Here is a 115,343-nt window from a genome sequence, read left to right on the forward strand (position 1 = left end):
AACTGCCAGACGGCCTCATGTTTCTGTCACGTCAACTTGAACGGCAACTCACGCAACGGCTTACCCGTCAGGCTCGCCACGGCATTGGCAAACGCCGGAGCCAACGCTGGCAAACCGGGCTCACCCATCCCCGTGGGTGGTTCGGCGCTGGGCACGATGTGGACGGCGAATTCCGGCATGTCGGTAATGCGCGGCACGCTGAAGTCGGCAAAATTGCTCTGCTGCACGACGCCGTCCTTCAGGGTGACGGCGCCACCTGGCAGGCACATCGACAAGCCCATCAGCGCAGCGCCTTGTACCTGGGCTTCAACGCTGCGTGGGTTGACGACCAGATTGCAGTGCACGCCGGCGGTCACCTGGTGCAGCACCGGACGACCATCCTGCACCGAGGCTTCGACGACGTACGCCACCACCGAACTGAACGATTCGTGGACCGCCACGCCCCAGGCACGGCCCGCCGCCAGCTGGCGCTTGCCATACCCACTCTTGTCCACGGCCAATTGCAGCGCTTCGCGATGCCGTGGGCTCTGGTCGCCAAACAGCTTCATCCGGTACGCCACCGGGTCCTGTTTGGTGGTGCGGGCGATCTCGTCGATCAGTGTTTCCATCACGAATGCCGTATGGGTGGAACCGACGCTGCGCCACCACAATACGGGGACGTTGAGTTTGGGGTGGTGGACTGTCAGGCGCATCGGCAGCGGATAAGGATTACGCATTCCCTCTGTTGCGGTGGCATCGATCCCGTTCTTCACCATCCCCTCGAACAGCGTGCCACTGACGATGGATTGCCCGACCAAGACATGGTCCCAGGCCAGCACCTTACCGCTGTCGTCAAAACCGATGCGCGCGCGGTGCAGGTGCATGGGGCGATAGTAGCCACCCTTGATATCGTCCTCACGGCTCCAGAGTGTGCGGATAGGAGCATCAAGCCCGGCGGCGTGCGCGGCCTTGGCCACCTCGCAAGCCAGCACGACAAAATCGTTGGTGGGCACGCCACGCCGGCCGAAACCTCCGCCCGCCGTCTGCACATTGACCTGGACTTGTTCGGGTTGCAGATTCAGGACCCGTGCAGCTGCCGCGCCATCGCCGCCAGGAAACTGGGTGCCGACCCACAACTGGGCGCGCCCCTGCGCGAGTTGCACGGTGCAGTTCAACGGCTCCATGGGCGCGTGGGCGAGGTAAGGGAACACAAACTCGGCTTCCAACTGATGCGGCGCGCTGGCAAGCGGTGTCATGTCAGCGTCGAATTGTCGTGGGCCGGGTTGAGCGGCCAGCTCCCGGTATTGGACCCGTTGCTTTTCACTGTCCACTTTCTCGACGCTGGCCAAGTCCCATTCCAGCTTCAGCGCATCACGCGCCAGTTTCGCCTGCCAATAACCGTCCGCCACCACAGCAACGCCTTCAGCACCTCGGTCCAGCGGCACGCGAAACACAGCTTTAACCCCTTTGGTTGCCCGTGCCGCACTGTCATCCAAAGAGGCAATCCTGGCGCCGAACACTGGCGGACGTGCCACCACGGCTGTGAACTGCCCCGGCAGATGCATGTCGATGCCAAATTCCTGCTGGCCACTGCTCTTGGCTTTCGCATCAATGCGCGTGGTGGCCTGGCCGATGATTCGGAAATCCTTGGGATCCTTGAGCGTGATCGTTTCCGGTACGGGCAGGGCCATCGCGGCCTCGGCCAGCTCGCCATAGCTCGCTTTACGCCCGGCGGGGCCGAGCACCATGCCGGCTTGGGTGCTCAGGCTCGCGACATCGACGTTCCAACGCGCGGCTGCCGCCGCAAGCAGCATGGCGCGAGCGCGGGCGCCCAGTTCGCGGTATTGGGTATAGCTGTTCTTGATCGAGTTGGAGCCGCCAGTCAGGTGTATGCCAAAGGCCGGGTCCATATAGGCGGCGTCGCTGTTACCGTTGCGGCTGCGCACCAGGCTCCAGTCGGCATCCAGTTCTTCGGCGAGGATCATCGGCAGGGCGGTCTGCACGCCCTGGCCGAACTCCAGGCGGTTGATGGTCACCGTTACCACGCCGTCAGGGGCGATCTGCACAAATGCGGAGGGCTGCTGAGTCGGGTTGAGCGGCGTTGGGACTGCGCCGTTGGTCTCCTGCGCCAGGGCCAAGTGGGGAAAAGCGCCGAGCGCCAGACCACCGATGCCGACAATCTTGAGAAAACTGCGGCGGGGCAGCGTAGCGGGGCCGTCGGCCTGATCGCGCTCCAGCGTGTGCTGCAAGGCGCGGGGCAACTCGTCGGGGAAAATCTCGTTCAACATGGTCGGCTCCGATCAGGCAAGGGCTTTGGCGGCATCAGCCACCGCGGCGCGGATTCGGGCGTAGGTGCCACAGCGACAGATGTTGCCGGCCATGGCCGAGTCGATCTCGGCCGCCGTGGGCTGCTTGCCCTTGGGCTGGGCCTTGAGGAAAGCCGTTGCGCTCATGATCTGGCCACTCTGGCAGTAGCCGCATTGCGCCACGTCGTGTTTGACCCACGCCTCGTGCACGGCACTGCCAACCGGGTCGCTGCCATCGGTTGCCGCTTCGATGGTGGTGATCTTCTTGCCTTCGGCGGCGGCGATGGGCGTCACGCAGGAACGAATGGCCTGGCCATCCAGGTGCACGGTGCAGGCACCACAAAGCGCCGCGCCGCAGCCGAACTTGGTGCCGGTCATGCCCAGCGTGTCGCGCAGGGTCCAGAGAATAGGGGTGCCAGGGTCGACGTCGACCGTGTATTCACGGCCGTTTATGTTCAGGGCGCTCATAGGGGGACCAGCTCCAGATGGTTTGGCTCTGGTTAACTATAGGAAGGAACATTTGCGGAGGGTTGCACGATCCGGGCTGATGCTTGCCTGATCCTGCGAAACAATGTGCCCGGGAAGGCAACGTTGTTGTGTCAGTGCAACAGCGCGGTAGGCCCGGCGCCAGGGCAATGGGCATGCCTTGAAGGCGGGAGGAAAGGAGCCGCGGTGGGAGTGCTTCCGGCTCCTTCCTCCTGCACGGTTACATCAACGGAATGCTGTAGCTCACAAACAGGCGATTTTGATCCTGGTCGCGGGCGATATCGCTTCGCGACATCCCGTTGCGCCAGCCGAAACCGACGTTCTTCAACGTGCCGCTCTGGATCACATAGTCCAGGGAGATATCACGTTCCCATTCACTGGCGTCCCGGCCGCTGGCGGTCTGGATGTTGTCGCCCTTGAGGTACATCACCGAGGCCTTCAAACCCGGAACGCCAAGCGCTGCGAAGTCATAGGCATATTGCGCGAATGCCGTGCGCTCACCGGCCTGGATGAACGTCTGGATGGTGCGGTCGGTGTAGAGGTAAAGACTTGCGCCGCCTTCGCCTTTGCCCACCAGGCCGCCCTGGTTCAGTTGCGTAAAGTTGCTGTCTTCGGAAACACGCTGATAACCCGCGGTAATGGCATGGCCACCCAACGAATAAATGAACGCCGCGCTCCAGGTGTCGTTGTCGATCTCGCCGTTGCCATCCTTGGTATAACCGCCGAGTTTGTAACCACTGGCGCGACCGGCAGCGCTGCTGTTCTTGCCATCGGACGTGGTTTTGAAGTAACGCAGGTCGGTTTTCAACGAACCGTATTCACCCAACGGTAATACATGCAGCAAACCGGCGAAGTGCTGTTGATAGTAGTCTTCAAGATTGGCGTAGTAATACTGCGCGGTCAGATCCTTGGTCAGTTTGTAATCGCCACCGGCAAAGGTGAATTTATTGCTTTCCTGGGTGCCGCCCGCAACGGCCAGGCCGGCGCTGTCGCTGGACGCACGCCCTGTGGCGTGTTCCAACTGGCCAGCGGTGAACGTCAGGTTGTCGATTTCATTGCTGGTGACTTGCCCGCCCTCGAAGGTTTGCGGCAGCAGGCGACCATCGTTGGAGACCAGGATCGGCAACTTCGGTTGCAAGGTGCCGTACCGCAGCTCGGTCTTGGAGACACGCATCTTGGCCGTGGCACCGAGACGAGCCCATTGGTCCGCCGCCTTGTCGCCATCGTTGGGAAACATCGAGCCACCGACATGACGGCCGGCGCCACTGTCGAGCTTCAGGCCCAGCAGCCCCATGGCATCCAGGCCGAACCCGACGGTGCCGTCGGTAAACCCCGACTGATAATTGAGCATGAAGGCCTGGCCCCATTCTTCGGTCTTCGAAGGCGCGGCGGCTCCGTCACGGTTATCGTTATTGAAGTAGAAGTTGCGCAAGTTCAAGTTGGCCTTGCTGTCGCTGATAAAATCAGCCGACGCCAATGGGCTGAGGACAAGCGTCATACCACCCGTTAAAACACTCAGTACGTTAAATAGGACTTTCATCAGGGCGAACTCCACCGCGGAATCTCTGTTCCGGGCATGTTGAAAAGACAGCAGGAAGCGCTCGACCGATCAGATGATTGGCCGAGGCGTTAAATAACTCGTTGGAAAAACTTCAGTGCATTGAGTGGGGTAGGGGATAAATCTCCAAAGAACGGCATCAGTAAAAGTCCCTGGGGTTATCAGTCGATCAATCCATGAGCGTCATAAAACGGATACGGCCCGGGATACTGGCCAAACACACCGTTATGGGTCACCAAACCCTGGTCATGCCAGTGATGCAGCAGGTATCCGGGTGGTTCCAGGTTGAAATGCGCGGGCGCGCTTGGCTGTAGATCCAGGACGATTTGATGTGAGGTGCCGGGGCACACGCAACTCAGGCTACCGCCGAAGCGCCGCTGCATCGGCCGATGCAAATGCCCGCAGAGCAAACGCTCTACCTGTGGATGGCGGGCGATGACCTGTTCCAGTGCCGAGGCGTTGATGAACGGCTCGCGGTCCATGTGGCCGATGCCGCTGATAAACGGCGGATGGTGCAGGACCAGCAGCGTTGGCACCTCGGGACGACGGGCCAACTGTTCATCGAGCCAGCGCAATTGGCTATCCAGTAACTGACCGCCATGACCGCCGGGAATGGTGCTGTCCAGGCCAATCAGGCGCAGCGGATGCTCCTCGACGACCCAATCCAAGGGGGCTCCAGCCAAACTTGGCAAGTAGGCGTGATCGGCAAATGCCGCCCGCAAATGTTCGCGGTTGTCGTGGTTGCCAGGCACCAGGTAGCAAGGCATGTGCAGGCGCGCCAGTTCGGGGTGCAATACGGCGTATTCATCAGGGCGACCGAAGTCGACCAGGTCGCCACTGATTACTACGATGTCGGGGCGCGGCACCTGGGTATTCAAATGATCGACGGCACGACGCAACGCGGCGAGGGTATCAACGACGCCATAGGTCAGTTTTTCCCCGGCCTTGAGATGCAGGTCACTGATCTGCGCAATGAGAAACGGATGATTCAAAATAAGCCCTCTGAAAACACGAAGATCACGATGACAGGGTGAACAGCACTTGCGGCTCAACGGCCAAGGCAATCAGGGCGCCGGTGGCGTGGATGACGTTGTCGGTGCTGTCCACCAGCAATGGCTGGGCGGCGCCGACGTCCACCAACAGGCGGCTTTGGGCCCCTTGGAAAAACTGGCCTACCAGGCGCCCGCGCAGATGCCCCTCGTTGTCCATCACCCGCAAATGTTCGGGCCGGCAGTAGACGATGGCAGGCAGTCCGCCACCGCGCCACGGCAACTCTCCGCCACTGACTTTCAAGCCCAGGGGCGTGTGGGCGAGCACTGGAAAAGCGTTGAGGTTGCCGACAAAACTGGCGACGAACGTGTTGGCCGGTTGTTGGTAGATGTCCCTTGGGCTGGCCAACTGCGCGACGCGGCCGTGTTCCATGACCAGAATCCGATTGCCCAGGGCCATGGCTTCGCCCTGGTCGTGGGTGACGAACACCGCCGTAATGCCCAGATGGCGTAGCAACTGATCCAACTCGCTGCGCAGGCGCTCGCGCAACTGTGCATCCAGTGCTGCCAACGGTTCGTCAAGCAGCAAGACTCGAGGCTTGGGCGCCAGGGCGCGGGCGAGGGCGACCCGCTGGCGCTGACCGCCGGACAGCTCATGGATGCTGCGCTTGCCATGGTCCTGAAGGCCCACCAGTTCCAGCAACTCCGAGCAGCGCTTGTTCCGTTCAGCCGGCGCCATGCCGCGAATCTTCAAGCCATAAACGATGTTGCCGGCCACATCCAGGTTGGGAAACAACGCATAGTTCTGGAACACCATGCCCACGTCGCGTCGTTCGATGGGCAGGCGGGTGACGTCGGAGTCGCCAAAAAACACCTGCCCCACATCCGGACGCTCAAGGCCGGCGATCAGGCGCAAGGTCGTGGTTTTACCGCAACCGGACGGGCCGAGGATCGCCAGGGTTTCTCCGGCATTGATGGTCAGGTCCAGGTCATGGACGGCAACGGTGCCGTCGGAGAACGCCTTGCGGCAACCTGCCAGGCGAATGGTGGTTCCGGTCATCGTTTTTCTCCACGGGAAAGGCGCGCGCTGATGGCCTGCAGCGCAATCAGCAGCGGCACGATCATCAGCAGGAATATGAGGGTGTAGGCACTGGCGACTTCCAACCTGGCTGAGGCATAGCTGTCAGCCAGGCCTACCGGCAATGTTTTGGTCATTGGGGTGTGGAGCATCCAGGTCAGGTTGAACTCGCCCAACGACAGCGTGACGACCATCAGGACCCCAGCGAGGATCCCCGCCCGGCAGTTGGGTACCACCACACTGAAGAATCGTCGTAGCGGCCCGGCGCCAAGGCTGGCGGCGGCTTCTTCCAGGACAGGCAGTTGCTGACGTTGCATCACCGCCATTACCGGGCGCACCAGGAACGGCAAGGTGAACAGCACATGGCCGACGAGGATGAACAGCCAACTGCTGCGAAACCCACCGAATTGCCCATAGGTGAGCAGCAACGCCAGGGCGCTGGCCAGGCCAGGCATCGCCACCGGCAGCACCATCAGTTCCTCGAACGCACGGCTGAAGCGGTTGTTCATCCGCACCAACGCGTAAGCCGCCGGAACACCCACCACGCAGACGCACAGCGCACAGGCCACGGCCAGTTGCAGGGATAGCCAGACTGTCGGCGAATAGGCCTGCCAGACTTGCACCAGCCAATCGAACGTCAGGCCACTGGAGACGCCCTGGAAATAATTGCGCGTCAGCCCGGCCAGCAGTGACATCAGCACGGGCACCAACATGAACGCGCAGACCAGCAGGGTAAACACCAACTGGCCGATAAACAGCGTTGAGCGCTTCACAAGACGGTCCTCGAGTTTTTTGCCAGCCGTCGGGCCAGTAGCAGTACTGCCCACGTCAGCGCCCCCAACACCACCGACAGCGCAGCGGCCACGGCGAAATTGGCGTAGTTGGTGAACACGTTGTAGATCGCCACCGGGGTCACATTCAGGCGGGTGCCGAGGGTGAAGGCCGTACCGAACGCGCCCATGGAGGTCGCAAAGCAGATCGCCCCGCACGAGACCAGTGCCGGTGCCAGACCGGGGACGATGACATCGCAAACCACTCGCCAGTGGCCGGCGCCCAGGGAATGAGCGGCTTCTTCCAGGCTGCGATCGAGGCTTTCACAAGCAGCCATCACCGTGAGGATCACCCGTGGAATCGAGAAGTACAGATAACCGAGGCACAACCCCATCAGCGAGTAAGCGAAGATCCAGCGTTCACCCGCCAGCTCGAGGCCAAGGCTGGCGAACAAGCCTTGGCGCCCGGCCAGCAGAATCACCAGGAAGCCGACCACCACGCCGGGGAATGCCAACGGAAACGTTAACAAGGCGACCAGCAGCGAGCGGCCGAAGAAGCGTTGGCGGCTGAGAAAAAAACCACTGATGCCCCCCACCAAGAGCGCCGCCAGGGTCGTCGCCAAGGCCAGCAGGCAGGTCTGTACCAGACTGCCCAGGTATTGCGCACTGCTCAGTACCTGCCAATAGCCGCTTTCGCCGCCGTCGCGATTTTGCCCGCCCAGCACGATCAGATGCGCCAGTGGCAACAACCAGAACGCGAACAGCACCGCAGCCGCAGGCGCCAGGGCCCAGGCCGCGGTCAGCCGCAAACGCGGCACCGTGGCCTGGCCCGAAGGGACTCCCCGGGCTTTTATTACCGAGGCGGTCACTTACTTGACCTCTTTCAGATAACGTGCAGAAAAAGCTTCCTGTGCCGCCGCCATCTGCTGGTAGTCGACCACGCCGGCCCGGGCGTAATCGCTGTCTGGCAGAAACTGCGCAGCGATGTCGGCAGGCATCTTCATCGCCCGCACCGGTCGCAGGTAGGCCTTGGCCCAGAGCGCCTGGCCCTGGTCGGACAGGACGAAGTCCAGGACCTTCTCGGCATTGGCCCGATTCGGCGCGTTGCCGACAATGCTCATGACGTAAGGCACGCTGATGCTGCCTTCCTTGGGGATCACGAAAGCAACGTTGGCCTTGTCCTTGTAACGTGCCCGATAGGCGTTGAAGTCGTAATCCACCAGAATCGGCAACTCCCCGGACAACACCCGTGCGTAAGCGGTCTGCTTGGGCACGATGGGTGAGTTTTTCGCCAGTTTCTGGAAGTAATCGATCGCCGGCGTGAAGTCATTGAGGCTACCGCCCATGGCCTGGTTGATCGCTACCGCGGAAACGTAACCGACGAACGCGCTGGATGGATCAAGGTAGCCGACCATGCCTTTGTACTCAGGCTTGAGCAGATCGCCCCAGCTTTGCGGCACAGGCAAGCCGCCCAAGGCATCGACGTTGACCATGATGCCCAGGGTGCCGGAGTGAATGGCGAACCAGTGTCCCTGCGGATCTTTCAAGCCTGCCGGAATCTGTTCCCAGCCCTTGGGTTGATAAGTGCCGACCACCCCGGCTTTTTGCGCCTGCAAACCGAAGGTCACGCCGTAATACACCACGTCCGCTACAGGCGCGGCCTGTTCGGCGACCAGTTGCGCCAGTGCCTGCCCGGAGTTCTTGTTGTCCAGCGGGACCTGCACGCCAGTGGTATCGGCAATGGCCTTGAGCTGTGTGCCCCAGTCGGCCCATTCCGGTGGGCAGTTGTAGCAAATCGCCGTTTCGGCGGCCTGGGCCAGGCTGGCAGCGCCGCATAGCAGTAACGTCGCCAGGGTTTTACGCAAGCGAATCATCAAGTGTCTCCTTGTAGGATTGAGTACTTTCGCCCGGCCGGATATGGCAGGGCAGGCAATGGGTAACCGGTGTGGCGCCGGCAATCTGCGCCAGCAATTGATCGATTACGGTGCAGGCCAAGGCCTCGATGGGCTGAACCACGCTGCACAATGTCGGGTGCATTTGAGTGCCGAGGGCGATGCCATCGAATCCCATGACCGAGAGCTGTTGGGGCACGTGCCAGTCGTTGCGACGCAGTTGTGCGATCAGGCTGATGGCCAACAGATCGTTGGAGCAAACCAGTGCGCTGAGGGCCTGCGGACCTTGCAGGAAGGGCGCGATGGCGGCGAAGTCCGCCTGGGTATGGGCCGGCATTTCAATCACCGGCAGGCTGTCGAGGCCGGCCTCGCGCATGGCGTCGCAATAACCGGCGTAACGCAGGCGAGCGCGGTCCGATTGCAGGGCCGGGCCGGCAACCATGCCAATGCGCCAATGCCCGGCTTCCAGCAGATAACGAGTGGCCAGAGCCATGCCGGCGCGGTTGTCCACCGACACGGCGCTGTAGTGCGGATTGCCCGGCTGGTGATAAGCCAGCACAAAAGGCGTGTCCTCGCTGTCCAGGCTTTGCAACACGCGGTTGCTCTCGGCGTCGGTGACCGTGAGGACCAGGCCATCGACCCGCTGGCGCAACAACTCCTCGACCACCACGCTTTCGCGCTCGCTGCTGTAGTCGGTCGTCGCCAGGAGCAGGTTGTAGCCGCGCAAACGCGCAGCGCGCTCCATGGCTTGGAATTGTTCGGCGAACACGGGATTGAGCAGGTTGGGGACCACCACACCGATCAGCTTGGTCACTTGCAGGCGCAACTGACGACCAAGACGATTGGGCCGGAAACCCAGCTGCCGTGCGGCGGCGAACACCTGCTCGCGGGTAGCCGGACGCACTACTTCAGGGGAGGCGAAGGTGCGGGCAGCGGTAGCTCGCGAAACCCCTGCCAGACGTGCCACTTCTTTCAAATCAGTCATTGTCACTCGCTTGAGATCGATCTCATTGGCGAGGACAGTAGCCAGCAATCGTGGCATTTCGGCGAAAGAGTGATGACAGTTTGATGTCAGCTGGCGGTGCCTACCTCGGACGGCCATTCCGGGCGCGCGATACCTGCTTGCAGGTCGGCATGATTGACGTGCCGTCGGCTAGCCTTTGTTGCAGGCGGTTACCGATGGGGCTGTTGCTACTTGCGAATCAAGGCTATGACGTATTCACAGACTTGCGGCGTGGCGTTTTCGAACGTGCAGGCTTCTTCAGGCAGTCCCAATTGCAAGCAGTCGCCTTGTTCCAGAAGGTAGGTGGTGGTGCCCTTGGTAAACGTCAGCGTGCCTTGCGTGGCCCACACCTGCTGATGAAGGAACGCGTAAGCCGTGGCGGGATAGCTGATGCGCACGCCCGGGGGCAGTTGCACACTGATGAGTTCCAGTGGCCAGCCCTCCCGGGGTGAGACTTGCTGGCGCGCATAGCCGGTTTCCGGGTCTACCCAGCGCGGTTGCTCCGCCGCCCTTGAAAGAAGTCCCGAGCGCCCCTCGGCCCGATGCAGCAGGGTAGAGAGGGGTAAACCGAAAGCACCTGACAACCGGCCCAGGATCGTTGAGGTAGGGCTGACCTGTGCGTTTTCAATTTTGCTGATCATAGCCTTTGATACGCCGGAGAGCTGGGCGAGCTCGCCGATGGACCATTCACGGGCGGTTCGCTCGGCTTTGATGGTCAGGGCGATGTCAATGGGTTGGTTGTTCACTATAGAAGACTTCCAGATCAGGGTGATTTAATTTCAGCTTAGCGGCTGGCGCGCATCAAGTCGGTGCAAAAAATAAATAATGCTCTATTTTTGTGCGTTAAAATTTTCTATGAAAGTAAGCCTATGATTTTAATAAAAAATAATAATGATTTTTTCATGTTTCAAAATAAATCTATTGTTTGAAGCATAGCCGATTGAAACTATTAATTTGTTTGCATGAGTCGCTTGTTTACTATCTGAAACGCGCAGCGACATTTCGTCACTGCCGTCCAAGCTACCTTATCGTATTTGGGGAAATCTATGCCGGCTCAGCAAATGGAACAAGGCTGTCTGACGGGTGAGCAAATCATCCATTCGATTAAAGGAATGATCACGGCTTCGGGGATCAACACCAATGCGTTCTACAAAACGTTTCGCCAGGCCCCCCTGCCCAAGGCAACGTTGAAGAAAGTGTTCCAGCAATACTTTTATTACATTCGTACGTTCCCCCAGATCCTGGCGGGTACCTCGCACCGCACCGACAGCGAAGTGATTCGGATGAAGTTGGCGCGCACGGTGGTGTCTGAGCTGGGCGATGGGGTAGGCGAGGCGCACTTCATTATGTTTGAGCGTGTACTCGCCGGCGTCGGCATCACATTGGATGACTGGAAGAAGGTTGAATATATTCCCGAAGCCAGCGAGTTGGTCGACGGCCTGCGTCGGATTTTCCTTGAGGGTTCGACAGAGCACGCCATTGGTGCTCATTACGTTATCGAAGAGTTCGGCTTTCCGATGATCGCCAACCTGTACGAAGGTTTCCGCCTGTACAGCGGGTGGAAGCACGAAGACTTCACCTACTTCTACCTGCACATGCTGGTTGAAACCGATCATGTGCAATGGATCAGTGACGCGGTCATGGAGGCCGCTCGAGACACTGACAACGGCAGCGATATTCTGGAAGGCGCTGGCGATGTACTGAACCTGTTGACCCGATTCTGGCAAGGACTCAACCGAGTGGCCACTCACGCCTGACCGATCAATACAAGGGGCGGGAAGTCATGGATGATTTGACATTGATTGGTCGAGTGGCGCCCTTCAGGGATGCCAGTGCCTATGCAGCATCCTCGGGGGCGTTGAACCTGTCGCAAGGACTTCCTGAACCCCTGTTTGACAATGCCATGAATGCGGCGTTGGCCCGCCAGGTACGGTCGGGCTGGCAGTACGCCGACCCTCGCGGCGAAATGATTTTGCGCGAAAGCATTGCGGCCCACAGTGCCGGCTATGCGCCCGACAGCGAAGTGCTGGTGACCAGCGGCTGTACCGAGGCCTTGTACTTGGCCCTGTATGCCGCGTCCACGCAATACGGCAGCAGGGTCGCCTTTTTTGAACCCTTTTATCCCTATTACCCAGGAATGGCCACGTTGCTGGGGTTGGAGTTTGTTGCACTACCGTTGTCGGTGGGGGCGTCGATCGGCCCCGACTGGGCAATGTTCGAGCGGCAATTGCGTGCTGGTGTTCGCATATTGCTGCTCAATACGCCCCACAACCCGACCGGGTGGTGCATGTCCGCGGATGATTGGCAGCACTTGGTGGCGTTGGCAAAAAACCATGACTTCATGGTGATTGTCGACGAAGCCTATCGTCACTATCAGTACGACACCGACGCCCCGGCACAGTACCCCCACCAGCAGATTCCCATGATGGTGGCGGGCAGCGCTTCAAAGTTGTTGTCCATGACGGGAGTCCGGATCGGCTGGTTATGCGCGCAGGCAACCTTCATGGAGCGAGCCTACGCCCACCACCTGTACCTGAGCTATTGCCAACCCACCCCCATACAGGCCGCCGTTGCTGTTTTGCTTGATGAATTGACCGTCGGGCGACTTGATAGCTTGCGTGAGCACTACAAGCACAAACGTGATCGCCTGGCAGGTGCGCTGATGGCTGCCGGGTTGGATATCCGGTTACCGGCGGGCGGCCATTACATCATGGCCGACTATTCACGGCAGGCGCCTTCATTGTCTCCGGTTGAGTTCAGTCAACACTTGGCCATGCGTTGCGGGGTCATGCCATTGCCTGCGACGCCCTTCTACCTGGGGCAGTGCCCCACCTATGTCCGGTTTTCTTTCTCGGTAGCCAAACCCATTGTTGATCAAGCCTGTGCCCGCCTGGAGGATTTTTGAAATGGAGCAGCAAGTGTTCGACGTCATTGTCGTAGGCGGCGGTCCCGCAGGGCTTAGCGAGTGTATCCGGCTGATCGACCTGGGCCTGAAAGTCGCGGTCATCAGCGATGTATTCGGGGGGTGCATGGGCATGATGGGAGATCATCCATTGCAGTCATACTGCAATGAGCTGGAGATTGAAGGCGCTCCCTATCCCTTGCATCGATTCATGCGCAAGTTGTGCGTCAGCCCCACCGGTGAGGAATACGCAGCCTATATCCGTAGCAACTTCGAAGCCTTGCCTCTGGCCAAGATCCAGCAACGGGTGGTCACCGTAAGCAAGGTGCAGGGGGTGTTCGAGGTGAGCCTGGCCCCGGGCTCCCAGAGTCATTCCTTGCGCGCGCGGCAGATTATCCTGGCAACCGGGATTCGCCCGAAGGCGCCGCCCTTCGAAATGCCCAATGCCCGTTGGTTGAACTGCTTTGATGTCTATCAAATGGTTGCGCGGGGGCAGGGCCTCCGTTTCCTGCAGCAGGATGTGGTCATCTTTGGCAGCGGTAACAGTGCGTTTCAGATCGCACTACTGCTTGCCCCGTTCGCCCGCAATGTGTCCATCCTGATCAAATCCTACCTGGGGCTGTATCCCCAAGAGACCGATGATCGTTTTGCCCTCAGGTCCCTGAGCCAGCGCACGTTGGAAATGATTGCCAAGACTTCGTCCAGTTCCTTTCAAGGGCCGCTCAACAGCGCCAATAGCACGGGCCGGGCCAATATCTGGCTGCATGCCTACAGCCGCATTCGCCAGGACGGCGACAAGGTCGTCTTGGACCTTCCGGCGTCGCTCAATGGCAATTCGTTGCTCCAGGCTTCTTGTCGCAAGGCTCAAGAGTCGGGCCGGCTGGTCGCTGCCCAGGCATCCGAGGGGTATGAGTTGCACTTGGATGTGTTGGCGAAGGACCAATGCCTGGTGTCGGCCATCGGCGTCACCGCACAACTCCCCGCTACCGACTGGCCACAACTGCTCAACCCGCAAACCGGCTTTACCTGCCACCAGGATGGGAAAAGCCCTGTCGCCGGCCTGTATTTCGCGGGCGCAGCTTCAGGTTATGCATCGATCAACACGATGGTGCCCGCAGCAGCAGAAATGAGTGCCACAACATCACTGCAAGAAGGACTGCGGTCATGGGCGTGAGGATGTTCCAGCCGCTGCGCCTGGACCTTGGCGATGTGCTCGGGCAGTCGCCAGCGGAGCTCAAACAGACCATCGCCGGGGCCAAGGTGCTGGTCATCGCCAACCAGGACGTCAGCGTTGCCCCCTATGTGCAGTTGATGCGCAGGCTGGGGGCACCTGTGCATCATGTGTTGGCCAAGTACTGCCTCGAGGACTATCGGGAAGTGCTGACCGTGACCAATCTCTATCGGGACGGCCAGGCCTTGGGTGTGCATGAGGGAGGAGGGTATTGGCACACCGACATGTCGTACAAATCGGCGAACACGGTGTTCACGTCACTGCTGTCGGTACGTGTACCGGACCAACACGGTGAGACTCAATTCATCGATTGTGTCGCAGGCCTGCATCAAGTTCGCCAGTGGCTGGATAGTCCAGATTGCCCGCAGCACCTGAAGGGCCTAGACCTGGAAAACCTGCGGATTCACCATCGGTTCGGCAATCGCGACACACTGCGCAATGCCGACGCTGCGGTGCAACAACTCAATCCCCAGGAGGCTGGCGCACTGGAAGACACCGTGGTTCACCCCTTGGTGTTCAAACACCCACTCGCCGCCACGACGTCGCTTTATGCACCGGCCGCCACGGCCATGCAAATAGAAGGGGTAACGCCAGCACTGTCCCAGCGCATTCTCGACAGTCTGGTCGACTTCCTTGTCCAGAACGCGCCGCGATATCGGCATGCCTACCGCCCAGGCGACATCGTGATCTGGGACAACCTCTCAACGCTGCATAAAGGTCCGCCAATCCCCAAAAGTGAAGGGGGCGCCGATGCGCGCCTTCTTTATCGCATGAACGTCGACTTCCAGTGAGGCATTACCATGATCAAGACCATCGTTTTCCTGACGCCCCATTACCTTAACTTCGCCTCCGAGAAGGCGCTGCGGACGCTGGGTCGAGAATGCCGGACAGTACTGATCGCCTATCATGCCGATGTCCTGCCGCCCACACTCGAGCGCAACGTCTCGCAGATTGCACGCGTCGATGCCGACCTGCAGCGCAACATTCGCCCGTTGCTGGATCATGACCAATGTCGAAGCATCATCAGCGATGAGTTGCGAGCCGTGCAGGGCAATACTTCGTCATTGCGTATTTTCTGCCAGGAAGAGTGCCACGTTGAGCTGGCGGCACAATTGCGCGAGGAGTTCGGATTAGAGGGCGATACACAGGCGATCGTGGCGAACTTTCGCGACAAGGTGCTGATGAAACACGCCGTCAGCGAAAAGGGAATACGCATTCCCGAGTTCGTGCCCCTGGATCACGTACGGCTATCGGCTGAGCCGCAGGCTTACTACGCCGAGCTGACGGCGCGATTGGGCTTGCCCCTGGTCCTGAAACCGGTGAACGCAGCGGGCAGTTTCGAGGTGTCGATCATTCGCAACGAGGCCGAATTCATCAAGGCCCGAGAACAAGTGCTAGCCTCACCGTATCATTTTGATTATGAGGTGGACGAGTTCATCGACGGTGACATGTTCCAGTGCGATTCGTTTGTGGTTGACGGTCAAATCCGCTACTGCGGGGTCTTGGAACTGGGCTGCACCAACTTCGACTTTGTCCAGGGCAAGCCCTTGAGCGTGATTCCCGTAGCCGATCCCACGCTCAAGGCGACCCTGGAAGCCTTCAACCGGGATGTGATTGCAGCCCTGAATTTTCGCAACGGTTCGACGCACCACGAGGTCTTCGTGGACCGCAAGCGCGGTTATCCGGTGTTCCTGGAAATTGCCGCACGCGTGCCTGGCGGTATCGGGGTGCCGTACCACGAGAAAAACAGCGATATCAACCTGATCGACGCCAATCTCTACCTCGTCGCCGGGGCCGCAGCGCTTGATGACATCAAGCCCAACGAGAAGAACAACGTGGTGTCCGCCTTGTTGCCCTTGCGCAAAGGTCGGATCAGCCAGCTCAACGAACCCCCCATTTCCAGTACTTACAGCATCGACTGGCGGGTCGCCCCCGGAATGGTGGTGGATTCCCGGTCCCTGGCCGATACCGCGGGCATCCTGACTTTGTATAACGCAGATCCAAAGGTGCTCCGCGCCGACTTCGAAGCCTTGCAGCACTACGTGCCAACCCAGGTGGAAGTGCTGGAGCCGGGAACCGCTTGATCAATTCCGCGGGCGGCAAGCAACAGGTTCTTCTCAAGGAGCAGGCATGAAGACAGGAATACTCGGTGCCGTCAGCATGGCGGTCTACTGCATCTCGACGGCGCTCTCGGCCGTCTGGGTCATGGTGGCGTTCACCCGTATCAGTGGGGCGGCGCTGACATTCATCACCTTCCTGATGGCCTGGGCGGTATTTTTCCTGGTGCATACCTTGCGGGGTCATGACCCGTTTCGGCTACTGCGCGAGGAGTGGCGAGGCGTGCTGCTGCTCAATGTGCTGACACTGTTCAGTTGGTGGCTGATGTTCATGGCGTTGCAGCGTATCGAGGCTTCAGTGGAATCGGCCATCTATCAGGGCTGGATGCCGCTGGTGGTGGTGGTTTGTGAAATGCTGGTGGCGAGGTCCGCAGTCAGTCGTTCCCGGTGGTTGGGCGCGCTGCTGATCCTGTTGTCGCTGATGGCCCTGGTCCTTATGCGCCTCGCGCTTGGAGTCACGGCCCAGGTCAGTCTTGTCAACTTGCATGAGGGCATTGCCCTGGCCACTGTCGCCGGGATCACCGGTGGGATCTATGTGTTCTGCTCGGCTCGACTGAACCGTGACAGCAAGTACAGCGCCATGGATATTCTGTGTGTCAGGTTCTTCCTGCTATTGATTGTCACGGGCTGGGTCGGCCGGGAAAACTTGCACCAATTGCTCACGCTTGATACCGCCATGCTCGGTCAATTGATCCAGCTGGCGTTTGTCAGCGTGCTGATTCCGGTGTTCACCCTGCAGTTTGCCATTCAGCATTTGGGAGGCGGGCGGGTGTCCATTCTCACGCCGTGCGTGCCGGTCATTGCCTTGGCGGCCGAGTTCGTACTCTCCACCTGGCATAGCCCCTGGGTGCCAGTCCTGGTTACGCTGGTGTGCGTGGCGGTGTTGTTGTCCAACGTCTGGTTTTCGCGAGACAGGCGCGTTGTTCATTCAGGGCCTATGCCGGTCGCCCTTCAAAAATAGACTTCTGTTTGCTGGAGCATCCCATGACTCTTTCCTTGGCCTTTGCGCAGGGGGCGGCAGACGCTTGCTCGAATGACGGCCGCAGCGTGCTGGCACGCACGTTGGAGATCGCACGCACCTTGATTGGTTTCCCTTCGGTCAGCGACCGCTCCAATTTGGACCTTATCGAATGGGTGAGCGGGTACCTGCATGGCGTCGGGGTGCAGGCCCAAATTCTGCCGGACGTCTCCGGGCGCAAGGCGAACCTGTTTGCCAGTCTTGGCCCGCCGCGCCCCGGCGGCATCATCCTGTCCGGACATACCGACGTGGTGCCCGTAGCGGGCCAAGCCTGGGCGCAGGATCCGTTCAGCGCCCACCTGGACCATGGGCGGCTGTACGGTCGTGGCAGTTCGGATATGAAGGGGTTTATCGCCGTGGTGCTGGCGATGGTTCCAGAGCTGATGGCGTCTGCACGGCAAAGCTTTCACCTGGCCCTGTCCTATGACGAAGAGGTGGGCGCGATGGGGGCGAAACACCTGGCCCCATTTATCACGCAGGCGCAGTTGGAACCCGCCGGTTGTATTGTCGGCGAGCCGACTTCAATGGCGTTGGTGATCGGCCACAAAGGGCGTCATGAAATCAATTGCTGTGTCCATGGCAAGGTGGCGCACTCATCGTTGCCCAGCGAGGGGGTCAACGCGATCGACTATGCCGCGCGAGTACAGATGCAGCTTCAGCAGGTGGCCAGACGGCTGGCAAAGGGGCCGCTGGACAGTGGGTTTGATGTCCCGTACACCACCGTTCAGGTCTGCCGGGTCAACGGCGGTGTGGCAGGCAATGTCATTCCTGGCCAATGCAATTTTGACTTCGAGATTCGCTACCTGCCCGGGTGCGATGCCGAGCAGCTGTTGGTACAGATCAAGGAGGACGCCAGCCAGGCCATGCACAGTGAGATGAATGATCGCGCTGCGGGGGCGTCCATTGAGTTTTTCCACACGCTGCATACCCCGGGGCTGGATGAGAAGGGCAATCAGGCATTCGCGCAGTGGGTTCGCGAGGCGAGTTCAATGACCCATGGCCGACAGCGAGTGGCGTACAGCACCGAGGCCGGGTTGTTCCAGGCCGCTGGGATTCCCACGATCGTCTGCGGCCCAGGAAGTATCAAGCAAGCGCACAAGGCAAACGAGTATGTGGAACTGGCTCAGCTTGAGGCCTGTGAGCAGTTCCTGCGCCGCCTGGCGTGTTGTGAGCCATTGCCTCCACTTCCCGCCGGGGGTGAGCAATGAGCGCTACCGCCCTGGATAACCAGGGGCGCGAGCGCAGAAAGCTGGTGCTGGCGGTGAGTGTGGGCGCCGCGCTGGAATGGTTCGACTTCACCCTGTTTGCAATCTTTGCCTTGCAGATCGCGGCGGCGTTCTTTCCGGCTTCCGACCCATTGATGTCGTTGCTCGCTTCCTACCTGGCGCTCGCGGTCGGCTTCGTTGCCCGACCGTTGGGGGCGCTGTTGATGGGGCGCTATGCCGATCGCCGGGGACGCAAGGCCGCGCTGACCCTGTCCATCATGCTGATGGGCGCCGGAACCCTGATCATTGCGGTCTGCCCGACCTATCAGGCCATTGGTTGGTGGGCACCGCTGAGCATTGTCGTCGCGCGCATATTGCAGGGGGTTGCAGCAGGCGGGGAGATTGGTGGCGCGTTGGCCTATCTTGTCGAAACGGCACCTGCCGACCGCCGTGGTCTATTTGCTTCCAGCCAACAAGTGGCGCAAGCCGGATCATTCCTGCTATGCGGTTTAAGTGCGAGTCTGTTGTCGAGCGCGTTGACGCCAGCCCAGTTGGATGAGTGGGGCTGGCGCGTGCCCTATGTCTTTGGGCTGCTGGTCGTGGTCGCCGGTCTGAAGATTCGCCGCAGCCTTGAGGAAAGCGAGCCGCTGCGCCGCTTTCTCGATGACCAGGCTAATCAAGCACTGCCAGGAAAGGGGACAAGCCTGCGCCCCTACCTGCCCAACCTCGTGATGGGGGTGTTGATCGTCGTCCTCTGGACTGTTGCGACACAATTGATCAATTTCATGCCGACCTATGCATCGATGGTGCTTGAGCTTCCGCGCAACGAGGCCTACCTGGGGTTGGTGCTGGTAGGCCTCATCACACTATTGTGTCCCTTGACCGCACTGCTATCGGACCGTATCGGGCGCTATACCGTCATGCTCATCGGTTCCATGGGGGTCGCGCTCTGCGTATACCCAGGGTTCGTATGGTTGAACAACAGCCCCAGTCTCCAGACGTTGATCAGCTTCCAATGCGGGCTGGCAGTGCTGATGGTGCTTTACACGGGGCCGGCTTCGGCGGCCTTGGCCGAGCTGTTTCCGGTGCAAGTCAGGGCCCTGGGGGTCTCGCTGGCCTACGCCTTGTCGGTGACCCTCTTTGGCAGCTCCACGCCGACGCTGATTACCCTGATCTACCGACAGAGCGGGGATGCTCTGGCGGCAGCGCACTGGTTGTTTGCCGCAGCCTGCCTGAGCGCAATTCCGCTGGCCTGGGTAAGCCTGTCGAAATACCGGGCAAGCGCTAACCCTGGGTTGACTGCAGAGCACGAGACTTGAACGAAGATGACCAACAATCGTCACTGAAGGCTTCGTGTAAACCCGCACTTGCTGGCAGACCACACCACCACCAACGTCAGCAGCAGGAGAACGACCAGAACAGGCGCAAACGCAACGACCCCCAGGTGATCGAGCAGGACACCTCCCACGATCCCGCCGCCGGCAATGGCGAGGTTCCAGGCCGTGACCAGCATCGACTGGGCGAGATCCGCCGCCGCTGCCGCAGTCTTGGCGATGGCCGTCTGGAACAGTGTCCCAGCCCCTCCGAAAGCAACTCCCCAAGCGGCCACGGCGATATACACCGCTACAGGCCTGCCGCTCATCGCCCCCAGCATCATTGCCGAAAGGGCGAAGAGCACCGTGCCTGCCAGCGTCAACGCCCGTAGATGGCGATCGATCAGCACGCCGACGACCCAGATCCCCAGCAACGACGCGACGCCAAAGACCAGCAGGACCAGATCCGTCCGCTCGCCCAGGCCCACCGCCGTCAAAAACGGAGCGATATAGGTAAAGAGAATGTTGTGCGCCAGAACAAAAGCCAGCACCACAAACAACACCGAGCGCACGCCCGGCAGCTTGAATACCTGGCCCAAGGCAAGGCGTTTGTGGGTGGTTTGCCCGGGAAAGTCAGGCACCTTGAGTCGTATCCAGACCATCAAGGCCACGGCGAACAGGCTCATGATGGCGAAACTCATCCGCCAGCCGATCAGGTTGCCGAGCAGCGTGCCGGCCGGTACACCCAGGGATAACGCCAAGGGTGCGCCCACCATGGCGATCGCAATCGCTCGACCTTTCTGGTGCTCGGGCACCATGCGGGCGGCATAACCGGCCAGCAAGGCCCACAGCAGTCCGGCCGATACGCCGCCCAGCAAGCGCGCGACCATCGTCAAAGCATAATGAGTGGACAGTGTCGTAACGGTATTGGCAACGGCGAAGCCGGCGATGGCCAGCAGCAAGAGCGGTCTGCGCCGCATGCCTTGGGTCGCGGCCGTCAATGGAATAGCCGCCAGCAAGGAACCTATCGCGTAGACCGTTACCAACTGGCCGGCCAGGGCCTCGGAGATCGCCAGCCCTTCGCTGATCTGCGAAAGAAGACCGGCGGGCAAGGCTTCGGTGAGGATGGTCACGAACGCCGCCAGTGCGAGGGCAAACAGTGAACCGATGGGGAGCGGTGCAGTACCTTGAACAACCTCGGCCTCTGCGTCGATATGGGTGTTGGCAATCGTCATGTGTTACCTGCCTGGAACGCGCCTGACCCGTCGGAACGACGTGGTCAATCGCAGATTGATAAGTGTCGACTACGGTAGGTGCCCGTCTTTGTGGAGACAAGAATGCTAGAGTGCACAACACATCGGAAAAAATGTCCGCAATCGGAGCGTGGCGTGGAATCACTGAGCGGGATTGATTTTTTTGTGCGCGCGGCCGAAACCCGCAGCTTTTCGGAGGCGGGTAGGGCGCTGGGTATTTCGTCTTCGGCGGTGGGCAAAAGCGTCGCCCGGCTTGAGGCGCGGCTGGGTGTGCGGCTGTTTCATCGCAGCACACGCAGTATCACGCTGACGGCGGAAGGGACGCTGTTTCTTGAACGTTGCCGGCGCATTCTCTGCGAGGTCGAAGCAGCCGAACAGGAACTGTCGCAAACCCGCAAGGCGCCACGGGGCAAACTGCGTGTGAGTTTGCCCCTCGTTGCGGATTTGGTCATGCCGACGCTGATTGCCTTCATGCGCCGCTACCCCAGTATCGAACTGGACCTGGATTTTTCCGACAGGCTGGTGGACATCATCGAGGAGGGTTTCGATGCGGTCATTCGGACGGGTGAGCCGAACGACTCTCGACTGATGTCCCGGCCGTTGGGCCCGTTCAAGCTCGTTGTGGTCGGTTCGCCCCGGTACTTCGCCGAGCACGGCACCCCGCACGCACCGGCGGACCTGCTGGGTCATGCCTGCTTGCTGTACAAGTTCCCCAGTACCGGCAGGATGCAAGTCTGGCCGGTAAACGGGGACGGAGAGCCGGAACTCAACCTGCCGGCGACCCTGGTCTGCAACACCACCGAGGCGTTGCTGCACGTTGTGCACGATGCGCTGGGGATCGCCTGTGTGCCGGATTTCACTGTGCGGGAGGCCATCGCTGCCGGTGAACTGGTCACCGTCCTGGACGACTTCAATCGGCATCAGAGCACCTTCCGCATGCTCTGGCCCTCAAGCAAACACCTGGCGCCGAAACTGCGGGTGTTCATTGATTTCATGAGCACCGAGTTGTTCAAGTGACTCACTGGGATATGTCCCACCTTCAATCTTCAGCAGACACAACATCCATCTCCACCCCAGCCCCCCTGTGGGAGCGAGCTTGCTCGCGATAGCGGTGGTTCAGTTACAGGGATGTTGGATGGGTGGCCCTCATCGCGAGCAAGCTCGCTCCCACAGGGGAAATAGGTTGGCCAGGGAGCAAGTCGGCTGCTAGCCGCATCACCTCCGGCCCGCCGTAGTTGTGATACTGGATACGCTTCATAGCCGACGCTTACTCTGGATTGTTGCTCGCGGGAGTGTTCGACCAGCACCCCAATTTGCAAGTCATCAGCGCGCATTGGGGTGAAATGGTGCCGGTTTTCCTGCGGCGCCTGGAGGACGGTTACTGGCCTATGACGCGAATCGTGACGAATGCCTGGGGCGCACGTTCAGATCAAGGGGCCTTGTTCTCCACCAGACAGTTTCCGCCATCCACCACGATGACTTCGCCAGTGAGGTAGCTCGCTTCTGAAGACGCAAGGAAAGCAACCAGTGCAGCCACCTCTTCAGGACGTCCCGCCCGACCCATCGGAGTGTGACCGGCCGCCTTGGCTTCTTCGGCAGTGGTCGACCCTGTGGTGATCCAGCCGGGCGCGACGCTGTTTACAGTGATGCCTTGCTGGGCGACTTCCAGCGCCAGGCTCATGCTCATGCCGACCATCGCAGCCTTCGCGGCGCTGTAAGCCGCTTCACCGGGGTTACTGCAGCGGGTGCCGGTCGTGGAGCTGATGTTGACGATGCGCCCGTAACGGCGTGCCCGCATGCCGGGCAGAACCGCCCGTGTAAGAAGAAAGGCCGTGGTGAGATTTCGCGCCAGCGTCAGGTTCCAGGTGTGCAGGTCCATGGTCGCCAAGTCGGAAAAAAACTCCGGACTGCCTTGCATCGCCATGCCCGCGTTGTTCACCAGAATATCGACCTGCCCCCAGAGGGACTCTGCCCACAGCATAAACTCACATACCTGGTTTTCATCGGTAAGGTCGAGGGCTCGCCCTTCGACGTCGAACCCTTCGGCACGCAGTTCTGCGACGCGCTCAAGGATGCGGGCACTGCTGGCGGTGATGATCAATCTGGCTCCCGCCGCGCCCAGCCTGCGCGCGATCGCCATGCCGATTCCGATCTCACTTCCAACCCCACTGATGAGTGCCACGGGGTTCTGTCCTATTGCGTTTGGCATGGTGCCTCCAGAGGGGGAATTGATTGCCGGCGTCGGCGCGCTATATATACACCCTGATCAACGCCCGAACACCGCTGTCATGCCCAATAACCGCTTTTGCCGCCAGGCCGGTGCGCTGGTCGGGAAGAGCGCCTCGTCGGGTCGAAAGCGGGCGAGACCGCAGGCGGCGGCGATGCGTTGGCGTTGCTGGCCGCGGACAAGGGCTTGCTGAAAACTGTGTTCGCTGTGCGCCAGTCCCAGCATATAACGCGTCCCCACCTGGAAGTGTCCACCATTGGCTTGCCACCAGCTTTCGATTGCCTGCGGGTCGGGCCAGGGCAGGTTTTCATCGGGGTCCATGGCAACATTGGGATCTTCAGGATTGTCGTTCGGGCCCGCATCGAACTCCGGCAGGGTCTGCAATTCCAGGTCGAGCAGTGCCAGGTCGGCGCCGGTGATCAGGCTGAAGGCTTCGCCAGCGACCCGGGCAAAGGGCAAGTCACTCATCTGCTGGATCAACCAGGGCACGCAGACCGGATCGCCCAGCAGCCCAAGGGCCTGGATACCGATGCGCCGATCCCTGGGATCTTGTACCCATTGGCGTATCCAGGCGATGCTGGGCTCGCGTTCCTGCCAGGCCAGCAACACACAGAGCGCGCGGTACTGGAATTCACCCTGTTGTTCGGCGAATGAGCGCAGAGGCTCCAAGGCCTGCTGATCGCCCATTTGGGTGGCGGCCCAGTTGGCCCAAAAGCGCGTGGCGGCGTCTTCATGCTGGCGGTTGGCTCGAAGCGCCGGCAGCAGGTCACGCCGGCGCAGCTCGCCCGTCGTGCGCGCAGCACGTGCCAGCACGCTGAGGTCGGCATCGGAAAGTCCGGCCAGCAGGGCGGGGCCTGGGTCGTGGCGATGCATGCCGCAGGCGGCGAGACCGAGGCGGCGGAACAGGGGCTCGGGGGAGGAGAGCATGCGTTCGATCCAGGGCGCGACCCGTTCCCAGTCGAGCCACCCCAAAGCCATCAGGTAGCCGCGTTCGGTTTCCAAGGCACTGCGCAAATGCTCGCTGAGCCGAGACAGCACTTTGGCGTTGGCTGCCTCGAAAGCCAGTACCACGCAGGCGAACATCTCTCCGATGGCGTGTGGGCCGAGCTGGGCCAGCAGCGTTTCCAGGCCGCCAGGGGCTGCGATTCGCAAGCCGTCGAGGTGGGCGTCGAGGCGGTTATCGAGTTTGTCGAGGTGCTCGATGTCGTAGTGCGGGGCGCGCAGGGCATAGTCGCGCAGGACGGCGAGGAAGCTGGCTTCTTCGGCGTGTTGGTCTACTAGGAACGAAAGTTCGGTGTTCAATTCAGAATAACTCCGAGGGGCCATCCCTGAGTAGGGGCGATAATTTCACCCTCGCATGCGCAAACTGGTTTCATATATTGTCAGGGCAAATGATTTCTGCCCAGTGAGTCCCGTCAAATCGCATTATCTGATCGTTACCAATCGACCATAGATAATTGCCACACGTCCGAAGGCGATAACCATCCGTTTTCCTCACGCCGGGGATGGCGAGTTTTTTCACCTGATTGTTATCTATGACGCCTATCCCTTCGAAGCCGGCAACATAAAGTCCATCTTGAAAGGCAATAGCCCCCCATAGATCACCTTCGATTTCATCATTCTGGATAACTTTCCAAGAGTCTTTGGATCCGACTAATACCACTCCATCATCGCCACATGCGATGTACTTGTCCTGATCGAACGTCGCCACTTCATTCAGATCGACGTTCGTTGGACTATCGCATTGTCTCCAGAGTGAGCCATCAAAAAACCATATCTCACCGGCATTGCCAACGGCATGAATGTCACTTTTGGAATGGCCCGCCATGGATTCCAGGCTTATGCCATCTTCTGCGCCGGTATAGAGCAGCCCCGTGTCCATATGCGCCCAGATTCCGTTGCTTCGACGATACACCTGCCGGCTATAGCCACAGGCGTGTAGTTCCCCGTCGATAACGGTGATTTTGTTCATGTAACCTAATTTCTCGCCGCCGGTCCCTGCGTCAGCGATCAACTCAAAGGAGGGGGTTCCCTGTTTGAGCTCAACCACTTCTCCGCGCTTTCCGAGAATCCACCATGCTCGATATTCACCCCGTGTCAAATAGGTGATTGAGCGGCTATCAAAGTCGAATTTTTGCTGCCTCCACTGTCCGTCGACGGTCGTATAGAACGTGGTGTACTCCGTGTCCTCGCCTTTGAGTGCATATGGAAAGGCTACTACGCCCAGGAGTCCCTTGGTGGGAGTGAATCCATCAATGAAATAATGCCTGGATGATGTCATGGTTGCTCCTTATCCAAATGTGCCGCTGGCAACTGTTGAGAAGTTTTCCGGGGTCCTGTTTCCGCTGCTGTCGGCACGTAGATTCGTGGTATTGCTGATGTTGGGACCTTTCGGAGGAACCGTCGCTCTATTGGGCTGCTGGTGATAAGCATCCAGCTGGGACCGTGTACATTTCGGGTCGCATCGTAATACTTGGCTGACCGCCTTTGCTCCGCTATTTGCTGCGGCTTCATAAGTCCATGTCCCAGCCTTGCCGTTAACGAGGTTTTTATCCTCGGCCTTGTCGAATATGTCGTGCACTTTTTTGTGCTGCCCGGTGCTCTTGTCATGTCCAGATACGCATACACACGGGGCTAATTTGGAGTTATAGCCCTCGCAGCCGATATATACGTCAGGGTTGGAAGAGTTTCCTTGATTAGGCTTCTGGATGCAGTGCTTAGGTATTACATGATGGGGGGTTTTCCCATCGCAGCAATTCGAGGGGGAATAGGGTGATAGAGAACACTTCATCGCCGCCTTACATTTACGATCGGCACACATCGCTTCCTTTGATGACTTCCTTTTTACCTGGCCTTTCTTGGTCCGTTTAACGTGCTTTTCGCAGTGGGTCTTGAGTTTTTTAGCCAGAGGGGCACAGGCATGATCACTATCGTCGGCGAAGGCCGTTTCGTCCAAATAGGGCCAGGTCGGTGTGTTTCCGGGGAGCGATGCATGGTTATGTGTGGTCAGATCCATGTTCCGCACCACGTTCAGGCCTTCGAACTTCACATCCATCGACCAGGAGGTGAAGTACACCTTGCCCTTGATCTTACTGGTGATTACGCCCTTCTTCGGCGCACAGCCAGCCTCGTCGCCATAGCTGGTCTTAAAGTAACTTCTGTCTTTAAGCATGACTTCTTTACGGGTGATCTTCACCGTCCGACTTCCCTTGGCCGTGTCCTTCGCCATACCGGTATTGGGGTAGGGGATGGGCACACCGAGCGGGGTGGGCGGGGCCTGGGGCGGGGTGAAGCAGACATCCGGGAAGCAGGCGATCGACTTACCATCCGCCGCCTTGCAGGAAATCTCCATATTGTTGGCAAAGACCTGGTTGGCCATTACGCAGCCCTCACAGTCTGGTAACTGAGCAATGCGACGGCGCGTTCGCCGGCGTCGTTGCCGAGGTGGCAGAAGATATTCGGACCTTCGCCGTAGCCCTTGCGACTGGCGGCCAACGCAACAGCGAGCATGGCCGGGCCGATGGCGGCGCCGACTTCGCCGATGCAGTCGGCCGGGTGCCAGAGATGGAAGAACTCCTTGCGCACCCGTAGAGTCCGGCTGAGGGCCAGGGAGGCTTCCTTGAAGTAGTACTGCTCGCCGGAGATGTCGGTGAGCCGATAATCCATTTGCTCCAACCCACAGCCGGCTTCGCTCAGGGCCGCCCGCACAGCTTGAGTCAGGCCTTCGGCGCGCAGGGGAATGCCTTCGGCCTCCACTGTGGCCTTCTCCATGCCGAACCCCAGGCCGATGCAAGCCAGTTGCGGCGTTGCGCTGGCAACCGGGGCGGCCAGTACCACGGCCGCAGCACCTTCGCCGGGAATAAAACCATTGGAGTTCTCGCTGGTCAGCAGACGCTCGCGTTCTTCGAAGGCAGCGAGGGTTGGTCCGCACAGAAACGAATCGACGCCGGCGACCAGCACGTGGCGATGGCCGCCCTGGTAGATCAGCGTACGTGCATTAAGCAGGGCCACCGCGGCGCTGACCCGGCCGCGGGCGATGATGTTGGAGTCCGGATGAAAGCGCAGGCCCAGTTCAGCTTCGATGTCCTGCAACAGTCTTTTATCGAGACCATCCAGACGGCCGGGACGCTCGGCTTCGGCCACCCCCAGCAGCAGCGGGGTCTTTTCCGGGTCGACCCCGGGGGTGCTCTGTAACGCTTCGGTGATGGCGCGGGCGGCCATCTTGATCAGCTTGGTGCGGCCGCGCCAGGGCTGTTCCAGAGGTACGCTGGCGGCCATCAGCCATTCTCCACCTTGGTCGATGAAGCGGGTTTCCTGGAAGTTGTCGATGGCGCAGCGGATCGCCGCGCAGCTCGCGGGTGCGCTGAGGCCGACAGCGCTGACCATGCCGGAGCCGATGATGCAAAGTGCGGTCACCCGTCCATCTCCTCGGGCGCCTGCTTGGCTTTAACCAGGGAGGAGAGCGACGGGTAGTAATCCTTGCCCAATTCACGGGCGCGCCACCACCCCGTGGACATTGTGCCGACCAGCACCTGGGCGATCTCGAACATATTGCGTCGCAGCGGACGGGAGACACGCCAGGTCAGCTGCACCTGGAGCGAATCCGTATCAATCAGCAGGGTGTCGATGACCGCCTGCACGGTCTCGTGGCCGCCTTTTTTCAGAAAGAAGGTCACCGGCACGTCCATTTCGGGGATGCGAAAGCTCGTGCGCTCCCGGGGCGTGAGGTTGAGCAGCAGCACCTCCTCGCCGCCACGCAGGTAAGCAATCTGCTGATCGTCAGGGGCGGCCTGAAAGTAGCGGCTGTCGAAATCCTGCGGCAGAAACGGAAAGCAGTCGGCCAACCAGGCCTCGTCGTAAGTACCGGCGAAACGGGCGCGTTGCGGCCAGCTACGGCCGATGGGGCCGAGAGCCATGGGGCGAAAGTCGCCGGAGGGGCTGTCGATCGGCTTGCCCAGTTCCTCCGTATTCGGCATTGGCTTGTAAGCGACTTCAGCACTGTCGATGCTGCCTGGGAACCAACCGCAACCGCTTGGATTGTCCGGGTAGCAATGACGCATGTCCGGATTCTTGGCCATGGGATGGGAGCCTCCGTAGGCCTGGGCATAGGAGATGTCCTGCTCGGTAAAAGGTTGCGGTAAACCGGGAGAAACCCCCAGTAGCCCCGGTTGCCATTGGCGGGGGCCAAGGACGGAAAAGGCTTTGCTCATCTGACCGACACGAATGCCTGCGGCCAGCTGCGTCACGGGCCGCCCGCCTGGAGCATAGGCCTTGCCGCGTACCAGCACATCGCAGAATGGCTTGACCGGGGCGAAGTCCATTTCCTGCAGCGGAGCGCTGAGCCCCGGCTCGCCGAGGAAGGTATCGGCCATCAGCAGCGGTTGCTGGGTGTCGGCGAGGGTTGCCGCACGGCCGTCCAGCGGCAAATTGAAAGTGCCTTTGGCCACTATCACCAGGGATTCGCGGCCATCGGGCTCGAGGCCTTGGGTGTAGGCAGCAAGCAGTTTGCTGGCGTTGAGCAGTTCCATGAGTCGACTACCTGTCTAGTTGATCTGCACCGAACCGCCCTTGATACGGTTCACGCCGGAGGACCGGTTCGAGAGATAGGTCCCTCGAATCAGCACCTTGCCCTCGCGTGTGAGGGTGATGCTCGCCTTGCCGCAGCGCAGGACGATTTCCCGCTCTGCCGAAAACTCCAGACGCTCGCCGTCCAGGTGGGCGACAGCTGGCGTGGTGGTTTGCGGCAGGCGCTGGATGCGACCGATCACCAGCGGTCGGCTCAGGTCGCCGGCCTCGAACATCAGCGCGACCTGGGCGCCGATATCTTCACGGGCGAGTGGGGTAGTGGTGCGGGCGGCGAGGCCGGTTTCGCCGGGGCAGCCAGGGAAGGCCACCACAGGGGCATCCGCACTGGGCACATCCAGCAGCACCCCAATCACGACGCCATCCACGCGCACGGACGTGGCGGAGGGGGAAACGGGAAAATGATATTCAACGGTCATGGCAACCACTCCTTGGCTAGTTCTGCAGGATTTTCTGGCCTTTGACGACAACGTTCTTGTTCGCCTTGATGTTGATGGCGCCGGAACCGTCGATGGTAATGTTCTTGCCGCTGATCACGATGGTGCCGTCCTTCTTCATGGTGATGCTGGCCGCGCCCGTGGTCAGGCTGATCGAGTCACCCGCGGTGAGGGCGAAGTGTTTGCCGACGTCCAGGCTGTCGTTCTGCTTGATGTTGGTGGTGCGGTTCTGGGCGACGTCGCGGGATTCATTCTGGCCGATCTGGGTGCTCTGGTTGCCGTTGATCTCGATCCCTTCGTTACCCTGGACCGTTTCGTTACGGTTGCCGCTGATGCCGATGGTTTCGTTGCCTCCCACGTCCTCGGTCCGGTTGCTGACGATGGTGATTTTTTCGTTCGCCCCGACTTTTTCCGTGCGGTCGGCACCGATGGTGATGGTCTCGTTATTGCCCACGCTCTCGGTGCGATTGGCACCAATAGTAATTTTCTCGTTAGTGCCGACATCTTCGGTGCGGTTCACACCGATGGAGATGGTTTCGTTATTGCCGACCTTTTCCTTGCGATCCACACCGATGGTGATGGTTTCGTTGTTATCGACGGTTTCGGTACGGTCGTGTTTGACGTGCACGGTTTCGTCGTTGTCGATGGTCTTGCGCCGGTCGTGGCCAACCCAGTGGGTCTCGTCATTCTCGACCTCGATGTCCTGGTTTTTTTCGGCGTGGATAAACAGCTGCTCGGCGCCTTTTTTGTCCTCCATGCGGATTTCATTGAAGTTGGCCGGTGAGCCGCCCTTGCTTGAACGGCTTTTCACCCCGCTCTGGGTGGCATTGGCCGGCAACCCGTAGGGCACGGTTTGTTCGGCGTTGTAGACACGGCCGGTGATGATCGGCCGATCCGGATCGCCCTCGAGGAAACTGACGATCACTTCCTGACCGATCCGCGGGAGCTGCACCGAGCCCCAGTTCTTGCCGGCCCAGGCCTGGGAAACGCGAATCCAGCAGGAGCTGTTTTCATTAGACTGGTCATGGCGATCCCAATGGAAATGCACTTTGACCCGACCATATTGGTCGGTCCAGATTTCCTCGCCACTGGGCCCCACCACCACGGCAGTCTGCGGTCCACGGACGATGGGCATCGGCGTGAGGGGCAGAGGGCGGAAGGCCTGGTTGGCATCCATGCAGTCCAGCTCGCTGACGAATTGTTCGGCGACGTCCGACTGCCCGCTTTCATAGGCATCCTGACGAATCTGATAACGAGCGGCCACCACGAGATACTCGCGGTTCTGGTCCGCACGGTCGTACCCTGTCAGCGTGAACACATGACCGCAACCGATGCCGCGGGCGCGGCCGCGTAATTGCACACGCTCGAACTGGCTGTGAATGGCTTCGATGCGGGTACGCGCGTAGTGATCGCCATCGTTGCTCTGGACATACTCACCCGGGTAATCGTAGAGCGGGTAGTCGGCGTTGGTGTGGTTGCGCGGCACGCTGGAGCGCACCTCAAGACTGGCGCGTGGGCGCAGGAAGTCATAGTCGTTCAGCGCCAGCGAGCCGGGTTGGACTTCTCGCGCCAGTTGCCAGTCGTAGAAATGATCGCGCTCGCGCATTTGCCGATCGGGCGGGTAGAAGGGCACCGAGGCATAGTCCGGGGCCGTGGAGTGGGCGCCGTAGGCGTCGGCGAGCACCAGCACGTGACGGCCCTTTTCATGGCGAAAGTAGTAATAGATGCCTTCCTGCTCCATCAGCCGACTGACAAAATCGAAGCTGGTTTCGCGGTACTGCACGCAATATTCCCACTCGCGATAGCTACCGCTCAGGCTGTCTTCGAAGTCGGAAAACCCGAGGTCGCGGAACACCTGCTTGATGATGTCCGGCACCGTCTTGTTCTGGAAAATCCGGCAATCGGAGGTGCGCGTGAGCAGCCAGAACCAGGGCCGTAGACTGACGCGATAACCGGCGAACTGGCCGTGCCCGGTCAGTTGCCGGCAACTGCAGACAATGCCGTGGAAGTAGCGTTTGCCACCCTCGTACAGCTCCAGGGTCAGGCCCATCGGCTTGCCCAGCAACTGGTCGAACGTGATCGCCCGGTCTTCGGAGGTCAGGTCCAATTCGTAGTGGAACAACCGCCCCAGTTCTTCGCTGCCTTCCATGCCCTGCAGCAGCAGGACATCACCGCCAAGAGGACTGTCGACCTGCACCAAACGGGTGTTTTGCGTGATTGCCATGAGCGGCTTCCTTGGCTCGGGTTCGGGCGTCAGTTGGCCGTTATCAATAAGGTGGCGCCGTACGCAAGGTCGCCGCCAAAGGGAATGTGAAGGGAAACCGAGTCCAACGTTTGCTGCACATCCACCACAGAGGTGATCTCCTTATCGGTCTTGCGGTTTTCAATCAAAGTGGACGTATGAGCAGCTGGATCAAACTGTGTCCGGAGCCATTGGATGGCGTCCCTGATCCGTTGAATACGTTCCAGCATCCAGCCAGATTGGCAGATGCTGAGGTCAAGATAGGTGACTGAAAGGTCGTTTGCTTAGTTTCGTTGGCTATATGGATAATTCTGAAATCGAATAAATAATGAATGAGGGGAGCATAGGGATCCACGCTATGGCCGCTGTAAAACCTGCCTCCGCTTTACCGTTTTGTCCCCGCGGAAGAAACCGTGTACTTGTTGGCGTTCCGACATCAGAAGGAAGCGGGTTACTGATTGAAATTCTTCCAGGGTTTCGCCGGGTTCAATAGCTCGGCTTCCATGGCCGAGCGTCTATCGATGCGCGCCACGGTGTAGGCGCACACGGCAAGCACCGCAGGACACAGGGCCAATACCGCGAAGCTCTTCACGACAGGCATGCCGCTGTTGAGCACATGGGCACCGAGCAGCGGCCCGCATACCGAGCCGAACTTGCCCATGGAGGCCGCCCATCCGGCGCCGTTGCCGCGAATGGCACTGGGGTAGAAAATCCCGGCGATGCTGGTGATGCCGTAGTGACTGCCCTTGACGAAAATGGCGCCGACCATACTCAGTGCAATGAAGGCGTTACCCTGCAGGTCGCCAATGCCCAGCGCCAGCAGGAAGGGTAATGAAAGCAGGGGGTAGATCATCACCGCATAGGGCCCCCGGGTGTCGACCACTCGCATCAGCACCAGCCCGGCCATGGCGCCGCTGAAGGACGCGAAGGAGCTCACCCAGGACGCGGTCGCCCGGTCGAAGCCCGCATACTGATACACCAGAGGGCTCCATGACGCGAGGAAGTACATGGCCATGGAGCTTGCGCCAAAGCCGATCCAGATCATGGGCGTGATCCATTTCAGTTTACCGATGAACAGCTGTCCGACCCGAAATGGCTGTCGACCGATGTCGATTTCATCGGCCAGAAAATAGCGGTCCCCGGCGCGCACATCGATGTCGGGATCCAGGCGCTTGAGGATGCGCACCACGGTTTGCGGCTGCTTCTGCTTGCTCACCAGAAACCGCACCGACTCCGGCAGGGTGAAGAATAACAGGACGCTGGAGAGCAGCGTGGCGATGCCGCCCAGCACGAACACGCTGGCCCAGCCGTACTGAGGCGCGAGCCATACGGTCAGTGGACCGGCCGCCGCGCCCCCCAGGCTGAAGCCGACCATGATGATGGTGATCACGCTGGCACGGTAGCGCTTGGGCACGAATTCGATGTTCAGTGCCCAACACAGCGGCAGCATGGCGCCCAGGGCAAACCCGTTGAGAAAACGCAGCACCAGCAGCGAGGCGTAGCTGTCGGCAAAGGTGAACAGCAGCGTCAGCACACCAAAGGCGCTGGTGGACAGAATGATGGTCGGACGGCGACCGATGCGGTCGCCGAGATAACCGAAAAAGAACCCACCCAGCATCATGCCGAACAATCCGATGGAAAAAATGTTGCCCAGTTGCAGTTTGTCCAGGCCTATTTCCTCGGCCATATAGGCGGCGGTATGGGACAGCATCAACAAGTCGAAACCATCGAGGAAGGTGATCAGCACCGACACACAGATGATCAGATAGTTGAAGCCCGACAGTTTGCGCCCCTCGATCAGGGCGGCGACATCAATGGCACGTGACGACGTCATGGGTGTTCTCCCGATAAGACGTATGCGAGCGGGTTCCGGTGGGCGAGGTTCACCACAGCTTCCAGGTGTAAGCCACGATCAGGCGGTTCTCATCGAGCTGCTGGGTCAGGCCATTCCCGGAGCGGAAGGTGAGGTTGCGCCAACGCACGTTCAGGCCTTCCAGGGCACCGCTTTGGAAAACGTAAGCCAGGTCGGTGTCACGCTCCCACTCACTGCCGTCGCGGACCGTGCGCGTCTGGATATCGCTGCCTTTCACGTAACGGGTCATGAAGGTCAGGCCGGGTACGCCGAGCGCGGCGAAGTCATATTCGTAGCGCAACTGCCAGGACTTCTCGTTGGCTTTGGTGAACGAGTTGTAGGTGACCAGGTTCGCCACGTAGGGCGTGCCGGTATCGATGACTGGAAACACACTCTCGCCCGACAGGCGCTGGAACGCGGCGGAGAAGCGCTGGGCCCCGACGGTCAGGGTGAACATGCCGTTGAAGTTGCGGTTATCGATCTTCCCGGCTTTTCCAACACCGATATCGTCGCTGTCGACGTAGCGCAGGTCGGAACGCAGGCTCACGCCTTCCCCCAGGGGCAGTACATGGATCAGGCCAGCGAACTGCTGACGGTAGATGTCTTGCAGTTCACCGTAGTGGTAGCGCAGGGTCAGTTGCTTGTTGACGGTGTAATCGCCACCGAGCAGGTCCAGGTGATCACTGCTTTGGCCGGCATAGCTGATGTCGTCGTTGCTGGATGAGTCGCGGCCATTGGCTTTGGTCAGCCTGGCTGCGGTGACGGTCAAGTGGTCGAGCTCGCCGGACGTCAGGTAGGCACCGGTGAAGGTGGAGGGCAGCAGTCGAGTATCGCTGTAATACGCCAGCGGATGAATCGGCATCAGCGTTCCGACCTTGAGCTGGGTCTTGGACAGGCGCATTTTTGCGGTCAGCCCCAGTTCGCTGTAGTCGTCCACCGGTTGATTGCTGTCGGGACCATAAGGCAACAGCCCACCGCCACGGCGGCCCGCGCCGGAATCGAGCTTGATCCCCAGTTCACCCAGGGCATCGAGTCCGAAGCCAACGGTGCCATCGGTGTAGCCGGACTGAAGCTCGGCGATGAAGCCTTGGGCCCATTCCTCGGCCTTGGCCTGAGGCGCGTCGCTCTGGCGGAAATCGCGATTCAAGTAAAAGTTGCGCGTCGTCAGTGTCGCGCTGCTGTCTTTGATGAAGTCCGCATGGGCGTAGGTAACTGGGCCACAGAGCGTCAGGGCGGTGGCGACGATAAGGTTCCTGTTCATTTTTATTGCTCTCAGGATCAATAGGATTATTCAGGACGAGTTTTGCCTGACCGCGTCGATAGCGACGCGGTACGGGCTGCCTGGGTCAGGCGTTGTAAGTCAGCAGGAAGGTGCTCAGGTTTGTGACGGGGCGGGCAGCGGGTCTGCCTCACGATGGCGGCGAGTCAGGTGGCCGATGACGAAGGCGCAGGCCGCCAGCACGGCGGGGCAAACCGCCAGGACCAGGAAACTCTTGACCACCGGCAGGCCGCTGTTGAGTACATAGGCGCCCAGCAATGGGCCGAGGATCGAGCCGATCTTGGCGATGGAGGTGGCCCAGCCGGCGCCATTGGCGCGAATGGCACTGGGGTAGAAAATCCCGGCAATGCTGAGGATTCCATAGTGGGAACCTTTGACGAACACGCCGCCGACCAGGCTCAGCATCAGGAACGCGGTGCCTTGCATGCCGCTGATGCCCAGTACCAGCAGGAAAGGCAAGGCCAGCAACGGATAGATCATCACCATGTACGGTCCACGGGTGTCGACGAAGCGCATCATCGCCAGGCCCGCCATCGCACCACTGAACGATGCAATCGAGCTCACCCACGACGCTGTCGCGCGATCGAATCCGGCGTATTGATAGACCAGCGGGCTCCAGGAGGCGAGGAAATACATGGCCATGGAGCTGGCGGAGTAGCCCAGCCAGATCATGGGCGTGATCCATTTCAAGCGGCCGATGAACAACTGGCTGACCCGAAATGCCTGGCGACCGATGTCCGGCTCGTCCAACAGGACGAATTGGTCAGTGGGGCGCACATCCAGATGCGGATCCATGCGCTTGAGAATCGCCGCGATTTTCTCCGGTGCCTTACGCTTGCTGGCCAGGAAACGCACCGATTCGGGCAAGGTGAACAACAACAGCACCCAGGCGAACAGCGTGACCACGCCGCCGAACACGAACACGCCCTGCCAACCGATATGCGGCGCCAGCCACACCGTCAGCGGGCCGGCCATCGCACTGCCGAGGCTGAACCCGACCATGATGATGGTGACCACCGTGGAGCGATAACGCTTGGGGACGAACTCGATGTTCAAGGCCCAGCACAACGGCAACATGGCGCCCAGGGCGAAGCCGTTGAAAAAACGCAGGACCATCAGCGATGCGTAGCTGTCGGCCATGACAAACAGCAACGTCAACAGGGCGAACGAGCACGTAGAGAACAGAATCGTGGGACGCCGTCCAATGCGATCACCCAGGTAGCCGAAGAAAAAACCACCCAGCATCATGCCCAGCAGGCCGATGGAGAAGATTTCACCCAGTTGGATCTTGTCCAGGCCGACCTCATCGGCGATGTAGGAGGCGGTGTGGGAGAGCACCAGCAAATCGAAGCCGTCGAGGAAGGTGATCAATACCGAGACCAGAATCACCACGTAGTTGAAGCGTGACAGTTTGCGGCCTTCTATAAGCGCCGCGACATCCAGGGTACGGGGCTGTGACATGTGCGTTCTCCACTGCATTTTTATTGTTGTTGGAGTGGCGCCCCCGTGCACACGGCGGGCGCATCGAACTGCTTGAAAACCTATTCCAGATTGAAGGCCAGCCGTTCGCGCAAGACCTGCGCGGGTATATCACTCAGGCGGCCGTCCGGGCCAGCCAGATCCAGCGCATGGGCGGCGGCGGCGCCCATGGCGATACACGGCCCCATCACCCGCACACTCGACAGCGCGGCCGCGTCGGCGTCGATGCAGCGGCCCGCGACCACCAGATTATCGCTGCCTTCGGGGAGCATGCTGCGCAGCGGCACACTGTGGACATGATCGTCGCCAAAGGGCTCCCACTGATAACCGGTGCTGTTGCCGTGCAATTCCACCGGCCAGGACGTGCGCGCCACTGCATCCGGAAACATCGTAGCGGCTCGCACTTCATCGGTGGTCAGGTGATGTTGGCCAACGATCCAGCGGGTCTGGCGAATGCCTGGCAGTGCATACGCTCGGACCCTGGCCTTGCCGTAGGCCTGGGGGTACTCCGCTTTGAGGAAATTGATCACCTGGTCCACCTGTTGGCGCCCGGCGATGGCGACGCGAGAGGCGGCAACCGGATCCAGGGGCGTTTCGATGTGCGTCATGTTGAACGCCGCCGTGCCGCGTCCGGGGAACTGGAAGAACAAGCCATCGTCGCGCTCGATACCGTAGTGCCTGGCTTTTTCCTTGACCCGTTCGGTGAACTGCGCGCGAGTCGGCAGGTGGGCTTCATCGATATGCTCAAGGACGAACATCTGGGTGCCATAGATGGGCGTATCCGGCTCGCGACAGGCGAGCCCGGCGTTCCAGACCAGTGCCGCGTCGCCGCTGGCGTCGATAAAACCGTCGGCCGCCACGCGCACGTCGCCATAACGGGTGGCCAACTCCACTTCCTGGACCCGCGTGCCTTCGCGCACCACCTCACGCAACACCGCACCGAGCACCACGGTGATGCCAGCGTCGAGCACCTTTTGGCCAATCCAGCGACCGAGGGCCACTTCGTCGTAGTAAACCACGGTGGTCAAGGGTCCGATGGACTGGTGCAAATCGCCCGAGGCGCCCAGGTCGCGAAGGATGCCGTCGGCGATGCCATGGGTCAGCAACTGGCGGTTCGGACCATTGGAGAACAAGCCGCAAAAAGTCCCGATGATCGAGCCGACCGCTTGGCCGCCGAGCATCGGCAGGGCATCGAACAGCACGACGCGTTTGCCGAGCGCGGCGGCCTCCAGGGCGGCGGAAATACCGGAAATACCCGCGCCGGCAATGCAAACGTCAGCTTGCAGGCGCTGAGGGGTGGGGGCGCTGGTACGGCGTACCGTGCGAATGACATGAGCCATAAAACTTCCTTTGAGGTGTAAAAAAGGCGGCCGAGCCCGAACCCGTTGACCGGTGGCCACGGGGAACGGTTGTTTTCAGCAGGTTTCTTCGGGTTACGACGGCGTCGGCGTTCGCTGCGAACCGTTGGGCTGTATGGGCGGGTCACTGCACGATGAGCGCGGGGTAACTTCGACGATCCCGGCGTCGGCATCGACGCGCACCCAGTCCCCGGTACGGATCCGCTCCAGCGGGTCCTCGGTAAAACCGGTCATGGCGGGTGCGTGCACGACCACCGCGCCCAGGCCCATTTTTGCGGTCATTTCATTGAACAGCATGGCGCCAGGGGCCACGCCAGCGAGACGAGCGATATGGAACTGCGAGGACCAGCCGGACGAGCCCTTGGCGCCGGGAAACACCAGGACTTTGCCGGCGAAACTGATGCCCTTGAGCTCGTGGCGCGTCTCAATGACGGTGCCGCTGCGCGGGTCGATGCCACCCCAGCCAGAGATGCGGTCATGGGTCACCAGGGCTTCGCCTTCGAAGCAGCCGCCAACGACCTTGCGACCTCGGAGCGTAAAGGTTGCGCTCATTTCAATACTCCTTTCCACCGGCCGTCGATGGCCGCCTGGATGCATTCGCCGGTGGTGCCGAACCACGCCTGGATACCCATGATCGCCGGCAGGTAATGGGCCTGTTTGGCCGAGTCCACCGCCGCCACGCGCGTGCCCTTGGGCAGCACCTTGCCGATTGCTGAGCAGGTATCGGTCATCACATGCCCACCGGCCTGCTCAATGATGCGGGTGTAGCCGGCCACGTCAGCCAGTTGCTTGATCGACGCTGCGGTAAATATCCAGAGCTCGGTGTTCGCACTCAGGCGCTGGCCTTCCAGCAGTTGGCAGACTTCCCAGATTTGTTCGAGGCTGTAATGCGGGCAGCCAAGCATGACGAAGTCGACTTGTGCATCGCGTGCCGTGACGTTGACTTGCTCGTAGGCCCAGCGCCGTTCAGCTTCACCAAAACGCAAGGTGGCTGAAGGCCGGGTGGCGCCGAACGCTTGCTCGCGAGTACGTGCTTCAGGCGTGACCCCGACCAGGTGATACATCTCCACGCCACCGCTGGAAGCTGCCGCGGCACCGAAGTGCTTGAGGCGAGCCAGGTTGGGCTGGTGGCTCACCCCCTCGATGACCGGGATGCAATCCTGCACCTGTTCACCGACCCAGTAGCCGAGCAGTCCCCAGTCGGCCGTGGTGTTCACGTCTATATCCAACTGGATCAGGTGGGTACCGCGACGGTTCTCGTCCAGGTGCAGGCCCCAATAGGGAATCTTGCCGGTCAGCATCGCCGCGCCAGTGCTTTCCCGACCCTCGGCATTGGTGCGGGCGCCGAGGACCGAGTTGATGTAGATCACCGCAGAGGATTCCATCCAGGCGCAGTGCTCGCCTTTCACCGGCACGTTGCCGACTTGATAAGGCGTGCAGGTGTTCAACGGTTGTACGCCCAGACCGCTGCTGTAGGCCTGGCCGGTTTCATAAATGCGCACCACATCCGGCGAGATGCCTTGGCGTTCGGCATGCCGAGGGTCGATGCCCTGTTGCAGGTGACTGCTGAAGACCTTGACCTTGGGGATCTGGACCACCTCGGCGCTGTCGAGGTTGAACTCGCTGAACACCGCGTCCATGCCACCCTCACGTTCAGCGTACTGACGCAGGAAAGGGGTAGTGGCACCGATGGTTCCGGCCACATTGCGCGTGTCCACCAGGCATTGCGCATCCAGGGCCTCGCCATAACGCACCAGCAGATCCATGGCTTTCTGCACCGCCGGACCTTGATCGCCGGCGAGCATGGCTTTCTCGTCGTCGCGCAACCTCATTGCGGTAGGTCTCCGGCGTGGGTGATGTCGCGAGGCTTGATCAGTACCGCACCGCGCTCCATGGAGGACACGTTATGGCGGTAGATGTCCAGCCAGCCGCCGCCGAACTGCGGTGCCAGGGGCTGCCAACGGGCGCGTCGCGCCTGCATGTCGGTTTCGCTGATATGGGCGTCGAGGCGGTTATGGTCCAGGTCGATGGTGATGATGTCGCCGTCCTCCACCAGCGCCAACGGGCCACCGACGGCCGCTTCAGGCGCAACTTCGGCCACCACCAGGCCCTTGCACACCAACCCTGAAAGATGGCCGTCCGTCAGCATGGCCACGTGGTCGCCGAGCCCGGCACCGTCGATGGCGAACACCACTTTTGAAGCGCCGCCGCCCATGGCCGGGCCGCCACGCACACCGGCACCGCGCATGACCACCACGTGACCAGGCTGTATGCGCCCATCCTGCAAGGCTTCGATGGCATCGGCGGAGCGCTCGAAACAGATCGCCGGGCCTTCGAAGCGGCGCATCTTGTTCGGGTCGATGCCGTATTTGACGATGCCTGCCTGGGGCGCGATATTGCCGCGTAACATCACGATGGCGGGCTGGGTGGCGAAGGGGTTGTCCAACGGGCGGATCACCCTGTCATCGCTGACGGTCACCCCTTGAAGGTTTTGCTTGAGGGTTTTTCCGGTGACCGTCAGCACGTCGCCATGCAGCAGAGGCTCCAGGCGCTTGAGCAGGCCGCGCCCACCGCCCGCGGCCTCCATTTGCTCGATGCTGTGTTCTCCCACCGGCCGTACACCGACCAGCACTGGCACCTTGTTTCCCAAGTCCCTGAAAAGTTGATAGACGTCCACATCAACGCCGCCTTCGGCGGCCACCGCCTGCATATGTTTGATGGTGTTGACGGAGCCGCCCGCGGCGAGAATGGTCGCTACGGCGTTGGCGAAGGCATGGGGGGTCAGGATATCGCGTGGTTTGAGGTCTTCCTCGACCATTTCCACAATGCGTTGGCCGGCTTGACGCACGAAATCGAACATCTGCCGGCTGTTGGCGGCAATCGGCGCGCTGCCAGGCAAGGCCATGCCCAGGGCTTCACACACTAGGTGCATCGAGTTGGCGGTGCCCATTCCCGAGCAGACCCCGGGGCCCTTGATTGCATTGCGGGCCATACCGGCCAGCTCTTCAACCGGCAGCTTGCCGGTCACCACGTGCATGGAACTGATAAACACGTCTTCGATATCGACATGCTTGCCGTTGTACTCGCCGCTTGGCTGGTATCCGCAGACCACCACCAGGGTCGGGATATTCAGGCGGGCGGCGGCCATCAGTTGGCCCGGTACTGTCTTGTCGCAGGAGGCCAGGCAGATCATGCCGTCGAGCTGAGCGCCTTCGACCGCGACTTCGATGTCGTTGGTGATGAGGTCGCGGGCGGCGAGCATATAGGCGCCGCCGGCACCGGCGCCGGTGATGAAGTCGCTGGGCGCGGCGGTACGAATTTCGAAGGGCAGGGCGCCGGCATCGCGTATCGACTGTTTGAGGACCTCTGCGATGCCATCCAGGTGACTGAAGCAGATCGCCAGGTTGGACGATGAGTTCACGATGGCGATCTTGGGTTTCTCCAACTCGCTTTCGTCAATGCCCAAGGCTTGCCACTGGGCGGCGCGCACAGCCCATAAATAGGAGCCGTAGGGGAAATTGCTGCGCAGCTTCTTGGGCATGGTGTGCTCCGTTATTGTTATGGGGATGCCAATTCGGTTAATCGAGTTAACGATCTTGTGCCGAGTCTAGGCTTCGACCTAGAATCCGAAAACCTTATTTCACTTATAGATAAAATCCAAAATATGGATATCAAGGACGTCGATCTCAACCTGCTGAAGGTCTTCGATGCGCTGCGCAAAAAGCACAGCGTGACCCTGGCCGGTGATCTCATGGGGCTCAGCCAGCCGGCCATGAGCTTCGCCCTGGCCAAGCTACGCACGCTGTTCGACGATCCGTTGTTCATCCGTACCTCCCGCGGCATGCAGCCAACCGCCAGGGCCCTGCAGATCGCCGAGCCGGTGCAACGCATCCTGGAGATGGTCAGCAGCGAAGTGTTGCCGTCCACGGGGTTCGTCCCCGAACATTCCGACCGACAACTGGTGCTGTGCATGTCGGACATTGGCGAAATGGTGTTCCTGCCCCGGCTGATGCGCATGCTCGACAAAGCCGCACCGAATTTGCGAATTCGCACCCAGGCCTTGTCGTCGGAGCAATTGGAGGAGGGGCTGGACGCCGGCGAGGTGGACGCGGCCATCGGCTATTTCCCGCGTTTGCTCAATACCTCGATCCGGCATCGGGCGCTATACAGTCACTCATTCGTGTGCATCGTGCGCAACGATCACCCCACCATCGGCGACAGCATCAGCGCCGAACAGTACCAGGCCGCTGTGCACGTCGCGGTCCAGGCCGAAGAGCGCGGCATGAGTGTGCTGGACCGTGAACTGGCTGGCCATGGCGTCACGCGCCAGGTACGTTTCAGCCTGCCACGGTTCATGGGCGTGCCGTTTCTGGTGGCCGAGTCCGACATGATCGCCACCGTGCCCCTGGCGGTCGGCCGGCGCTTCGCCGAAATCACCGATGTGCGCCTGGTGCCGCTGCCTTGGGACATTTGCGGCTACGACATTCATCTTTACTGGCATACGCGGTTCCACCATGACCCGGCGAATCGTTGGTTGCGTCAATCCTTCATCGAATTGCTCGCCGATTTCTCTCCTGCGGAAATGGTATCCCTCTGAGCGGTGGCTGTTTAACGTCGGGACCGGCTATTGAGCCGTTTCTGACAAGAATGTCAGGAAGCCGTCAGCCTCCAGACACCTTGGCTGTCTAGACTCACTGGGTTGCCCCGTTGCTGCAGAGGATTCACCTGATGCGCTTGCTTATTGTCGAGGACGAAGAAAAAACCTCTTCCTACGTCCATCGTGGCTTGACCGAGCTCGGCTACATCGTCGACGTCGCCACGAATGGCATCGATGGCCTGCACTACGCGTTGGAATGGGACTACGACGTGGTGATCCTGGATGTGATGCTGCCGGGCAAGGACGGTTACGACGTGCTGCAAGGCCTGCGCCTGCACAAGAAAACCCCGGTCATCATGCTGTCGGCCAGGGGCACGGTGGATGACCGCATTCGAGGGCTGCGCGAGGGCGCCGATGATTACTTGGGCAAACCTTTTTCATTTGCCGAGCTCGTCGCGCGTGTCCAGGCCTTGATCCGTCGTCGCGCCGGCGACACGGCTGACCTGACGCATTTGCGCATCGACGACCTGGAGGTCGATTTGCAAGCGCGCAAGGTGACCCGGGGCGGGCTGCGGCTGGACTTGACGGCCAAGGAGTTCTGTCTGTTGAGTCTGTTGGCGCGGCATCAGGGCGAAATTCTTTCCAAGCTGATGATTGCCGAGCAGGTCTGGGACATGAATTTCGACAGTGACGCCAACGTGGTCGAGGTCGCGATCAAGCGCGTCCGCGCCAAGGTGGATGCCCCGTATCCGCGCAAGCTGCTGCATACCGTCCGCGGCATGGGCTATGTACTGGAAAGCCGAGAGGCAGATGGCAGGCAGACGGGTACGCCTTGATGAAAAGATCGATCGCCAAGCGGCTCGCCCTGATGTTTGCCCTCGCTGTCCTGCTGATCATGTCGGTCAGCGCGACGCTGTTGCGCTGTTCCTTGAAACAATCGCTCGACGAGCAGATGCAGAACGAGCTGATCCTGCGCCATTCCGTGCTCGACCCGGTGTTGGCGAAATACGATTCGCCGACGTTCTGGGTTGGCTTGCGCCAGAAGCTCGACGGCCTGACGCCCGCGGATGAGCGGGTCCGCTATTGGATCCTGGTGGACAACCCGGCCTTCAGCTACGGCGGGGCGATGCCGGACGGCCAGGATTGGTCGAAGCGCTCCGATGGGCTGTTTACCGTCGATCTGCCTGAGCGAGAGCGACCCATGATGGCATTGCTCAAGACCATTCCTGCCATGGGGGATCGTCCGGAACTGCGCTTTATCGTGGGGCTGGATTCAACGCCGTTCAGGAAGACCCTGGACCACTTCACCAAGATACTGATCCTGACCTCTGCGTTGGGCATCGGCCTGGTTGCGCTGCTCGGTTACTGGATCGCGCGTTTCGGCTTGGGGCCGGTGAGGCGCTTGAGCCGTCAAGCCAATAGCCTGCCGCCGGGGGATTCGAAGCAACGCCTGGACACCGAGGCACTGCCAGGCGAATTGCAGGAACTGGCGGTGTCGTTCAACGGCGCCCTGGCGCGCCAGGAAGCGGCCTGGTGTCAGCTCGAAGGGTTCAACGCCAATGTGGCCCATGAGTTGCGAACGCCCCTGACCAACCTGATCGGACAGACCCAGGTGGCATTGGCCCACGGGCGTGAGGTGGGCGAGCTTCAGGACTTGCTGCAGTCGAACCTCGAAGAGCTGGAACGGATGGGCACCATCGTCAACGACATGCTGTTCCTGGCCGGGGCCGAGAGCGGGCAGCGGGCAACCGAGCTCAGTGATGTCTCGCTTTATGAAGAAGCGTCGAAGACGGTGGAGTATCTGGAGCCGGTGCTGCATGACAAACAACTGAACGTGCTGATCCAAGGCGACATGCGCGTGTGCATCGACCGACGCCTTTTTCACCGCTCCCTGGCCAATCTGATACAGAACGCGGCGCGTTACGCGGTGCCGACCAGCACCATTACGGTGAGCCTGGTCAGCCACGACAGGCAGGTCGAAGTGAGCGTTTCCAATGCCGGGGAGCCCATCGACAACGTACATCTGGAACGTTTGTTCGAGCGTTTCTACCGTGCCGACACCGCCCGGGCGCGAAGCGATGCGCACCATGGCCTGGGTCTTTCCATCGTGCGTGCGGTGGCGTCCATGCACGGTGGGCGCGTATTCGCCCACAGCGAGAATGGGCTCAATACCTTTGGATTTTCCTTGATGAACCAGGCGGCGCCTTAATCGTCGCCGCCGCGAGTAAAGTCCGCCCCCGTTTGACATCTTCCCGTCAGCCAGCAGTCACCTTGACGTCAGTCGCCCCCTCCTAGAGTGCTACGACCATCCCAACGAGGACAGTGTCGTGGAGCCCACTATGAATATTCGAAACCTGTCGATTGCCGGCCTGCTGGCAGTCATCTCCTTGAGCAGCTCGCCGCTGCTCGCCAAAGAACAACCGCAGTTCCCGGCCTATGAATATGGCATGCCGCTGGACATCGCCAGGGTCATCCATATCGAGGAGGCGACATCACCGGTATGCGAGGTCGTGCAAGCCAAGATGACCTACCTGAACACCCAAGGAATAAAGAAGCACGTCAGCTTTCTGCAGTTGGCTGAGGCGTGCTCGAACCAGTGACCGTCCGGCGATGCCGGTTCATTTCTTCAGACAGGGACCATCACCATGTGCAATAGAACAACACCTGCCATTGGCCGCACGAGCAACGTGAGCCGGCTTTCGAGAATGGCGAGAACCTTTGCTGCTGGCGTCGCGCTGCTCGGTGCGCTGAGTGTTGGAGCGTCCGATCGTGTTGCTCCGAAACCGGATTGGTCAACCCACGACATGCCCTCCCAGAAAGGTCGAATTGTCCTGGTCACGGGTGGCACCAGTGGCATGGGCTACGAGGACGCGCTGGCCTTGGCGCGTGCCGGCGCCGAGGTCATCATCGCCGCGCGTAACCCGGAGCGCGGCGCGCAGGCCATCGCGCGTATTCGCGAGTCCGTACCCGACGCCAAGGTGCAGTTCGAGACCGTGGACCTGGCCGATCTTTCATCCGTGCGCGACTTGGCCCAACGTCTCAATCAACGGCTGCCGCGCCTCGACGTATTGATCAACAACGCCGCCGTCATGGCGCCTCCGGAGCGGGGCACGTCCGCGGATGGCTTTGAGCTTCAGTTGGCCACCAACTACCTGGGGCACTTCGCGCTGACCGGCCTGTTGGTGCCGCTCTTGCGTAAAAGCCAGGATGCCCGTGTGGTGAGCCTGTCAAGCATTGCCGCGGCGCGCGGTGCGATGAACTTCGATGACCTTCAGAGCGAGCGGAAGTACGACCCGTACGCGGCCTACGCACAATCGAAACTGGCCGTCCTGCACTGGGCCTTTGCCTTGCAGCGGCGCAGTGACGCTGAGAACTGGGGCATTCGCAGCATGGCGGCGCATCCCGGCGTGGCGATCACCGAGTTGGTCGCACGGGGGCCCGGTCTCGACAGCGAGTTCGGCCGGCGCTGGGCAAAGGACCGCGACGCGTACCACTCGGCGGCGCAAGGGGCGTTGCCTACGTTGTATGCCGCCACGGCTGCCCAAGCCGTGGGCGGGGCTTATTACGGCCCGACCGGCGACGAAGAACGACGCGGGCCGTTGGGTTTCGCCAAGACGCCGCCCGCCGCGAGCACGCAGGCGGATGCCGAACGGCTCTGGTCCGTCTCCGAGCGCCTGACCGGCGTGACCTACCGCTGATGCAACCCCGGGCGCGGGCATCCGTCCCGCGCTCGTCCCCTGTCTTGTGGCCGTCTCCCTGGAGTCCCTATGAGTACGTTTCCCTATTTGCACCGACTGAGTCTCGCCCTGAACGCCCGCGACGGCGAGTTGCGCCCGGCGCTGTGCGGGTTCCTGCTATTTCTTTGCCTTTTCACCGGTTACTTCATGCTGCGCCCGATCCGTGAGTCGATGGGCATCGCGGCGGGGGTGGAGAACTTGCAATGGCTGTTTACCGCGACCTTCCTGGTCATGCTGGCGGCTGTGCCGTTATTCGCCTGGCTAAGTTCTCGAGTGCCACGCCTGCGCCTGATCGACTGGGTGTACGGCTTCTTCGGCTTCAACCTGCTGATGTTCGTCGAGCTGTTCCAGTTCCAGCCGGACAGTATCGCGTTGGCCCGGGTCTTTTACGTCTGGATATCGGTCTATAACCTGTTCGTCGTCTCCGTGGCCTGGAGCCTGATGGCGGATGTATTCGACAGCGAGCAGGCCAAGCGTCTGTTTGCCTTCATCGCCGCGGGCGCCAGCGTCGGCGGCCTGCTGGGGCCGGCCTTGAGCGCGCTGCTCATTGGTCCCCTCGGCGCCTCGGGGTTGATGCTGCTGGCGGCCTTGTTGCTCGGTGTCACGCTGGTGTTGAAACGGGCGTTGATGGGATGGCGCGAAACGGGCGGGGCTGGGCGTCCGGGCGCCGCGCCGACGCAAAGCCCCCGGCAGCCACTGCAGGGCAACCCGTTCAGCGGTTTGACGGCCGTGCTCAGGTCACCTTACCTGTTGGGCATCGCCGGGTTCGTCGTGTTGTTGGCGACGGTCAGCACCTTTCTCTATTTCGAGCAAGCGCGCCTGGTGGCCGAGCTCTATCCCGATCGCGAGGCACAAGTGCGCATCTTCGGCACCATCGACATCATCGTGCAGGCCGGTGCGTTGCTGTCCCAGCTGTTCATCACCGGCCGCATCGCGCCGAAGCTGGGGGTGCGTGCTTTGCTGGCCATCGTGCCGTTGCTCATGTGCTTCGGCTTCCTCGGCCTGGCATTGGCGCCGGGGTTCGCGCTGCTGGCGGCGCTGATGATCGTGCGACGGATCGGCGAGTACGCGTTCGTCCGACCTGGCCGGGAAATGCTGTTCGCGCCGTTGGATGCCGAGAGCAAATACAAGGCCAAGAACTTCATCGACACCGTGGTTTATCGCGCGGGTGACGCCATGAGCGGCTGGGCCAAGAGTCTGCTCGACCTGCTCGGGCAAGGCGCCGGCCCGGCCGCGATGATGGGCGCCTGTTGCGCGCTGCTGTGGGGTTACTTGGGCTGGCAACTGGGGCGGCGGGCGGACAATGCCGCTTCGCGGGAGCTACGCTTGGCGGCCATTGCGGCCAGGGATGAAGACCGCGCCGACCAGGATGAAACCCACTCTATTGTCCGTCGCGTTGTTGCGGCGAGTGAAAGGTGATGCGGATGCGTCTGAAAAACAAGGTACTGGCAGTCGGTGCGATCGTTGCCTTATCGGCGTGCTCCAGCGTGTTTACGGGCAAAGAAAACGCCTTGGTCGGGACATGGCGTATGGTCAGCGCAACCGTTGAGAGTCAGGGCAGTGTATCGGATGCTTACGGCCCCAATCCTCATGGCTGGCTCGTCTTCACGCCAGAGCTGACGTTTGTCGAAGTGCTCACTGATCCGCGCGTGCCGGCGTTTCGATCCAATGTGCGTGGTGAAGGCACCGATGAGGAGAACCGGGCAGCGCTGGCGGGGAGCATCGGTTTCTTCGGGCGCTATACCGTCGACCAGAACGGTGAGTTCACAGGCAACACGGTCAAAGGGTCTACGTTCCCGAACTGGGTGGGCGCTGTGCGTACCCGGGACGACCTGCAGTTGAAGGTCGACGGCGACCGGATGGTGGAAGACTTTCGCCGTCCCGATGGGGCGAAGGTTCACATCGTCTTTGAGCGTGTAAGGTGATTTCGATGCGTCGTGCGTGCCGCCCTGGATGACCCAGGGCGGCTTGGCATAGACCTCAATACCCTGACCTGTAGCCGTTAACGTATGAGAGGTGCAAGGCCTGTTCCATGCTCGCCAGCTTGATTTGGGTTTCCTCATATTCATCGGCCGGTCGAGATCCTTGAACAATCCCGCAGCCTGCGAACAAGTGGCAATGCGCAGGTGTCATCAGTGCTGAGCGCAGGGCCACCAGGAAATCGCCGTTGCCCCGAGAGTCCAGCCAGCCTATGGGGGCCGCGTACCAGCCCCGGTCGAAACCTTCGTGATGACGAATGAAGCCCATGGCTGTCGCGCCCGGCAAACCTCCAACCGCCGGGGTGGGGTGCAAGGCCTGGATACCGTCCAGCAAGCTGTGCCCTTCTTTCAGCCGGGCGCTGATCGGGGTACTCAAATGCTGCACCGTGGCCAGTTTTAAAAGCTCGGGTTGGGTTGCCGCTTGTAGCTCGTTGACGATGCCGTACAAGCCTTGCAGGATGGTTTGCACCACCAGTTGGTGTTCATGCAGTTCCTTGGGATCCGCTAACAAGCCTGCGCCTGCTTCCTGGTCTTTCTCGGGCGTTGGGGCGCGACGAGCGCTACCCGCGAGGGCATGGGTGCTCAGATGGCTTTCCTGGCAACTGAGCAGCCGCTCCGGCGTTGCGCCCATGAAACAGCTGTCTCCTCGGTGCAGGGCGAACAGGTGGGTCTGGTTGCGCCGCTCGTACAGCCGGCGCATGACGGCGCCGCTATCGAGGGCGGCGTCCAGCTGATATTCAATATGGCGGGCGAGCACCACTTTGCTCAGGTCGCCGCTGTCGATGGCCTGCAAGGCGTTGGCGACTTTGGCTTGCCACTGCGGCGCGGGCAATGCATTGCGTTCGATGACCGCGGGGCACGATTCGGGCGAGTGTGGCGTCGGGAAAAGCTGTTGGTACGCCGCCAGATTGGCAAGCGCCAATGCGGCCGGATCGCTACCGGGTTCCACCACGCACTGGCAACGTAGCCAGCGGCCGTCGGCGTCCTCGCTGAGCAACCATTGGGCCAGGTGAAAACTGGCATCGGCAAACGGCGCCCAGTGCGGCGCGCAAGGCTGCTGGGTGTCGAAACGCATACCGCCCAGCAGCAGTGGTGGATGGGGGCCATCGATCACCGCGTCGGCGCACAGCGCGAACCATTGACGGTTCACCTCGGCCAATCGCTGGGGCCCCGCGGCTTCGATCTGCCAGGCACAGCCCAAGCCGAACAGTGCCAGGCCCGGTGAGTGAGCGCACCAGAAAAAGCCCTGCCGGTGCGCTTCGTAGAGCGCCAAGGGATCGAGGGACGGTGCGGGGCGCGAGCTCACGGCGATGACGGGACGTTGATGCTTCAGCGCGAGCTGGTGCGCAGCTTCGAACACATTCAATAAGGCGGCTTCGTTCATACGGCCGCGCTCTTTTTTTGCAGCCAGAACGTCGTTTGTTCGGCGATGTACCAGTGGATGATCTGGTTGAACAGGCCCTCAATGAATTCACCGTCCAGCCCGGCCTCCTGCGCCCATCGCCGGCGCTGCGGCAACATCGCCGCGACGCGGTCCGGTGCGGCGATACTGGCCTGGTCAGGCTTGAAGGACGAGGCCGCGAGGACGTATTGCATGCGTAGCCCCAAGGCATCGACGATCTGCCGGTCGAGGGTGTCGATGGCGTGGCGAATGTCCGGCAGGCCGGTGCAGTGTTCCGGGGTTTTCATACCGAGTCTCCTTGAAGGTAGGCCGTGCGTTGCAGCAGGTGATGGATCACGGGGCGCGGCTGTTGCTTGAGGTAAAAATGATCGCCGTCGAACTGGCGGATATCCGGGGTGTGTTCGCTCAGGTCTGCCCAGGCCCGGGCCTGGTCAAGGCTGACTTCCGTGTCGGCCCGGGCCAGCAGTACGTCGATGGGCGCCGTCAAGCGGTCAAGCTGCGCCGGTCGCCAGGTCTCGATGGCCTGGTAGTCGCTGCGTAGGGTTGGCAGGAACAGTGCGCGCAGTTGCGGGTTGCCCCATAGGCCGGTGGCCTCGGCGTCCTGGCGCAGAATGTCGGCGATCAGCGCGGCGTCGTCCTGGCGGTGCAGGTCACTGGACGGTTGCCGGTGCGGTGGCGGGTGGGCCGAGACAAACACATGCTCGGCACCGACGCCCGCCGCCTCCAGCTGCACACCGACGGCGTAGGCCAGCGCCGCACCCATGCTGTGGCCAAACAGCCACAGCGGGCGGCTGGGCAAACTCAACAGGGCTTGGCTGATGTGTTCGGCCAGGCTGGCCAGGCAGGCAATACGCGCCTCGTTGAAGCGTTCTTCACGTCCGGGATATTGCACGGCCAGTAGATCGATATCTCCCGGCAGGTGCGCCAGCCACGGGCGGAAGAAACTCGCGCTGCCCCCAGCATGGGGCAGACACACCAGGCGGGCCCGAGGTTGGCCGCCCTCACGCAGTACGCGTATCCACGCGGACATTTCGCGGCTCATAAGGCTTGCACCTGTTCCGCCAGGGCCTTGCGGTTGACCTTGCCCAGGCGCGTCAACGGAAATTCGCGCAGCACCTGCAAGCGATCCGGCAGTTTGTAGGCGGCCAGTCCACGCTCGCGCAGCCAGGCGTTGATCGCGCCCAGCTCGACCTGTTCGGCGTGGGACAGCACACAGGCGCAACTGCGCTCACCCAGTAGCTCATCGGCCAAGGCCACCAGGGCGACATCGCGAATCAGCGGATGGCCCAGCAGCAGGTTCTCGATTTCCTCCACCGGAATTTTCTCGCCGCCGCGATTGATCACATCCTTGGTCCGCCCCTCGACGATCAAATGGCCCTCGGGCAAACGTCGCACCAGGTCGCCGCTGCGGTAGAAACCGTCGGCGGTGAAGGCGCGCAGATTCTGTTCGCCGGCGTTGTAGTAACCACGAATGGTGTAGGGCCCGCGCACCAGCAATTCGCCCACGGCGCCTGGCGCGACGGGGACGTCATCGACGTCGACGATGCGGATCTCATCATCGGCGGTGAGCGGCAGGCCCTGGGTTTCGAAGATGCGCGCTTGCGGGTCATCCAGCGGGGTAAAACACAGCAACCCTTCGGCCATCCCGTAGACCTGTTGCAGGCCACATCCCAGGACAGGGCCGATACGTGCGGCGATCTCGGCCTTGAGCCGCGCGCCACCGACCTGCAGCCATTGCAGGCTGCTCAGGTCATGGTCGGACCATTGCGCCATTTCCAGCCACAACAGCACCAGTGGCGGGATCAAAGCGGTGTGGGTGATGCGTTCGCTCTCGATCAGCTCGAAGGTGGTGTCCGGGCTGGGCTCTGGCGCCAACACGAGGGTCGCGCCGACACTAAACACCCCGAACGCACCGGGCGAGGCCAGGGGAAAGTTGTGCGCCACGGGCAATGCCGCCAGGTAGCGGGTGTGGCTGTCGAAGCCGCACGCGCGGGCCGCCAGGCGCGCATTGCAGGCGTAATCGTCATGGGTGCGCGGGATTAGCTTGGGCAGGCCGGTGGTGCCGCCGGACAGTAGCAGCACGGCGACTTCCCGTGAGTCTGGCGCGGGCAGCGGACGAGGGTCAGCAACACAGTCGGCCAGGGACACGAACTCCTCGGCCGCCCCGACCACCCAGATCTGTTGCAGGCTCGGCGCCTGCTCACGCAGGGTGCGCGCCAGTGGCCGATAATCGAAGCCCAGGTGCCGATCGACAATCACATAGGCCACGGCCTGGCTCAGTTGGGCCAAGTGGAGCAGTTCGTGTTCGCGATGGGCCGGCAGGGCAAACACCGGAATCACACCCAGGCGCAACAGGGCGAAGGTCAGGCTGAAAAACTCGGCGATGTTCGGCAGTTGCACCAGTACTCGCTGGCCAGCGCGCAGGCCCCGGTCGGCGAGGCCGGCGGCCAAGCGGTCGGCCTGCAGGTCGAGCTCGGCGTAACGCCAACGCCGAAGACCGTCCACCAGCGCCTCTTTATGTGGCGTGCGCTGCGCCTGTTCGCGCAGCAGTTGGCCCAACGGCACGCCTTGCCAGTAGCCGTGTTCGCGGTAACGGCGGATAAAGTCGTCGGGCCAGTCGGTGCATCCATCAAGCATGGCAATCTCCTTGAGCGGTCGGGCAACCCAGCAAACGGGCGCCGTGCAGAATCAGCGGGTGCGTCAGGCCGGCGATTCGCACCGCCTGTACGCCGGTGTATTCGGCCGGCTGGATACGCAGCAACGGGTCGTCACCGGTCAGCAGGCTGAGGGCGGTGTGGTCGGCGGGATGTACGCCCAAGTGGATCGCTGCCAAGCCCGTTGCGCCGTTGGGGTGAATCATTCGGGGCGGATGCTGGGCCGGCTCATAGGGCGTGACCAGGAAGGGCAGGCGGTCGTGGCGCGGGTAGACGAAACGAAACCGCGTCTGGCGGCCATCAACGCAGGTACGCCTCCAGTTCACCGTCCGGCCCATGGCCACGCCGCAGCCCGCCAGGCCTTTGAGGCGCGGCGCCAGGGCGGGGGTCTCGCACAGCAGCGCCAGGTCGCAGAACCCTTCACCTTGGGCCGCCCAGCGCAACATCCGTCGCCCGGCGCCACGGCCGGCCAGGCAGTCGATGGGCCACTTGAACAGCCAGGCGTGACGCGGTGTGGTGAGTAATTCGATGATCGGCCCCTGGCTGAACCAGATATGCGCGTGTTGGGCGCGAGCTTCGGCGGTGGCGTAGGTGACTTCGAAACCGGCGGCACGAAAGTTCGCCACGGCCTGGTGCAAGTCGCGCACCCACAGCAACACATGGCTGCAGGAGGATTGGGCAGTGTTCAAAATGGCAGCGCTCCCAGCAGTTGGGCGGTGTCATCACCGCAAGGGGCTTGCACGGCGTCGGCCAGGGCCTGGAGTTCAGCCAGCGGCAGCGAGCGGGGCACTGGCGGCTCTATCAAGGCGGGCATGCCAATCAGGTTGTTCATTTCACGCCAGGCCATGGACACCTCGGTGGCCCAGACGCCGCTGCGCAGGCGCCGCGAAGGTTCATCGATGTCGAGGCACAACGCGTCCAGGGCGACGATGACTGCGTCGGGCCAAACCTGGTTGAACACTTGTCGGTAGCTCAGGGGCACTTGCGGATCAAGCAGCACCATCGTTGGCCCGGCCAATCGTTCGCTGCCGGGGCCGGCCATGATCAGCCGGTCAGTGCTGTCCCTTAAAGCGTGCAGGCGCGGGTTCCACAGCACCGGGCCGTGGGTGTCGCCCAGGCTCAGCACCCCGGCTTCACAACCGACTTCGAGGCGATGCAGCAGGAACGAATGGTTGTCCGGGTCCTTGGGGTGCACCTGGTTCTGCACCCGCAAGCTGATCGGTACGCCGTTGAAACAGGCATCGAGCCGGGTGAAGGGGGGCTCCCCGACCGTAGCGGCCGGTGCCGCGAACGACCAGGGCCGCAGGCCTCCGGCCAGGCGCCCGAGAATATCCAGCAGCGGGTAAGCCACCTGGCTGTTGCAGGCGGCTTCGATATACGCCAGCCCTTGTTGATCGCGCAGATAGGCGGCCACGGCGAGAAAGCGACGGATCGCCAGGATATTCGGGTACAGCGTATTCACCGCATAGGCAGCGTGGCCCTGGCGCGCGGCCTGCATGCACGCGGCGATTTCGCGGTGGTGCACCGGGTGTTCCTGCAACACGTGGATGCCGCGACGCAGAAACTGTTGAGCCAAGTCAGCGCCAGCGCCACCGGTTGCGCCGGAGCGTACCACCACGCAAGCGATATCGACCTCATCCGGCACCTGTTCGACGGTCTCGTACAGTGCTACTCCATAATGGTCGGCGCAGGCCCGGGAATAGGCGTTGCCGCGGGACAGGATGCCCACCAGTTCGTAGCAGTCACGGGCGCGGGCCAGGGCTTGCAGGTAGATGCGACCGAACGCGGTGCCGGCCACGATCACGCGTTTGCGCGCAGGGGTGCTGTTCATGGGCAGGTCTCCGGGAGGCGTGCCCACTGGGCCAGCGTGTGGTCGTCAGGCAATTGTTCGAGTAGCTCAAGATCCAAGGCGGGCTCTTCGAGGTGCGCGGCCAATGCCGCGCGGCTCAAGCGATGGACGGGCACCTGGGCGACGAAGACGCGATGGCCCAGGTGCGCCAGTGGGTGTCCATCGGCGGGCAAGCTGCGGTTGCCCTGGAACCCGGTCCTGGCCAGGGCGGTTTGCCATTGCGTGAGGTTGAGGAAGGTGGTGCTGCTGAGCTGACGTTCATCGTCGGCCTGGTTGAGCATGAAGGCCTGGGAGGCCATCACCCAGAACGACTCCTGCGTGGGTTCGCTGAACACCAGCCAGCCGCCCGGCTTGAGCAAGGCGAGCAGGGTCGCCAGGGAGCGTTCGGTATCGCGGGCGGCATTGAGGACGCCGCCGGCGACGATCAGGTCCCAACTCTGGCTGCGGTAACCCTGGGCCAGGGCGGGCCGATCGATGTCGAATACGCCATGGCGAACCCACGGCCAGGCCTGCAAGTGCTCGGCGGCCTGCTCACTGAAATAGCGCGACACGTCGGTGCACAGGTAGTCAACCGACGCGTCGGCCAAGGCCGGCAACACGGCCTGGGTGGTCGACCCGGTGCCGGCACCGACTTCAAGTACGCGCAACGGCACACCGGCTGGCTGGCGTGCGGCCCAGGCACCGACCCAGTGGGCCACCGCGCGGTGCTGGTACTGGGCCGCCAGGCTTTCGCGGTACAACGCCGCCGCGCGTTCGGTGCGCCCTTCGGGAAACAACAGGTGCACGGCCGCACAATCACCGCGCATCAGCGCCGGCAATTGACGGGCATTGTCCCGCGCATAGTCGAGGGTGCCGCTGCCGCCGGTGTTGCGCGTCCAGTCCAGGGTCAGTTGCGACCAGATACCTTCGAGGGCTTCATCGCTCCAGGCGCTGGCGTCGAGGGTGGGGTGCAGTCGGGTGCCTTCGCGACTCAACAGACCTTGCCCTTGCAACACGTCCAGCCAGCGCACGATCAGCGGCCGGTGCCCCGGCGCGATGCCCCCATGGGCCAGCCCCTGGACGACGTCGCTCAACGGTGCGGGCAACAGGCCGCAATGGTCCAGGCCGTTGAGCATCGACAGCAACGCGGCGTGGCCAAGCCGATCATTGAGCCGTACCGCTTCGACGAGTTGCTCGGTGGAAAACTGCTGGTCGAGGGCCGCTTCGGTCGCATCGAGGTAATCCTCGACCCATGCGGCCTCGCAAGGGTGAGGCACGACGAACAAGGTCTGGCCATGCAGCGCGACGCAGCTCACGTCGGGATGCCCGAGGGCACGCTCGCGCCAACATTGATGTTCGAGTTTGACGCTGGTCAGGTCGCGCCATTCCCCAAGGGCATCCGTAAACCCCTGGACACGACAATTGAGCTGTGCCGCCGCCCGCTCGGCGAGTTGCCAATCGCCCGGTTGCGCCGTGACGAACAGCACCTGTTCCAGATAACTCAGGTCGGTCAACGGCAGGGCGGGGAAGTCCAGCAGCCGTTCCAGCTGTTCGGCGTTCATGACCGCCACGGCGGGGCGTTGGCGTTCGATGACCGCCAATAGGCGTGCCGGAGAGCGTTGATGTATGCCCAGGTCAGTCAGGGCAGGCAAATGCCACGGGAGCGTGCAGCCCGGCAGCTCAATCAGCAGGGTGTCAACGTGCAGCGTCATGATGAAACTCCTACGGCGTGAAACAAACGTTGCCCGGCGACCGCCAGCGGGTCGGTTGCCGTGGGCCATACTTCGAGTAATTGGAAACCCTGGGCTTGCAAGACCTGGCGCCATGCATCAGGCGGGATGAACGCTTCATCGGTATCGCGCAGCGGCGCATCGGCAGGCGGTGACAACAGCAGGTGCATGAAGGTCAGCATCGCCGGGTTGTCCGCGATGGACTCGCTGAACAACAAGCTTCCGCCGTCCCGCAGGCAGGCGCGAATCTGCCCGAGGCTTTGGGGCAGATCGCGGGCGTTGTGCAGCACATTGCCGGCGATCACCAGGTCCTGGCTGCGGGCCTCGATGCCTTGCTCTGCGAAGCCTCGGTCCAGGTCGAGCAAGGCGAAATGCATCCCCGGCTCCAGGCGAAACTGACGCTGGGCCGCCCCGGTGAAAAGCGCACTGATGTCGGTAAAGCGATAGTCCTTTTCGTGTGCTTGCAACGTTGCCAACACGGCGTGGGTGGTGCAGGCGGCGCCGCCGCCCAATTCCAGCACCCGCAGCACATCGCCGTGGGCACGGACTTCGCTTGCCCGAGCGGCGAGGGCCTGATTGATCGCTGCGGTGAAGCGGTTGTGCTGGTAGGCACCCAACACCGCGACGGGGTCGCCCGATTGCAGGAGCAACGGTGTCAGGGCAAGTTGATCGCGCAACAGGTCGGGCAGGCACTCAATGACCTGGCTGTGCAGGGGCGCCATGCTGGCCGGGAAGCCGAGTTCGGCGTACAGCCCGGGCAAGTTATCGATCGCGGCTGTGGGTGGCGTGCCTTGCCAGGCGAGGCGTCCGGCGTCTTCGCCCAGCGCACCGGCGCGGGTCAGCGCCGCCAGCCAGCGCCGCACAATCCAGGCATGGCGGGGGGCCGTGCCCAAGGCGTGGTTGATCTGCCCGGCGCTGCGCCAGACCTGCAACGGCAAGGCCCCGGTGTGCAGCAACACTTGGGCCATCACGCCCAGGCTCACGTGTTCGAGTTCATTCAGGGCGCTGTTCATAGGCAACCTTCTTCAACGGTGTGCAGGTGTTCGAGCGGGCCGGGTAGCAGGTTCAGCGCAAGGATCGCCGCGGTGCGTTGCAGGCGTTCAAGGCTGGCGGCGGGTGGCAACACCTGGGCGGCGTAATGGCAGCCGGCACTGATTTCACCGTTCGCCACGCTGACCACCGTGGCGGCGGCCATTGCACCGGTCAGCGCCGCATTGCCTGCACCACTGAGCACCAGGCTGCGAGTGCGCGCCTGGCCGTCCCACTGCCCGTCGAGTTGCAGCAGCAACGTGACGAACGGGGCCTGGCCGCTGAGGTCCAGTAGGCTGGCCTCGCACAAGCGCTGCACCGCTTCGGCGCGCGGCAGGCTGTGGGCCAGGTCCAGCGCCTTGAGCACATGCCCGTCGGTGATCACGTTGAACCACTGGCCGACATCCAGGCTCAGGTCCATGGCCAGGCGTTCGCCTTCTTGATTCAAATAGGGCAGCACGTGAACCTGGCCGGGGAAACACGGCAGCACCACGTCCCGGCTGCGGCGCAGCGCCCGGCTGCAACGGCCGTTGCGCCATGCCGCCAGGGGCTCGCTGGTGCCATCCACCGCCCCTTGCAGGAAGTCGTCGGCGGCCACGGCGGTGAATGGGGCACGCAGGCCGAAATAGCTGGTCAGGCCCTGGACCTGGGTGAAGGCCCGCTCGGCCAGCCAACGTGGGAGCAAGCCGGTAAGGCCTGGTTGCAGGCCCGCACCGAGGACGGCGCAACGGTTGGGCCACTGGCTCGGCTCAAGCGTCATCTCGCCGGCGGCATCCACGTAATGCGCATCGGCTTGCAGCGCCGCCCGGGCGGCACGATCTCCCAATTGCCAGGCGGGGCCGGCGCAGTTGAGCAGCACATCGCAGCCACGGGCGAACCCGGCCAGGGCAGGGGCATCATTGAAGTCCACCGCTGTCCATTGCAGGCGTGCGTCGGGCCATTGCTGCTGGAGCGATGCCAGGCAGTGGGCACCGCTGCGTGGGTCACGCCCGCCCAGGCGCAGTTCGTTCACGCCCAAGCTCAACAGCGCCCGAGCGCTGGCCAGACCGACATCGCCACTGGCACCCAGGACCCCGATCAGCATGGCTGGGCCTGCGCATTCAGGCGCCAGCCGCCGGCACGCTGGCGATCTCGCCAGAACCCGGTGTAACGCCCGTCGAGGGCCAGCAGTTGCGAGTGTGTGCCTGCTTCCACCAGGCGGCCGTGGTCGAGCACCAGAATCTGGTCAGCGGCCATGATGGTCGGCAGGCGATGGGCGATGACCAGCACCGTCGAGCTTTGCTTCAGGCGACGAATCGCCGCTTGTACAAAGGCTTCGTTGTGCGGATCCAGGGCGGCAGTGGCTTCATCCAGCAGCACGATAGGAGCGCGCTTGAGCAGCGCCCTGGCCAGGGACACCCGCTGGCGTTCGCCGCCAGACAATGCCGCGCCGCCTTCGCCCACCGGGGTGTGCCAGCCCTGGGGCAGGCGCGCGACGATTTCATCGACGCCGGCCAGCCTCGCCGCTTCAGCCACCTGCTGCGCATTGGCGTCCGGCCTGCCGACACGGATGTTGGCTTCGAGGCTGTCGTCGAACAGGTAGACGTCCTGCATCACCAGCGACAGTTGCGCCATCAAGGCTTCGTTGGACAGTTCGCGCACATCGACGCCACCGACCTTGACGCGGCCCTCGGTCGCATCGAAAAAGCGCATGAGCAGGCGCGTGATGGTGGTCTTGCCCGAGCCCGAGGCGCCGACAATCGCTGTCATCGAATGGGCCGGTGCCGTGAATGTCAGGTCGCGCAGTACCGTCGGGCCGCTGGCGTAGGCGAAGCTGACGTGTTCAAAGGCAAAGCTGCCAGGAGCGGTCAACGGCTGACTGACAGCGGGTTGCGGCAGTGGCGACTCGCGCAGGATGCCGACCAGTTGCTCCAGGTCATTACCGGCCATGCGCAACAGCCCGCTGCGCGCCGCCGCCTCGGCCAATGGCCCGACAAATCGGGCCGCGAGGGCGAGCAGGGCGACCAGCTGGATGGCGTCGATGTCGCCTCGGACGGCGAGAGCGATGCCCACGCCCACCAGCAGCGCGAAGGCCAGTTGCACGGTCAGGCCGCCGGCCAGCAATTTGGGAAAGGTCTGGGACAACATCGAACCGCCGGCCTGTTTCTGCGCCAGGTTGGCCGCCTGTAAGGGCGCATAGCCGTCCTGGGTCCGGCCAAAGGCGCGCAGCACTTGCTGGTAGCGGGCGAACTCCACCACGCGGTTACCGGCCAGGGTCGCGGCGGCTTCGACCCGGGCATCGTTACTGCCGATGGCTGCGGCGGACCAGTGATGGGTGAAGTAGATCAGCGGCGCGCACAGCAAGGCGGTCAGGCCCAGGCGCCAGTCGAAGATGAACAAGGTCAGCGCGACGGTGGCTGGTACCACCACCCCGGACACCACCGGCCCCAGGTAATGAGCAAATAAACCGGTGACCATCAACGTGCCGCTGGTGGCACTGCGCGACAGACGCCCGACTTTCTCCGAGTTAAACCAGCCCAGGGGCAGGTTGACCAGGTGTTGGCCGAGACGATCATGCAAGGTGGTCAGCACGACTAGCGCGAGCGCAAAGCCCTTCATCGCCTGCTGGTAATGGGCAACGCACGTTAGCACGGCCATCGCCGCCAGGCCGGCCAGCCAAGCGATCGCCGTGGGATGATCACCGGCAAACAGCGCGTGCAGGATCGGCACCAGGAACGCTACGGCCAGGCCTTGCAGCACGGCGCTGGTCACCAGCCACGCGAGGTATCGGTAGAGGCCTGCGGCATGTGCCGGCCCCAGTAAAGTGACAAGGCTGCGGATCACAGGGACATCTCCAGCTCGGGGAGGGAGTGCTTGGCGCCGGCGCGCCACAGGCGGGCATAGGCACCGTCGGCTTGAAGCAGGGATTCGTGGCGACCGCTTTCAAGCACTCGGCCCTGATCGAGGACAACGATCTGGTCGACGCCGCTGATACTGGCCAGGCGGTGCGCGATTACCAGCACCGTGCGACCCCGGGCCAGGGCCGACAAGGCGTCCTGGATCAACGCTTCGGATTCGGGGTCGGCGTGGGAGGTGGCCTCGTCGAGGATCAGCACCGGCGTATCGGCCAACAGCGTGCGGGCGATGGACAGGCGTTGCGCTTCACCGCCGGAGAAAATCGCATCCTCGCCGATCACCGACTGATAGCCTCGGGGCAGGGCCTGGATGCGCGGGTGAATCTGCGCCGAACGAGCCGCCATCTCCATCTCGATGTCGCTGGCGTCGGGGCGGCCCAGGCGCAGGTTATCGGCCACGGTCCCGTGCACCAGTTGCGCGTCTTGCAAGACGAAACCGACTTGCCGATACAGCTGGCGCGGATCGATTTCTCGCACATCGACACCGCCCACCCGCACGCAGCCGGCGTTGACGTCATGGAAGCGCGGCACCAATTTGGCCAGGGTCGATTTGCCCGCGCCGGATGCGCCGACCAGGGCGGTCACGCTGCCGGCCGGGCAGTACAGATCCACGCCGTTAAGGATCGGGTGCTCGGGGTCGTAGCCGAACTGCACGCGCTCAAAGGTGATGTCGCTGCCCTGGGGCTGCTTGCTCACGTTGGGCGCGGGCAGCTCGTCGACCTTGAGCAGCGCTTCGATGCGGTCGGCGGCCGCCAGGGCGGTGCGTTGGGCGGTCAGGCTCTGATTGATCACCAACAGTGACTGCGGAATCACCACCGCCACCAAGGTTTCGGCGAATAATTGCAGCGGCGTGATCCAACCTTCGGCCAGCAACAGGCTGCCCACCCCCAGGCTCACCAGCAGGATCACCGGAACGCTCAAGGCCATGGAGGAAAACGCTTCCAGGCGCAGCAGCGGCTTGACCCAGCCGGCGTATTGCTCGCTGAACTGGTTGACCGCCTGTTGATAGCTGCGATGGGCCTGGCCCACCTGGCCGAACGCCTTGACCACCGCAATGCCGTGGACAAACTCGACGATCGCGGCACTGACTCGGCTCATGCTTTTGTCCAGCAACTGCATCTTCGCGCCGAAGCCGCGCATCATCAGGGCGTAGGCCACTGCATACACCGGCAAGGTCAGCACGGCCAGCAGCGCCAGGCGCCAGTTCAGCGTGACCAGCCACACCAGACCGGCCACGGGCGTGACGATGGCCGCGGTGAGTTCCACCGCATGGTGGGCGACCAGGTGATGCAGGTCTTCCAGATCGTCCTGCACCACTTTGCGCACCGCGCCCGAGGTGGTGTCGGTGTACCAGCCCAGGGGCACGCGCCCCAGCTTGCGTACCATGGCTTCGCGCAGGCTCGCCTGCAGGCGGTGGTCCGCCAGGTGGGTCAACCACAAGGCCACGCCGTTGGCCATCCAGCCCAGGCTCAAGGCAATCACCACCAGCGCCGCCCAGCGCCACAAGGATTGAGCGTCGACGCTGCCGGCCAGCAGCAATCGGCCCAGCTCGGTCAGGCCGATGAAGGGCACCAGGTTGACCAGCGCGCCGACCGCGGCAAACACCACGCCGAGACGGATCAGGCGGTTGACCGGACGTTTCAGGGTATCCAAAGCGCTCGTCATGAGTTTTTCCGTAGGGCGTCCAGCAGGTGCGCGGTGACGGTGTGGACGTGGGGTGGTTCGATCACGCTGAAGTGGTTGCCGGGCACGTCGATCAAGTCGAACCGCCCCAGGCACGCGTCTTCCCAGAACGGTGCCGCCAGGTGGCCAACGCCGCCGGTGATGCCGAACGATTGCTGTTCCAGGCAGCGCAGGTAGGTCATGTTGCCGAGGAACGGCGGCGGGTCGAACCGTGCCGCGCGCATGCTGTGGCGGCACACGCGAAACAGTGTTGGCACCAGTTCCGGGCCAATGGGCACCCCGGCCTGGCCCGACGCCAGGCGCGCGTACTCGGCCAGGCGTTCTTCCTGGCTGCGCGCCGATTGTTGTTGCACCGCCAGCGCCAGGGCTTCCAGGCCCGGATCGCCGCTCAAGGACGCCATGGCCCCGGCCGGCACGCGGCGATTGTCACGGGCCATCAGCAGGTCGATGGCGCGGTACACGTCGTAGTCCTCAATGTGTGCGCCGAACACGGTTTTAACCGGGTCCAGGTTCAGGTTGGGCACGAAGATCGCCTCATAGGCCAGCTCTTCGTCGGTGTCGATGAACATCGGAATGCTGTCGATCAGGCTCAGGTCCACCACGTCCATGCCGCGTTCGAGCAGGCGCCGGGCGACCTCGGTGGCGAGCAGCCCGCCGAGGCAGTAACCGATCAACTGGAAGCGCTGATGACCGTCGGCGATCAAGCGTTCGGCGTAGTCCTGGGCCACGCTTTCGATCAGGCGCTTGGGCTCCAGGGCCAGGTAACGCTCGGTGTCGGCCACGGCAAAGCCGATCACCGGCCCGGCCTGTTGCTCGGCCAGGGCGCGCCCCAGGTGTTGGAAGTAATCCAGGGTGCCGAGGGCGGCGTGGAACATCACCCGCACCGGGCCGACGTCGCCACCGCCAAACGGCACCACCAACGCATTGCTGTTTGACGAGCGCTGGGCTTCGCCGCTCGCCGGAGTGGGGGCTGTCGCGGTTTCGCCATGGTTGAGCAGGCGCACCAGGGCGGCCACATTCGGCTCGTTGAGCATCTGCCGCAGCAGTGTGTCGTAACTCAAGCCCTGGGCCTGGGGCAGTTGTTCACGCAGTTGACCGGCGACGCGGGCGAGGATCAGTGAGTCGGCGCCTTTTTCGTAAAAACTGTCGTCGACGCCAATCTGCGTCAATCCCAACGCCTCGGCCCACAGCCGGCACAGCTCGGCGGTGAGCGGATCGCTCGGCGTCGCCTGGCCAGCCGACACCTGGGCATCAACGGCGGGGCGCAAGCTGGCCAGGGTCTTGCGGTCGACCTTGCCGTTGGCGGTCAATGGCAAGCGGTCGAGCACTTGCAGGTGCGCCGGCAGCATGTACTCGGGCAAGCGCTGCGCCAGGGCGCGGCGCAGGCTGTCGACGTCCAGGCGCTGGAATCCGGCCTTGAAACGGGCGGCGAACACCTGCATGCCGAGGGCAGCCAGCGGGTGATCGGCCTGGGGCAGGGCGGACAGGCACTCACCTCCAAAAGCCTGGATCCGCGCCTGCCAGGTTTCGGCGTCGTGCAAGCCGCTATGGCCCTGGTCATGATCGCCGTTGACCGGCGTCATCATGAAACCCTGGGTCAGCAGGATCGGCGGCCATTCGCCGGTGGGTTCGCTGAACACCAACCAGCCACCAGGGCTGAGCAGTTCGGTGATCTGGCCGAGGGCCCTGTCGATGTCCTTGACGCTGTTGAGCATGCCCGCGCACAGCACGACATCGACGCTGTTGCTGACCAGCCCTTGGGGCCGGATGTCCTGGTCGATGTCCAGCACGCCGTAACGCACCCAGGCGTGCTCGGCAAACCGTTGCTTGGCCGCCGGCAGGAAAAAAGCGGTCATGTCGGTGAACAAATAATCGACATCCAAGCCATCGAGCAGGCCAATCACGGGCGCGCTGGTAGCGCCGGTGCCGGCGCCGATTTCCAGGATGCGCAATGGGCCGTCGCCGTCATGGTGAGTGGCGAGGCGATTGATCAGGGCCGCGATGCTGTGATTGTTGTAGCGCGAGACGGCGTCCCCGCCGTACAGCTGCAACGCCAGGTCCTGTTGGCCTTGGGGAAACAGCAGGTCGAACGGGTTGACCTCGCCCTTGAGTAATTGCGGCAATTGCCAGACATGGTTGAGCTGATAGTCGAACAGCGCCTGGCTGCACAGCCCCGAGGCGACCGCCTGTTCTACCTGGCCCCAGGCCAGCGCCGGCTCGGGTGCCGGTTGCGCCAGGCGATAGCGCGATTGTTCGAGTTGCACCAGGCCTGCATCGCACAGCGAGCCCAGCCAGCGGCGTACCAGCCAGTGATGACGCGGTTGTGCCTGCAAGGCGTTGAGAATGGCCGGGGCATCGGGTTCGGCCAGCTCGCCGCTGAACAGCCCGGCCTTGAGCATCACCTCCAGCATCGAGCTCAATGCCGCGGCACGGAGGTCTGCCTGGTAATCGCGTACCTGTTGCGCGTCAAAGGTGCCGACCTGGTTGTCGGCGTAACGATTGATGGTCGTGAGCAAGGACGCGTCCGGCAGCGGTTTTGGCGTTGTCCGCGCAGCGGTAACGAACGCCAACAGGCTACGCTCGCCGGTTTCGTCACCGGTGACCAGGCTGACTGCGCTGTCCACGCCAGGGGCGGCGAGCAATGCGGCGTCGATCTCGCCCAGTTCAACCCGATGCCCACGGATTTTCACTTGGCCGTCTTCACGGCCGAGAAATTCCAGTTCGCCACCCGGCAGGTAGCGACCCCGATCGCCGGTGCGATACAGGCGCTGGCCATCCACCGGATGGGCGAAGAACCGCGCCTCGCTCAGTGCCCGGTCGCCGAGGTACCCCTGGGCCAGGCCGACACCGCTGATGTACAGGTCGCCGGGCACCCAGGTCGGCGCGTCGCGCCATTGGCTGTCGAGCACGCGAAAGCCCTGGTTCGCCAAGGGCAGGCCATAGGGAATACTGCGCCACGCCGGGTCAATCGCGCCGATCGGGTGCAGGTTGGACCAGATCGAGGCTTCGGTCGCGCCACCGAGGCCTACCAGGGCCAGGCCGGGCAAGAGCCGTTGGAGTTGCGGCGGCAGGTTCAGCGGGATCCAGTCACCGGACAACAAGGCCAGGCGCAGGCTGTCCAGCGGCCGAGGCTCGGCATGCAGGTAATGGGCGAGCATGTGCAGTTGCGCAGGCACCGAGTTCCACAGCGTCACCTGGTGACGCTGCACCAGCTCGGCCCAGTGCGACGGGTCGGCGCCGCGTGCCGGGTCGGGCAGCACCAGCGCACCGCCCGCTGCGAGGGGACCGAAGAGGTCGTACACCGACAGGTCGAAACTCAACTGTGCCAACCCCAGCACGCGATCCTTGGCGCTGAGTTGAAAGCGTCGGTTGATGTCTTGCACGGTGTTGAGGGCGGCGCGATGGCTGATCATCACGCCTTTGGGATCGCCCGTGGAGCCGGAGGTGAAGATCACGTAGGCGAGATCATCGGGACTGCCGTCGGCCGCTTTGAAATCAGCCGACGCGGGCGCCAGTTGATCCACCGCATGCCAGTGCACCCCCTCAAGCAGCGGCGTATTGGGCAAACTCTGGGACTGGCCGAGGACATGACGCACCTGGGCGCTGCGCAGCACGCGATCGCGGCGGGCGGCCGGGGCGTTGCTGTCCAGTGGCAGGTAGGCAGCCCCGGCAAGCAATACGCCGTAGGCCGCCACGACCTGATCGAGGCCTTTGGGCATGAGGATCGCCACCGGTTCCTGGGCAGCGCAACCCGCCTGGCACAGGGTGGCGGCGACCGCACGGGCGCGTTCGACGAGTGCGGCGTAGGTCAGGCTGCCACTGGCGTCGATCACCGCCAACGCTTGCGGATGTGCCTCGGCCATGGCCAGCAGGCCGTCCTGCAAGCGACCGGTGGGCAGCGGCGCGGCGGTGGTATTCGCTGCCAGGCGCTCACGTTGTTGCCAGGCCGGCAGGGGCACCTGCATCGGTTGTTCCCAGGCGACCGGGTCCAGGGCCAATCGCTGCAACTGAGCCAGGAACGCCTGCTGCATGTCGTTGACCAAGCCGTCGGGGAACACGCCTTGGCGCACATCCCAATGGATGTGCAAACCGTGGAGGTCATCCATCACCTGGCAGTCGAGGGTGACTTGCGGGGTCTGGGTAATGCCGTGGCCCACCCGGCGCTGGCTGGCCGCCAGGGGTTCGATCGCCAGGCCAATGGCGCTGGTGAACACCACGGGCATGGCTGCGGCTTCACGGCCACGCCGACGGCCGATTTCACGCATCACTTCAATGCCGGAAAATAGCCGGTGCTCCAGGTCGGCAAACAATTGGCTGCCCAGTTGCCGGGCCTGCTGGGCGAAGTCCTGGCCTTGAGGGTCGTTGACCTGCAGCAGGCTGACGGAGGTGAAGTCCCCCACCAGCCGATCCACCTGCGGGTGCAGTGGCAAGCGGTTGAGCAGCGTCAGGTTGAGGCTGAAGGCGGGGCGCTGGCTCCAGCGTTGCAAAGTCCCGACGTAGGCAGCGAGTACTGCAATGGAGGGGGTCAGGCCGCGTTCGCTGGCGGCTTTTTTCAGGGCGCTCCAGTGTGGCTGATCGAACTGGGCCGAGTGCCGCTGGAAACGCGCTACGGTCGTGTCTTCGCCGCTCAGGGGAGCCGGCAGTTGCGGTGCGGCGGGCAGATCATCGACGCGCGCCAGCCAATACTCGCGGTCGCGTTGATGGCGGCTGCCTTCGAGCAGGCCACGCTCGGCCAGCAGGTAGTCGCGGAAGGTGATGTCCAGGGGATCCAGGGTAGCCTGGGGATCGTCCAGCAACAGCTCCAACTCGTTGAACAGCAACTGTGCGCTGGCCCAGTCGGCAATCAGCGAGTCCATGGAGAAATGCAGGGTGTCGCCACTGTCGCTGCGGCTCATGCGCAATTCGAACAGCGGCCATTGATCGGTGGGGTAGAGCTTCTGTTCCATGGCCTGGCGGATGTGTTGCACGGCGTGCTGTTGTTCTTCGCCAGTAGCGCCGCGCAGGTCCGCGACGGCCAGCGGGTAATGGGCCACGTTGGCCAGGACGCATTGCGAACCCTCGCTGGCGATTACCGCGCGCAGCATGTCGTGACGCTCGATCAGACGGTTCCACGCCTGTTCCACCCGCTGCGGATCGAGCAGCGGCCAGCTCAGTTCCAGATAGCCATGGCAGGCCACGTTGCCGTAGCCAAACGAAGATTGGCGGCCCAAGAGGTAGGCGTTCTGTACATCGGTGAGCGGGAAGGGCGCGTGGCGGTTCGCCGGGTCAGCCTGGACCAGGGGCCGTTCCTGTGTTTCGAGCAGGTGCAGGATCTGTTGTTTGTGCTCGCGCAGTTGTGCGAGGCGCTCGGCATTGAGCAGGCCTTGGGGCGCGCGGAATTTCAGTTGTCCATCCTGGGGCCAGAGTTCGACGCCCAGGGACTTGAGTTCACTTAGCAGTTTGGCGGCGGGCATGGGTACAGCTCCTGGAAAAAAGAGGGGTTGTGCGGGCATCAGATGACGCCCTCTTCAACGGTGTCCGAGTTGGGCTGGCGCTCAAGGATCTGCGCCACCTCCGTCAAGGTGGCGGCGCCGAACAACTGGCCCATGGGCAGTTCAAGGCCGAGGCGGGTACGCAGCATTTCGAGAAAACGCGTGGCCAGGAGGCTGTCGCCACCGAGGCGGAAAAAGTTGTCGTGGCGCGACACGCTCGGCACGTTGAGCAATTGCCGCCAGAGCTCGGCGATCACTTGTTCGTCCGGCCCCAGCGGTTGTTCGTCCACCGTGGCGCATGGCTGGGCGGCGGCCAAGGAGACCTGCAGCGCCCGGCGATCGATCTTGCCGTTGCTGCTCAGAGGCAAGCGTTCCAGCACCAGGATCTGTTCCGGGCGCATGTACCCCGGCAGGCACTGCTCCAGGTGTCGTGCCAAGACCTGTGCCTCGGTGCTGGCGGTCACGGCGGCCATCAGCCGGTTGTCCGTGACGAGCGCTACGGCCTTGGTTACGCAGGGGTGACGGGCGAGGGCCGCCTCGATTTCGCCCAGCTCGATGCGATGGCCGCCAATCTTCACCTGGCTGTCGGCGCGCCCGAGAAATTCCAGCAGGCCATCGGGGTGGTAGCGGCCCAGGTCGCCGGTGCGGTACCAGCCATCGACAAAGCGCTCGGCGTTCAGCTGTGGCGCGTGGCGATAGCCGCGAGCGACCCCGGCCCCACCAATCCACAGCTCACCGGTGACCCAATCCGGGCAGTCCCGGCCCAGGGCATCGACCACCCGGTAGGCCTGGTTGGCCAGTGGCACGCCGTAGGGGATAGAGCGCCAACCCGGCAGTGCTTGCTCCACGGGGTAATGATTCGACCAGATTGCCGCTTCAGTGGCGCCGCCCAGGGCGATAAAGCGACAGCCAGGGGCCTGTTGTCGCAGGCGCTGGGGTAGGTCGAGGCCAATCCAGTCGCCCGACAGCAACGCGACCTTCAGGTCCAGTGGCTGGCGGTCATGAGCGTTGGCTTCCAGCAGCATGTCCAGCAGGGCCGGCACGCTGTTCCACAGCGTCACGCGGTGGTGCTGCAACGCTTTGAGCCAGGCCCGGGCGTCGCGGCGCTGGTCTTCTTCGATCAAGACCAGCGCACCGCCCGCCGACAGCAGTCCGAACAGGTCGTACACCGATAGGTCGAAATCCAGTGCTGACAGGGCCAGCGTGCGGTCGCTGGCGTCGATGCCATAGCAGCGGTTGATCTCGGCCACGGTGTTCATCGCCGCGCGGTGGGTGATTTCCACACCCTTGGGCTGGCCAGTGGAGCCGGAGGTGTAGATCACGTAGGCCAGCACCGCGGCCGAGATGGCGAGCGGCGCCGACAGCGGTTCAGCTTCCAGCGCCTGGAGCGGATCAAGGTGTTTGACGCTCGGCAGTTGCGGGTCATGCGCGGCCAGGATCAGCGCTACGCCGGCCTGTTGCAGAATGCGTTGGCAACGCTGTAACGGTTGGTCGACACCGACCGGCAGGTACGCGGCACCCGCGGCCAGGATGCCCAGCACGCTGGCGATCTGTCGTGGCCCCTTGGCCAGGGACACAGCCACCAGATCGCCCGGCACGACACCCGCGTCCACCAGGCTGCGGGCAATGCGCAGCGCCTGCTCGGCCAACTCGCCATAGCTGAGCGTGCCGTGCTCACCCCACAACAGCGCCGGGCGTTGTGGCGCTTGGCGTGCGTGTTCGAAGAAGCCCTGGTGCACGGTCGGGTCACCCGGCACGCTCGGGCCCGGGGCATTGAGCTGCGCGCGCAATTGCGCCTGGGTTGGGGGCAGCAGGTCGGGCGGTGGACTGTCCCAAGTGTGCTCGGCCAGCCAGTTCAAGCTGTACAGGTAGGCGTCGAACATTGCTTCGACCAAACCGTCGGGAAACAGGCCGACCACGCGGTCCCAGTTCAAGGCAATGCCGCCGTTGGCTTCCACCACCTGATGGTCGAGCCAGACCTGTGGGGTCTGGGTCAGGCCAAAGACTTGCCGGGCAAACGGCCCATCCACCGGCGCGGCCGTACCATCCGGGACCCCAAGCGCACTGGTGAACACCACGGGCATGCTCACCTGTTGCTCGCCGCTGCCCCGGGCCAGCTGCCGCAACAGGCTGACCGAGCCGAGGCAGCGGTGTTCCAGTGCCTCGCCCAAGGTCCGCTGGGTACGTCGGGCGCGGTCGACCCAGCGTTCGCCGGGCACCGGTACATAGCCGAGCAGCGTGAGGGAGGTGAAATCGCCCATGACCTGATCGATCTGGGGATGCAGCGCACGACGATCGAACAGCGTGAGGTTGAGGCTGAGGTCGGGACGCGCACTCCAGCGACCGAGGGTTTCGGCAAACGCGCAGAGCAGTACCGCAGAGGCGGTGAGGCCATGCTGTTGGGCCTTGGCCAGGATCGCTCCCCAGGCGTGGGCGTCGATTTGCCCTTGCAGGCGTTCGAAGCGCGGTTGGCCAATGCTGGCGGGGTCAACCGCCAGTGGCAGTTGCGGATGCGGCGGCAGTTCAGGCAGACGCTCTTGCCAGAAGTGTTGCGCGGCTTGCAGCTCGGCCTCGTCCACGGCGGATTGCAGTTGATAGTCACGAAACGACAGTTCCAGGGGCTGCAGCGTCAACCTGGGGTCACGGTACAAGGCATCGAGCTCTGCGTAGAAGCGCAGGATGCTCAGGGCATCGAGGATCAGGTTGTCCAGGCTGATGGCCAACCGCGTGTACCGGCCGTGGGCCACGGCCTGCACATCGAACAGCGGCCACTGGCCTGGATCGAACACGCGATGGGCACAGTGTTCACGCAAGTCGTCGAGGTTGGCGTAGCCCTGGCCAATTTCGAAGGACGGCAGCTGTTGCAGGGGCAGGATGCGGGCCTGGCCGCATTGATCGAACACCGCACGGAGCATTTCGTGACGCTCGATCAAACGCTCCAGTGCGTTCTGCAGGCGCGGCAGGTCGAGGTCCTCGACGTCGTATTCGCGATAGAAGTGGCAGCTCACGCCGCCCAGTACCAGGCTCGGGTCACGACCCAGCCAATAGGCTTGCTGCACCTCGGTCATTGGGAAAGGCGCATGGCGTTGCGGCAGGTCGGGCACAATCGTGTGTTGCGGTTCGGCCTGGGCCTGTCGATGCAAATCGGCACAAAAGTGCGCCAGCACTGGTTTGGAAAAGACCTGGGCGATCCGCGCGCCCCCCAGCCCTTGCTCTGCAAGCAGACGCACCAGGCGGGTGGCGCTCAGGGAATCACCGCCCAGGGCAAAGAAGTTGTGTTCACGGCAAACCTCACCACAGCCCAGCAACTGCTGCCAAGCAAGCGCCACCTGCGTTTCGATGTCGCCGCTGGGAGGGGACAGGTTGGCCTGCAAGGGGGCGCTGATGGCCGCCAGCCAGTCGGTCAATACTTTGCGATCCACCTTGCCGTTGCCGGTCAAGGGCAGCTGTGCGCAGCCCAGGATTGTGCCGGGAATCATGTAGCTCGGCAGACGCTCGGCCAGATGTTGGGCCAGGCCCGGTGGGGCTAAGCGTGTGGGTGTCGCGGGGCCGTCCGTCAGGCGCACCACCGCAGCCAATTGCTGGCCGGCCAGCAGCGCCACCGCCTGCTCGATGCCTGGCCAGGCCAGCAACGCGGTTTCGACTTCCCCGGCTTCGATGCGGTAACCGTGCAGTTTGAGCTGGAAGTCGGTGCGCCCGAGGAATTCGACGTTGCCGTCGGGGTGATAACGCGCACTGTCGCCGGTGCGGTACCAACGCAGGCCTTGATAGTCGACAAAGCGTTCAGCAGTGCGTACCCGGTCGCCGCGATAGCCCTCGGCAACACCGGCGCCGCCGATCCACAGTTCGCCGGCCACCCAGTCCGGGCAGTCGTGCCCGCGCGGGTTGACGATGCGCAGGCGAACGTTATCCAGTGGCGTGCCATAGGGCAGGCAGTGCCAGGGCAAGGATTGGCCGGGCAGCACTTCGAACAGGGTCGAGTGAATGGCGGTTTCGGTGGCACCGCCCAGGGCCATGAAGCGGCAGCCGGGGGCTTGGGCCCACAGCCGTGGCGCCAGGTCCGGAGCAACTTTGTCGCCACCTAGCAACACCGCACGCAGGGGCAGGTTGGCATCGGCGGGGGCACAGCCGAGCAGCATGTCGAGCAACGCCGGCACGCAGTTGAGCACGCTGGCGCGATGCTGCAGGGCCAGTTCACGCCAGCGGCCGGCATCGCGCTGGGCCTCGGGCGCGATACCGATCACCGCCGCCCCGGTCGACAGCGCGGCAAACAGGTCGAACACCGACAGGTCGAACTCCAGCGCCGAGAGCGCGAGGATTCGGTCGTCGCTGTTCAGTTGCAAGCGCCGTTGCAGGTCTTCCAGGGTGTTGGCGGCGGCCAGATGGCTGATTTCCACGCCCTTGGGCTCACCCGTGGAGCCGGAGGTATAGAGGATATAGGCCAGGTCGCTGACGGCTCCAGGCCGCGGGGCATCCAGCGCGGTGCTGGCGGCGGGCAGTTGCGTGAGCACCAAGCGGGCACCCGACGAATCGCAGATTTTCTGGCAACGCGTCGCCGGTTGATCGACGCTGATGGGCAGGTACGTGGCGCTGCACGCCAGGATGCCCAGCACCGCGATCACCTGCTCGGGCCCCTTGGGCAGCTGCAACGCCACCACGTCGCCGCGCCGGACGCCTTGGCCTTCCAGGTAGGCCGCCACTTGCAGAGCACGTTCGGCGAGTTCGCCGTAGTGGATGACGGGACCATCGCCGTGCAATAACGCGGGCAGGGTGGGGGTCAGGCGTGCCCGGGCAAAAAAGGCCTCGTGCAGACGTCGTACCGGCAGGGCCGCTATCTGCCCTTGGACGCCGTTACGTACCTCAAGTTGGCTGGCGGGGATCAGCGCCGGAGGCGACAGGTTCCAGGCCGAAGACTCAAAACACAGGCGCTGCAACAGCCCGGTATAAGCCTCGAACAAACCGTCCAGTACACCGTCGGCGAACAACCCTTCACGGGCGTCGAGATTGACCAGGATGCCGCCATCGAGCTCGGTGACCTGGGCGTCGAGCCACACTTGCGGGCCTTGGGAAATGATCCAGGCCGGTTGGCCGAAACACGCCTGCACGCCCTCAGCGAACAATTCCCCCAGCCCCAGGGCGCTGGTGTACACCACCGGCGCCAGCACTTGCTCACCCCGTTGCCGGGATAGTTCGCGCAGCACCTCCAGGCCGGAGAACGCGCTGTGTGCCGCATCGCTGTGGAAGCGCCGTTGCAGGGCCGTGGCGCGAGCGGCGAAAGTGCCGGTGACGTGGCCGTCCCAAGCCAGCAGGATCGATGAGGTGAAATCGCCGACCAGGCGCTCGACATCGGCATGCAGTGGCGTGCGATTGAACAGTGGCAGGTTGAGCAGCAGCTCGGGCGTCTCGCACCAGGCGCCGAGGGCTTCACAGAACACCGCCGCCAAGGCCATCGCCGGCGTCAGGCCGTGCTCCCGGGCATGGCGCTCGAAGGCCTGGCGCTGGGACGGCGGCAGCCAATGGTGACGGCGCCGCACCTGACGATCGTCGCCCTGGGTCTTGATGGGCAAGCGCGGGGCGCCGGGCAACTGGTCCAGGCGCTGCAACCAATAGTCACGAGCTTGTTGATGAAGGGCACGTTGCACGGGGCTGGCGTGTTCACGGCGCAGGTCGGCCAGGTAGCGGGCGAAGCTGTAGTCCAGCGCGGCCAGGGGCTGTTGGCGATACAGCTGCACCAGGTCACCGAGCAGGGTACGCAGGCTCAGGGCATCGGCGGCGAGCATGTCGAGGTTCAGGTGCAGGCGCGTCCCGTCGGGCAGCAAGGACAACTGGATATCCAGTACCTGACCTTGTTCAACGGCCAACTGGCGGTGGGATAACTCCGCGCGCAACGCCTCCAGCCGTTGCTGCTGTTGCTCGGCGCTGGCCTGGCGCAAGTCGTGCACCTTCAACCCTGACCAAGGGCTGCGGGGGAGGATCCGCTGGCGGCCGTCGTCGAGAAACTGCGCACGCAACATGGGGTGGCGTGCCAGCAGCGCCCGCACGGCCGCTTCCAAGCGGGACGGGTCGACGTCGCGGCCATCGAATTCGTTATAGAAGTGCGCCGCCACACCGCCCAACTGCTGGCCGGGGGCGCGTCCGATCCAATAAGCGTGTTGCATCGGCGCCAGTTCGAAAGGCTCCTCGTCGTCCGCGGCTGCGGTGGCCGTAGCCGGGGCTTGGGGCGCCGCATCGAGCACGGCCAGCCAGGCTGACAGCCGCGGATCGGCGATCAGGTCGGCAAACCGCGCGGTCAGGCCGTGGCGGCGCCATTGGCCGGCCAGGCGAATCAGGGTGACGGAGTCCAGCCCCCATTCGATCAGGTTCGCCTCCAGGGGAATCTGGTCGGCGGGCAGGTCGAGGGCCTGGGACAGGGATTGGCGCAGCAGTGTTGCGGTTGAGGTGCTGGGAGTGGCCATGGCTCAACGTCTTCTCATTGCTAGGGCCCGGACCGGGGTTGGCCCAGGCGCTGGGGGCAGGCAGTTGCATGGAGGAAGATGCTAGTCATTCTCATTTTGGCAACTACCCGGATCGAATCGTTTTTGCCCCGCATCCGCGTATCGCTCACCGGTTGCAGTGCCGTGGTGGCTACGCACAACGCCGATCGCACGCAGGATGCGGTTGGAAAATGACTTGAATCGGGTAGAGCCCGCCCCATGGCCTTGACTACCGTCGCTCGCCGCCCTCTTGCAGGGCCTGTGTCCCTCTGATTGGAGTTGTGGATGTCTGTCGATTCGGGTTTACAAGTGCGCGGCCTGCGCAAGCGCTACAACAACGGCGTCGAAGCGCTGCGCGGCGTGGACCTGAGTGTCGGCCCCGGGATGTATGGCTTGCTGGGGCCTAACGGCGCGGGCAAAAGCAGCTTGATGCGGACCCTGGCGACCCTGCAGCAACCCGACGCCGGCAGCATTCACCTGGACGGGGTGGATGTGTTGGCCGATTCCGATCATTTGCGCCGCCGCCTGGGCTATCTGCCGCAGCAGTTGGGCGCATATCCGGGCGTGAGTGCGCGGGACTTGCTCGATCGTTTTGCCTGGCTCAAGGGGCGTACCGACAGCCGCCAGCGCCGCGAGGAAATCGAGGGCCTGCTGGACAAGGTCAATCTCCAACAAGCCGCCCATCGGGCGCTCGCCACTTATTCGGGCGGCATGCTGCGTCGGTTCGGCATCGCCATGGCGCTGGTGGGCTCGCCACGCTTGTTGATCGTTGATGAGCCCACGGCGGGCCTTGACCCGGCCGAACGCAACCGTTTCCATCGGGTGCTCGCCGATGTCGCCGCCGAGTCCATCGTGTTGCTTTCGACCCATATCGTCGAAGACGTCGAGAACCTCTGCAGTCGACTGGCGGTGCTGGCCGGTGGGCAGATCATTGTCGAAGGTAGCCCGGCGCAGTTGCTGGGTGCTGAGCAGGGGCGGTTGTGGGAAGCGTCCTTCGACCGTGGCGAGTCGCTGCCCGATGCCTTGCATATGGCCGCCAGCCCGCAGGGCAGCCGGGTCATCGTCCATGGCGAGCGTCCGGCCGACCCTCGCTTTCTTCCCCATGCGCCGCGCCTGGAAGACATCTATTACCTGGCCCTGGCCCAGGCGGGTGAGGTGATCGAGGCATGAATACCTCTGCTCTGCTGATGCGCGAGGCCTGGGTGGAAGTGCGTGCCGGGCTGCGCAGTGGCATTCCATTGCTGGTGTTCCTCGGCCTGACCGGCTACCTGCTGATGGCCCTGACCAACGCCGACTATGTGCAGAAAATGGGCGCCAGCGAGATCGCCCGCAATGCCCCGAGCCTGATTTACCTGATGTCGTGCGGCTGTATGTTCTTCCTGTTTTTTGCCTGGGCCTGGGTGTTTGCCCAACCGGCCCTGAGGGACCGTAAGGCGCAGTTGGAAGAAGTGCTGCTGGCCTTGCCGCTGTTGCTGCCGGCGCTGTTGTGGGGGCGTTTTATCGGTGCGGCGTTGGTGGGTGGTTTGCTCGCCAGTTCATTGATCGTCGGCTTTCTCGTCAGCCCGGTGCTGGGCTGGCTCGGCTGGGTGCCGGCGGCGAGCATCGGCGCCCCCGTGTGGTCGGCGCTGGGATTTGCCTGGGGCGCCTTGCTGTTGCCGGTGAGCACCGGCATCGGTGCGTTGTATTACCTGCTGGCCTTGCGCAGCCGGGGCCTGGCTGCGCCGTTTGCCTTGGCGACGGTACTGATGCTGCTGTGGATGTTCGCGGTGGTGGTGCTCAAGGGCGGGCACATCAATCCATTGTTGGCCGCCAGCCTCGATCCGTCACTGTTTACCTTTGCTCAGGCCCAGGTGGAAACCTGGAGCGCCGCGCAGAAGTCCCAATCGCTGTTGGCATTGACCCCGGGGTTCTGGCTCAACCGGGCGTTGTGGTGTGGGTTGCCCTTGCTGTTGCTGGCCATCGTCTTGGCCCGCACCAGTCGCCAAGGCTTGATGGGCCGACGCAGTGGCGCTGTGTTGGCCGAGCCGCCGATGCTGTTGGCGAGCCACGTGCGCTTGCCCGGCCCGTTATCCGCCAGCCGCTGGTCGCGGGCCTTGTGGCGTGAGATCCGCTGGCAGGTACGGCAGTTGTTTGCCCGGCGCATCGGCTGGGTCGCCCTCGGGTTGTTGCTGGCCATGGGCATACTCAGCGGGTTTGTCCACATCGTGTGGCATGCACGCGGGCCGATGGTGCCGCGCCCGGATCTGATCTTGCCGTTGTTATCGAGCGCGTCGTTCCTGGTGATCGCCTTTATTGTCGCGGCGCTGGTGGGGCTGGTGTGCCGGCGCGATGACGTCGAAGGCCTGGGCGCGATGTTGCAGGCAACCCCGGCACCGGTGTGGCTGCGTTTGTTGGGCCGGGTGGCCTGCGTGCTGGTGGCGACGCTGGTCTTGGCACTGGTGCCGGGCGTTGCCAGCCTGGTGATCAGCGCGATGGCCGCCCCCGACAACCTGGCGCCGGGCTTTGTGCTGATCTATCAGACGCTGGTGTTCGCGCCGCCGCTACTGGAACTGGCGATGCTCACGGTGCTGGTGCATGCGTTGATTCGTCGCTCCGGCCTGGCGTACGCGACGTCAATGCTGCTGACGTTTTTCCTGGTGCTCAACCATGAATTGGGGTTGGTCAGTTATCCCGCCTATGCCATGGCGATACCGGCCCACGTGGCGTTGTCACAACTCACGGGCTGGGCGCCCTGGTTGCCTTATCTGGCCACCTTGACCAGTTGGAAACTGGCCGGCTGCCTGGTACTGGTTGCGGTGGCGGCGCTGGCCTTGCCCCGGGGGCCGGAGCGACGCCGTCTCATCGATGTACGCCGCAGCCTGCTGGGCTTGCCGGGTGCGCTGCTGGTGTTGGGGGCTGTCGGTTTGCTCGGCAGCGGCACGCTGTTGCATTGGCATCTGGTGGAACAGGGCGATTACCAATCGGTGGCCGAGGAACGGGCTGAGCGCGCCGAATGGGAACAGCGATGGCTGGCCGGGGCGGGTGCCTGGCAGGTGGCGAACGGGCGCTTGCATTTGCGCATCGATAGCGTTGCGCGACGTGTAGACGGTGAGTGGACGTTGGGGACCGTGATCGCCGCCAATGAGCACCTGGACGCCGAACTGCCGCCGGGTTTGCACGTCACGGCGGTGAGCGTCATGGGGCGGCCGGTCATTTTCGAACAGGCGGCCGCGCACCTGCGTGTGCCTTTGGCTGAATGCGCGGCGAGCGGCTGCAACGTGCAACTGAACTGGACGCTGGATGCCGTCGGCTGGCCGTCCGAAGGTGACGCATTCTGGCTGGGACCGCGAGGGGTGTGGTTGCAATCGCGCCGCGTGATGCCACGCCTGGGCCTGGACAGCGAGCGCCTGCTGCGTGCACCGGTCCACCGTGCCGAAGCCGGTTTGCCGCCTGAGGTGCCGAATCTGCCGGCAGGCTCGGCGGTCGCCGCGAACGCGGTGGCACCCGCAGGCGCGTGGCAATGGCTGATCGAGGTCGATGGCCAGGCTTTCAATGGTCACAGCGCAGGGCCACTGGACTTCGCCTATCACACGGCGGCGACGCACGACCTTGACGGCGTGCAAGTACTCGCCGATGCCAGCCGCCAGCAAACCGCCCGTGAGGTGCGCGAAGACCTGGAAGCCATGTCCGCTTGTGTGGCTCGGCGCCTGGGCAGTCGCCCGGCCGTCGAGTCCCTGAGCCAGTGGCCGACCGGCATGGGCGCCAGCCAGTTGAGCCAGCACCATCTTGTGCTCAGCCAGACGCCGGATTGGGACGTGACGCAGGCGGGCGTCGGGCGCTGGACGCGCCGCGCGCATATCGCCGAACTACTCGCGCGGCGGATGTTGATCGACGCCAGCGACCTGCGACAGGCCCAGGGTTACCTCTGGCTGAGCCAGGGCGTGGCGGGGGCGATCGGCTTGTTGTGTGTCGGCGACGTTGACGGCGTTGAAGCCCGCTCGACCTTGGTGAAGTTGATGGCCGATGACTTGACGCGCGCCTTGAGCAATGACGGCGAGCCCATCGGCACCTTGGCCGACGCCCGGGAACAAGGCTGGGTCGCGATGTATGCACCGCTGGCCAGCCTGGATTGGGTGGCCGGGCAAAGCGCCGGACAACTGACGGCGATGACCACGAGTATCCGAACTGGCCAGGGATGGCCCGCCGCGATCCAGGACCTGCTGGGCGCGCCCTCCGATCAGGCGATCACCGCAGCGCTCAAGCGCTGGGGGCCTGCGCAATGAATTCGAACCATCCCTTTTGCCTGGAGTTTTTCCATGTCATCACAACTGTCTATCCAACCGCTGCGCCGTCCCCTCGGCTGGCGGGAAAATGTCTTGACCCAAACCCTGGCGTTGGCCTTGTCCAGCCAGATGTGCGCGGCCTATGCCGCTGATTATCAACCTGCCGCCAGCGCGGAGGTGATCGAGCTGGCACCGCTGATGGTCAGCGCCCGGCTGAACGAGGAAAGCGCCAAAGATATTCCCTTCGGGCTTTCTGTGATCAACGGACAAACCCTCGAAGCCCGGCGCTTGCGCACCCTGGAGGACGCATTGCGGACCACGCCGGGTGTGGATGTGAATTCCTGGGGCGGCGCCAACGACGCCAATGTGCGCATTCGTGGTGTTGGTTCGCTGAACCAGATGAGCATGGACGATGGCTCGGTGGTGTTGAATGTGGACGGGGTGCCGATGTCAGTGCGCAACGCAGCGATGGCCACCCTCGACGTGGAACAGGTGGAAGTGCTCAAGGGACCCCAGGGCACGCTGTTCGGACGTAACAGCGAGGCGGGCGCGATCAACGTCACCACCCGTAAGCCGACCCGTGAACGGGAAGGTTATGTGCGCGGTGAAATCGGCAACCAGGGCCAGTTCATGACCGAAGGCGCCGTGGGCGGGCCATTGACCGAATCCGTCGCGGGGCGCATTGCCGTGCGCCGCAGCGGCTTCGATAATTGGGTCGATGCCCAGCAGGACGGTGATCCGCTGACCAAGCCTCGCGACCTGGCCCTGCGCGGCAGCCTGCTGTGGGACAACGACCAAGGCACGACCGGCCTGCTGACCGCCGAGCGCCAGCGCGCCGATCATTACGCCGGCCTGGAGATGCTGCGCCCGTTTGGTAACCGCCCCAGCCTGGACTACACGCCCGGTACGTTCGATGACAACCAGAAGACCAACGAGCGTTATTCCTTCGAGCTCAACCATGACCTGGCGCAGTCGCGGATCACCTCGATCAGCGCCTACACCAGCACCGACCTCAATGCGGTCAAAGGTTATGACCGTAACATCACCGAGGCGCTGTACGGCTCACCGTTCGAATACCTGATCGAAGATTCCGCCAAGGAGCGCGTGTGGAGCCAGGACCTGCGCCTGGGTTCACTGGCGGACGCCGATGTGTTCTGGGTGACCGGGATAAACCTGTCACGCTCCGAGCGCCGTTTCGATTCGGACGATTTCACCAGCGGTGCGCAGCAAAGGCGCGATTTCAGCACCAACAGTTATGCGCTCTACGGCGAGATGACTTATCCGATCGCCGAAGACTGGAAGCTCACTACTGGCTTGCGCCACAGCTGGGACCGCAAGACCTACGGTGCCGACTATTCCAGCGGCGGCACTACCGTCGGCGACGAACGCCGGTTGCAGGACAACTACAGCACCGGGCGCGTGGCGTTGAGCTACGCGCTGACAGCGCAGACGAATCTGTATGCGGTACTGTCGCGAGGCTATAAATCAGCCGGTTTCAACGATTACGCCACCTCGGTCAAGGACAGCGAACCCTACAAGGCCGCCAAGGTTAATTCCGCCGAAGTCGGTTTCAAGCATGAAAGCGCGGAGGGTGCCCTGAGCCTCGAGGGGGCATTGTTCCTGACCCGGGTGCAGGACGATCACCTGCTGGGGTATGACTTCAACACCCTGGCGGTCAGCGCAGTGAACGCCGATACCCGCAGCAAGGGTGCCGAGCTGTCGAGCACGTGGCATGTCACCGATGAGCTGACCCTGGGCAGCGCCATCAGCTACACCAACGCGGTGGTGACCTCCGATGCGCCGGGGGTTTCTGGCGGTGATGTCGCGGCGGGAAATCGTGTGCCGGATGTGCCGTTGTGGAGCGGCAACTTCAGCGTCGCCTGGCAGAAAAACCTGGATGAGTTCCTGGGCTTGCCGGCGCCGCGCCTGAATACGTTGCTCAACTATCGGGTGCAGAAAAATCGCCCGGCCGACCCACAGAATCACTATGACCTCAAGGGCTACGCCAAGCTGGACCTGCACCTGGGCCTGGAGAGTGGCGGTTCGGAAGTCTACCTGTGGGGCGACAACCTGCTTGATGCGCGATATGACCTGTATGGTTCGTATTCCACCGATCAAGTGCTGACCGGCATGCCGGGCCGAGGGCGCTCGGCCGGCGTGGGGTACAGCTATTCGTTCTGAGTGCCGTTTGATTCGAAGGGCAGGTTAGAACGCATAGGTATAGCCGACCCCCAAGGTGCGTCGCCGTGCTGGCGCACCGTAGGCCACCGGGTCACTGTAGAAACCATAGGTGTCGTAGGTTTGGTTCAGCAGGTTGTCGGCGAAGGCATAGACCTCCCCAAACCGGCTTTCGAGGCCTGCGCGCAGGTCGAGTTTCTCGTAGTTGTCCAGGTTGAAATGATTCTGCGGATCGGCGGCGCGTTCGCCCACCAGGCGGTAATTGAGGCTGGTGTTCAAGGTGGTTTCGCCAAGACTGGCGAAGGTGCCCAACGGGTGCTGCCAGCTGATGTTGAGGTCGCCGCTCCAGCGCGGCACATCCGGGGTAAGGTTGCCGGCGGCGACATCACCGGCCTGGATGCCGTGCACGGCGCTGGTGATCTTGGCGTCGAGGTAGGTGGCGCTCGCGGCCAGGGTCAGGCCATGGTCGAAATGCCAGGCGCCCTCCAGTTCGGCGCCGCGGGTGCGGGTATCGGCATTGAACGCATTGGTGGCGAAGGTCGCAGCGTTGTAGCCCAGCAGATGGTCGTCGTGCACGCGGGTGTAGAACAGCGCACCGTTCAAGCTACCGCGGCGATCTTCTGTTTCACTTTTGAAGCCCACTTCAGCGGCTCTGCTGACGGCGGCCTTGTAGGGCTCGCTGTCGCTGACTTGTGCCGCATAATCATTGAACCCCCCGGATTTATAACCCCGCGCCAGTTGCACATAGACGTTGGTTTGCGGGGTGAGCGCGTAGCTCAGGGCCACGCGGCCGGTGCCGTAATGGTCAGTCAACTTGCGTGAATCATCCACGGCGTTGGCGCCATCGATGTATTGGCCATCGTAGGTCTTGCGATCCCAGGAATGGCGATAACCCGTGGTGAGTTTCAGGCGTTCGGTGAGCGGGAAGGTGACTTCGCCGTAGCCGGCATACGTGGTGGTGGTGAAATCGCGGAACCTGGCGCTCGTAGTGCCGTAGGTGTTGCGCGGGGTGTCGTAGCTGCGCTCGTTGCGGCTGGCGGCAAGGCCGGCGATCCAGAATGTGTCGGCGTCGGGCAGCGAGCTCAAGTGCAGGTCCTGGCTCCAGCTGCGCTCGAAGGACTTATCCACCACCCAGTACTCACTGGGCGTGCCGTACAGGGCGCCCATCAGTTTGCTGTCGTAGGCGATCAGGCCTTCGAAGTCGGCGGTGGAGGTGGCGGTTGTCGAGGTCAGGCGACTGTTGGCGAAGTCATGATCGACCTTGACGGTGTAGCGCTCGGTGGTCTTGTAGTTGTCGTCGAACAGGCCGGGTGTCAGGTCCAGGCTGGGGTCGCTGCCATAGGGGCGCAGCACCAGCGAGTTGGTGGCGCGCTCGGTTTTCTGGCGTTCGGCGCTGAACAGTATCTGGGTGTCATCGTTGAGGTCCCAAAGCAGGCTGGCGCGATAAGCCTCGTTGCGCGGTTTGGTGATGGGATCGTTGGTTTGATCGTTGTCGATCCAGCTGTCGTAGCCGGCACGACGAACCGCCAGGCGGCCGCTGAGGCTGTCGCTGATCGGCCCGCCGATGGCTCCTTCGCTGAGGAACTGGCCCTCCTGACCGACTTCGCCGCGCACATAACCTTCCAGTTCGCGGGTCGGCTGGCGGGTGGTGATATTCACCGCTCCCGCCTGGCCAATCGCACCGGACATCGTGCCCTGGGGCCCCTTGAGCACTTCAATGCGGTCGACATCCAGGGTGCCGAAACCGAGGCTGCGGGAGGGTACGGGTACGCCGTCGATGTTGAACGCCACTGAGCTGTCATCCATCGACATCTGGTACAGCGAGCCGACGCCGCGGATCAGCACGTTGAAGTCATTGGGGCCGCCGGATGAATTGACACTGACCCCGGACGTATTGCGCAGGGCGCTTTCCAATGTGTCGAGGCGCTGGGTACGCAGTTGCTCGCCGCTGATCACGCTAAGGCTGATGGGCAGGCTCTTGGGATCTTCCTGCTCCATGCGCGCGGTCACCGTCGAGACAGGTAATTCAAAGACTTCGCCGGTGGCGGCAAGGGCAGGACAGGCCAGTGTCCAAGTTAAGATTATTGTTATAGTATTACACTTGTAGCAAGATCGAGGGGTAGTCGTCGTGTTGCATCGTGCAGACATAATGGGACCTTGACTGAGGTTTTGAGCAGTGCGCGTGACCGTTAGCAGTAACGAATGGGCGCAGCGTGTGCGGCGCGCCAGATGCTAATAATTATCAATTGCACAACTCTACCCCGATGTGATCTGATTCGAGCCGTATCCGGTCAACCAGGAGATTCACGATGTCAGTCGTTCAAGGAGGCGCAGGAGAGCCGATGCCGGTTTCGCGAATCATTACGGGAGAATATGGAAGCGACTTGGGACCCGGGGCGCACTGTCGGGTCACTCGCATGGCCCTGCAGGACGGACTCGACATCGTGCGCTGGCAAAGCAAGTTCGAGCAGCCGATCGAATTGCCCCTGCAGGATGACAGCGATTGCATTCACTTCAGCTTCACCAACCTGCTCAAGGGCAAGGCTGCCTGCAGCTTCCGTGACGGCCGTCGGCAGCGCCGCTACGTGATTGACGAAGGCGCGGGCTGCATCAGTTATGGCCGTCGTCGCGATGGCCTCTATCACCAGCATGGCGAGATCGACAACATCACGGTCATGATCCGGCCCGAGGTGCTGTCACAGTGGGAGTTGAAACTCGACCCGCTGCTGAACAAGGCACTGGCGTGCGATCATTGTTTCCTTGATGGCCATCGCAGTGGCGAGATGAGCGCGACGGCCCATCTGTTGTGCAAGGCCATGGACCCGGGACCCGACTTGCCGATGGGCCAACCGCGAAGCGGTCTTTGGCTGTATGGCCAAAGCGTGACCCTGGTCAGCCTGTTCCTGGAGGCGCGCCGCAATGTGGAGTGCACTTGCCGTGTCAGCCACATCGACCGCCAACGCCTGTTGCGTGCGCGTGAACGCTTGCTTGCCGATCTGGGCAAGGCGCCAAGCCTGTCGGAACTCGCTCGCGAGTCCGGCATGAGCCAGCCCAAGCTCACCCGCGGTTTTCGCCAACTGTTCTTCAACAGCGTCTACGGCGTCTTCCAGCAAGCGCGGATGATCCAGGCCCGCAGTCGATTGTTGAACGGCGAAGAGTCGGTGATGCGAATCGCCTCGGACCTCGGTTATGCCAACGCCAGCCACTTCGCCACCGCCTTTCGCAAGCAGTTCGGGATCAACCCTTCGCTCCTCAAGCATGGCGGAAGAAACAAGCTATCGATCTAGGTCAGCTGCGCCAAACCCTACGATCGCCTTGGTTTCCAGATACTCCTCAAGGCCGAAGACGCCGTACTCACGGCCATTGCCCGAGCGTTTGTAGCCACCGAATGGCGCCATGGGATTCCAGGCCGGGTAATTGAGGAGCACTTGCCCCGCGCGGATACGAGAAGCCACGGCGCGTGCCAGATCAAGATCCTGCGATTGAACATGGGCGCCGAGCCCATAGATCGTATCGTTCGCGATAGCGACTGCCTCATCGATGGTTTCATAGGCAATGATGCACAGCACCGGCCCGAAGATTTCTTCCTGGGCGATCCGCATGGCGTTATCCACCTCGGAGAAAACCGTCGGGCGGGTGTAGAAGCCCTTTTCAAACCCCGACACGCGTCCCAGTCCGCCGCACAGCAGTTTGGCACCCTCATGCAGGCCAGCCTCGATCATGGCTTGCACACGATTGAACTGGGCCTCATTGGCGATGGGGCCGAGTACCGTGTCCGGTGATTGCGGATCGCCCACGATGATCGCGTTGGCAGTGGCAGCCGCCAGCGCTTCGACTTCCGCCAGGCGGTCCTTGGGCACGATCATCCGGGTGGGGGCGCTGCACGATTGTCCAACGTTGCGCAACGCCGCCATCACGCCCAATGGGACGGCTTTGGCAAAGTCCGCATCAGGCAGCAGAATGTTCGGGGATTTGCCGCCCAATTCCTGCCCGACCCGCTTTGCCGTCGGGGCGGCCGCCTGTGCCACCAGTGCACCTGCGCGGTTTGAGCCGGTAATCGAAATCATGTCGACATCCGGGTGTGCGGCCATTGCCGCGCCGACCACATGGCCGCTGCCGTTCACCAGGTTGAAGACGCCCGGCGGAAGGCCCGCATCATGGACCACTTGGGCAAACAGGAGGGCGCTCAGCGGTGACAGTTCACTGGGTTTGAGGACCACCGTGCAGCCGGCTGCCAGCGCTGCGGCGACTTTTGCGGTGATTTGATAAAGCGGCCAGTTCCACGGGGTGATGAGGCCGCAGACGCCGATCGGTTCGCGCTGGATTGCGGTCCCGTTCTCGACTGTCTGGAAGCGATAAGTGGAGAGGAGGTCGCGGGCGACTCGAACGTGTTCGGCCGCCAGGGGCACTTGCATCGCCCGTGCAGAACCGATGGCTGCGCCCATTTCCAGGGAGATCGCCTGGGCAAACGCTTCTTTTCGCTCAAGGATAAGCGCATGGATCTTGTCCAGCACCCGTGCTCGCGCCACTGTGGGAGTGGCAGACCAATCGGCAAACGCGGCACGCGCCGCCGCGACCGCCCGATCGACATCCTCGGCAGACCCGCTAGCGACCTGGGCGACGATCTCTTCGGTAGCCGGATTGACCACCGGCAAACTGGCCGGGCTTGCCGGCGCCGACCAGCCGCCATTGATATAAAACAGGTGGGCGGTTTGCGGATCAACGCAGTAGCTGTTCGAAGATTGGCTAGTCATCCAAGGTGTTCCTTTCGAGCGGTATGTCGAGTCTGCTCAATAAGCTAACAAAGCAGCCCAGAGAAAATATGCCGTTCTTCACGTGCGCAAAGGAGAATCTGCCGTATCTGCAGGGCTAACTTGGCATTACCTTGTGGCGAGGGAGCTTGCTCCCGCTGGGCTGCGCAGCAGACCCTTTTACCCGCTGCGTGCCACTGCTTCGATTTCGATCAGGTAGCCATGATGCAAGGCCGGAACCGGCACCACCGCCCGCGCTGGCCGGTGTTCTCCCAGGTAACCGGCGTAGATTCGATCGAAGGCGGGCCAGTGTTCGATGCCTGCGACATAGACAGTGACCTTCAGCAGGTCGCTCGTGCTTCGGCCCGCTGCGCTGAGGATCGCCACCAGGTTGTCGAGCGCGATGGAGGCTTGGACCTCAAACGGTTGGTCGGCGCTGTGGACGCCATCGGCGCGTATCGGCAGTTGTCCGGACACATACAGGACGCCTTGGTGCACGACTGCCTGGGCGTAATGTCCACCCGGCGCTGCGGCATTGGCCGTGCAGATCAGGTTGATCGAGCCTGTTTGATTACCAGCCATGCAAACGACCCCAGGTATGTACACCACCCTCGGCGTCGACCGCGTGATAGTCCGGGAATTGCGTGCCTGTGGCACAGGCATGGTTGGGCAGGATGCGCAGGCGACTACCAATGGGGAAGCTCACGGTGATATCAACATTCTCTGCCGTTTCAAGCGCGATGATCCCGTGCTCTTGATTGGCTCCGGTGAGCAGCGCCCCCTCGATCCAATCGCCGGCTTCGGTGCAAACCTGGCCGTAACCAAAGTCTCGCTTCTGGCGTTGCGTGCCCCGGTCACAGCTCATGGCCATCCAACCGGCATCGGTGATGATCCAGCCTTTGTCTTTCTGATGACCGATGACGGTGGTCAGTACGCTCAGCGCCAACTCGTCCGGCTGGCAGATACCGATGTTGTGCATCACTAGGTCGAAAAACACATAGACCCCGGCGCGTACTTCAGTGACGCCTTCCAGGCTCAATGCCGACAATGCCGTAGGCGTCGAGCCGATGCTGACCTCCGGGCACGGGAACCCCGCTTCACGGATTCGTTGGGCCGCTTTGACGCAGAGACCGCGTTCCTGTTCGGCCAAGGCTTGCAGCGCTTCTGGGGTGTCAAGCTCGTAGCTTGACCCGGCATGGGTCATCACTCCGCGAAGCTGCATGCCACCTTCGCTGAGTATCCGGGCGACTTCAACGAGTGAATCGTCTTCCACGTGCAGGCCAGATCGATGGCCGTCGCAGTCGATCTCGATCCAGACGTCGAAACGTTCGTGGTGTTGCTGGCCGAAGGCGACGATGGCCTGGGCCGCTGCGATGCTGTCGGTAAGGAGGCTTAACTGGCAGCCTTGGCGCCGCAGCAGCAGGGCTTGGGCCAATTTGCCTGGCGCTATGGCGACGGCGTAGAAAACGTCACGGATGCCTTCAGCGAAACAATATTGGGCTTCCTTCAAGGTAGAAACCGTTACGCCACTGGCACCGGCGGTGAGCTGCGCCCTGATCACGGGCAGGCATTTGCTGGTTTTGATATGCGGGCGCAAACGCACACCCAAGGCATCCATGCGTTGTTGCATGCGCTGGATATTGTGCTGCATGCGCGGCACATCGACGATCGCGGCGGGGGTATCGAGGGTGGCAAGAGAGGCTGACATGAGGGGGGCTCGAATGGCTGGGTAGAGGGAGCACTCTACAAAACGTTCGTGAAGCTGTGGTTCAATTAGATGTCATCAATCATTAAGTACAATTGAATGATATCCATCGAAGACCTGCGTCTGGCCGTGACGCTGGCACGTGCCGAGTCGTTGAGCGCTGCCGCCAGAATCCTGAATGTCTCACCCCCTGCGCTGTCCATGCGTCTGCGCAAGCTGGAGACGCTGCTCGGCCTGACATTGGCCAATCGCGATGCCCGGCGCCTGAGTCTTACCGCCGATGGCGAGCGCTTCTCCCGGGAAAGCGCGCGTTTGCTGGAGCAGTTGGAGGCGCTCCCGGAGTCCTTCAAGCAACAAGACGAGCAACTGGTCGGCACGCTCAGGTTGGCGGCGCCGTTCGGCTATGGACGCCAACGCGTTGCACCGCTGCTGGCGCGGTTCGCCAGGTTGCACCCTCAGCTATGCCTGCACTTGGATTTGCGCGAAACGCCTTGGCCTGATCGCCATGACAGCGATGCGGTGATTCATATTGGTCACCTCAATGACAGCCTGTGGGTGGCCAGACTCCTTACGTCAAATGACCGATGGTTATGCGCAAGCCCTGCCTATCTGGAGCAGCACGGCACGCCGTCATCGCCCGAGCAACTCGCCGAGCACCGCTGCATTTGCATTCGTGAAAATGATGAAGATGTCACGCTGTGGCATCTGCGTAAGGGGCAGGGGCGTAAAACCTTGCGCATCGAGCCCGCGATGCTGAGCAACGATGGCAGCGTGGCCCGACGCTGGGCGGAGCAAGGCCTGGGGCTGGTGTTGCGTTCGCAATGGGATGTCAGTGACGCCATTGCCGACAAGCGTTTGGTTCGGGTGTTGGCGGATTGGCAATTTGACAGTGCGCCGATCAGCCTGGTGGTGCCTTCACGAAAACTGCGTAGCCCGCGGGTGCAGGCTTTGGTGGTGTTTCTGGAGGAGGCGTTGAAAGCATGATTGGCAGATTTTGGTGTGTATATCCGTTATTTAGGTAACGGCGGCTTATGGTTCCGCTCTTACAGCGGGTCACTTTTGAAGAGCGCGAAAGTAACCAAAGCGCTTCTGCCCCACCACTCGGTGCCTCGCTAAGGCTCGGCATGCCTGAACGAAGGCATTGCTCCGTGGGCCGCCGCGAAGGGCCATCCATGGCCCAGCGCGGCTAACCCGGCATCCATGCCGGGTTGCCCACTCCACAACACCTTCGTTCAGCCAGCGTGGTTAACGGGGCGCCCGAGATCAACGTCCACCGCGAGGCGGCCTGATAGCCGACCTGGTTCTGGGTGAGACCGCGTTTCTCCTGTGGGATGAGTGTGGGAGCGAGCTTGCTCGCGATGGCGGTGGGTCAGTTTGCGGTGATGTTGGATGTGCCGACGGCATCGCGAGCAAGCTCGCTCCCACAGGGGATCTTGGGTGTTCATAAGTCTTGTGTTCACCACAGGCCCACTGTGGGAGCGAGCTTGCTCGCGATAGCGGTGGTTCAGCCACCTAGATGCCGGCCTGCGTCCTGCTCTTGATCTTGCTTTGGCTCTTGATCTTGATCTTGATCTTGATCTTGATCTGGTCGCCCCGTTAAACCACGCTGGCCGAACGCAGGCATTGCGCAGTGGGCATCCCGGCATGGATGCCGGGATAGCCGCGCTGGGCCATGGATGGCCCTTCGCGGCGGGCCCACGGAGCAATGCCGGAGTGAGGGCACACCGAGCCTAAGCGAGGTGCCAAGTGGTGGGGCATGTACGGGACAACCACATGGGTTACAAAAAAGTGCATTCACATAGGTGACACTTTGATTGAAACGTAGCCGTTCTTTGCGTCCCTGGCATTGACGTGACCTAGGATCACCGGGCCGAAGATCACATTCCATACTCCGTCTTTGATCATCTCCATTCCAATAGTTTGATGCCTGAGCAGGTTCCCCACGTATATCCGCAGACCATCTCGACTAATGATTCCGCAACTATCAGCCAGGTAACACTCAACATGGCTCGCATACCCCATTTCCGGTAATTTTTCCGGGTAAGCTCGGGTTGAGGGTGTATAGCAGGAGGCCGGGGTTTGCTGGCCGAGCGCCTCGTGTCCCCGCTCGTGATTGTAGTGCTGCATAAATCGATCAAAGTGTTTTTGCTGGGCCTCCCAGGCAACGGCTGGTGGTTTGGGAAGCGTACTTTTCAACGTCCGGTGCATACGCTCATGACGCCCATTTTGATCTGGCCGACCGGGCTCAATTCGCTCGGGGATAATCCCAAGGCGTAGCCACCAGATCGACAACTGCGACAGCCCCGCACGACCCGTACTGGCAAACGGCACGCCGTTATCGGTGCGGATGCGCTCAGGCATCCCATATTCCCGAAAAACGCGCTCGAAGGTTTGCTGGGTCTCCTTGAGATTGGTGTTAGCCATGCTCTCGCAGGCAAGTAAGAAGCGACTGGCATGGTCCATGATCGTCAGCGGATAGCACCAGACACCCGCGCCGGTGAGAAATTGGCCTTTGTAATCTGCACTGAAGAGCTGGTTAGGCGTTTCGGCCTTACGCAAAGGTTTGGGGTAGACAGCGACACGCCGGCGCAACGGCCGAGGCGCGATCAAGTCCGCTGCCTTAAGGATGTTGTAGATGGTCGTTTTCGACGGCGGATCCTGCCCCGGAAAACGCTTTATCAGGTCGCTCTGGATCTTTTTAGGCCCCGGAACCGTCTCGCCAGTAGAGCGAAGCTCAATGATTGCTTGTCTCACAACCAGCGGCACCACATAGGTTTGGTTGTGCCGTCGGCGACTGCGCTCGTCGAGCCCACTGGGGCCCTCCAGTTCATAGCGCTCAACCCACTTGTAGCCGGTCTTTCGGCTGATCTGATAGTCCTGGCACAGCCGGCTAAAGCTGTGCTTTTCAGACAGATATTCAGCGATGAACATCACTTTGAGGTCCATAGGTTTCAGCTCTCTCCAAGGCATGGTCAAATCCTCGCGAAATCGACCATGCCAGTTAAAAACTGTTACCTATGTGCGTGAACTGATTTGTAACCCATGTGGGTGAGTCATACCGGCAAGAGCGTTTTGGTTACTTTTGCGCTCTTCAAAAGTGACCCGCCGTAAGGGCGGAACCCTAAGCCGCCGTTACCGCAGCAACGGATGTACACCCAAAACTACATCTCACAGAACAAATACCGAACCCTCCCGCAAAGTCTGCTGAACACATCCCGCAAAACGGTGCTTTGTACCAGCCAACCTATACTTTTAACCGTTTATGCACGGTTTCATGGTGTTGTAATAACCCCATGATTCAGCGTGGCACCAAAGCTTCCAGAACGAAGCAGCGGCTTGCCCAGGTCGCAACCCTCAGTGCATGGCCAATGCACCCACGACCACCTGAAGAAGACGTACCTTCAAATCCCCCGGCCTTCATGGACATCCCTAAAATGCCAGCACCGTTAATTTCCGTAGAGACGAATTCTGAACTTCCGACGCACGCTGACATTGTCGTGATCGGGGGCGGCATTATCGGAACCTTCACGGCCTATTACCTGGCCAAGCGCGGCATGAAGGTCGCGCTGGTGGAAAAGGGCCGCGTGGGTGCAGAGCAATCGAGTCGAAACTGGGGCTGGTGCCGTCAGCAGAATCGAGACGCTCGCGAGCTGCCGCTGTCGACCAAGAGCCTGGATCTGTGGGAGCAGTTTGCGGCAGAGACCGGTGAGGACACAGGGTTCAGAAGGTGTGGCTTGCTCTATCTGAGCAACAACGAGAAAGAACTGGCCAGTTGGGCAAAATGGGGAGAGTTTGCTCGTACCGTCAATGTGAAAACCCACATGCTGACGGCGGAACAGGCCGCCGAACATGGCCGGGTGACCGGCAAGTCGTGGAAAGGCGGGGTCTTTTCACCTACCGACGGTACCGCAGACCCATCCCGTGCCGCCCCGGCGGTTGCACGGGCCATCATCAAGCTGGGGGGCACGGTGCACCAGGGCTGCGCCGCACGTGGCCTCGAGACCGAGGGCGGCCGGTTGTCTGCCGTCGTCACCGAGAAGGGCACCATTCGCACCAAGCTCGCGGTGCTCGCCGGTGGCGCCTGGGCGTCCTCTTTCTGCCGTCAGTACGGCATCCGGTTTCCCCAGGCATCCATTCGTCAAACGATACTGTCGGTTTCCAAGAACGCCCAAGAGATACCGGACGCGCTCCACACGGATGAAGTCTCCATGACCCGTCGTTCCGATGGTGGGATCACGGTAGCTATCAGTGGTAGAGGACGTGTTGACCCGACCTTGCAACTGCTGCGTTTCGCCCCGCAGTTCCTGCCGATGTTCCAGCGCCGGTGGCGCAAGCTGGCCCCCGGCGGCCTGGAAGGGTTCCAGTCGGGCCACGAGGGCTTGGGTCGCTGGCGGTTGGACCAGCCAACGCCGATGGAGCGCATGCGAATTCTGGATCCGAAGGCCGACGCCTCGACGGTTGAGTTGACGTACAAGCGCGCGGTAGACCTGATCCCGATGCTGAAGACGTCGTCGGTCACCGCCGCCTGGGCAGGTTATGTGGACAGTACGCCTGACGGCGTCCCGGGCATCGGCGAGATAGCGAGCCTGCCGGGCCTGGTGCTGGCGGCGGGGTTCAGTGGGCATGGCTTCGGCATCGGCCCGGGTGCGGGCCATTTGATCGCCGATATTGTCTGTGACATGACCCCGCTGGTTGATCCGCGTCCCTATCACCCGGACCGTTTCCAATCTTCGGCCTGGGGCAAGGTCGCGGAGTTTTGAGGGCAGGGGGGAACTCACCCGCCAAACAATAAACGGGCGCATCCTCAGGGATGCGCCCGTTTTCGTTTTGCAGGCCCGTACTGCCGGTATAACGCAGGCGTAGATTCTGCCGCACGCGAGGTCTCCAGTGGTTTTTTGCGCACCATAAGCGTCCGCAAATGCCTTGAAAACGGCGCAAATGCCCATGCTTGGCGCATCCCGCACAGTCTGCTGAGCAGGCCCCGAAAAACGGTGGTTTGTGCCAAGCGGCCTATACTTTTAACAGTTTATGCACGGTCTCATGATGCTGTAATAAAACCGTGATGCAGCGTTGCCCCCAACCTTCCAGAACGGCGCAACCGCTTGCCCCTCATGACCTCAACCATCATTCAGGACTGCACTCATGAGCTTCCTTCGCCCCAAGTTCATTACCTTTGACTGCTACGGCACATTGACCAACTTTCAGATGGGGACCATGACGCGCGAACTGTTCGCCGATCGGGTTCCAGCCGAGCAAATGGACCAGTTCGTCAAGGATTTCTCGGCCTATCGCCTGGACCAGGTGATGGGTGACTGGCGGCCCTATGATGAAATTCTCAAGACCGCCCTGGCCCGGGTCTGCAAGCGTTGGGGTGTCGAGTACAAAGGCGAAGGCCAGCTCTACTACGATGCCGTACCGACCTGGGGCCCGCATGCCGACGTACCGGCCGGCTTGTCGAAAATTGCCGACAAGATTCCCCTGGTGATTTTTTCCAACGCGATGGACGAGCAGATCATGTCCAACGTCGACAAGCTCGGCGCACCTTTCCATAAAGTCTTCACGGCCCAACAAGCCCAAGCCTACAAGCCGCGCCTGGCTGCCTTCGAGTTCATGCTCGATAACCTCGGCTGCGGGCCGGAGGATGTCCTGCACGTGTCCTCGAGCTTCCGCTATGACCTGATGTCTGCCCACGACATGAAGATCAAGCACAAAGCGTTCGTGGCCCGTGGTCATGAGCTGCCTGGAAACGTTGGTTACAGCTACCACCAGATCCCGGACATCGGCGGATTGGCCGGTTTGGTCGGTCTCTGAGTCTCTGGGCACTCTTCAAGGCATAAGGGGTTAGACATGGGCAGTGAGTCTTATTGGCTCGATACCGCACCGGCATTTGCCGGTGCCCAGCTCGGTGCGTTGCCCGGGCAGGTCGATGTGGCCATCGTCGGTGGTGGTTTCACTGGCCTGGCTGCGGCCCGGGCCCTGGCCTTGAAGGGGGCCAGTGTGGCGGTGCTGGAAGGCGGGCGGGTCATTGGCGAGGCGTCAGGACGCAATGGCGGCCAGTGCAATACCGGCGTCGCCCAGGACTACGCGGCACTGAGTGCCAGCCTCGGCTCCGATAAAGCGCGCGCCTATTACCAGGCCTATGAAAGCGCTGTGCAGAGCGTCGTCTCGCTGGTGGAGCAAGAGCAGATCGCCTGCAACTTCACGCGCAACGGCAAGCTCAAGCTGGCGGCCAAGCCCATGCATTACGAAGGTTTGGCGCGCACCTGCGAATTGATTCGGCGGGAGGTCGATGCCGAGGTCGAGTTGCTGTCTGCCCAGGAGACCCGCGCTGAAGTCAACTCGGACCAGTTCCACGGTGGCTTGTTGCAACGCAACGGCGTGCAGATGCACGTCGGGCGCTTCGGGGTCGGGTTGGCCGAGGCCGCCGCCCGTCACGGCGCGCTGATTTTCCAGGGCGTGTCCGTAACGGACTGGAAAGCCAGTGCCGACGGCTATCGGGTCAATACCACCAAGGGTTCGCTACAGGCCACGCAGATCCTGCTGGCCACCGGCACCTCTCAGCAGGGCGGCTTGGGCTGGTATCGGCGGCGGATCGTGCCGGTGGGCAGTTTTGTGATCGCCACCGAGGTGTTGCCGCAGGCGCTGATCGACAGTCTGCTGCCGGCACACCGCTCCTATGTCACCAGCCGCATGATCGGTAACTATTTCCGCCTGACCCCGGACAACCGCCTGCTGTTTGGCGGGCGTGCGCGGTTTGCCATGTCTGACAGCGTGTCCGACGCCAAGAGCGGCAAAGTCTTGCACGCGGCGATGGTGCGGATGTTCCCGCAACTGGCCCAGGTGAAGGTCGATTATTGCTGGGGTGGATTGGTGGACATGACCTCCGACCGGTTGCCCCGGGCCGGCCAGCACGGAGGGGTTTATCACTCCATGGGCTACAGCGGCCACGGCGTGCAGATGTCGGTGCACATGGGGCAAGTCATGGCCGACGTCATGGCCGGCAAGGTCGAGGCCAACCCTTGGCGCGAACTCGATTGGCCAGCCATCCCCGGACATTTTGGCAAGCCCTGGTTCCTGCCTCTGGTGGGTGCGTATTACCGCCTTCAAGACTATTTGCATTGAGTTGCGGGGGACGCTTCACGTTCAACACATTGCGTTAATTGCGAGCAATCGAGCCTTATCACTTGCGAAAGGTAGAACTGACATGACTGACAAAAAAAACAGTATCGACACCCAGCTGATAACAGGTACGGAAAGTCTGCGCATCTTTGAAGGGCTCAATCGCGGCATGTCACGCCGCAATGCATTGCAAATGCTGGGATTGGCCGGTGTGGCCGTGGCGGGCGCGGGTAGCCTGTTCGGCGCCGCCGGCAAGCTGTTCGCCGATGAAGAGGCCGCCACCCCTGGCAAAGGCAAGCCTGGCGGTCGCATTCGCGTCGCAGGCTCGACCAGCTCCACCGCTGACACCCTGGACCCGGCCAAGGGTTCATCGTCCACCGACTATGTGCGCCATTACATGTTCTATAACGGGCTGACGCGTTTCGACAGCCATATGGTGCCGCAACTGGAGCTGGCCGAGCGCATCGAAACCACTGACGCCACGCTTTGGGTGATCAGCCTGCGCAAGGAAGTGACCTTCCACAATGGCAAGGCACTGACCGCCGCCGACGTGGTGTTTTCGCTGCTGCGGCACAAGGACCCGATCACCGGTTCCAAGGTCCTGCCGCTGGCGTCGCAGTTCGCCGACGTCAAAGCCGTCGGCACCCACGAAGTGCAGATACAGTTGAGCGGCCCCAACGCCGAACTGCCATCGATCCTGGCCGTTTCGCACATGTTGATCGTGCCCGAGGGCACCAGCGATTTCAGCCAGGGCATCGGTACCGGTCCGTTCAAGGTCAAGGAGTTCAAGCCCGGGGTGCGTTCCATTGGTGTGCGCAATACCAACTACTGGAAACCCGGCTTGCCGTACCTGGACGAGATCGAATTCATCGGCATTGCCGACGAGTCGTCACGGATCAACGCGTTGCTGTCGGGGGACGTGCACATCGTCAACGAGGTCAACCCACGCTCGACGACCCGCATCAAGGCCAGCGCCAAGCACCAGGTCATTGACTCACCGTCGGGCAACTACACCGACCTGATCATCCGTCAGGACCAGATGCCAGGTAAAAGCCCGGAATTCACCCAGGCCATGAAGTTGCTGCTGGACCGGGAGCAGATCAAGTCGGCGATTTTCCGGGGCTACGCCAGGGTCGGCAACGATCATCCGATCGCCCCCGGTGCCCGCTTCTACAACGCCGAATTGCCACAACGGGCTTACGATCCGGAACAAGCCAAGTTCCTGCTCAAGAAGGCTGGCATGGAAAACATCACCATGCCGTTGATGTGCTCGCCAGCGGCGACCGGCTCGGTGGACGTCGCGGTGTTGCTGCAGCAATCTGCCAAGGAGGCGGGGCTCAAACTCAACGTCAACCGCCTGCCGAGCGATGGCTACTGGTCCAACCACTGGGCCAAGCACCCGCTGAGTTTTGGCAACATCAACCCGCGCCCGAATGCCGACATGCTGTTCTCGCAGTTCTTCCAGTCGACCGCACCATGGAATGAATCCGGTTGGAAAAACGAACAGTTCGACCAGTTGTTGATACAGGCCCGGGGTGAAACCGATGAGGCCAAGCGCGGCAAGATGTACGCCGACATGCAAGTGCTGGTGCATGAGCACAGCGGTATCGGCGTACCGGTGTTTATCAGCAACATCGACGGCGCCGATCAGCGCGTCAAAGGCTATGGCGCCAACCCTCTGGGCGGTTTCATGGGCTACATGTTTGCCGAGCAAGTCTGGCTGGACGCCTGATGAGCGTCGGGTCTGGGCCATATTGCATGAGGGTCGGATGATGAATAGCAACACACTCTGGTTGATCGGCCGCCGCCTCGGGGCGGCGGCCGTGACCTTGTTGATTGTCTCCATGGTGGTGTTCGCCATCACGGCGGTGCTGCCGGGGGACGCGGCGCAACAGGCGCTGGGGCAGTTCGCCACGCCGGAACAAGTGGCGGCCCTGCGGATGAAAATGGGCTTGGACCAGCCCGGTGTGTTGCGTTACCTGCACTGGCTGACAAGTCTGCTCAGCGGTGACATGGGCATGTCGATGTCCAACGCCATGCCGGTCATCGATCTGATGGCCGGCCGGGTCCCCAACACCTTGATGCTGGCGGCTGCCACGGCGTTGGTGTCGGTGCCTGTGGCGTTGACCCTGGGTATCGGTTCAGCGATGGGCCGAGGCGGGCGCATCGACAGCTTCCTGAGTTTTTTCACCTTGACCATGGTGGCGGTGCCGGAATTCCTGGTCGCCACCTTGGCGGTGTTGATATTCGCGGTGAACCTGGGCTGGTTGTCGGCACTGTCCTACGCCAGTGACATCACCTCACCCTGGCAATTCATGCGCACCTACGCGTTGCCGGTGATGACGTTGTGCTGTGTGATTGTTGCGCAAATGTCGCGCATGACCCGGGCGGCGGTGATCGATCAGCTCGACAGCCCTTACGTGGAAATGGCCCGGCTCAAGGGTGTGAGCAATATCCGGATCGTGCTTCGGCATGCCTTGCCCAATGCCATTGGCCCTATCGCCAATGCCATCGCCCTGAGCCTGTCCTACCTGTTGGGCGGGGTGGTGATTGTGGAAACGATCTTCAACTACCCCGGCATCGCCAGCCTGATGGTCGATGCCGTGACCAACCGCGACATGGCCCTGGTTCAAGCCTGCACCATGTTGTTTTGTACGGCGTACCTGGGGTTGGTGTTGATTGCCGACCTGTGCGCGATTCTTTCCAACCCGAGGCTGAGAAACCAATGAACAACCTCATTGTGAAGTCCCCGACGGCGGCCGTTGCGCTGGGGCTGGGCAAAGACGCCCACGCCAAGTCCTGGCTTGGCCTGGTTGGCGCCGCGATGTGTGTGCTCTGGTTGCTGGTGGCCATCTTCGGCCCGTGGCTGGCGCCGCATCCGGTGGGGGAGGTGGTCTCTGACAACGTCTTCGACAGCCTCAGCGCGACGTACCCGTTCGGCACCGATTACCTGGGCCGCGACATGCTTAGCCGGATCCTTGTCGGCGCACGCTTCACCGTCGGCCTGGCGTTGGTGGCCGCGGTGCTGTCCAGCACCCTGGGAACCAGTCTTGCCCTGTTGTCGGTGGTGTCGCCAAAGTGGCTGGATGAGCTGATCAGTCGCCTGATGGATGCGTTCATTTCGATCCCCAGCAAGATGCTGGCGCTGATCATGGTTTCGGCCTTCGGCTCCTCGGTCACCTTGCTGATCTGCACGGCGGTGTTGAGCTATACCCCCGGCGCCTTTCGCATCGCCCGCAGCATGGCGGTGAACATCGAAGCGCTGGAGTACGTGCAAGTGGCCCGTACCCGTGGCGAGCGCCGGCTGTACATCGCTTGCGTGGAAATCCTGCCGAACATACTCAACCCGGTGCTGGCGGACCTGGGACTGCGCTTTGGTTTCATCGTGCTGCTGCTCAGTGGCATGAGTTTCCTGGGACTGGGCGTGCAACCACCGGATGCCGACCTGGGCTCACTGGTGCGCGAGAACATCGGTGGCCTCAATCAGGGCGCGCCGGCCATTGTGATTCCGGCCTTGGCCATCGGCACCCTGACCATCGGCGTGAATCTGTTCATCGACCGGTTGTCGTCGCGACGTAGCCGACGTTCGGGAGGCCATTGAAATGAGCGAATTGATTCGAGTACAGGACCTGCGAGTGGTCGCCTGTGGCGAGCGCGGTGAAGTGGACATCGTCAAGGGCGTCAGCTTCTCCCTGCAAAAGGGCGAAGTGTTGGCGTTGATCGGCGAGTCAGGTTCCGGCAAGACCACCATTGCCCTGGCACTGCTCGGTTATGCCCGACGCGGTTGTCGGCTGGCGGGCGGCGTCGTGCAAATCGGCGAGCATGACATGCTGGCGTCGAGCGAAAGCCAATTGCAGAAGTTGCGCGGCAATCGGGTGTCCTATATTGCCCAAAGCGCCGCAGCGGCGTTCAACCCGGCGAAAAAACTGATCGATCAAGTAGTGGAGGGCGCGCTGATTCATGACCTGGGTAGCCGGGCCGTGCTTGAGGCCAAGGCCATCGAGCTGTTCCGCGACCTGGCCTTGCCTGACCCTGAGCGCATTGGCCAACGCTACCCTCATCAGGTGTCTGGCGGGCAACTGCAACGGGTGATGGCGGCCATGGCGCTGATCAGCGATCCGTTGCTGGTGGTGCTCGACGAGCCGACCACGGCCTTGGATGTGACCACCCAGATCGATGTGCTGCGGGCCTTCAAACGGGTGGTCCGTGAGCGTGGGGCCACGGCCGTCTATGTGTCCCACGACCTGGCGGTGGTGGCGCAGATGGCTGACCAGATCGTGGTGCTCAATGGCGGCGAAATCTTCGAACACAGCGCCACGGCACCGTTGCTCAAGGGCCCAGCCCACGAATACACCCGCAGCTTGTTGGCGGCGGCGCGGCCGGACACGACGATCCGTCCGCCGAGCGACATCGCCCAAGACACGCCATTGCTGACCATCCAGGGACTGACCGCTGGCTACGGCAATAAAGATGCCCAGGGCATGCCCGCCATTCGCGTGCTGGAAGACATTGACCTGACGGTTCGCAGGGGCCAGGCCATCGGCGTCATCGGTGAATCGGGCTCTGGCAAATCGACCCTGGCACGGGTGGTGGCCGGATTGTTGGTGCCGGCCCTGGGCGGGTTGACGTTCGATGGCCACCCCCTGGGCGGCAGCCTGTCGGCGCGCACGAACGAGCAGTTCCGACGCATTCAAATGGTCTTCCAGAATGCCGACACCGCCCTCAACCCGATGCACAGCGTCAGCACGATCCTCAGCCGTCCACTGAAGATGTATTTCGGCCTCAAGGGCGCGGCTTTGCGCGAGCGTATCGGCGAATTGCTCGACCTCGTTCGCTTGCCCCGCACAATGGCGGACCGACGTCCGAACGAGCTGTCCGGCGGGCAGAAGCAACGGGTCAACCTGGCCCGAGCCCTGGCAGCCAAGCCGGACCTGATTCTCTGCGACGAGGTGACTTCGGCGCTGGATACCGTGGTCGGTGCGGCGATTCTCGAACTGCTGCGCGATCTACGCCAGCAACTGGGGGTGTCCTATCTGTTCATCAGCCACGACATCTCCACCGTGCGCGCCTTGTGTGACGACATCGTGGTGATGTACAGCGGCCACAAGATCCAGGCCGGTACCCGTCAATCCTATGCCGAGGCGCCGTTCCATCCGTATACCGACCTGTTGATCCATTCCGTACCGGAACTGCGCCAGGGCTGGCTGGAAACCTGCGGGGCAACGACCTGCCAGACGCTGCCGTCCATCGGCCCGAAAGCCAACGTACCCGGGCTGTGCACCTTCCTCAGTCGCTGCCCGGTGCGGGTCGACGGCCTGTGCAACTGTGTCGCACCGGAGCGTCGGATGATTGTCGGCGGCAGTGAAATCCTTTGCCACCACGACAGTGCCGAATTGATGAAGACCCAGCAGTCCACTAACGTGACCGTGGCGGCGTATGCATGAACAGGCGTTTTGTCAGGCTGGTCGACATCAAGCGTTTTTCCTCTTCAGTCGAGCAACGGAGCAAGGCCTCATGAAACCCCGTGTATTGGAGATTCTCAAACGGTTGATGGCTTTCGACACTGTCTCTTCAGAGTCGAACATGGCCTTGATCGAGTACGTGCGCGATCTGTTGCTGACCAAGGGCATCGAGTCACTGATCGTCAAAGACGAAAGCGGCAAGAAAGCCAATCTGTTTGCCAGCACCGGGCCACGGGACGTGCCGGGAATCTTGCTGTCGGGGCATACCGACGTGGTGCCGGCGGCGGGGCAGGCCTGGACCTTTCCGGCGTTTGAGGCGACGGTGCAGGACGGGCGGATCTATGGCCGCGGCAGTTGCGACATGAAGGGCTTTATCGCCCTGGCGATCGACGCCATGCTCGATGCCACCGAGCAGCCATTGCGCCGGCCATTGCAATTGGCACTGTCCCATGACGAAGAGATCGGTTGCGTGGGCGTGCGTCGTTTGCTCGATGTGCTGCACCTGGCACCGGTTCGCCCGTTTCTGTGCGTCATCGGCGAGCCGACCAATATGCAGTTCGTGCTCGGGCACAAGGGCAAGGGTTCCTACCGTACTTACTGTCGCGGTCTGGAAGCGCATTCCTCCCTGGCACCGCGTTCGGTCAATGCGATTCACGTGGCCTGCGATTTCATCGCCGCGCTGCGCCTGAGCCAGCAGCAGTTGCAAGAGCAGGGCGCACGGGATAGCGATTACGACGTGCCCTACAGCACCGTGCATGTTGGCCAGATTGTCGGCGGCAAGGCGCTGAACATCGTGCCTAACTTGTGCACCCTGGACTTCGAAGTGCGTAACTTGCCGGCGGACGACCTGGACGGGTTCCTGGAGCAGATGCGCGAGCGGGCGGAACTGATCGTGCGCGAAGCCAAGAAGCTCTCCAGCGTGGCCGCTATCGAGATCGAGACTCTGAATGTCTACCCGGGCCTCGATACCCACCCGAGCGTCGAAGCGGTGCGGTTCCTGAAAAATTTTGCCGCCCCGGACACCGGCACAGCCAAAGTCTCGTTCGGCACCGAAGGCGGGTTGTTCAAACAACGCCTGGATGTGCCGGTGGTGGTCTGCGGCCCAGGCTCGATAGAACAGGCGCACAAGCCTGACGAGTTCATCGAGATCAGTCAGATGGTCGCTGGCGAGCGCTTCTTGCAAGGCTTGCTGGGCTCGATGCACAGCTAGTGTTCCGTTTACCTGATAGATCATTGCGTCACCACGCCTGCAATCCCATGCGCTTCATCGTCTGATCGAAGCTCACGGCGATCATTCCTCACCCACAGTAGAGCATGCCGTCGAAGGCTGATTTTCAGCATTCACGGCTGTAGGGCCGGCGTTTTCAGCATCCTCGTCCAGGGCGAAACAATAGACTGAAGGCTGTCTCAAAACAGGACTCGACGTCATGCTCAAGAATCGCCTGAAAGATCCCAGCCTGCTGGTAGAACTCGCTTACATCGACGGTCAATGGGTCGGCGCCGACAATGCCGCCACCTTGGACATCACCAACCCGGCCACTGGCGAGGTACTCGCCCGGGTGCCGGCGATACAAGGCAATGAAACCCGGCGCGCCGTCGAAGCCGCCGACCGTGCCTGGCCGGCCTGGCGTGCACGTCCGGCGGCGGAGCGGGCGGCGTTGCTGGATCGCTGGTATCAGGCGATGATCGACAACCTCGACGACCTGGCGTTGATCTTGACCTGTGAACAGGGCAAGCCGCTGGCGGAAGCCCAGGGCGAAATTCGCTACGGTGCCAGCTTCGTCAAATGGTTTGCCGAAGAGGCCCGACGGGTCTACGGCGAAACCATCCAGGCCCCCAGCGGTGATCGCCGCTTGCTGACCCTCAAGCAACCGGTCGGTGTTTGCGCCGCGATCACGCCGTGGAACTTCCCCAACGCGATGATCACCCGCAAGTGCGCGCCAGCCCTGGCCGCCGGCTGTACGATCGTGGTCAAACCGTCGGACCTGACCCCGCTGTCGGCCCTGGCCCTGGCTGTGCTGGCCGAACGGGTCGGCATTCCGGCCGGGGTGTTCAACGTCGTCACCGGCATGCCTGCAGGCATTGGGGAAGAACTGACCGGCAACCCGACAGTGCGCAAACTGTCCTTCACCGGGTCCACTGCGGTCGGTCGTCTGCTGATGCGCCAGAGCGCCGAACACATCAAGCGCTTGAGCCTGGAGCTGGGTGGTAACGCCCCGTTCATCGTGTTCGACGACGCGGACCTGGAGCAGGCCGTGACCGGCATCATGCTCAGCAAATTCCGCAACGCCGGGCAGACCTGCGTCTGCGCCAACCGGATTCTGGTGCAGGACGGGATCTACGAGCGCTTCGCCCAACGCCTGGTGGAGGAGGTGGGCAAACTCAAGGTCGGCGATGGTCTGGACGACGGCGTAAACATAGGCCCGCTGATCAATGCGGCGGCGGTCAGTAAAGTCGCTCGACATATCGACGAGGCGTTGAGCCAGGGCGCTCGTCTACTCTGTGGTGAGATCCCCAAAGGCGACAGCCAGTTTGTCCAGCCGACAGTGCTGGGTGATACCCATGCCGGGATGCTGCTGGCCAACGAAGAAACCTTCGGTCCGGTCGCGCCACTGATGCGCTTTAGCACTGAAGAAGAGGCGCTGGCCTGGGCCAACGCAACGCCTTATGGCTTGGCCGCTTATTTCTTCACCCAGGATCTGCGCCGCTCATGGCGGTTCGGTGAGGCGCTGGAGTTCGGCATGGTCGGCCTCAATACCGGGCTCATTTCCATGGACGTCGCGCCCTTTGGCGGTATCAAGCAATCGGGCCTGGGGCGTGAAGGCAGTAAATATGGCCTGGACGAATTCCTTGAAGTCAAAGCCTTCCACATGGGTGGGCTGTGATCCGGTCAGCGTTTGAAGAGAGGAGGCACGGTTGATGAGCAAACCATTCAGAATCGCCGCGATTGCCGGCGACGGTATCGGTAAGGAAGTCTTGCCGGAAGGTCTGCGGGTATTGGAGCAGGCCGCGAAGAAATGGCAATTGGATTTGAGCATCGAAGTGCTCGGCTGGGCTCACTGCGATTACTACCTGGAACACGGGCAGATGATGCCTGACGACTGGTTCGCGCAGCTCAAGGACTTCGATGCGATTTATTTTGGTGCCGTGGGCTGGCCGGACAAGGTGCCGGATCACATTTCCCTGTGGGGTTCGCTACTGAAGTTTCGTCGGGACTTCGACCAATACGTGAACATCCGGCCGGTGCGGCTGTTTCCCGGCGTGCCATGCCCGTTGGCCGGGCGCGAGCCCGGAGACATCGATTTCGTGGTGATCCGCGAAAACACCGAGGGCGAGTATTCCTCGATCGGCGGCAAGATGTTCGAAGGCACCGAGCATGAGTTCGTGCTGCAGGAATCGGTGTTCACGCGCCGTGGCGTGGACCGCATTCTCAAGTTCGCTTTCGACCTGGCCCAGACCCGGCCGCGTAAACGCCTGACGGCAGCGACCAAGTCCAACGGCATCTCCATCAGCATGCCGTACTGGGATGAACGCACGGCGCTCATGGCGCAGCAGTACCCCGAAGTCACCTGGGACAAGCAACACATCGACATCCTGTGCGCGCGTTTCGTGCTTCAGCCCGATCGTTTCGATGTGGTCGTGGCGTCGAATCTGTTCGGCGACATCCTGTCCGACCTGGGGCCTGCCTGCGCCGGTACCATTGGCATCGCGCCTTCGGCCAATCTCGATCCGGAGCGACGTTTTCCCTCGTTGTTTGAGCCGGTTCATGGCTCGGCGCCGGATATCTATGGGCGCAATATTGCCAATCCGATTGCGATGATCTGGTCTGGCGCTTTGATGTTGGACTTCTTGGGTAATGGCGATGAGCGTTATCGTGCGGCTCATGATGGGATTCTCAGGGCTATCGAGCGGGTGATTGCCGAGGGGCCGATTACGCCTGATCTGGGGGGGCAGGGGTCGACTCAGGATGTGGGGCAGGCTATTGCGATGGCGCTTTGATTGGAGTGGGCACTCTGTGAGTTTTTTAACGGTGTGTATATCCGTTGCTGCGGTAACGGCGGCTTAGGGTTCCGCCCTTACGGCGGGTCACTTTTGAAGAGCCCGGAAGCCGGCCCAGTCAAAAGTAACCAAAACGCTTTTGCCCCACCACTCGGCACCTCGCTTAGGCTCGGTGTGCCCGAGATCAACGTCCAACGCGAGACGGCCTGATAGCCGACCTGGCTGTTGGTGGGACCGCGTTTCCCCTGTGGGAGCGAGCTTGCTCGCGATGAGGACAGCACATCCTGCATCTTCATCGGCTATGACACCGCTATCGCGAGCAAGCTCGCTCCCATATCCAATCTCCAGTGAACACAAATTCATGTCCAACACAAAACCACTGTGGGAGCGAGCTTGCTCGCGATGAGGCCAGCACATCCAACTTCTTCATTGACTGAGCCACCGCTATCGCGAGCAAGCTTTGCTCCCACAGATCTGATGGGTGTAAGACCGGGAGAACCAGGTCGGCTACCAGGCCGCCTCGGGGAGGACGTTGATCTCGGCGCCCCGTTAACCACGCTGGCCGAACGCAGGCATTGCGCAGTGGGCACCTCGGCATGGATGCCGAGGTAGCCGCGCTGGGCCATGGATGACCCTTCGCGGCGGCCCACGGAGCAATGCCTTCGTTCAGGCATGCCGAGCCTAAGCGAGGCACCAAGTGCTGGGGCAGAGGCGTTTTAGTTACTTTTGACTGGGCCGGCTTCCGGGCTCTTCAAAGTGACCCGCTGTAAGAGCGGAACCGTCAGCAGCCGTTACCCAAATAACGGATATTCACACCCAAAAAAGCCCCACCAGACATCACTTACAAACATAGACCTTACGCACATAGACACTGCTCTTCCAAGCGCAAGGAGCCCCCTTAGGCACAAACACCGTATCGCCAGTACTCACTGCCAGACCCGTACCATCCGCAAGCTGAAGAACGATGCTGCCCTCAAGCAAATGCATCAGTTCATGCATCGTGTGTGGCCGCGCCTTACGGATATAAGGTGTCGAATCCCAGATACCAATACGCAGGTTGGTCGCATCCTCGACGAACAGGTTGTTCGAACGACATTGCGGTGTCGGGCTCAGCAAAAATTCCTCACTCGGTGGCGTCGAAGGGGAGAGCAGAGTGTGCGCAGGGAGAGCGGTCAGCCCGATATGGCCGACTTCAACAGGCTGGGTATCGGCACAGAATGCCCAGAGCGAGCCAGGTTGTGCCTCGATCCGAACCGAGGTGCCACGGGCAATCACGGCGCTGTCACCCGGGGTGAGTGCGAGCACGTGATCCTGGCTCTGCAAGGTGACGTGTCCGGCGTGGACGACAATCGTTTCGCTGTAGGGGTATTCATCGACGCTGAATTGCCCGCTCGCCTGGACGATGCCGGCAGCAATGTCATCGGTCCCGACATAAGCAATCTGCCGGTCGAACGGATCGTTGGCTCCTAATGAGCCGCTGGTAAACGCTGTGGACGCGGGAGTGCCGTTGGCATGGGCCAACAGCACGGCAGTGAGTTCTAGCATGAGGGTGTTTCTCCAGGAGAGTGTTTGGTATAGCGGCGATGAAGGGGCGTCAGCCGATGGCCTGGGTTACCAACGCAAACTGGTGTACGCCGCCGCTGGCCTGGGGTGGGTTCCCACGAACCATTTGTGCGACGGTGTCGACCTGCTTCAGTCCGGCTTCTTCCAGCCAAGGACCCAGGCCGCTGTCGGACGGTATGTCCATACGCACAAAAGCATCCGACACTTGAGTCAACAACACCGCGATCAAGTGCTTGGCCTGCTCTGGGTTTTCTGCGACGACTGGACCGATGGAACGACCACGACCGAAGGGACGCAGAAGGGCGAACGCACGCAGTTGACCATCGCGCTCGATCCCCACGACGTCTTCGACACTCTCGAACAGATCGTTGAGCACGGTATGCCTGTCCAGGCCGCTGCCGGCGTAGGCGAGCTCGATCACGTCGTTCCGATCTGCTTCGGTCAGGCGGCGCAGGCGCTCATCGGATGGCAGGTCCGTGGGGGCTGGGGGCAATACGGTTCCTTGATGTTGTTGGATATGCCCAAAGTCAACGAATCCCTGGCTGACATAAAGCGGCGCGCCGGCCAGCGTCGCATTGAGCATCGCTGTCTGCGAGCCGCACGCTTGGATTGCCAGCTCCATCAATTTGCGGCCGATGCCCTGCCCCTGGTACTCATCGCTGACGATCACCAAGCCGATCGTGGCGTAATCACCCTGCGGGCAGGTGAACGCCGTACCGATCAGGCGACCTTCGTCCTCTGCGACAAACCCCTGCGAGACACGCTGCAGCATGGCCCAGTCTTCCAGGCGGTGGGGCCACTTCAACTGCACGGACAAGGCATGGGCCGCTGCCACATCGGCGGACGTCATGGGGCGAAAGGTATAGACGGGGCGTTGCGTGTTGGACATGACAGATCTCCATGGACAGGGAGGGTGACCGGTCGGATTTCTCCGCTGAAAGTGTTGGTATCTCACCTGCCGCCAGGCCTGACAAGAGGCGGACATTGATTCGGTAGATTGCATAAGTTGCGGCTTCACGCGCCGCAGTTATTGCTCAAATCGACAGCAGGCTCAGCAGCAAATATCAGCGGATTTTTTCGTCGGTGCTTTTCGTAGATACATGGACAAAGCGCGGGTCAATAACGGCGTTGGCGGTCAATCTGGCCGAGCATCGATTCGCCGCGTTGATGGCGCCGGATATTGTCCAGTAACACGCCAAAGGCACTTTCGGGTTGGGTCATTGCCGCGATATGCGGCGTCAGCAAGATTTGCGGATGCTGCCAGAACGGATGCTCCGGCGGTGCCGGTTCCTGTTGCAAGACGTCGAGCACCGCGGCACTGAGCTGGCCGCTGGCCAGGGCCTCGAGCAGATCCTCTTCTATCAGGTGCCCACCGCGGCCCATGTTGACCAGGGCAGCCCCCTTGGGCAGATGGTGGAACAACTGGCGGTTGAGAATCCCTTTGGTCTGCTCGGTCAATGGCAAGACACAGATCACGATGTCGCATTGGCCAAGGAACGTCGGGAGCTGTTCGTCACCGGCAAAGCAATCCACTCCAACGATATTGTGTTCGCTGCGCGCCCAGCCCGACAAGGCGAAACCAAAGGTCTGCAAGGTAGCCAGAATCTGCTTGGCTTGCATGCCAAGCCCCATGACACCGACCCGACGCTGGGCTGCCGGTTTCAGCAAGTGGGCCTGCCAGCACCGCGCGATCTGTTGCTGGCGATAACGGAGCATGTCCCGGTGCAGGCTGAGTACGGCGAAGCTGGCGTACTCGCACATACCCTGGGTGATGCCGGGGTCAAGTAAACGAACCACCGGCAGGGACGTGGGCAAGCGATCAAGATCAAGCTGGTCGACCCCAGCCGACAAGGCGAACAGCACTTCCAGGTTTGGTAGCAGTGTTTCGAGGTCGTCCGGCGCCTGCCAGGCGGCGAGGTAGCGAATGTCCTTCGGGTCGCCGATGTCCGGCCAGGCACGCCATTCGATGTCCGGTGCGTGCTCGGCGAATAAACGCTTCCATTGTTCGCCGCGTACCGGGTCGGCTTTATAAAGCAAGGCCATGGGTCACTTCTCGTACTGGAATAGGGAACATCCAGCATGCCCGAGTGGCAAAGCAGGATATATCAAAAGAGCGGCCGTAATCGCATGACACTGCGTTGTATAGGGCGTCTGTCGGCAGATTCCATGGGGCTGGAGCCGGCTGAAGGATTCTGCTGTTTACCGGGGTGAAAACAGTCGATCCGAATTTCCCAGAGGCCAAGTTCGGCTTAGACAATTGCGTCGAACGCTTAACCTGTGGAACACATCGCAGCCGTTTCCCGGTTGCCTGGTTCACTGTGGGAGATGCCATGAACAGTAAAGTCGAAGAAACCCCAAGCTTGCTCCGTCAACGCGATCAATTCGTGCCACGGGGGTTGGTCACCGCACATCCGCTGGTCATCGACCGGGCCCAGGGGGCTGAGGTGTGGGACGTGGACGGGACGCGCTACCTGGACTTCGTCGGCGGCATTGGCGTCTTGAACATCGGTCACAATCACCCAAAGGTGATCGCGGCCGTGCAGGCCCAATTGCAAAAGATCAGCCATGCTTGCTTCCAGGTGGTGGCCTACAAGCCCTATCTCGACCTGGTCAAGCGCCTGTGCGAATTGGTAGGTGGCCAGCAAGCCTACAAGGCGGCGCTGTTCACTTCCGGCGCGGAAGCCGTGGAGAACGCGGTGAAGATCGCCCGCGCCCATACCAACCGTCCCGCCGTCATTTCCTTTCGTGGCGGTTTCCATGGGCGTACCTTGCTGGGTACAACGCTGACGGGCATGAGCCAGCCCTACAAACAGAACTTCGGGCCCTTCGCGCCTGAGGTCTTCCATACCCCCTACCCGAATGCCTATCGCGGCTTCAGCAGCGAGATGGCGTTGCAGGCCCTCAATGAGTTGCTGGCGACCCAAGTCGGGCCGGATCGAGTCGCGGCGATCATCATCGAGCCGGTGCAGGGCGACGGTGGCTTCCTTTCCGCGCCACCGGAATTTCTCCAGGCACTGCGCGCCCTGACCGAACAACACGGCATCGTGCTCATCCTCGATGAAATCCAGACCGGCTTCGGTCGTACCGGCAAATGGTTCGGTTTTCAGCATGCTGGCATTCAGCCGGATCTGGTCACCGTCGCCAAGAGTCTGGCAGGTGGTTTGCCCATCTCCGGCGTGGTGGGCCGAGCGCACATCATGGACGCGCCATTGCCCGGTGGCCTCGGCGGCACCTATGGCGGTAACGCCTTGTCTTGTGCAGCTGCGCTGGCGGTGATCGAAGCGTACGAACAGGAGCAGTTGCTCGAGCGTGGCCAGGTATTGGGCGAGCGGCTGCGTCAGGGCCTGCTGCGCTTGCAGGCACGTCATCCACGTATCGGTGATGTGCGCGGCACCGGCTTCATGTTGGCCATCGAATTGATCAAGGACGATGAGGCCCGCAGTCCCGACGCCGAGCTCACCCAACAACTGATCGACCAGGCCAGGGTAGGCGGGCTGTTGGTGATCAAATGCGGGGTATACCGAAATGTCCTGCGTTTCCTGGCGCCCCTGGTCACCGAAGAAAGCCAGATCGACGAAGCACTGACCATTCTCGAAGCAGCATTGCAACGCGTGTTGGATTAATCTCAGGTCTCGGTCGGTACATCTGTAGCGATGTGCCGACCGAGGGCATTTAGAGCATATGGATTGATGAATGCATCATGGGAGGCGACACATGCACCTGACTGATTATCGTGCGCTGCTGATCGATTGCGACGAAGTCCTGGTCGATCGGGATTCCGGTGTCTGGATGGCCCTGCAACCTGTGCTCGAAAACCACCCGGGCATGCCAGACAGGGAAGCGGTACTGGCTGAATTCGACGAGGCGGTGCGCGGACTTTATCCGCGTTTCTCCGAATTGGGTTTCAGTGGTTTATTGTGCTTTGCCCATCGTCAACTGGCAGAGCGTTTGGGGCTCAAGGTCAGTTGGGAGGAGGGCATGAGCTTTGCTCGTTCGGCCTGCAACTGGTCGCTGTTCGAGGACGCGCCCGGCGCCATGCTGTACCTGCGTAAATTCTACCGGTTGCTGGTGTACTGCGATCGTGATGCCGAGGATCGTGACCAGCTCTGCGAGCGTTTGGGAATCCCTCCCGAGGACCTGCATTCCCGAGCCAACAATCCATTGGAGGATGAGGCATGGCTGCAGGCGAACAAGCTCAAGCCTGAAAACATCATGCAAGTGTCCAGGCCGCCTGCACAACCGCCAACGTCCGCGGGACTGTGCCTGATCCGCCGTGGCCATGAGCCTGATAATCAAGAATATTCCGCCGATTTCTACATCACCAGCATGGCCGACCTCGTCGCTCAGCATCAGCTATCTTTGCGCCGTTGAATTTGCTAAAACCACTGTCAACCTGAAGACAACCGAGGGGTACCCGATGGAAGGTTTAATAAAACTAGACCGAATTGATATCAGTATCCTTGTTGAACTTCAAAAGGACGGTCGAATGACCAACGTCAGTCTCGCCGATGCCGTGGGCCTGTCATCCAGCCCATGCCTGCAGCGAGTCAAGCGGCTTGAGTCGGCGGGTTACATTTCCGGCTACCGGGCCCATCTCAACCTGGCCAAGATCACCGACTCGGTCACGGTCTTCACTGAAATCACCCTCAGCGACCACAAGCGGGAAGACTTCGCCAAGTTCGAATCCAATATTCGCTTGGTCGATGAGGTACTGGAGTGCCATTTGATCAGCGGCGGTTACGATTACCTGGTGCGTTTCATGACCTGCAGCATCCAGCATTACCAGGAGGTGATCGAAGGGTTGCTGGACAAGAACATCGGCATTTCCAAGTACTTCAGTTACATCGTCATCAAATCCCCCGTGCTCAAGGATGGGGTTCCGCTGCGTAGGTTGTTGCGTCACTGATGTTGCTTGCGGTGCCAGGCTCGAATCTTGGTTGTTTTTTCATAGGCGGCAGACGCCCAGGGCGCCCGACGGTGTACCGCGCAGTATTGCGCCCGCTGCCGAGAGGCCTGAGAGGCCTGCCGAGCATCGTATCTATTTAACCAACGTAATCGGGATGCTGGACAACTGAGTCACTTTAGCCGCGACAGATCCTAAGAAAATGCCTTCCAGGACACCGTTGCCATGTGAGCCCAGGATGATGCTGTCGCACCCTAACGATTGGGAACAGGCAATGATTCTGCTCGCCGCGTCACCTTGTAACGCGTGGAAAGTGAATGCAATGCCTTCGTTCTCCAATGAATCAATGGCTCGGCGCGAAGCCTGCGTACTTTTTTCAAGGTAGTAACTGTCCAACTCATCGCGACTCATCCCTTGCGCGACGCGGGTCGGTAAGAGTGTCTGCACATTCACTAAATGAATCTCTACGTTGCCCCCGAGCAATCCACCGTCCTGGATGATTCCCACGAGGTAGCGCACGACTCGTTCCGAGTATTTCGAACCATCGACAGCAACCAGTATTTTATGCATTTCCAGACACTCCTGAGGGACGATGATGTGGGTCGAACAGCTTTTGTACAGTGTGTCTGGGATCGATCATGACCGCCATGGGCGAGGGCAACTTGACTTGTATCAAACCCAGGCGAAAGGATGCCTGATCGCGGCACAACCAACATCATTGCAAGCCGACCCGGCGCATTCGTGAGCAAGCCCGCTCCCACAGAATTTCGCTTAACTGGCTGGCATTAAGCATTTTGCTGCCTTTTGCAATTCGATCTTCATAAAAACGTAACACGACTGTTGCAGAGTTCCCCAGCCCGTCATCACAAGGAATTTCTTCTAATGAAAAGTTTGATGAAGTCTGCTGCGCTCGCCGTTACGTTTTCTCTTTGTGCCACTTCGGCGACATTCGCTGCAGAAAGCGTCCGTCTGACGGGGTCTGGCGCGAGTTTCCCGGCGCCGATCTACCTGACCTGGTTCAAGGATTTCAGCAAGAAGTCCGAAGGTGTCACTGTGGACTACCAATCCAAGGGCAGTGGCGCGGGTGTACAGGACTTTCTGAATAAAACCGTTGATTTCGCCGCCAGTGACTCGGCAATGAAAGACGAGGATATCGCCAAGGTTGCCGAAGGCGTGCAGTTGCTGCCGATGACCGCTGGGGAAATCGTGCTGGCCTATAACCTGCCAGGCAACCCTAAAGGTTTGAAATTGCCACGGGATGTGTACTCGAACATTTTCCTGGGCAAGATCACCCGCTGGAACGATCCGCAGATCGTCGCTGCCAACCCGGACCTGAAACTGTCCGATACGCCGATCACGGTTGTTGTGCGTGCGGATTCCAGCGGTACGACCGCGGTATTCACCAAGCACTTGGCGACCATCAATCCGGACTTCAAGCAGGCGCTGGGGGAGGGCAACACCGTCAACTGGCCGGCCAGTGACAAGTTCATCAAGTCGCCGAAGAACGATGGTGTGACGGCTACCGTACGCCAGACGCCCGGCGCGATTGGCTACATCGAATACGGCTTCGCCAAACTTGCCAAGGTTGACTTCGCCCAGTTGCAGAACAAGGCCGGCCAATACGTAGTGCCAAACGCCGAGAGTGGCGCCGAGGCTCTGGCAGCGGTGAAGATGCCGGAAAGCCTGGTGTCCTGGTTGCCTGATCCGGACGGCGCCAAGTCCTATCCGATCACGTCCTACACCTGGATGATCTTCCGCAAGGACAACGGCAATCCGGCCAAGGCCAAAGCCATGCGTGAAATGGTCGAATACAGCCTGACCGAAGGGCAGAAAATTGCCGACTCGATGGGGTACATCCCGTTGCCGCAGTCGGTTGTCGACCAGGTTCGCAAAGCCTCCGCCAACATTCAGTAACGCCTGAGGCCTCTCTCGGTATGGGCTGTCAGCCATGCCGGGAGAGCTTTTCCCCTGTTCCGGACTTAGCCAATGAACAAACCCTTTGTCGTACCGGTTAATCCAGATTCCGCCTGCCAACCACCGTCCGCGAAGGACTTTCTGGTTGATCGCACCTTTCGTGCGCTCGCGCGTATCGGGGTGGTCCTGGTTCTGGCGTTGGTATTTGCCCTTGTGTTCGAGGTGGGACGCAAGGCGCTTCCCGGCATGGAAAAGCACGGATTTGATGTGCTTCTCGGCACTGTCTGGGACGTTAACCAAGGTAAATACGGCATCCTGCCGGCTATCTGGGGCACGCTCTACAGTGCTCTGATTGCGTTGCTGATTGCAGGCTTTTTCGGCGTCAGCATGGCAATTTTCCTGACCCAGGACTTCCTGCCTCCCAAGCTCGCCGCCATCTTTCGAACCATTGTCGAATTACTCGCGGCCATCCCCAGCGTCGTCTACGGCCTGTGGGGGATCTACGTGGTGATCCCGGCGATTCGACCGCTGACCACCTGGTTGAACAGCGAACTCGGCTGGGTACCATTTTTCGGCACATCCCTGAGCGGGCCGGGGCTGCTTCCTGCGGCATTGGTGCTTGCCATCATGATTCTGCCGACCATTGCCGCCGTTTCGCAGGATGCGCTCACGGGCGTACCGATGAAAACCAAGCAGGCCGCCTACGGTATGGGGACCACCCACTGGGAAGCGATTCTCAAGGTGATGGTGCCATCGGCCGCCACGGGTATTTTCGGCTCCTTGGTACTTGGCTTGGGGCGCGCGCTGGGTGAAACGATGGCGCTGGCCATGCTGGTCGGCAACGCGAATAACATTTCCCTTTCGCTGTTCGCACCGGCCAACACCCTGGCGGCCTTGCTGGCGCTGAACTTCCCCGAAGCCGGGCCAAACGAAATCGAGGTGTTGATGTATGCCGCGCTGGTGCTGATGTTCATCACGTTGATCGTGAACGTCTTTGGCTCCTTGATCATGATGTACGCCCAACGGGGTAATAAGTGATGACTGATCTGACTGCTGCAACAGACTTGACGTCTCCGGCAGGCGCGATGCCCAGCCTGCAGCGCAAGTTCGAAGGCCGCGCCCTGCGCAGCCTGATCTTGACCACCCTGGTCTGGGGCGGCGCGCTGCTGGCCAGCGTGCCGTTGATTTCCGTGCTCTACATGCTGATCACCCGTGGCGGCGCTCGCCTGAACCTGGAAGTCTTCACCGAACTGCCGCCGACTGGCTTCGAGATGGGCGGGGGCTTCGGCAACGCAATGGCAGGTACCTTCGTGATGGTGGGTATCGCGGCGGCCATCGCGGTGCCGGTTGGCATCATGGCGGCGATCTTCCTGGCTGAACTGGGGCCGGACAGCAAGCTGGCGAACGCTGCGCGCTTTGCCGCCAAGATGCTCACGGGGCTGCCTTCGATTCTGGCCGGGGTGTTCGCCTACGCCCTGGTGGTGATGACCACCGGCACTTACTCGGCACCGGCCGGTGGCGTCGCGCTGGCAGTCCTGATGCTGCCTATCGTCGTGCTGACGGCGGAAGAATCGATGCGGATGGTGCCCAAGATCATGAAGGATGCCGCCTATGGCATGGGCTGCACCCGCTCGCAGGTGATCTGGAAAATCGTCTTGCCCACCGGCATGCCGGCGATCCTGACTGGCGTCATGCTGGCCGTGGCACGTGCCGCGGGCGAGACAGCACCGTTGTTGTTCACCGCCTTGTTCAGCAACTACTGGATCTACCACCAAGGTAGCCTCGAGGTCATGAACCCAACGGCATCGCTTGCCGTGTTGATTTACAACTTCTCCGGCATGCCTTTCGACAACCAGCTCGAGCTCGCATGGGCGGCCTCACTGGTGCTGGTGATGATCGTGCTGCTCGTGAATATCATCAGCCGTATTTTCGGCAAGCCCAAGTACTAAGAACGGGAGCATCTGATTTTGAACGTATCCACTGCGCAAAGAGCCGCTCCGTTTGTCACCCAGGCGCCTGTAGTCATGGACTGCAAACTGGACAAGATTTTCTACGGCAACTTCATGGCCGTGCGTGACAGCCATGTGCCTATCGAGAAAAACAAGATCACCGGTTTCATCGGGCCTTCCGGCTGCGGCAAGAGTACCGTGCTGCGCAGCCTCAACCGAATGAATGACCTGGTGAAAGGTTTCCGTTTCGAAGGCCACGTGCACTTCCTTGGGCAAGACGTCTACGGCAAGGGCGTTGATCCGGTGGTCGTGCGTCGCTACATCGGTATGGTGTTTCAACAGCCGAACCCGTTCTCGATGAGCATCTTCGACAACGTCGCGTTTGGCCTGCGCCTCAATCGCTACAAGGGCGATATTGGTGACCGGGTCAAGCACGCGCTGCAAGGTGCCGCCCTGTGGGATGAAGTCAAGGACAAGCTCAAGGTCAGCGGCCTGTCGCTCTCGGGCGGCCAGCAACAACGACTGTGCATCGCCCGCGCCATCGCCACCGAGCCGGAAGTCCTGCTGCTGGATGAGCCGTGTTCGGCACTCGACCCGATCGCTACCCGGCGGGTGGAGGAGCTGATGGTCGAGTTGAAGAAGGACTACACCATCGCGCTGGTCACCCACAACATGCAGCAAGCCATCCGTGTCGCTGACACCACGGCGTTCTTCTCGGTGGATATTTCCCAGGGCACGCGCACCGGCTATCTGGTTGAGATGGGTCCAACAACGCAGATTTTCGACAACCCACGTGAACAGATGACCGGCGATTACATCAGCGGCAAGTTCAGTTAAGACACACCTCCGGTCAAGGCCGCATACCTGCAGAAGCCAAATGGATTTGGCCGGCATCCGGTAGACATTTACCAAGCGTTTCCAAGGAGCACCAATGCCAGCTACGCATCGCCTTGATTTGACTGCGATTGAACGTGCACTGCGGGAAGTACAAAACCGCTTCATCGAGCTCAGCCGGCACTTCACGGAGCCGCGCGATCCCTTGACTGACGAGGTGCTGCACAATGTGCTTGAAGGCTACGCGTTGATTGACGACTATGTTGCCCGCGGCGTTGACCTGTTCGACCTTCAGCAACTGAACCTGATGCTCGAGATCAACGCCACGGTGCTTTGTGGCCGAGACCCGGCGCGCCGTTTGGAGTACGCCCAGCACCTGGCCGCGACCGAGGCGCATTTCTTCAACAACGTTGAGGGAGGCATCAAGGACTTGTACAACTGGTATTGCGCGTATCGTAGCGAGTCCGTCTGGAAGCGTGCGGCTGGCGTCTATGTCCGCATTCTCAGCAAGCCGCAGTTGTTCATTGAAGGCAACAACCGCAGTGGGTCGCTCATCGTCAGCTACCTGTTGATGCGCGCGGGGTTGCCTCCTTTTGTGTTGACACTGGAAAATGCCGAGGGCTACTTCAATCCGTCATCGGTCATACGCAACTCTGCTAAACATGGCGTCAAGGCGTTGTACGAATTGCCCAAGATCAAGAAAAAATACGCAGCATTTTTAGAAGAACAGGCACCCGATCCAATGAAGTTCTTTCTCAAAGGCAAGCATTTGCCCATCTCTCAAGGTGGCCATTAATGAGTGGGAATTCAGCGCTCGCCAAATGCAAAACCGTCGGCAGCCGGGTAGGGCAGGCCATCCGCAGCGCCATCCCGATGCAGATGTCGAGGCGGCAGCGCATACGCATTTCGTTTGATATCGATGACACGCTCGCCTGCCAACTCCACCACTGCGAAGTCGAGCAAAGTCGCTTGCCGGCCTGCGTTCATCGTTGGCTGGGTGAGCCGTTGCGCAGGGGGACACGCTCCCTGATCCGAGAGCTGCGCCGCCAGGACTGCAGCATCTGGGTCTACACGTCGTCCGGTCGCACACCGTCCTACATCCGCCGTTGGCTGTTGCTGTACGGCATCCGCGTCGAGGGTGTGGTCAACAGCGTGCTGCACAACCGCGCGCTGACGGTCCATGGGCTGTCGAATGCGCCCTCGAAATATCCGCCGGCGTTCGATATCGACTTGCACGTCGATGATTCCGAAGGCGTGCAGATTGAAGGTGAGGACCATGGGTTTCGCGTGGTCGTGGTTCATCCGGAAGATGAGGGTTGGGCGCAGAAAGTGCTGGATGCGGTTGACATTGTTCAGGCGCAGCTGGCTTGGCAGCAGATGCCTGTTCAGCGAACGGTGTTGCACCGGGTGCCGACTATCTAGAGGTACTGATCTCATCGGTTGCCCATGCAAGAGCTGGTGAAGGAGGGCGTCAACCACGCTGTTGACGCCGACGCCCAACTGACCCACGTGCCGATTTAAAACTGACCCACCTCAAATGGCACCCAGTGTAGAACAGGCAATCGTTAGTGAGGAATCAGACTGGGTCGGCGGCATCCCGGCAACCAGGTCAATTCGGTTTCGGTGCCAACAGGCTGGGTTATGCGTTGCGGTTGAGCGCTTCGTTGGCT

Annotated in this window: 91 protein-coding genes (1 of these 91 only partly in view); 40 read left to right on the forward strand and 51 right to left on the reverse strand. The window is 61.8% G+C overall.

The features are described 5' to 3' along the window. Positions 1 to 26: 26 nt before the first annotated feature. From AB4N80_RS19225 to AB4N80_RS19270, 10 genes are all read right to left on the reverse strand, one after another. The gene (locus tag AB4N80_RS19225) at positions 27 to 2,267 is read right to left on the reverse strand and encodes a xanthine dehydrogenase family protein molybdopterin-binding subunit (RefSeq protein WP_460078277.1); all 2,241 of its coding nucleotides are present in this window, start codon (positions 2,265 to 2,267) and stop codon (positions 27 to 29) included. Positions 2,268 to 2,279: 12 nt separating this feature from the next. Beyond that, entirely contained in the window at positions 2,280 to 2,753 is a 474-nt protein-coding gene (locus AB4N80_RS19230) for a (2Fe-2S)-binding protein (RefSeq protein ID WP_122566892.1), read from the reverse strand. Between the two features lie 238 nt (positions 2,754 to 2,991). Further along, positions 2,992 to 4,311: an OprD family porin gene (locus AB4N80_RS19235; RefSeq protein WP_305481598.1), complete on the reverse strand. Its 1,320-nt coding sequence runs from the start codon at positions 4,309 to 4,311 to the stop codon at positions 2,992 to 2,994. Positions 4,312 to 4,490: 179 nt separating this feature from the next. Next, a complete protein-coding gene (locus AB4N80_RS19240) occupies positions 4,491 to 5,321 on the reverse strand; it encodes a phosphodiesterase (protein ID WP_122566891.1) in 831 nt (276 codons plus the stop codon). A gap of 25 nt (positions 5,322 to 5,346) precedes the next feature. Continuing rightward, entirely contained in the window at positions 5,347 to 6,378 is a 1,032-nt protein-coding gene (locus AB4N80_RS19245) for an ABC transporter ATP-binding protein (RefSeq protein WP_122566890.1), read from the reverse strand. After that, complete coding sequence (locus AB4N80_RS19250) at positions 6,375 to 7,169, reverse strand: ABC transporter permease (RefSeq protein ID WP_122566889.1); 795 nt, start codon at positions 7,167 to 7,169, stop codon at positions 6,375 to 6,377. Before AB4N80_RS19250 ends, AB4N80_RS19245 begins: the two co-directional genes overlap by 4 nt. Further along, positions 7,166 to 7,984 (reverse strand): ABC transporter permease, encoded by an 819-nt coding sequence (locus tag AB4N80_RS19255; protein WP_163006776.1) that lies wholly within the window; start codon positions 7,982 to 7,984, stop codon positions 7,166 to 7,168. Before AB4N80_RS19255 ends, AB4N80_RS19250 begins: the two co-directional genes overlap by 4 nt. 51 nt (positions 7,985 to 8,035) lie before the next feature. Continuing rightward, a complete protein-coding gene (locus AB4N80_RS19260) occupies positions 8,036 to 9,040 on the reverse strand; it encodes an ABC transporter substrate-binding protein (protein ID WP_460078284.1) in 1,005 nt (334 codons plus the stop codon). After that, complete coding sequence (locus AB4N80_RS19265; RefSeq protein WP_122566887.1) at positions 9,024 to 10,043, reverse strand: LacI family DNA-binding transcriptional regulator; 1,020 nt, start codon at positions 10,041 to 10,043, stop codon at positions 9,024 to 9,026. Before AB4N80_RS19265 ends, AB4N80_RS19260 begins: the two co-directional genes overlap by 17 nt. Positions 10,044 to 10,249: 206 nt before the next feature. After that, complete coding sequence (locus AB4N80_RS19270; RefSeq protein WP_122566886.1) at positions 10,250 to 10,807, reverse strand: helix-turn-helix domain-containing protein; 558 nt, start codon at positions 10,805 to 10,807, stop codon at positions 10,250 to 10,252. Between the two features lie 366 nt (positions 10,808 to 11,173). Here AB4N80_RS19270 and AB4N80_RS19275 point away from each other — a divergent pair, with 366 nt between their 5' ends. From AB4N80_RS19275 to AB4N80_RS19310, 8 genes are read left to right on the forward strand one after another with little or no spacing between them, the layout of a single operon-like run. Then, complete coding sequence (locus AB4N80_RS19275) at positions 11,174 to 11,818, forward strand: iron-containing redox enzyme family protein (RefSeq protein ID WP_240998397.1); 645 nt, start codon at positions 11,174 to 11,176, stop codon at positions 11,816 to 11,818. A gap of 26 nt (positions 11,819 to 11,844) precedes the next feature. Continuing rightward, positions 11,845 to 12,966, forward strand: a complete 1,122-nt coding sequence (locus AB4N80_RS19280) for a pyridoxal phosphate-dependent aminotransferase (RefSeq protein ID WP_122564847.1) — start codon at positions 11,845 to 11,847, stop codon at positions 12,964 to 12,966. 1 nt (position 12,967) lies between these two features. After that, complete coding sequence (locus AB4N80_RS19285; RefSeq protein WP_122564846.1) at positions 12,968 to 14,137, forward strand: FAD-dependent oxidoreductase; 1,170 nt, start codon at positions 12,968 to 12,970, stop codon at positions 14,135 to 14,137. Beyond that, a complete protein-coding gene (locus tag AB4N80_RS19290) occupies positions 14,128 to 14,985 on the forward strand; it encodes a TauD/TfdA dioxygenase family protein (RefSeq protein ID WP_122564845.1) in 858 nt (285 codons plus the stop codon). The genes AB4N80_RS19285 and AB4N80_RS19290 overlap by 10 nt, the downstream gene beginning before the upstream one ends. A 9-nt stretch (positions 14,986 to 14,994) precedes the next feature. Then, positions 14,995 to 16,278 carry an ATP-grasp domain-containing protein gene (locus tag AB4N80_RS19295; protein WP_122564844.1) on the forward strand — a complete coding sequence of 428 codons (1,284 nt, stop codon included), beginning with the start codon at positions 14,995 to 14,997 and terminating at the stop codon, positions 16,276 to 16,278. Positions 16,279 to 16,324: 46 nt separating this feature from the next. Further along, a complete protein-coding gene (locus tag AB4N80_RS19300) occupies positions 16,325 to 17,272 on the forward strand; it encodes an EamA family transporter (RefSeq protein ID WP_122564843.1) in 948 nt (315 codons plus the stop codon). A gap of 23 nt (positions 17,273 to 17,295) precedes the next feature. Beyond that, positions 17,296 to 18,537 carry an acetylornithine deacetylase gene (argE, locus tag AB4N80_RS19305; protein WP_460078297.1) on the forward strand — a complete coding sequence of 414 codons (1,242 nt, stop codon included), beginning with the start codon at positions 17,296 to 17,298 and terminating at the stop codon, positions 18,535 to 18,537. Further along, entirely contained in the window at positions 18,534 to 19,853 is a 1,320-nt protein-coding gene (locus tag AB4N80_RS19310; protein ID WP_122564842.1) for an MFS transporter, read from the forward strand. Before argE (AB4N80_RS19305) ends, AB4N80_RS19310 begins: the two co-directional genes overlap by 4 nt. A gap of 20 nt (positions 19,854 to 19,873) precedes the next feature. On the opposite strand, the gene AB4N80_RS19315 is transcribed toward AB4N80_RS19310, so the two are convergent. After that, a complete protein-coding gene (locus tag AB4N80_RS19315; protein WP_460078300.1) occupies positions 19,874 to 21,082 on the reverse strand; it encodes an MFS transporter in 1,209 nt (402 codons plus the stop codon). A 153-nt stretch (positions 21,083 to 21,235) separates the two neighbouring features. Here AB4N80_RS19315 and AB4N80_RS19320 point away from each other — a divergent pair, with 153 nt between their 5' ends. Continuing rightward, positions 21,236 to 22,117, forward strand: coding sequence for a LysR family transcriptional regulator (locus AB4N80_RS19320; RefSeq protein WP_122564840.1), 882 nt, complete (start codon positions 21,236 to 21,238; stop codon positions 22,115 to 22,117). Positions 22,118 to 22,529: 412 nt separating this feature from the next. Here AB4N80_RS19320 and AB4N80_RS19325 read toward each other — a convergent pair whose 3' ends face one another. The 16 genes from AB4N80_RS19325 to ilvD form a co-directional block, all read right to left on the reverse strand. Then, positions 22,530 to 23,309, reverse strand: coding sequence for an SDR family NAD(P)-dependent oxidoreductase (locus AB4N80_RS19325; RefSeq protein ID WP_460078304.1), 780 nt, complete (start codon positions 23,307 to 23,309; stop codon positions 22,530 to 22,532). 57 nt (positions 23,310 to 23,366) lie between these two features. After that, positions 23,367 to 24,629 (reverse strand): TIGR02270 family protein, encoded by a 1,263-nt coding sequence (locus AB4N80_RS19330; RefSeq protein ID WP_354338997.1) that lies wholly within the window; start codon positions 24,627 to 24,629, stop codon positions 23,367 to 23,369. A gap of 70 nt (positions 24,630 to 24,699) precedes the next feature. Next, entirely contained in the window at positions 24,700 to 25,608 is a 909-nt protein-coding gene (locus AB4N80_RS19335) for a hypothetical protein (RefSeq protein WP_122564836.1), read from the reverse strand. A 9-nt stretch (positions 25,609 to 25,617) separates the two neighbouring features. After that, a complete protein-coding gene (locus tag AB4N80_RS19340; protein ID WP_122564835.1) occupies positions 25,618 to 26,706 on the reverse strand; it encodes a PAAR-like domain-containing protein in 1,089 nt (362 codons plus the stop codon). Next, on the reverse strand, positions 26,706 to 27,713 hold the full coding sequence (locus tag AB4N80_RS19345) for a beta-ketoacyl synthase N-terminal-like domain-containing protein (RefSeq protein WP_240998398.1): 1,008 nt from the start codon (positions 27,711 to 27,713) through the stop codon (positions 26,706 to 26,708). The genes AB4N80_RS19340 and AB4N80_RS19345 overlap by 1 nt, the downstream gene beginning before the upstream one ends. Before the next feature lie 26 nt (positions 27,714 to 27,739). Continuing rightward, positions 27,740 to 28,855 (reverse strand): DUF2169 domain-containing protein, encoded by a 1,116-nt coding sequence (locus AB4N80_RS19350; protein ID WP_122564833.1) that lies wholly within the window; start codon positions 28,853 to 28,855, stop codon positions 27,740 to 27,742. A 15-nt stretch (positions 28,856 to 28,870) separates the two neighbouring features. Continuing rightward, positions 28,871 to 29,329 (reverse strand): DUF6484 domain-containing protein, encoded by a 459-nt coding sequence (locus tag AB4N80_RS19355; RefSeq protein ID WP_305467036.1) that lies wholly within the window; start codon positions 29,327 to 29,329, stop codon positions 28,871 to 28,873. 16 nt (positions 29,330 to 29,345) lie between these two features. After that, complete coding sequence (locus tag AB4N80_RS19360; RefSeq protein WP_460078310.1) at positions 29,346 to 31,571, reverse strand: type VI secretion system Vgr family protein; 2,226 nt, start codon at positions 31,569 to 31,571, stop codon at positions 29,346 to 29,348. Positions 31,572 to 31,600: 29 nt separating this feature from the next. Beyond that, on the reverse strand, positions 31,601 to 31,819 hold the full coding sequence (locus tag AB4N80_RS19365; RefSeq protein WP_305467033.1) for a hypothetical protein: 219 nt from the start codon (positions 31,817 to 31,819) through the stop codon (positions 31,601 to 31,603). Positions 31,820 to 32,040: 221 nt separating this feature from the next. Then, on the reverse strand, positions 32,041 to 33,423 hold the full coding sequence (locus tag AB4N80_RS19370; RefSeq protein WP_354339002.1) for an MFS transporter: 1,383 nt from the start codon (positions 33,421 to 33,423) through the stop codon (positions 32,041 to 32,043). Positions 33,424 to 33,472: 49 nt separating this feature from the next. Continuing rightward, entirely contained in the window at positions 33,473 to 34,702 is a 1,230-nt protein-coding gene (locus AB4N80_RS19375) for an OprD family porin (protein WP_305481585.1), read from the reverse strand. A 114-nt stretch (positions 34,703 to 34,816) separates the two neighbouring features. Further along, complete coding sequence (locus tag AB4N80_RS19380; RefSeq protein ID WP_460078316.1) at positions 34,817 to 36,181, reverse strand: MFS transporter; 1,365 nt, start codon at positions 36,179 to 36,181, stop codon at positions 34,817 to 34,819. A gap of 80 nt (positions 36,182 to 36,261) precedes the next feature. Beyond that, positions 36,262 to 37,539 carry an FAD-dependent oxidoreductase gene (locus AB4N80_RS19385; protein WP_122564826.1) on the reverse strand — a complete coding sequence of 426 codons (1,278 nt, stop codon included), beginning with the start codon at positions 37,537 to 37,539 and terminating at the stop codon, positions 36,262 to 36,264. A 93-nt stretch (positions 37,540 to 37,632) separates the two neighbouring features. After that, positions 37,633 to 38,109 (reverse strand): aconitase X swivel domain-containing protein, encoded by a 477-nt coding sequence (locus AB4N80_RS19390; protein ID WP_305481583.1) that lies wholly within the window; start codon positions 38,107 to 38,109, stop codon positions 37,633 to 37,635. Next, positions 38,106 to 39,389, reverse strand: a complete 1,284-nt coding sequence (locus AB4N80_RS19395; RefSeq protein ID WP_122564824.1) for an aconitase X — start codon at positions 39,387 to 39,389, stop codon at positions 38,106 to 38,108. Before AB4N80_RS19395 ends, AB4N80_RS19390 begins: the two co-directional genes overlap by 4 nt. After that, a complete protein-coding gene (ilvD, locus tag AB4N80_RS19400) occupies positions 39,386 to 41,098 on the reverse strand; it encodes a dihydroxy-acid dehydratase (RefSeq protein ID WP_460078323.1) in 1,713 nt (570 codons plus the stop codon). Before ilvD ends, AB4N80_RS19395 begins: the two co-directional genes overlap by 4 nt. 123 nt (positions 41,099 to 41,221) lie before the next feature. On the opposite strand from ilvD, the gene AB4N80_RS19405 reads away from it, so the two are divergent. From AB4N80_RS19405 to AB4N80_RS19435, 7 genes are all read left to right on the forward strand, one after another. Next, the gene (locus tag AB4N80_RS19405; protein WP_122564822.1) at positions 41,222 to 42,154 is read left to right on the forward strand and encodes a LysR family transcriptional regulator; all 933 of its coding nucleotides are present in this window, start codon (positions 41,222 to 41,224) and stop codon (positions 42,152 to 42,154) included. A gap of 131 nt (positions 42,155 to 42,285) precedes the next feature. Next, the gene (locus AB4N80_RS19410; protein WP_122564821.1) at positions 42,286 to 42,990 is read left to right on the forward strand and encodes a heavy metal response regulator transcription factor; all 705 of its coding nucleotides are present in this window, start codon (positions 42,286 to 42,288) and stop codon (positions 42,988 to 42,990) included. Next, positions 42,990 to 44,363 carry a heavy metal sensor histidine kinase gene (locus AB4N80_RS19415; RefSeq protein ID WP_122564820.1) on the forward strand — a complete coding sequence of 458 codons (1,374 nt, stop codon included), beginning with the start codon at positions 42,990 to 42,992 and terminating at the stop codon, positions 44,361 to 44,363. The genes AB4N80_RS19410 and AB4N80_RS19415 overlap by 1 nt, the downstream gene beginning before the upstream one ends. 130 nt (positions 44,364 to 44,493) lie before the next feature. After that, positions 44,494 to 44,754 carry a DUF2790 domain-containing protein gene (locus AB4N80_RS19420; protein ID WP_460078328.1) on the forward strand — a complete coding sequence of 87 codons (261 nt, stop codon included), beginning with the start codon at positions 44,494 to 44,496 and terminating at the stop codon, positions 44,752 to 44,754. A 105-nt stretch (positions 44,755 to 44,859) separates the two neighbouring features. Then, positions 44,860 to 45,852 (forward strand): oxidoreductase, encoded by a 993-nt coding sequence (locus tag AB4N80_RS19425; protein WP_305467020.1) that lies wholly within the window; start codon positions 44,860 to 44,862, stop codon positions 45,850 to 45,852. A 69-nt stretch (positions 45,853 to 45,921) separates the two neighbouring features. Beyond that, positions 45,922 to 47,310 (forward strand): NTP/NDP exchange transporter, encoded by a 1,389-nt coding sequence (locus AB4N80_RS19430; protein WP_305481577.1) that lies wholly within the window; start codon positions 45,922 to 45,924, stop codon positions 47,308 to 47,310. A 5-nt stretch (positions 47,311 to 47,315) separates the two neighbouring features. Continuing rightward, complete coding sequence (locus AB4N80_RS19435) at positions 47,316 to 47,816, forward strand: lipocalin-like domain-containing protein (RefSeq protein WP_122564817.1); 501 nt, start codon at positions 47,316 to 47,318, stop codon at positions 47,814 to 47,816. A 55-nt stretch (positions 47,817 to 47,871) separates the two neighbouring features. Here the strand turns inward: AB4N80_RS19435 and AB4N80_RS19440 are convergent, their stop codons facing one another. The 13 genes from AB4N80_RS19440 to AB4N80_RS19500 are packed head-to-tail and all read right to left on the reverse strand — an operon-like array spanning position 47,872 to position 73,016. After that, the gene (locus tag AB4N80_RS19440) at positions 47,872 to 49,254 is read right to left on the reverse strand and encodes an isochorismate synthase (protein ID WP_460078332.1); all 1,383 of its coding nucleotides are present in this window, start codon (positions 49,252 to 49,254) and stop codon (positions 47,872 to 47,874) included. Next, positions 49,251 to 49,559, reverse strand: coding sequence for an isochorismate lyase (locus tag AB4N80_RS19445; RefSeq protein ID WP_122564815.1), 309 nt, complete (start codon positions 49,557 to 49,559; stop codon positions 49,251 to 49,253). The genes AB4N80_RS19440 and AB4N80_RS19445 overlap by 4 nt, the downstream gene beginning before the upstream one ends. Further along, complete coding sequence (locus AB4N80_RS19450) at positions 49,556 to 50,314, reverse strand: thioesterase II family protein (RefSeq protein WP_122564814.1); 759 nt, start codon at positions 50,312 to 50,314, stop codon at positions 49,556 to 49,558. The genes AB4N80_RS19445 and AB4N80_RS19450 overlap by 4 nt, the downstream gene beginning before the upstream one ends. After that, positions 50,311 to 51,909, reverse strand: coding sequence for a (2,3-dihydroxybenzoyl)adenylate synthase (locus tag AB4N80_RS19455; protein WP_460078335.1), 1,599 nt, complete (start codon positions 51,907 to 51,909; stop codon positions 50,311 to 50,313). Before AB4N80_RS19455 ends, AB4N80_RS19450 begins: the two co-directional genes overlap by 4 nt. Beyond that, on the reverse strand, positions 51,902 to 52,615 hold the full coding sequence (locus tag AB4N80_RS19460; RefSeq protein ID WP_305467009.1) for a VOC family protein: 714 nt from the start codon (positions 52,613 to 52,615) through the stop codon (positions 51,902 to 51,904). Before AB4N80_RS19460 ends, AB4N80_RS19455 begins: the two co-directional genes overlap by 8 nt. Further along, positions 52,612 to 53,757 (reverse strand): Gfo/Idh/MocA family oxidoreductase, encoded by a 1,146-nt coding sequence (locus tag AB4N80_RS19465; RefSeq protein WP_354339018.1) that lies wholly within the window; start codon positions 53,755 to 53,757, stop codon positions 52,612 to 52,614. Before AB4N80_RS19465 ends, AB4N80_RS19460 begins: the two co-directional genes overlap by 4 nt. Continuing rightward, positions 53,754 to 55,466, reverse strand: a complete 1,713-nt coding sequence (locus AB4N80_RS19470) for a class I SAM-dependent methyltransferase (protein ID WP_240998394.1) — start codon at positions 55,464 to 55,466, stop codon at positions 53,754 to 53,756. Before AB4N80_RS19470 ends, AB4N80_RS19465 begins: the two co-directional genes overlap by 4 nt. Then, positions 55,463 to 56,497 (reverse strand): class I SAM-dependent methyltransferase, encoded by a 1,035-nt coding sequence (locus tag AB4N80_RS19475; protein ID WP_122564810.1) that lies wholly within the window; start codon positions 56,495 to 56,497, stop codon positions 55,463 to 55,465. Before AB4N80_RS19475 ends, AB4N80_RS19470 begins: the two co-directional genes overlap by 4 nt. After that, on the reverse strand, positions 56,494 to 57,597 hold the full coding sequence (locus AB4N80_RS19480; RefSeq protein WP_122564809.1) for a saccharopine dehydrogenase NADP-binding domain-containing protein: 1,104 nt from the start codon (positions 57,595 to 57,597) through the stop codon (positions 56,494 to 56,496). The genes AB4N80_RS19475 and AB4N80_RS19480 overlap by 4 nt, the downstream gene beginning before the upstream one ends. Next, positions 57,591 to 59,336: an ABC transporter ATP-binding protein gene (locus AB4N80_RS19485; RefSeq protein ID WP_122564808.1), complete on the reverse strand. Its 1,746-nt coding sequence runs from the start codon at positions 59,334 to 59,336 to the stop codon at positions 57,591 to 57,593. Before AB4N80_RS19485 ends, AB4N80_RS19480 begins: the two co-directional genes overlap by 7 nt. Continuing rightward, on the reverse strand, positions 59,333 to 61,072 hold the full coding sequence (locus tag AB4N80_RS19490) for an ABC transporter ATP-binding protein (RefSeq protein ID WP_460078346.1): 1,740 nt from the start codon (positions 61,070 to 61,072) through the stop codon (positions 59,333 to 59,335). Before AB4N80_RS19490 ends, AB4N80_RS19485 begins: the two co-directional genes overlap by 4 nt. Beyond that, positions 61,069 to 66,543 carry a non-ribosomal peptide synthetase gene (locus AB4N80_RS19495; RefSeq protein WP_460078350.1) on the reverse strand — a complete coding sequence of 1,825 codons (5,475 nt, stop codon included), beginning with the start codon at positions 66,541 to 66,543 and terminating at the stop codon, positions 61,069 to 61,071. Before AB4N80_RS19495 ends, AB4N80_RS19490 begins: the two co-directional genes overlap by 4 nt. A 38-nt stretch (positions 66,544 to 66,581) precedes the next feature. Continuing rightward, positions 66,582 to 73,016, reverse strand: coding sequence for an amino acid adenylation domain-containing protein (locus tag AB4N80_RS19500; RefSeq protein ID WP_460078353.1), 6,435 nt, complete (start codon positions 73,014 to 73,016; stop codon positions 66,582 to 66,584). A gap of 303 nt (positions 73,017 to 73,319) precedes the next feature. Between AB4N80_RS19500 and AB4N80_RS19505 the strand changes: the two genes are divergently transcribed. Genes AB4N80_RS19505 through AB4N80_RS19515 form a run of 3 tightly spaced genes read left to right on the forward strand, consistent with a single transcriptional unit; the run spans position 73,320 to position 79,477 of the window. After that, entirely contained in the window at positions 73,320 to 74,204 is an 885-nt protein-coding gene (locus AB4N80_RS19505) for an ABC transporter ATP-binding protein (protein ID WP_460078355.1), read from the forward strand. Beyond that, positions 74,201 to 77,296 (forward strand): hypothetical protein, encoded by a 3,096-nt coding sequence (locus AB4N80_RS19510; RefSeq protein WP_460078358.1) that lies wholly within the window; start codon positions 74,201 to 74,203, stop codon positions 77,294 to 77,296. Before AB4N80_RS19505 ends, AB4N80_RS19510 begins: the two co-directional genes overlap by 4 nt. Positions 77,297 to 77,329: 33 nt before the next feature. Further along, entirely contained in the window at positions 77,330 to 79,477 is a 2,148-nt protein-coding gene (locus AB4N80_RS19515; protein ID WP_354339034.1) for a TonB-dependent receptor, read from the forward strand. 24 nt (positions 79,478 to 79,501) lie between these two features. On the opposite strand, the gene AB4N80_RS19520 is transcribed toward AB4N80_RS19515, so the two are convergent. Then, positions 79,502 to 81,472, reverse strand: a complete 1,971-nt coding sequence (locus AB4N80_RS19520; protein ID WP_460078362.1) for a TonB-dependent receptor — start codon at positions 81,470 to 81,472, stop codon at positions 79,502 to 79,504. A 419-nt stretch (positions 81,473 to 81,891) separates the two neighbouring features. Between AB4N80_RS19520 and AB4N80_RS19525 the strand changes: the two genes are divergently transcribed. Next, positions 81,892 to 82,761: a helix-turn-helix transcriptional regulator gene (locus AB4N80_RS19525; RefSeq protein ID WP_305471117.1), complete on the forward strand. Its 870-nt coding sequence runs from the start codon at positions 81,892 to 81,894 to the stop codon at positions 82,759 to 82,761. Here the strand turns inward: AB4N80_RS19525 and AB4N80_RS19530 are convergent. The 3 genes from AB4N80_RS19530 to AB4N80_RS19540 form a co-directional block, all read right to left on the reverse strand. Further along, complete coding sequence (locus AB4N80_RS19530) at positions 82,750 to 84,228, reverse strand: aldehyde dehydrogenase family protein (RefSeq protein WP_305492392.1); 1,479 nt, start codon at positions 84,226 to 84,228, stop codon at positions 82,750 to 82,752. The genes AB4N80_RS19525 and AB4N80_RS19530 overlap by 12 nt on opposite strands. 177 nt (positions 84,229 to 84,405) lie before the next feature. Next, positions 84,406 to 84,807 (reverse strand): RidA family protein, encoded by a 402-nt coding sequence (locus AB4N80_RS19535; RefSeq protein ID WP_305481558.1) that lies wholly within the window; start codon positions 84,805 to 84,807, stop codon positions 84,406 to 84,408. Next, positions 84,797 to 85,933, reverse strand: a complete 1,137-nt coding sequence (locus AB4N80_RS19540) for a DSD1 family PLP-dependent enzyme (RefSeq protein ID WP_460078367.1) — start codon at positions 85,931 to 85,933, stop codon at positions 84,797 to 84,799. Before AB4N80_RS19540 ends, AB4N80_RS19535 begins: the two co-directional genes overlap by 11 nt. A gap of 96 nt (positions 85,934 to 86,029) precedes the next feature. Here AB4N80_RS19540 and AB4N80_RS19545 point away from each other — a divergent pair, with 96 nt between their 5' ends. Next, positions 86,030 to 86,914 (forward strand): LysR family transcriptional regulator, encoded by an 885-nt coding sequence (locus AB4N80_RS19545; RefSeq protein WP_305471110.1) that lies wholly within the window; start codon positions 86,030 to 86,032, stop codon positions 86,912 to 86,914. Positions 86,915 to 87,526: 612 nt separating this feature from the next. Here the strand turns inward: AB4N80_RS19545 and AB4N80_RS19550 are convergent. Together AB4N80_RS19550 and AB4N80_RS19555 are read right to left on the reverse strand one after the other, a co-directional pair. Next, positions 87,527 to 87,688: a nucleoid-structuring protein H-NS gene (locus AB4N80_RS19550; RefSeq protein WP_460083209.1), complete on the reverse strand. Its 162-nt coding sequence runs from the start codon at positions 87,686 to 87,688 to the stop codon at positions 87,527 to 87,529. Between the two features lie 36 nt (positions 87,689 to 87,724). Then, a complete protein-coding gene (locus AB4N80_RS19555; protein WP_122567194.1) occupies positions 87,725 to 88,900 on the reverse strand; it encodes an integrase core domain-containing protein in 1,176 nt (391 codons plus the stop codon). Positions 88,901 to 89,364: 464 nt separating this feature from the next. On the opposite strand from AB4N80_RS19555, the gene AB4N80_RS19560 reads away from it, so the two are divergent. The 10 genes from AB4N80_RS19560 (at position 89,365) to AB4N80_RS19605 (ending at position 102,510) form a co-directional block, all read left to right on the forward strand. Beyond that, positions 89,365 to 90,690, forward strand: a complete 1,326-nt coding sequence (locus tag AB4N80_RS19560) for an NAD(P)/FAD-dependent oxidoreductase (protein ID WP_122564796.1) — start codon at positions 89,365 to 89,367, stop codon at positions 90,688 to 90,690. A gap of 382 nt (positions 90,691 to 91,072) precedes the next feature. Then, on the forward strand, positions 91,073 to 91,741 hold the full coding sequence (locus AB4N80_RS19565) for a haloacid dehalogenase type II (protein ID WP_122564795.1): 669 nt from the start codon (positions 91,073 to 91,075) through the stop codon (positions 91,739 to 91,741). A 36-nt stretch (positions 91,742 to 91,777) separates the two neighbouring features. After that, the gene (locus tag AB4N80_RS19570) at positions 91,778 to 93,052 is read left to right on the forward strand and encodes an NAD(P)/FAD-dependent oxidoreductase (protein WP_122564794.1); all 1,275 of its coding nucleotides are present in this window, start codon (positions 91,778 to 91,780) and stop codon (positions 93,050 to 93,052) included. 82 nt (positions 93,053 to 93,134) lie between these two features. Continuing rightward, on the forward strand, positions 93,135 to 94,781 hold the full coding sequence (locus tag AB4N80_RS19575) for an ABC transporter substrate-binding protein (protein ID WP_122564793.1): 1,647 nt from the start codon (positions 93,135 to 93,137) through the stop codon (positions 94,779 to 94,781). 40 nt (positions 94,782 to 94,821) lie between these two features. Continuing rightward, positions 94,822 to 95,778 (forward strand): ABC transporter permease, encoded by a 957-nt coding sequence (locus AB4N80_RS19580; protein ID WP_122564852.1) that lies wholly within the window; start codon positions 94,822 to 94,824, stop codon positions 95,776 to 95,778. Further along, positions 95,775 to 96,650 (forward strand): ABC transporter permease, encoded by an 876-nt coding sequence (locus AB4N80_RS19585; RefSeq protein WP_122564792.1) that lies wholly within the window; start codon positions 95,775 to 95,777, stop codon positions 96,648 to 96,650. The genes AB4N80_RS19580 and AB4N80_RS19585 overlap by 4 nt, the downstream gene beginning before the upstream one ends. Before the next feature lies 1 nt (position 96,651). Beyond that, the gene (locus tag AB4N80_RS19590; protein ID WP_460078373.1) at positions 96,652 to 98,493 is read left to right on the forward strand and encodes an ABC transporter ATP-binding protein; all 1,842 of its coding nucleotides are present in this window, start codon (positions 96,652 to 96,654) and stop codon (positions 98,491 to 98,493) included. A 70-nt stretch (positions 98,494 to 98,563) separates the two neighbouring features. Next, positions 98,564 to 99,721, forward strand: a complete 1,158-nt coding sequence (gene argE, locus AB4N80_RS19595) for an acetylornithine deacetylase (protein WP_122564790.1) — start codon at positions 98,564 to 98,566, stop codon at positions 99,719 to 99,721. A 217-nt stretch (positions 99,722 to 99,938) separates the two neighbouring features. Beyond that, complete coding sequence (locus AB4N80_RS19600; RefSeq protein WP_122564789.1) at positions 99,939 to 101,396, forward strand: NAD-dependent succinate-semialdehyde dehydrogenase; 1,458 nt, start codon at positions 99,939 to 99,941, stop codon at positions 101,394 to 101,396. A gap of 34 nt (positions 101,397 to 101,430) precedes the next feature. After that, positions 101,431 to 102,510 carry a tartrate dehydrogenase gene (locus AB4N80_RS19605; protein ID WP_460078377.1) on the forward strand — a complete coding sequence of 360 codons (1,080 nt, stop codon included), beginning with the start codon at positions 101,431 to 101,433 and terminating at the stop codon, positions 102,508 to 102,510. Between the two features lie 837 nt (positions 102,511 to 103,347). Here AB4N80_RS19605 and AB4N80_RS19610 read toward each other — a convergent pair. The 3 genes from AB4N80_RS19610 to AB4N80_RS19620 all read right to left on the reverse strand — a co-directional run bounded on the left by AB4N80_RS19610 (position 103,348) and on the right by AB4N80_RS19620 (position 106,116). Further along, on the reverse strand, positions 103,348 to 104,055 hold the full coding sequence (locus AB4N80_RS19610; protein ID WP_305492388.1) for a cupin domain-containing protein: 708 nt from the start codon (positions 104,053 to 104,055) through the stop codon (positions 103,348 to 103,350). A gap of 49 nt (positions 104,056 to 104,104) precedes the next feature. After that, positions 104,105 to 104,962, reverse strand: a complete 858-nt coding sequence (locus tag AB4N80_RS19615) for a GNAT family N-acetyltransferase (protein ID WP_460078380.1) — start codon at positions 104,960 to 104,962, stop codon at positions 104,105 to 104,107. A gap of 227 nt (positions 104,963 to 105,189) precedes the next feature. Next, positions 105,190 to 106,116, reverse strand: a complete 927-nt coding sequence (locus tag AB4N80_RS19620; RefSeq protein WP_354339681.1) for a 2-hydroxyacid dehydrogenase — start codon at positions 106,114 to 106,116, stop codon at positions 105,190 to 105,192. A 287-nt stretch (positions 106,117 to 106,403) separates the two neighbouring features. Between AB4N80_RS19620 and gabT the strand changes: the two genes are divergently transcribed. The 3 genes from gabT (at position 106,404) to AB4N80_RS19635 (ending at position 108,979) form a co-directional block, all read left to right on the forward strand. Beyond that, positions 106,404 to 107,696 (forward strand): 4-aminobutyrate--2-oxoglutarate transaminase, encoded by a 1,293-nt coding sequence (gene gabT / locus AB4N80_RS19625; protein WP_460078384.1) that lies wholly within the window; start codon positions 106,404 to 106,406, stop codon positions 107,694 to 107,696. A gap of 91 nt (positions 107,697 to 107,787) precedes the next feature. Beyond that, a complete protein-coding gene (locus tag AB4N80_RS19630; protein ID WP_122564782.1) occupies positions 107,788 to 108,444 on the forward strand; it encodes an HAD family hydrolase in 657 nt (218 codons plus the stop codon). Between the two features lie 46 nt (positions 108,445 to 108,490). Beyond that, positions 108,491 to 108,979 carry an Lrp/AsnC family transcriptional regulator gene (locus tag AB4N80_RS19635; RefSeq protein WP_008146530.1) on the forward strand — a complete coding sequence of 163 codons (489 nt, stop codon included), beginning with the start codon at positions 108,491 to 108,493 and terminating at the stop codon, positions 108,977 to 108,979. A gap of 132 nt (positions 108,980 to 109,111) precedes the next feature. Here AB4N80_RS19635 and AB4N80_RS19640 read toward each other — a convergent pair whose 3' ends face one another. Next, on the reverse strand, positions 109,112 to 109,546 hold the full coding sequence (locus AB4N80_RS19640) for a universal stress protein (protein ID WP_122564781.1): 435 nt from the start codon (positions 109,544 to 109,546) through the stop codon (positions 109,112 to 109,114). Between the two features lie 312 nt (positions 109,547 to 109,858). Between AB4N80_RS19640 and pstS the strand changes: the two genes are divergently transcribed. The 6 genes from pstS to AB4N80_RS19670 all read left to right on the forward strand — a co-directional run bounded on the left by pstS (position 109,859) and on the right by AB4N80_RS19670 (position 115,095). After that, positions 109,859 to 110,890, forward strand: a complete 1,032-nt coding sequence (pstS, locus tag AB4N80_RS19645; protein ID WP_122564780.1) for a phosphate ABC transporter substrate-binding protein PstS — start codon at positions 109,859 to 109,861, stop codon at positions 110,888 to 110,890. Between the two features lie 72 nt (positions 110,891 to 110,962). Further along, the gene (gene pstC / locus AB4N80_RS19650; protein ID WP_122564779.1) at positions 110,963 to 111,928 is read left to right on the forward strand and encodes a phosphate ABC transporter permease subunit PstC; all 966 of its coding nucleotides are present in this window, start codon (positions 110,963 to 110,965) and stop codon (positions 111,926 to 111,928) included. Continuing rightward, positions 111,928 to 112,839: a phosphate ABC transporter permease PstA gene (gene pstA, locus AB4N80_RS19655; protein WP_122564778.1), complete on the forward strand. Its 912-nt coding sequence runs from the start codon at positions 111,928 to 111,930 to the stop codon at positions 112,837 to 112,839. The genes pstC and pstA overlap by 1 nt, the downstream gene beginning before the upstream one ends. Before the next feature lie 75 nt (positions 112,840 to 112,914). Continuing rightward, entirely contained in the window at positions 112,915 to 113,676 is a 762-nt protein-coding gene (gene pstB / locus AB4N80_RS19660; protein ID WP_025214260.1) for a phosphate ABC transporter ATP-binding protein PstB, read from the forward strand. Positions 113,677 to 113,770: 94 nt separating this feature from the next. Continuing rightward, positions 113,771 to 114,469: a hypothetical protein gene (locus tag AB4N80_RS19665; RefSeq protein ID WP_122564776.1), complete on the forward strand. Its 699-nt coding sequence runs from the start codon at positions 113,771 to 113,773 to the stop codon at positions 114,467 to 114,469. Then, positions 114,469 to 115,095 (forward strand): hypothetical protein, encoded by a 627-nt coding sequence (locus AB4N80_RS19670; RefSeq protein ID WP_436278786.1) that lies wholly within the window; start codon positions 114,469 to 114,471, stop codon positions 115,093 to 115,095. Before AB4N80_RS19665 ends, AB4N80_RS19670 begins: the two co-directional genes overlap by 1 nt. 217 nt (positions 115,096 to 115,312) lie before the next feature. On the opposite strand, the gene AB4N80_RS19675 is transcribed toward AB4N80_RS19670, so the two are convergent. Further along, positions 115,313 to 115,343 carry the final stretch of a Rieske 2Fe-2S domain-containing protein gene (locus tag AB4N80_RS19675; protein WP_460078391.1) on the reverse strand. It continues 1,079 nt past the right edge of the window, so only the last 31 of its 1,110 coding nucleotides appear in the window; its start codon lies beyond the right edge, outside the window; its stop codon occupies positions 115,313 to 115,315.

Source organism: Pseudomonas sp. H3_A02, assembly GCF_054671965.1.

What these genes read in the sequence shown, in the direction of transcription:
- AB4N80_RS19225 (WP_460078277.1), bottom strand. Translation starts at nt 2,267, where the DNA reads ATGTTGAACGAGATTTTCCCCGACGAGTTGCCCCGCGCCTTGCAGCAC.
- AB4N80_RS19230 (WP_122566892.1), bottom strand. Translation starts at nt 2,753, where the DNA reads ATGAGCGCCCTGAACATAAACGGCCGTGAATACACGGTCGACGTCGAC.
- AB4N80_RS19235 (WP_305481598.1), bottom strand. Translation starts at nt 4,311, where the DNA reads ATGAAAGTCCTATTTAACGTACTGAGTGTTTTAACGGGTGGTATGACG.
- AB4N80_RS19245 (WP_122566890.1), bottom strand. Translation starts at nt 6,378, where the DNA reads ATGACCGGAACCACCATTCGCCTGGCAGGTTGCCGCAAGGCGTTCTCC.
- AB4N80_RS19260 (WP_460078284.1), bottom strand. Translation starts at nt 9,040, where the DNA reads ATGATTCGCTTGCGTAAAACCCTGGCGACGTTACTGCTATGCGGCGCT.
- AB4N80_RS19265 (WP_122566887.1), bottom strand. Translation starts at nt 10,043, where the DNA reads ATGACTGATTTGAAAGAAGTGGCACGTCTGGCAGGGGTTTCGCGAGCT.
- AB4N80_RS19275 (WP_240998397.1), top strand. Translation starts at nt 11,174, where the DNA reads ATGATCACGGCTTCGGGGATCAACACCAATGCGTTCTACAAAACGTTT.
- AB4N80_RS19280 (WP_122564847.1), top strand. Translation starts at nt 11,845, where the DNA reads ATGGATGATTTGACATTGATTGGTCGAGTGGCGCCCTTCAGGGATGCC.
- AB4N80_RS19285 (WP_122564846.1), top strand. Translation starts at nt 12,968, where the DNA reads ATGGAGCAGCAAGTGTTCGACGTCATTGTCGTAGGCGGCGGTCCCGCA.
- AB4N80_RS19290 (WP_122564845.1), top strand. Translation starts at nt 14,128, where the DNA reads ATGGGCGTGAGGATGTTCCAGCCGCTGCGCCTGGACCTTGGCGATGTG.
- AB4N80_RS19295 (WP_122564844.1), top strand. Translation starts at nt 14,995, where the DNA reads ATGATCAAGACCATCGTTTTCCTGACGCCCCATTACCTTAACTTCGCC.
- AB4N80_RS19300 (WP_122564843.1), top strand. Translation starts at nt 16,325, where the DNA reads ATGAAGACAGGAATACTCGGTGCCGTCAGCATGGCGGTCTACTGCATC.
- argE (WP_460078297.1), top strand. Translation starts at nt 17,296, where the DNA reads ATGACTCTTTCCTTGGCCTTTGCGCAGGGGGCGGCAGACGCTTGCTCG.
- AB4N80_RS19310 (WP_122564842.1), top strand. Translation starts at nt 18,534, where the DNA reads ATGAGCGCTACCGCCCTGGATAACCAGGGGCGCGAGCGCAGAAAGCTG.
- AB4N80_RS19315 (WP_460078300.1), bottom strand. Translation starts at nt 21,082, where the DNA reads ATGACGATTGCCAACACCCATATCGACGCAGAGGCCGAGGTTGTTCAA.
- AB4N80_RS19325 (WP_460078304.1), bottom strand. Translation starts at nt 23,309, where the DNA reads ATGCCAAACGCAATAGGACAGAACCCCGTGGCACTCATCAGTGGGGTT.
- AB4N80_RS19335 (WP_122564836.1), bottom strand. Translation starts at nt 25,608, where the DNA reads ATGACATCATCCAGGCATTATTTCATTGATGGATTCACTCCCACCAAG.
- AB4N80_RS19340 (WP_122564835.1), bottom strand. Translation starts at nt 26,706, where the DNA reads ATGGCCAACCAGGTCTTTGCCAACAATATGGAGATTTCCTGCAAGGCG.
- AB4N80_RS19345 (WP_240998398.1), bottom strand. Translation starts at nt 27,713, where the DNA reads ATGGTCAGCGCTGTCGGCCTCAGCGCACCCGCGAGCTGCGCGGCGATC.
- AB4N80_RS19350 (WP_122564833.1), bottom strand. Translation starts at nt 28,855, where the DNA reads ATGGAACTGCTCAACGCCAGCAAACTGCTTGCTGCCTACACCCAAGGC.
- AB4N80_RS19355 (WP_305467036.1), bottom strand. Translation starts at nt 29,329, where the DNA reads ATGACCGTTGAATATCATTTTCCCGTTTCCCCCTCCGCCACGTCCGTG.
- AB4N80_RS19360 (WP_460078310.1), bottom strand. Translation starts at nt 31,571, where the DNA reads ATGGCAATCACGCAAAACACCCGTTTGGTGCAGGTCGACAGTCCTCTT.
- AB4N80_RS19365 (WP_305467033.1), bottom strand. Translation starts at nt 31,819, where the DNA reads ATGCTGGAACGTATTCAACGGATCAGGGACGCCATCCAATGGCTCCGG.
- AB4N80_RS19370 (WP_354339002.1), bottom strand. Translation starts at nt 33,423, where the DNA reads ATGACGTCGTCACGTGCCATTGATGTCGCCGCCCTGATCGAGGGGCGC.
- AB4N80_RS19375 (WP_305481585.1), bottom strand. Translation starts at nt 34,702, where the DNA reads ATGAACAGGAACCTTATCGTCGCCACCGCCCTGACGCTCTGTGGCCCA.
- AB4N80_RS19380 (WP_460078316.1), bottom strand. Translation starts at nt 36,181, where the DNA reads ATGTCACAGCCCCGTACCCTGGATGTCGCGGCGCTTATAGAAGGCCGC.
- AB4N80_RS19385 (WP_122564826.1), bottom strand. Translation starts at nt 37,539, where the DNA reads ATGGCTCATGTCATTCGCACGGTACGCCGTACCAGCGCCCCCACCCCT.
- AB4N80_RS19390 (WP_305481583.1), bottom strand. Translation starts at nt 38,109, where the DNA reads ATGAGCGCAACCTTTACGCTCCGAGGTCGCAAGGTCGTTGGCGGCTGC.
- AB4N80_RS19395 (WP_122564824.1), bottom strand. Translation starts at nt 39,389, where the DNA reads ATGAGGTTGCGCGACGACGAGAAAGCCATGCTCGCCGGCGATCAAGGT.
- ilvD (WP_460078323.1), bottom strand. Translation starts at nt 41,098, where the DNA reads ATGCCCAAGAAGCTGCGCAGCAATTTCCCCTACGGCTCCTATTTATGG.
- AB4N80_RS19405 (WP_122564822.1), top strand. Translation starts at nt 41,222, where the DNA reads ATGGATATCAAGGACGTCGATCTCAACCTGCTGAAGGTCTTCGATGCG.
- AB4N80_RS19410 (WP_122564821.1), top strand. Translation starts at nt 42,286, where the DNA reads ATGCGCTTGCTTATTGTCGAGGACGAAGAAAAAACCTCTTCCTACGTC.
- AB4N80_RS19415 (WP_122564820.1), top strand. Translation starts at nt 42,990, where the DNA reads ATGAAAAGATCGATCGCCAAGCGGCTCGCCCTGATGTTTGCCCTCGCT.
- AB4N80_RS19420 (WP_460078328.1), top strand. Translation starts at nt 44,494, where the DNA reads ATGAATATTCGAAACCTGTCGATTGCCGGCCTGCTGGCAGTCATCTCC.
- AB4N80_RS19425 (WP_305467020.1), top strand. Translation starts at nt 44,860, where the DNA reads ATGGCGAGAACCTTTGCTGCTGGCGTCGCGCTGCTCGGTGCGCTGAGT.
- AB4N80_RS19430 (WP_305481577.1), top strand. Translation starts at nt 45,922, where the DNA reads ATGAGTACGTTTCCCTATTTGCACCGACTGAGTCTCGCCCTGAACGCC.
- AB4N80_RS19435 (WP_122564817.1), top strand. Translation starts at nt 47,316, where the DNA reads ATGCGTCTGAAAAACAAGGTACTGGCAGTCGGTGCGATCGTTGCCTTA.
- AB4N80_RS19440 (WP_460078332.1), bottom strand. Translation starts at nt 49,254, where the DNA reads ATGAACGAAGCCGCCTTATTGAATGTGTTCGAAGCTGCGCACCAGCTC.
- AB4N80_RS19445 (WP_122564815.1), bottom strand. Translation starts at nt 49,559, where the DNA reads ATGAAAACCCCGGAACACTGCACCGGCCTGCCGGACATTCGCCACGCC.
- AB4N80_RS19450 (WP_122564814.1), bottom strand. Translation starts at nt 50,314, where the DNA reads ATGAGCCGCGAAATGTCCGCGTGGATACGCGTACTGCGTGAGGGCGGC.
- AB4N80_RS19455 (WP_460078335.1), bottom strand. Translation starts at nt 51,909, where the DNA reads ATGCTTGATGGATGCACCGACTGGCCCGACGACTTTATCCGCCGTTAC.
- AB4N80_RS19465 (WP_354339018.1), bottom strand. Translation starts at nt 53,757, where the DNA reads ATGAACAGCACCCCTGCGCGCAAACGCGTGATCGTGGCCGGCACCGCG.
- AB4N80_RS19470 (WP_240998394.1), bottom strand. Translation starts at nt 55,466, where the DNA reads ATGACGCTGCACGTTGACACCCTGCTGATTGAGCTGCCGGGCTGCACG.
- AB4N80_RS19475 (WP_122564810.1), bottom strand. Translation starts at nt 56,497, where the DNA reads ATGAACAGCGCCCTGAATGAACTCGAACACGTGAGCCTGGGCGTGATG.
- AB4N80_RS19480 (WP_122564809.1), bottom strand. Translation starts at nt 57,597, where the DNA reads ATGCTGATCGGGGTCCTGGGTGCCAGTGGCGATGTCGGTCTGGCCAGC.
- AB4N80_RS19490 (WP_460078346.1), bottom strand. Translation starts at nt 61,072, where the DNA reads ATGACGAGCGCTTTGGATACCCTGAAACGTCCGGTCAACCGCCTGATC.
- AB4N80_RS19495 (WP_460078350.1), bottom strand. Translation starts at nt 66,543, where the DNA reads ATGCCCGCCGCCAAACTGCTAAGTGAACTCAAGTCCCTGGGCGTCGAA.
- AB4N80_RS19500 (WP_460078353.1), bottom strand. Translation starts at nt 73,016, where the DNA reads ATGGCCACTCCCAGCACCTCAACCGCAACACTGCTGCGCCAATCCCTG.
- AB4N80_RS19505 (WP_460078355.1), top strand. Translation starts at nt 73,320, where the DNA reads ATGTCTGTCGATTCGGGTTTACAAGTGCGCGGCCTGCGCAAGCGCTAC.
- AB4N80_RS19510 (WP_460078358.1), top strand. Translation starts at nt 74,201, where the DNA reads ATGAATACCTCTGCTCTGCTGATGCGCGAGGCCTGGGTGGAAGTGCGT.
- AB4N80_RS19515 (WP_354339034.1), top strand. Translation starts at nt 77,330, where the DNA reads ATGTCATCACAACTGTCTATCCAACCGCTGCGCCGTCCCCTCGGCTGG.
- AB4N80_RS19520 (WP_460078362.1), bottom strand. Translation starts at nt 81,472, where the DNA reads ATGGAGCAGGAAGATCCCAAGAGCCTGCCCATCAGCCTTAGCGTGATC.
- AB4N80_RS19525 (WP_305471117.1), top strand. Translation starts at nt 81,892, where the DNA reads ATGGCCCTGCAGGACGGACTCGACATCGTGCGCTGGCAAAGCAAGTTC.
- AB4N80_RS19530 (WP_305492392.1), bottom strand. Translation starts at nt 84,228, where the DNA reads ATGACTAGCCAATCTTCGAACAGCTACTGCGTTGATCCGCAAACCGCC.
- AB4N80_RS19535 (WP_305481558.1), bottom strand. Translation starts at nt 84,807, where the DNA reads ATGGCTGGTAATCAAACAGGCTCGATCAACCTGATCTGCACGGCCAAT.
- AB4N80_RS19540 (WP_460078367.1), bottom strand. Translation starts at nt 85,933, where the DNA reads ATGTCAGCCTCTCTTGCCACCCTCGATACCCCCGCCGCGATCGTCGAT.
- AB4N80_RS19545 (WP_305471110.1), top strand. Translation starts at nt 86,030, where the DNA reads ATGATATCCATCGAAGACCTGCGTCTGGCCGTGACGCTGGCACGTGCC.
- AB4N80_RS19550 (WP_460083209.1), bottom strand. Translation starts at nt 87,688, where the DNA reads ATGCCCCACCACTTGGCACCTCGCTTAGGCTCGGTGTGCCCTCACTCC.
- AB4N80_RS19555 (WP_122567194.1), bottom strand. Translation starts at nt 88,900, where the DNA reads ATGCCTTGGAGAGAGCTGAAACCTATGGACCTCAAAGTGATGTTCATC.
- AB4N80_RS19560 (WP_122564796.1), top strand. Translation starts at nt 89,365, where the DNA reads ATGCCAGCACCGTTAATTTCCGTAGAGACGAATTCTGAACTTCCGACG.
- AB4N80_RS19565 (WP_122564795.1), top strand. Translation starts at nt 91,073, where the DNA reads ATGAGCTTCCTTCGCCCCAAGTTCATTACCTTTGACTGCTACGGCACA.
- AB4N80_RS19570 (WP_122564794.1), top strand. Translation starts at nt 91,778, where the DNA reads ATGGGCAGTGAGTCTTATTGGCTCGATACCGCACCGGCATTTGCCGGT.
- AB4N80_RS19575 (WP_122564793.1), top strand. Translation starts at nt 93,135, where the DNA reads ATGACTGACAAAAAAAACAGTATCGACACCCAGCTGATAACAGGTACG.
- AB4N80_RS19580 (WP_122564852.1), top strand. Translation starts at nt 94,822, where the DNA reads ATGAATAGCAACACACTCTGGTTGATCGGCCGCCGCCTCGGGGCGGCG.
- AB4N80_RS19585 (WP_122564792.1), top strand. Translation starts at nt 95,775, where the DNA reads ATGAACAACCTCATTGTGAAGTCCCCGACGGCGGCCGTTGCGCTGGGG.
- AB4N80_RS19590 (WP_460078373.1), top strand. Translation starts at nt 96,652, where the DNA reads ATGAGCGAATTGATTCGAGTACAGGACCTGCGAGTGGTCGCCTGTGGC.
- argE (WP_122564790.1), top strand. Translation starts at nt 98,564, where the DNA reads ATGAAACCCCGTGTATTGGAGATTCTCAAACGGTTGATGGCTTTCGAC.
- AB4N80_RS19600 (WP_122564789.1), top strand. Translation starts at nt 99,939, where the DNA reads ATGCTCAAGAATCGCCTGAAAGATCCCAGCCTGCTGGTAGAACTCGCT.
- AB4N80_RS19605 (WP_460078377.1), top strand. Translation starts at nt 101,431, where the DNA reads ATGAGCAAACCATTCAGAATCGCCGCGATTGCCGGCGACGGTATCGGT.
- AB4N80_RS19610 (WP_305492388.1), bottom strand. Translation starts at nt 104,055, where the DNA reads ATGCTAGAACTCACTGCCGTGCTGTTGGCCCATGCCAACGGCACTCCC.
- AB4N80_RS19615 (WP_460078380.1), bottom strand. Translation starts at nt 104,962, where the DNA reads ATGTCCAACACGCAACGCCCCGTCTATACCTTTCGCCCCATGACGTCC.
- AB4N80_RS19620 (WP_354339681.1), bottom strand. Translation starts at nt 106,116, where the DNA reads ATGGCCTTGCTTTATAAAGCCGACCCGGTACGCGGCGAACAATGGAAG.
- gabT (WP_460078384.1), top strand. Translation starts at nt 106,404, where the DNA reads ATGAACAGTAAAGTCGAAGAAACCCCAAGCTTGCTCCGTCAACGCGAT.
- AB4N80_RS19630 (WP_122564782.1), top strand. Translation starts at nt 107,788, where the DNA reads ATGCACCTGACTGATTATCGTGCGCTGCTGATCGATTGCGACGAAGTC.
- AB4N80_RS19635 (WP_008146530.1), top strand. Translation starts at nt 108,491, where the DNA reads ATGGAAGGTTTAATAAAACTAGACCGAATTGATATCAGTATCCTTGTT.
- AB4N80_RS19640 (WP_122564781.1), bottom strand. Translation starts at nt 109,546, where the DNA reads ATGCATAAAATACTGGTTGCTGTCGATGGTTCGAAATACTCGGAACGA.
- pstS (WP_122564780.1), top strand. Translation starts at nt 109,859, where the DNA reads ATGAAAAGTTTGATGAAGTCTGCTGCGCTCGCCGTTACGTTTTCTCTT.
- pstC (WP_122564779.1), top strand. Translation starts at nt 110,963, where the DNA reads ATGAACAAACCCTTTGTCGTACCGGTTAATCCAGATTCCGCCTGCCAA.
- pstA (WP_122564778.1), top strand. Translation starts at nt 111,928, where the DNA reads ATGACTGATCTGACTGCTGCAACAGACTTGACGTCTCCGGCAGGCGCG.
- pstB (WP_025214260.1), top strand. Translation starts at nt 112,915, where the DNA reads ATGGACTGCAAACTGGACAAGATTTTCTACGGCAACTTCATGGCCGTG.
- AB4N80_RS19665 (WP_122564776.1), top strand. Translation starts at nt 113,771, where the DNA reads ATGCCAGCTACGCATCGCCTTGATTTGACTGCGATTGAACGTGCACTG.
- AB4N80_RS19670 (WP_436278786.1), top strand. Translation starts at nt 114,469, where the DNA reads ATGAGTGGGAATTCAGCGCTCGCCAAATGCAAAACCGTCGGCAGCCGG.